Origin of the sequence: Pelomonas cellulosilytica (assembly GCF_021353265.1) — a bacterium.
Lineage (GTDB): Bacteria > Pseudomonadota > Gammaproteobacteria > Burkholderiales > Burkholderiaceae_C > Pelomonas > Pelomonas cellulosilytica.
In genome coordinates this window covers 57,672-173,014 of record NZ_JAJTWU010000004.1, presented here as the reverse complement: position 1 = coordinate 173,014, position 115,343 = coordinate 57,672, and the positions used below count along the sequence as shown (strand labels likewise).

Annotated in this window: 81 protein-coding genes, 1 other RNA gene and 8 pseudogenes (2 of these 90 cut by a window edge); 40 read left to right on the top strand and 50 right to left on the bottom strand. The window is 65.9% G+C overall.

Translation table 11 applies throughout. The features are described 5' to 3' along the window. Both LXT13_RS11825 and LXT13_RS11820 read right to left on the bottom strand, forming a co-directional pair. Positions 1 to 1,056, bottom strand: partial view of an ATP-binding response regulator gene (locus tag LXT13_RS11825; protein WP_233372129.1) — the 5' portion only. Its footprint begins 963 nt before the window's first position; the window shows 1,056 of its 2,019 coding nt (coding positions 1-1,056); its start codon is at positions 1,054 to 1,056; its stop codon lies beyond the left edge, outside the window. Beyond that, positions 1,056 to 3,383 (bottom strand): response regulator, encoded by a 2,328-nt coding sequence (locus LXT13_RS11820; protein ID WP_233372128.1) that lies wholly within the window; start codon positions 3,381 to 3,383, stop codon positions 1,056 to 1,058. Before LXT13_RS11820 ends, LXT13_RS11825 begins: the two co-directional genes overlap by 1 nt. 139 nt (positions 3,384 to 3,522) lie before the next feature. Here LXT13_RS11820 and LXT13_RS11815 point away from each other — a divergent pair, with 139 nt between their 5' ends. The 5 genes from LXT13_RS11815 to feoB all read left to right on the top strand — a co-directional run bounded on the left by LXT13_RS11815 (position 3,523) and on the right by feoB (position 11,875). Beyond that, positions 3,523 to 4,686, top strand: coding sequence for a hybrid sensor histidine kinase/response regulator (locus LXT13_RS11815; RefSeq protein WP_233372127.1), 1,164 nt, complete (start codon positions 3,523 to 3,525; stop codon positions 4,684 to 4,686). Between the two features lie 5 nt (positions 4,687 to 4,691). Further along, entirely contained in the window at positions 4,692 to 5,930 is a 1,239-nt protein-coding gene (locus LXT13_RS11810; protein WP_233372126.1) for an urea ABC transporter substrate-binding protein, read from the top strand. Then, positions 5,927 to 9,664 (top strand): response regulator, encoded by a 3,738-nt coding sequence (locus LXT13_RS11805; RefSeq protein ID WP_233372125.1) that lies wholly within the window; start codon positions 5,927 to 5,929, stop codon positions 9,662 to 9,664. Before LXT13_RS11810 ends, LXT13_RS11805 begins: the two co-directional genes overlap by 4 nt. Before the next feature lie 89 nt (positions 9,665 to 9,753). Further along, entirely contained in the window at positions 9,754 to 10,011 is a 258-nt protein-coding gene (locus LXT13_RS11800) for a FeoA family protein (protein ID WP_233372124.1), read from the top strand. Beyond that, complete coding sequence (feoB, locus tag LXT13_RS11795; protein ID WP_233372123.1) at positions 10,004 to 11,875, top strand: ferrous iron transporter B; 1,872 nt, start codon at positions 10,004 to 10,006, stop codon at positions 11,873 to 11,875. Before LXT13_RS11800 ends, feoB begins: the two co-directional genes overlap by 8 nt. A 36-nt stretch (positions 11,876 to 11,911) precedes the next feature. Here the strand turns inward: feoB and LXT13_RS11790 are convergent, their stop codons facing one another. Then, complete coding sequence (locus LXT13_RS11790) at positions 11,912 to 12,856, bottom strand: peptidylprolyl isomerase (protein ID WP_233372122.1); 945 nt, start codon at positions 12,854 to 12,856, stop codon at positions 11,912 to 11,914. A gap of 124 nt (positions 12,857 to 12,980) precedes the next feature. Between LXT13_RS11790 and LXT13_RS11785 the strand changes: the two genes are divergently transcribed. The 3 genes from LXT13_RS11785 to LXT13_RS11775 are packed head-to-tail and all read left to right on the top strand — an operon-like array spanning position 12,981 to position 18,449. After that, positions 12,981 to 13,511, top strand: a complete 531-nt coding sequence (locus tag LXT13_RS11785) for a hypothetical protein (RefSeq protein WP_233372121.1) — start codon at positions 12,981 to 12,983, stop codon at positions 13,509 to 13,511. Between the two features lie 47 nt (positions 13,512 to 13,558). Beyond that, complete coding sequence (gene dnaE / locus LXT13_RS11780; RefSeq protein WP_233372120.1) at positions 13,559 to 17,113, top strand: DNA polymerase III subunit alpha; 3,555 nt, start codon at positions 13,559 to 13,561, stop codon at positions 17,111 to 17,113. 31 nt (positions 17,114 to 17,144) lie between these two features. Continuing rightward, a complete protein-coding gene (locus LXT13_RS11775; protein ID WP_233372119.1) occupies positions 17,145 to 18,449 on the top strand; it encodes a patatin-like phospholipase family protein in 1,305 nt (434 codons plus the stop codon). Between the two features lie 771 nt (positions 18,450 to 19,220). On the opposite strand, the gene msbA is transcribed toward LXT13_RS11775, so the two are convergent. Beyond that, positions 19,221 to 20,957, bottom strand: coding sequence for a lipid A export permease/ATP-binding protein MsbA (gene msbA, locus LXT13_RS11770; protein WP_233372118.1), 1,737 nt, complete (start codon positions 20,955 to 20,957; stop codon positions 19,221 to 19,223). Positions 20,958 to 21,016: 59 nt separating this feature from the next. Between msbA and LXT13_RS11765 the strand changes: the two genes are divergently transcribed. Both LXT13_RS11765 and LXT13_RS11760 read left to right on the top strand, forming a co-directional pair. Further along, on the top strand, positions 21,017 to 22,141 hold the full coding sequence (locus LXT13_RS11765; protein WP_233372117.1) for a glycosyltransferase: 1,125 nt from the start codon (positions 21,017 to 21,019) through the stop codon (positions 22,139 to 22,141). Then, positions 22,138 to 23,208 (top strand): glycosyltransferase family 9 protein, encoded by a 1,071-nt coding sequence (locus LXT13_RS11760; RefSeq protein WP_233372116.1) that lies wholly within the window; start codon positions 22,138 to 22,140, stop codon positions 23,206 to 23,208. The genes LXT13_RS11765 and LXT13_RS11760 overlap by 4 nt, the downstream gene beginning before the upstream one ends. On the opposite strand, the gene LXT13_RS11755 is transcribed toward LXT13_RS11760, so the two are convergent. The 17 genes and pseudogenes from LXT13_RS11755 to gyrA all read right to left on the bottom strand — a co-directional run bounded on the left by LXT13_RS11755 (position 23,178) and on the right by gyrA (position 40,652). Beyond that, on the bottom strand, positions 23,178 to 23,996 hold the full coding sequence (locus tag LXT13_RS11755; RefSeq protein WP_233372115.1) for a DUF5672 family protein: 819 nt from the start codon (positions 23,994 to 23,996) through the stop codon (positions 23,178 to 23,180). The genes LXT13_RS11760 and LXT13_RS11755 overlap by 31 nt on opposite strands. Next, positions 23,989 to 24,534: a D-glycero-beta-D-manno-heptose 1,7-bisphosphate 7-phosphatase gene (gene gmhB, locus LXT13_RS11750; RefSeq protein WP_233372114.1), complete on the bottom strand. Its 546-nt coding sequence runs from the start codon at positions 24,532 to 24,534 to the stop codon at positions 23,989 to 23,991. Before gmhB ends, LXT13_RS11755 begins: the two co-directional genes overlap by 8 nt. After that, the gene (locus LXT13_RS11745; protein WP_233372113.1) at positions 24,534 to 25,028 is read right to left on the bottom strand and encodes an adenylyltransferase/cytidyltransferase family protein; all 495 of its coding nucleotides are present in this window, start codon (positions 25,026 to 25,028) and stop codon (positions 24,534 to 24,536) included. The genes gmhB and LXT13_RS11745 overlap by 1 nt, the downstream gene beginning before the upstream one ends. Further along, positions 25,025 to 25,960: a D-glycero-beta-D-manno-heptose-7-phosphate kinase gene (gene rfaE1, locus LXT13_RS11740; RefSeq protein WP_233372112.1), complete on the bottom strand. Its 936-nt coding sequence runs from the start codon at positions 25,958 to 25,960 to the stop codon at positions 25,025 to 25,027. The genes LXT13_RS11745 and rfaE1 overlap by 4 nt, the downstream gene beginning before the upstream one ends. Positions 25,961 to 26,032: 72 nt before the next feature. Then, positions 26,033 to 26,605, bottom strand: coding sequence for a D-sedoheptulose-7-phosphate isomerase (locus tag LXT13_RS11735; RefSeq protein ID WP_233372111.1), 573 nt, complete (start codon positions 26,603 to 26,605; stop codon positions 26,033 to 26,035). 257 nt (positions 26,606 to 26,862) lie between these two features. Further along, positions 26,863 to 27,660 (bottom strand): glycosyl transferase, encoded by a 798-nt coding sequence (locus LXT13_RS11730; RefSeq protein WP_233372386.1) that lies wholly within the window; start codon positions 27,658 to 27,660, stop codon positions 26,863 to 26,865. Positions 27,661 to 27,848: 188 nt separating this feature from the next. Further along, the gene (locus LXT13_RS11725; RefSeq protein WP_233372385.1) at positions 27,849 to 28,562 is read right to left on the bottom strand and encodes a glycosyltransferase; all 714 of its coding nucleotides are present in this window, start codon (positions 28,560 to 28,562) and stop codon (positions 27,849 to 27,851) included. 20 nt (positions 28,563 to 28,582) lie between these two features. Beyond that, positions 28,583 to 29,725 carry a lipopolysaccharide assembly protein LapB gene (lapB, locus tag LXT13_RS11720; RefSeq protein WP_233372110.1) on the bottom strand — a complete coding sequence of 381 codons (1,143 nt, stop codon included), beginning with the start codon at positions 29,723 to 29,725 and terminating at the stop codon, positions 28,583 to 28,585. Next, on the bottom strand, positions 29,715 to 30,014 hold the full coding sequence (locus tag LXT13_RS11715; RefSeq protein WP_233372109.1) for a LapA family protein: 300 nt from the start codon (positions 30,012 to 30,014) through the stop codon (positions 29,715 to 29,717). The genes lapB and LXT13_RS11715 overlap by 11 nt, the downstream gene beginning before the upstream one ends. A 26-nt stretch (positions 30,015 to 30,040) precedes the next feature. Further along, a complete protein-coding gene (locus LXT13_RS11710) occupies positions 30,041 to 30,340 on the bottom strand; it encodes an integration host factor subunit beta (RefSeq protein ID WP_233372108.1) in 300 nt (99 codons plus the stop codon). Positions 30,341 to 30,442: 102 nt separating this feature from the next. After that, positions 30,443 to 32,164 (bottom strand): annotated as a pseudogene (rpsA, locus tag LXT13_RS11705) (30S ribosomal protein S1); the annotation flags it as partial. 181 nt (positions 32,165 to 32,345) lie between these two features. Then, a complete protein-coding gene (locus LXT13_RS11700; protein WP_233372106.1) occupies positions 32,346 to 34,346 on the bottom strand; it encodes a bifunctional 3-phosphoshikimate 1-carboxyvinyltransferase/cytidylate kinase in 2,001 nt (666 codons plus the stop codon). Next, positions 34,346 to 35,242, bottom strand: coding sequence for a prephenate dehydrogenase (locus LXT13_RS11695; RefSeq protein WP_233372105.1), 897 nt, complete (start codon positions 35,240 to 35,242; stop codon positions 34,346 to 34,348). Before LXT13_RS11695 ends, LXT13_RS11700 begins: the two co-directional genes overlap by 1 nt. Positions 35,243 to 35,253: 11 nt before the next feature. After that, complete coding sequence (gene pheA / locus LXT13_RS11690) at positions 35,254 to 36,351, bottom strand: prephenate dehydratase (protein ID WP_233372104.1); 1,098 nt, start codon at positions 36,349 to 36,351, stop codon at positions 35,254 to 35,256. Continuing rightward, on the bottom strand, positions 36,344 to 37,435 hold the full coding sequence (serC, locus tag LXT13_RS11685; protein WP_233372103.1) for a 3-phosphoserine/phosphohydroxythreonine transaminase: 1,092 nt from the start codon (positions 37,433 to 37,435) through the stop codon (positions 36,344 to 36,346). Before serC ends, pheA begins: the two co-directional genes overlap by 8 nt. 12 nt (positions 37,436 to 37,447) lie before the next feature. Next, positions 37,448 to 38,017, bottom strand: a complete 570-nt coding sequence (locus LXT13_RS11680; RefSeq protein ID WP_233372102.1) for a DUF2059 domain-containing protein — start codon at positions 38,015 to 38,017, stop codon at positions 37,448 to 37,450. A 1-nt stretch (position 38,018) separates the two neighbouring features. Continuing rightward, positions 38,019 to 40,652, bottom strand: a complete 2,634-nt coding sequence (gyrA, locus tag LXT13_RS11675) for a DNA gyrase subunit A (RefSeq protein WP_233372101.1) — start codon at positions 40,650 to 40,652, stop codon at positions 38,019 to 38,021. A gap of 262 nt (positions 40,653 to 40,914) precedes the next feature. Between gyrA and ompA the strand changes: the two genes are divergently transcribed. From ompA to ssrA, 5 genes and pseudogenes are all read left to right on the top strand, one after another. After that, positions 40,915 to 41,574, top strand: coding sequence for an outer membrane protein OmpA (gene ompA, locus LXT13_RS11670; RefSeq protein ID WP_233372100.1), 660 nt, complete (start codon positions 40,915 to 40,917; stop codon positions 41,572 to 41,574). 462 nt (positions 41,575 to 42,036) lie between these two features. Next, positions 42,037 to 42,237, top strand: a pseudogene (locus tag LXT13_RS11665) (group II intron reverse transcriptase/maturase); the annotation flags it as partial. Positions 42,238 to 42,343: 106 nt separating this feature from the next. Continuing rightward, complete coding sequence (ubiG, locus tag LXT13_RS11660) at positions 42,344 to 43,048, top strand: bifunctional 2-polyprenyl-6-hydroxyphenol methylase/3-demethylubiquinol 3-O-methyltransferase UbiG (protein ID WP_233372099.1); 705 nt, start codon at positions 42,344 to 42,346, stop codon at positions 43,046 to 43,048. Beyond that, positions 43,045 to 43,722 carry a phosphoglycolate phosphatase gene (gene gph, locus LXT13_RS11655; RefSeq protein WP_233372098.1) on the top strand — a complete coding sequence of 226 codons (678 nt, stop codon included), beginning with the start codon at positions 43,045 to 43,047 and terminating at the stop codon, positions 43,720 to 43,722. The genes ubiG and gph overlap by 4 nt, the downstream gene beginning before the upstream one ends. Before the next feature lie 13 nt (positions 43,723 to 43,735). After that, positions 43,736 to 44,108, top strand: a transfer-messenger RNA (tmRNA) gene (gene ssrA, locus LXT13_RS11650). A 1,061-nt stretch (positions 44,109 to 45,169) separates the two neighbouring features. Here the strand turns inward: ssrA and cadR are convergent. Next, the gene (gene cadR / locus LXT13_RS11640) at positions 45,170 to 45,622 is read right to left on the bottom strand and encodes a Cd(II)/Pb(II)-responsive transcriptional regulator (protein ID WP_233372097.1); all 453 of its coding nucleotides are present in this window, start codon (positions 45,620 to 45,622) and stop codon (positions 45,170 to 45,172) included. A 63-nt stretch (positions 45,623 to 45,685) separates the two neighbouring features. Then, complete coding sequence (locus tag LXT13_RS11635) at positions 45,686 to 45,841, bottom strand: hypothetical protein (RefSeq protein ID WP_233372096.1); 156 nt, start codon at positions 45,839 to 45,841, stop codon at positions 45,686 to 45,688. Positions 45,842 to 45,943: 102 nt separating this feature from the next. Between LXT13_RS11635 and LXT13_RS11630 the strand changes: the two genes are divergently transcribed. The 5 genes from LXT13_RS11630 (at position 45,944) to LXT13_RS11610 (ending at position 54,275) form a co-directional block, all read left to right on the top strand. Then, complete coding sequence (locus LXT13_RS11630) at positions 45,944 to 48,031, top strand: heavy metal translocating P-type ATPase (RefSeq protein ID WP_233372095.1); 2,088 nt, start codon at positions 45,944 to 45,946, stop codon at positions 48,029 to 48,031. 93 nt (positions 48,032 to 48,124) lie between these two features. Continuing rightward, a complete protein-coding gene (gene czcI, locus LXT13_RS11625; protein ID WP_233372094.1) occupies positions 48,125 to 48,511 on the top strand; it encodes a cation efflux protein, CzcI family in 387 nt (128 codons plus the stop codon). Positions 48,512 to 48,580: 69 nt separating this feature from the next. After that, positions 48,581 to 49,810: a TolC family protein gene (locus LXT13_RS11620; protein ID WP_233372093.1), complete on the top strand. Its 1,230-nt coding sequence runs from the start codon at positions 48,581 to 48,583 to the stop codon at positions 49,808 to 49,810. A 15-nt stretch (positions 49,811 to 49,825) separates the two neighbouring features. Continuing rightward, positions 49,826 to 51,058: an efflux RND transporter periplasmic adaptor subunit gene (locus LXT13_RS11615; protein WP_233372092.1), complete on the top strand. Its 1,233-nt coding sequence runs from the start codon at positions 49,826 to 49,828 to the stop codon at positions 51,056 to 51,058. Between the two features lie 13 nt (positions 51,059 to 51,071). Beyond that, entirely contained in the window at positions 51,072 to 54,275 is a 3,204-nt protein-coding gene (locus LXT13_RS11610) for a CusA/CzcA family heavy metal efflux RND transporter (protein ID WP_233372091.1), read from the top strand. Here the strand turns inward: LXT13_RS11610 and LXT13_RS11605 are convergent. Beyond that, positions 54,269 to 54,472: pseudogene (locus LXT13_RS11605) on the bottom strand (IS30 family transposase); the annotation flags it as partial. The gene LXT13_RS11610 and the pseudogene LXT13_RS11605 overlap by 7 nt on opposite strands. A gap of 58 nt (positions 54,473 to 54,530) precedes the next feature. On the opposite strand from LXT13_RS11605, the gene LXT13_RS11600 reads away from it, so the two are divergent. The 5 genes from LXT13_RS11600 (at position 54,531) to LXT13_RS11580 (ending at position 61,910) form a co-directional block, all read left to right on the top strand. Beyond that, positions 54,531 to 54,920 carry a hypothetical protein gene (locus LXT13_RS11600; RefSeq protein ID WP_233372090.1) on the top strand — a complete coding sequence of 130 codons (390 nt, stop codon included), beginning with the start codon at positions 54,531 to 54,533 and terminating at the stop codon, positions 54,918 to 54,920. A gap of 78 nt (positions 54,921 to 54,998) precedes the next feature. Continuing rightward, positions 54,999 to 56,234 carry a TolC family protein gene (locus tag LXT13_RS11595; RefSeq protein ID WP_233372089.1) on the top strand — a complete coding sequence of 412 codons (1,236 nt, stop codon included), beginning with the start codon at positions 54,999 to 55,001 and terminating at the stop codon, positions 56,232 to 56,234. Then, positions 56,231 to 57,724: an efflux RND transporter periplasmic adaptor subunit gene (locus LXT13_RS11590; protein ID WP_255719426.1), complete on the top strand. Its 1,494-nt coding sequence runs from the start codon at positions 56,231 to 56,233 to the stop codon at positions 57,722 to 57,724. The genes LXT13_RS11595 and LXT13_RS11590 overlap by 4 nt, the downstream gene beginning before the upstream one ends. Beyond that, a complete protein-coding gene (locus LXT13_RS11585; RefSeq protein WP_233372087.1) occupies positions 57,721 to 60,891 on the top strand; it encodes an efflux RND transporter permease subunit in 3,171 nt (1,056 codons plus the stop codon). Before LXT13_RS11590 ends, LXT13_RS11585 begins: the two co-directional genes overlap by 4 nt. A gap of 245 nt (positions 60,892 to 61,136) precedes the next feature. Then, positions 61,137 to 61,910: a sulfite exporter TauE/SafE family protein gene (locus LXT13_RS11580; protein WP_233372086.1), complete on the top strand. Its 774-nt coding sequence runs from the start codon at positions 61,137 to 61,139 to the stop codon at positions 61,908 to 61,910. Between the two features lie 81 nt (positions 61,911 to 61,991). Here the strand turns inward: LXT13_RS11580 and LXT13_RS11575 are convergent, their stop codons facing one another. From LXT13_RS11575 to LXT13_RS11510, 14 genes are all read right to left on the bottom strand, one after another. Continuing rightward, the gene (locus LXT13_RS11575; protein WP_233372085.1) at positions 61,992 to 62,234 is read right to left on the bottom strand and encodes a hypothetical protein; all 243 of its coding nucleotides are present in this window, start codon (positions 62,232 to 62,234) and stop codon (positions 61,992 to 61,994) included. 6 nt (positions 62,235 to 62,240) lie between these two features. Further along, positions 62,241 to 64,124 carry a potassium transporter Kup gene (locus LXT13_RS11570; protein WP_233372084.1) on the bottom strand — a complete coding sequence of 628 codons (1,884 nt, stop codon included), beginning with the start codon at positions 64,122 to 64,124 and terminating at the stop codon, positions 62,241 to 62,243. Between the two features lie 120 nt (positions 64,125 to 64,244). After that, a complete protein-coding gene (locus tag LXT13_RS11565) occupies positions 64,245 to 64,499 on the bottom strand; it encodes a hypothetical protein (RefSeq protein WP_233372083.1) in 255 nt (84 codons plus the stop codon). A gap of 394 nt (positions 64,500 to 64,893) precedes the next feature. Then, positions 64,894 to 65,574 (bottom strand): type 1 glutamine amidotransferase, encoded by a 681-nt coding sequence (locus tag LXT13_RS11560; protein WP_233372082.1) that lies wholly within the window; start codon positions 65,572 to 65,574, stop codon positions 64,894 to 64,896. 124 nt (positions 65,575 to 65,698) lie between these two features. Beyond that, positions 65,699 to 66,391: a response regulator gene (locus LXT13_RS11555; RefSeq protein ID WP_233372081.1), complete on the bottom strand. Its 693-nt coding sequence runs from the start codon at positions 66,389 to 66,391 to the stop codon at positions 65,699 to 65,701. Further along, complete coding sequence (locus tag LXT13_RS11550; protein WP_233372080.1) at positions 66,392 to 69,082, bottom strand: DUF4118 domain-containing protein; 2,691 nt, start codon at positions 69,080 to 69,082, stop codon at positions 66,392 to 66,394. A 219-nt stretch (positions 69,083 to 69,301) separates the two neighbouring features. Further along, on the bottom strand, positions 69,302 to 69,937 hold the full coding sequence (kdpC, locus tag LXT13_RS11545) for a potassium-transporting ATPase subunit KdpC (RefSeq protein ID WP_233372079.1): 636 nt from the start codon (positions 69,935 to 69,937) through the stop codon (positions 69,302 to 69,304). 14 nt (positions 69,938 to 69,951) lie between these two features. Next, positions 69,952 to 70,695, bottom strand: coding sequence for a TorF family putative porin (locus LXT13_RS11540; RefSeq protein ID WP_233372078.1), 744 nt, complete (start codon positions 70,693 to 70,695; stop codon positions 69,952 to 69,954). A 26-nt stretch (positions 70,696 to 70,721) separates the two neighbouring features. Further along, complete coding sequence (gene kdpB / locus LXT13_RS11535; protein WP_233372077.1) at positions 70,722 to 72,776, bottom strand: potassium-transporting ATPase subunit KdpB; 2,055 nt, start codon at positions 72,774 to 72,776, stop codon at positions 70,722 to 70,724. Further along, positions 72,773 to 74,569: a potassium-transporting ATPase subunit KdpA gene (gene kdpA / locus LXT13_RS11530; RefSeq protein ID WP_233372076.1), complete on the bottom strand. Its 1,797-nt coding sequence runs from the start codon at positions 74,567 to 74,569 to the stop codon at positions 72,773 to 72,775. The genes kdpB and kdpA overlap by 4 nt, the downstream gene beginning before the upstream one ends. Then, positions 74,566 to 74,658, bottom strand: a complete 93-nt coding sequence (gene kdpF, locus LXT13_RS11525) for a K(+)-transporting ATPase subunit F (RefSeq protein ID WP_233372075.1) — start codon at positions 74,656 to 74,658, stop codon at positions 74,566 to 74,568. Before kdpF ends, kdpA begins: the two co-directional genes overlap by 4 nt. 770 nt (positions 74,659 to 75,428) lie before the next feature. Further along, positions 75,429 to 79,400, bottom strand: coding sequence for a CARDB domain-containing protein (locus LXT13_RS11520; RefSeq protein ID WP_233372074.1), 3,972 nt, complete (start codon positions 79,398 to 79,400; stop codon positions 75,429 to 75,431). Positions 79,401 to 79,537: 137 nt separating this feature from the next. Beyond that, positions 79,538 to 80,134, bottom strand: coding sequence for a hypothetical protein (locus LXT13_RS11515; RefSeq protein WP_233372073.1), 597 nt, complete (start codon positions 80,132 to 80,134; stop codon positions 79,538 to 79,540). Beyond that, positions 80,131 to 86,118 carry a PKD domain-containing protein gene (locus LXT13_RS11510; RefSeq protein WP_233372072.1) on the bottom strand — a complete coding sequence of 1,996 codons (5,988 nt, stop codon included), beginning with the start codon at positions 86,116 to 86,118 and terminating at the stop codon, positions 80,131 to 80,133. Before LXT13_RS11510 ends, LXT13_RS11515 begins: the two co-directional genes overlap by 4 nt. A 939-nt stretch (positions 86,119 to 87,057) precedes the next feature. Here LXT13_RS11510 and LXT13_RS11505 point away from each other — a divergent pair. Continuing rightward, a complete protein-coding gene (locus LXT13_RS11505) occupies positions 87,058 to 87,555 on the top strand; it encodes a hypothetical protein (RefSeq protein ID WP_233372071.1) in 498 nt (165 codons plus the stop codon). Positions 87,556 to 87,613: 58 nt separating this feature from the next. Here LXT13_RS11505 and LXT13_RS11500 read toward each other — a convergent pair. The 5 genes and pseudogenes from LXT13_RS11500 to LXT13_RS11480 all read right to left on the bottom strand — a co-directional run. Beyond that, positions 87,614 to 88,794, bottom strand: a pseudogene (locus LXT13_RS11500) (IS5 family transposase); the annotation flags it as partial. Positions 88,795 to 88,852: 58 nt separating this feature from the next. Continuing rightward, positions 88,853 to 89,173: a reverse transcriptase gene (locus tag LXT13_RS11495; protein WP_233372070.1), complete on the bottom strand. Its 321-nt coding sequence runs from the start codon at positions 89,171 to 89,173 to the stop codon at positions 88,853 to 88,855. Positions 89,174 to 89,303: 130 nt separating this feature from the next. Further along, complete coding sequence (locus LXT13_RS11490) at positions 89,304 to 89,915, bottom strand: PEP-CTERM sorting domain-containing protein (protein WP_233372069.1); 612 nt, start codon at positions 89,913 to 89,915, stop codon at positions 89,304 to 89,306. Positions 89,916 to 90,398: 483 nt separating this feature from the next. Further along, entirely contained in the window at positions 90,399 to 91,718 is a 1,320-nt protein-coding gene (locus LXT13_RS11485; RefSeq protein ID WP_233372068.1) for a sensor histidine kinase, read from the bottom strand. A 10-nt stretch (positions 91,719 to 91,728) separates the two neighbouring features. Further along, positions 91,729 to 92,466: a response regulator transcription factor gene (locus LXT13_RS11480; RefSeq protein ID WP_233372067.1), complete on the bottom strand. Its 738-nt coding sequence runs from the start codon at positions 92,464 to 92,466 to the stop codon at positions 91,729 to 91,731. Between the two features lie 72 nt (positions 92,467 to 92,538). Between LXT13_RS11480 and LXT13_RS28955 the strand changes: the two genes are divergently transcribed. From LXT13_RS28955 to LXT13_RS11455, 5 genes and pseudogenes are all read left to right on the top strand, one after another. Further along, entirely contained in the window at positions 92,539 to 92,742 is a 204-nt protein-coding gene (locus tag LXT13_RS28955) for a hypothetical protein (protein WP_419964665.1), read from the top strand. Positions 92,743 to 92,955: 213 nt separating this feature from the next. Then, positions 92,956 to 93,468, top strand: a pseudogene (locus LXT13_RS11470) (IS3 family transposase); the annotation flags it as partial. Positions 93,469 to 93,484: 16 nt separating this feature from the next. Continuing rightward, positions 93,485 to 93,952, top strand: a complete 468-nt coding sequence (locus LXT13_RS11465) for a nuclear transport factor 2 family protein (protein WP_233372066.1) — start codon at positions 93,485 to 93,487, stop codon at positions 93,950 to 93,952. A gap of 340 nt (positions 93,953 to 94,292) precedes the next feature. Next, entirely contained in the window at positions 94,293 to 95,339 is a 1,047-nt protein-coding gene (locus LXT13_RS11460; RefSeq protein ID WP_233372065.1) for a hypothetical protein, read from the top strand. Between the two features lie 148 nt (positions 95,340 to 95,487). Further along, a pseudogene (locus LXT13_RS11455) lies at positions 95,488 to 95,676 on the top strand (transposase); the annotation flags it as partial. A gap of 31 nt (positions 95,677 to 95,707) precedes the next feature. On the opposite strand, the pseudogene LXT13_RS11450 reads toward LXT13_RS11455, so the two are convergent. The 5 genes and pseudogenes from LXT13_RS11450 to LXT13_RS11430 all read right to left on the bottom strand — a co-directional run. After that, positions 95,708 to 96,178, bottom strand: a pseudogene (locus LXT13_RS11450) (transposase); the annotation flags it as partial. 4 nt (positions 96,179 to 96,182) lie between these two features. Beyond that, entirely contained in the window at positions 96,183 to 96,479 is a 297-nt protein-coding gene (locus LXT13_RS11445) for a hypothetical protein (RefSeq protein WP_233372064.1), read from the bottom strand. Positions 96,480 to 96,705: 226 nt separating this feature from the next. Next, complete coding sequence (locus LXT13_RS11440) at positions 96,706 to 97,152, bottom strand: OsmC family protein (RefSeq protein ID WP_233372063.1); 447 nt, start codon at positions 97,150 to 97,152, stop codon at positions 96,706 to 96,708. A gap of 205 nt (positions 97,153 to 97,357) precedes the next feature. Beyond that, positions 97,358 to 98,476 carry a tyrosine-type recombinase/integrase gene (locus LXT13_RS11435; RefSeq protein WP_233372062.1) on the bottom strand — a complete coding sequence of 373 codons (1,119 nt, stop codon included), beginning with the start codon at positions 98,474 to 98,476 and terminating at the stop codon, positions 97,358 to 97,360. A gap of 309 nt (positions 98,477 to 98,785) precedes the next feature. Next, a pseudogene (locus tag LXT13_RS11430) lies at positions 98,786 to 100,378 on the bottom strand (TIGR04141 family sporadically distributed protein). Between the two features lie 893 nt (positions 100,379 to 101,271). On the opposite strand from LXT13_RS11430, the gene LXT13_RS11425 reads away from it, so the two are divergent. The 7 genes from LXT13_RS11425 to LXT13_RS11395 all read left to right on the top strand — a co-directional run bounded on the left by LXT13_RS11425 (position 101,272) and on the right by LXT13_RS11395 (position 111,607). Next, positions 101,272 to 101,985, top strand: a complete 714-nt coding sequence (locus tag LXT13_RS11425; RefSeq protein WP_233372061.1) for a hypothetical protein — start codon at positions 101,272 to 101,274, stop codon at positions 101,983 to 101,985. Next, the gene (locus LXT13_RS11420) at positions 101,982 to 103,940 is read left to right on the top strand and encodes a hypothetical protein (RefSeq protein ID WP_233372060.1); all 1,959 of its coding nucleotides are present in this window, start codon (positions 101,982 to 101,984) and stop codon (positions 103,938 to 103,940) included. Before LXT13_RS11425 ends, LXT13_RS11420 begins: the two co-directional genes overlap by 4 nt. After that, entirely contained in the window at positions 103,925 to 104,986 is a 1,062-nt protein-coding gene (locus LXT13_RS11415; RefSeq protein ID WP_233372059.1) for an ATP-binding protein, read from the top strand. Before LXT13_RS11420 ends, LXT13_RS11415 begins: the two co-directional genes overlap by 16 nt. A gap of 448 nt (positions 104,987 to 105,434) precedes the next feature. Then, complete coding sequence (locus LXT13_RS11410) at positions 105,435 to 106,409, top strand: hypothetical protein (protein ID WP_233372058.1); 975 nt, start codon at positions 105,435 to 105,437, stop codon at positions 106,407 to 106,409. Further along, positions 106,387 to 107,583, top strand: a complete 1,197-nt coding sequence (locus LXT13_RS11405) for a hypothetical protein (RefSeq protein WP_233372057.1) — start codon at positions 106,387 to 106,389, stop codon at positions 107,581 to 107,583. Before LXT13_RS11410 ends, LXT13_RS11405 begins: the two co-directional genes overlap by 23 nt. A gap of 464 nt (positions 107,584 to 108,047) precedes the next feature. Next, positions 108,048 to 109,844 carry an ATP-dependent nuclease gene (locus tag LXT13_RS11400; RefSeq protein ID WP_233372056.1) on the top strand — a complete coding sequence of 599 codons (1,797 nt, stop codon included), beginning with the start codon at positions 108,048 to 108,050 and terminating at the stop codon, positions 109,842 to 109,844. 2 nt (positions 109,845 to 109,846) lie between these two features. Continuing rightward, complete coding sequence (locus LXT13_RS11395) at positions 109,847 to 111,607, top strand: UvrD-helicase domain-containing protein (RefSeq protein ID WP_233372055.1); 1,761 nt, start codon at positions 109,847 to 109,849, stop codon at positions 111,605 to 111,607. 44 nt (positions 111,608 to 111,651) lie between these two features. Here the strand turns inward: LXT13_RS11395 and LXT13_RS11390 are convergent, their stop codons facing one another. Beyond that, entirely contained in the window at positions 111,652 to 112,170 is a 519-nt protein-coding gene (locus LXT13_RS11390; RefSeq protein WP_233372054.1) for a hypothetical protein, read from the bottom strand. A gap of 103 nt (positions 112,171 to 112,273) precedes the next feature. Then, positions 112,274 to 113,068 (bottom strand): endonuclease NucS domain-containing protein, encoded by a 795-nt coding sequence (locus LXT13_RS11385; protein ID WP_233372053.1) that lies wholly within the window; start codon positions 113,066 to 113,068, stop codon positions 112,274 to 112,276. A 242-nt stretch (positions 113,069 to 113,310) separates the two neighbouring features. On the opposite strand from LXT13_RS11385, the gene LXT13_RS11380 reads away from it, so the two are divergent. Beyond that, on the top strand, positions 113,311 to 113,964 hold the full coding sequence (locus LXT13_RS11380) for a hypothetical protein (protein ID WP_233372052.1): 654 nt from the start codon (positions 113,311 to 113,313) through the stop codon (positions 113,962 to 113,964). Continuing rightward, positions 113,961 to 115,343 carry the 5' portion of a coiled-coil domain-containing protein gene (locus LXT13_RS11375; protein ID WP_233372051.1) on the top strand. The gene runs 546 nt beyond the window's last position, so only the first 1,383 of its 1,929 coding nucleotides appear in the window; its start codon is at positions 113,961 to 113,963; its stop codon lies off the right edge, out of view. Before LXT13_RS11380 ends, LXT13_RS11375 begins: the two co-directional genes overlap by 4 nt.

Here is a 115,343-nt window from a genome sequence, read left to right as displayed (position 1 = left end):
TACGAGCAGCTCCGTGAGCAGTTGGGTCAGCCGCGTGATGTCGCCCCGGCGTGCACCCGCCTCGGCCAGCAGCTCGGGCGCGGCGATGTCGCAAAGCAGCTCCAGCTGCTTGGCCTGGGCGGCCGGCCGCACGGCATCGATGGCGCTGGCCAGCAGCTGTTCCAGGCGCACCGGCTCGCTGGCCAGCTGCAGCCGTCCGGCGTCGAGGTCGGCGTAATCGAGCAGGCTGTCGATGATTTGGATCAGCGTCTCGCCCGCATGGGCCACCTCCTGCAGCTGGCCGCGCTGCTCGGCCGTCAGCCGGCCGCCGAGCAGCAAGCGCGTCTGGCCCAGCACCGTGTTCATCGGCGTGCGGATCTCGTGGCCGATGTTGCCGAGGAAGTCGGACTTGGCGCGCGAGGCCGCCTCTGCCGCCTCGCGTGACTGTTCAAGCTCCGCCATGCGTGCCTTGAGAAGGTCGTCCGCCGTGGCCAGCCCGCGTCCGGCCGGCGCCAGCAGCAGCAGCCGCGCAAGCTGGCCCGACAGCCCCCACAGCGCCAGGCAGAACATCAGCTGGCACAGCGCCAGGTTGGCCAGCAGCGGCCAGGCCTCCACCAGCCACTGCGGCGGCGCCCCGGCGAAACGCAGCAGCGTGGGCGGCGCCATCATCAGCGCCAGCATGCCCAGTGCGATGGCCAGCGCCTGGCGGGCCGGCCAGGTCGTATACAGCAGCAGGCAGCCCCCCAGCGTCCACGGCGTGAGGCTGGCCAGCGTGTAGAGGCTCGGGCCCGGGTCCGGCCGCCCAGTGAAGGCGAGCATCCCGAGCGTGAAGTACAGCGCCAGCAGCGTGACGCCGCCACGCTGCCAGGCCTGCAGCCGCTGCGGAAAGCGCCCCACGCCCCACGCCATGGCCGTGAAGGCGATGGCCAGCAGCGGATAGGCGATGCGGTCTTTGGGATCGATGACGTTCAGGAATTCCTCGCTGGCCCACGCGGCCAGCGCGGACGCGACGATGACGCCGAACAGCCAGCGCGTGCCGACCGGCCCGACGATGATCAGCGTGCGCCCGGCCGCCATCAGGCAGCCCCTTCCGCCGCGGGCAGCGCGGCCAGTGCGGCGTCGAAGTCCAGTTCGGCCAGCGCCTGCTGGAGCCGGGCCGTGGCGGCGTCATCGAGGTCGCAGTGGCTGCCATGGGCCTGCCACCAGTCCAGCGCGCGGCTGTCGCTCTGGCTGAGGAGCTGGCGCAGCTCGGCCAGGTCGCCGCGGCCGCGCGAAACGGCCGCCGGCGCGGCGCCGTGGGTCTTGAGCACCTCGTCGACTTCGGCCAGCAGCGCGGTCAGTGCCGACTCAGCGCGGCCCAGCAGCGTCATCGCGCCGCTGGCGTCCGCAGCCGCGGCGCTGCGCTCGAGCGCCAGCGCCAGCCGGTGCAGGTCCTGGGCACCGAGGGTAGCCGCCAGACCCTGCAGCGTGTGCGCGGCGCGGCGCAGTTCTGCCCACTCGCCATCGGTCACCCAGGCCACCCAGGCCCCCAACCCCTCGGCGTATTGCGCGGCAAAGCCCTGCAGCGTGCGCCGGTACAGGGCCACCTGGCCGTCGAACTGGCGCAGCCCCGCGGTCATGTCCAACGCGGGTGTTGCGGGTTCCGGCATGGGGGCCGGCCGGTAGCGCTGCAACTCGCGGACGAGCCGCGCGACGTCCAGCGGCTTGGCGATGTGCCCTTGCATGCCGGCCTCCAGGCACTGGGCACGTTCCTCGGCCAGCGCGTGGGCCGTCATCGCCAGCACCGGCAGGTGCTCGAAACCACGCAGCTGGCGCAGCCGGCGTGTGGCGCTGAGCCCGTCCAGCACGGGCATCTGCAGGTCCATCAGCACCAGGTCGTAGGCCTGGGCGCCGGCGGCCTGGAGCTTGTCCAGCCCTTCCTGTCCGTCACCGGCCACATCCACCAGCGCCCCGCGTCCGCTGAGCAGTCGCAGCGCGATCTCCTGGTTGACGGGGTGGTCCTCGACGAGCAGCACGCGCAGCCCGGCCAGCGATTCGGCGTCGGCGCCTAGCGGCCGTTCAACCTGGGCATCGCCCAGCAGCCGGCGCAGATCGGCCGCCAGCAACGGCTTGGTGCACAGTGCGCGGGCGCCGAACGCGCGCGCCTGCGCGGGGCCATCGTCCAGCGTGGGCGTGCACATCACGGCCACCCTCAGCCCCGGGTGGTCACGGCGCAGGCGGGCCAGCAGTTCGGCTCCGGTCGGGCCCGGCCCGGGCAGCTGCCAGTCCACCAGCAGCCAGGCGAAGGGCTGCCCGGCCCGGCGGCGCTCGTCCAGCGCGCCCAGCGTGGCTTCCACAGTCGCCGCCGTGCGCACGCTGGCGCCCAGGCCCAGGTGCCCCAACAGCTCCTCGGTGGAAGTCCGGCTGGCCGCGCGAGCGTCCGCGAGCAGCAGCGGCCGGGGATTTAGGAGGGTGGGGGGCCGGGCTCCGGCATCCATCGGCAGCGCCAGGCGGATCTCAAAGCAACTGCCTCGCCCGGGCTCGCTGCGGACCTCCAGGCGCCCGTCCATCAGCTCGACGAGGCGGCGCGTGATGACCAGGCCTAGGCCGGTGCCTCCGTAGCGGCGGTGGACGGAGGCATCACCCTGCCGGAACTCGCGGAACAGCCCGGCGATCTGCTCGGCGTCCATGCCGATGCCCGAGTCCTGTACGCGGATCACCAGCGGCACGCGATCGCCCACGGCACCCAGGTCGACGTCCAGCGTCAGCTGCACCTCGCCGGCCGGCGTGAACTTCAATGCGTTGGACAGCAGGTTGACCAGCACCTGCTGCAGCCGCAGCGCGTCGCCGCGCAACTGGCCGTGTGCACCCAGCAGGCTCGCATCTGCCCATCGGCAGACCAGCGCGACGGCAGGGTTGGCGTGCATGGGGCGCACCAGCTCGACGGCCTGCGCGACGACGTCCTCCAGCCGCAGCGGCTGTGATTCGATCTCCATGTGGCCCGCCTCGATCTTGGAGACGTCCAGCAGGTCGTTGATGAGGCTCAGCAGCGTGCGCGAGGCGCTGTCGGCCTTGAGCAGCATCTCGCGCTGCTCGGCGCTCAGCGGCGTCTGCAGCGCCAGCTGCGTCATGCCCATGATGGCGTTCATGGGGGTGCGGATCTCGTGGCTGATCTGCGCGAGGAAGCGGGTCTTGGCCTCGGTGGCCGCACGTGCGGCGGCGATGTGGGCCTGCGCATGGCGATGACGGCGGCGCACCACCAGCACGCACAACACCGGCAGCGGCAACAGCAGCAGGTTGAGCGCCAGTGCGGCGTCGATCAGGTCGGCTCCGCCGCTGCGGAGGTTCAGCAGCAGGGCCAGCAGCGCCAGCAGCGCCGCGATGGCAAGCCAGAGGAGTCCGAGCGTGAGGGGGCGCTGGGGCATGGAGCGGTCGCGTGGAGCTGACCAATTATGGTGGGCGTGCTTTGCCGTCAGGTGCGACTAATGCACGCTTGCCGCCTGGGGAAAACCACCGTCTGCACAGCGCTGTGCGCGGGAATGCTGCGGTTATCCTGAAACGGCCATGCCGCTGATCCTCGTCGTCGACGACCAACCGAGCAACATCCACGCGCTTTATCAGCTGCTCGTGGACGATTGCGAGGTGTCCATGGCCACGAGCGGCGCCGAGGCGCTGGCCTTCTGTGCGCAGCAGCTGCCCGACCTGATCCTGCTCGACTTGCTCATGCCGGAGATGAGCGGCTACGAGGTTTGCGACCGCCTCAAGGCCGATCCGCGCACCCGCGCCATCCCGGTCATCTTCGTCACCGTGCAGGGCGGGGCCGCCGATGAGGCCGAGGGCTTCGCCCATGGGGCGGTGGACTACATCTCCAAGCCCTTCGTCGATGTCGTCGTGAAGGCGCGCGTGCACACGCAGCTGGCGTTGAAGCTGGCCTCCGAGAGCTTCGCACGCTCGCAGATCGAGCTGTTCCAGCGCGACAAGCTGGCGTCGGTCGGCCGCACGATCGCCGACATCGCCCAGGAGCTCAGCTCACCGCTGGGCAATGCGCTGATCTCCGCCTGCACGCTGCAGGACGACCTCGCGCAGTTGCGCAGCTCGTCCGTCGGAGGCGTCATGAAGCGTGCGGACCTCGACAAGCATCTGCGCGTCAGCGAGGAAAGCGTGTGCCTCGTGCTATCCAACCTGCAGCGCACGCTGTCCATCGTGGACTCCTTCTTGCAGTCGACGGCCGACAACTTCGGGGACCAGCGCTGCAGCTTTTCGCTGACGGAGCTGGTCCATGAGGTGGTGACGAGCCTGACCGACGTGCTGGAGGCGCATCAGGTGCGCTGCGAACTCGCTGCCGGTGACGACGTGCACCTGCTCAGTTTTCGCGGCGCGCTGGCCAAGGTGCTGACGACGCTGGTGCAGAACGCCGTCAAGCACGCCTACCGCGAAGCCGGTGGCGAGGTGCACATCCGCGTCAGACCGCTCGGCGCCGACCAGTTGACCATCACGGTGCAGGACCACGGTGTCGGCATGCCGCCGGCCACGCTCGGGCGGGTCTTCGATCCGTTCTTCTCGACGCGCTTCGGCCCCAACCGGCGGGAGCCGGGGCTCTACATCGTGCGCAACCTCGTCACGTTCGCGCTCGGCGGGCAGATCCAGGTCGAATCCACCCCCGGCGTCGGCACGACGGTGCGGCTGACGCTGCCGATGATTTCGCCCGAGGCGCGGCGCGCATCCTGATGGCCGTGACGCGTGTCAGGCTCGCACTGCTCGGAGGGCTCGCCCTGCTGGTGGCGCTGGCGCTGGCCGTTTACCTGATGCGCCAGCCTGCGATGAAGGATCGCGAACCCATCGTCATCGGCGTGCTGCATTCGCTCAGCGGGCCGCTGGCCACCGCCGAGGCCCCGCTGGTTGCAGCGATCCGGCTGGCCGTGGAGGACATCAACCGGGGCGGCGGATTGCTGGGCCGACGGGTCGAACTGCGAATCGAGGACATGAACTCCAACGCGAGCAAGCTGGCGCCCGAAGCAGCCCAGCGGCTGATCACAGAGCAGCGGGCCGTCGCGTTGTTCGGCTGCTGGAGTTCCGGCTGCCGACAGGTCGTGCGGCCGGTCGTCGAGTCCGCGAACCATCTGCTGTTCTACGCGGCGGCCCACGAGGGCATGGAGGTCTCGCCGAACATCGTCTACACCGGGCCGACGCCGAACCAGCACGTGCTGCCGGCCACGGACTGGGCGATGGGCCGTTTCGGGCGTCGCGTCGCGCTGGTCGGCACTGACAGTCTGTTTCCCCGACGTGTCAACGCGATGCTGCGCGAGTTCGTCCAGCTCCGGGGCGGCGAGGTGCTGGCCGAGCGCTATGTGCCGCTGGATTCAAAGGAGGTCGACGCGGCCGTCGCCGAACTGCAGGCCCTCAAGCCGGACCTGGTGCTCAGCACGATCAACGGTGACGGCAACCGGACGTTCTTTGATGCCATCGTGGCGGCCGGGCTGAGCGACCTGCCGCTGCTCTCCTTCACGGCCGCAGAGCCCGAGATGAGCGCGTTCGGCGGTGGTCGCCTGAGCCGGCATTTCACCGCGTGGAGCTATCTGCAGTCGCTGCCGGGCGCCGCCAACACGGAATTCCTTGCCCGCTGGCGCGAACTCAATGGCTTGCAGGTCCAGGCCAGCGACCCAGCCGTGTCGGCTTATCTCGGCGTCAAGCTGTGGGCGGCCGCGGTGCGCGAGGTGGGCAGCACGCAGATCGCGGCGGTCAATGCGACCGTCGTGCAGCAAAGTGTCAGCGCGCCTTTCGGCTTTGCCGCCATGGACGACGACACGCGGCACCTGTGGCGGCAGTTGCGCATCGCGCAAGTCCGGCCGGATGGCCAATTGGGCGAGGTGGTGCTGCTGGGCCGCCACATCCGCGCCTCGCCCTGGCCAAGCTTCCGCACGACCGAGCATTGGAACGAGCTGCTGGCGCGTTCGTCGGGAGACAAGCGTTGATCCCGGCAGCACCGCGTGTCGCCTGGCGCATCGGGCCGGCCCTGCTGCTGGGCTTCATGCTGCTGTCCATGCTGCCGCTGGGGCTGGTGGGATGGTGGCAGCTGGACAGCTTCGAGCGCACCCTGCGGACCACCGTCACCGAAGGGCTCGTCGCCATCGCCCGCAAGAAAGTGGTCGAGACCGACGAATACCTCGACGACGCCCAGGTCGACGCCCAGCTCACCGCTCAGGCGGCCGACACGCAGGCGCTGCTGATCCAGCGCCGCGACGCCCCGTCATCGCCGGTGCCGGCGGCGAGTCGCACCTTCTTTGAGCGGCTGTACGACACCGGCAAGTATGTGAACTTGATGCTGGTGCTGCCCGACGGTCGCATCGCCTTCGCGATGAAGCCGAACGGTGTGGACGATGTCGTCGCCCGGCTGGACGCCGCGGCCTTCCAGGGCAGCGACCTGATGGCGACCCACCAGCGCGCGCTCGGCCATCTGAATCCGCAATTCACGCAGGCCGTGAAGCTGCCCGGTTCGACAGCATTGACGTTGTTCCTCGTGCAGGCCATCGTCGCTGGCGACCGCGTGCTCGGCAGCGTCGTGCTGCAACTCCACCTGCCGCGCTTGCTGAGCGTCGCGACGGATCGCGCAGGCCTGGCCCTCAGCGGTGAAACGCTGCTGGTGCAGCGCAGCGGCGATCGCGTCATGCTCGTCAACGACAGCCTTCGGCTGCCGGCGGAGCAGGTGGAGCGCGCCTTCGACCTGAACGCGGCGGACGCCTTGCCGGCCGTGCGTGGCCTGCGCGGCGAGAGCGGCAGCGGGCTGATGCGCAACTACGCCGGCGTGGAGGTCGTCTCGTCCTGGCGCCAGCTGCCGGCGCTGGAATGGGGCATCGCCGTCAACATCGACGCCGACGAGGCCTTCGCACCGGCGCGCGCGCTGCGAAACCGGCTGCTGGTGGCGCTGCTGCTGGCGTTGCTGATGGCGCTGGGCCTGGCCCTGCTGGTCGGCCGCCGCCTGGTCGAGCCGGTCAAGCTGCTCAACGGCGCCGTCGCTCGTATCGCCGGCGGGCGGCTGGACGAACGGGCGCCGGTCTGCGGCTTCACGGAATTCCGCGAGCTGGCCAGCAACTTCAACCACATGGCGGACCAGTTGGTCCTCGAGAAGCAGCAGCTGGAGGCTCGCGTGGAGCAGCGAACCCGCGCGCTGAACGACAGCGAGCAGCGTTTCCGCGGCGTGTTCGAGCGTGCGCAGGTGGGCATCGCGCTGTGCGACGCCCAGGGCATCATCCTGGATGTGAACCAGGCCCTGACGGCCATGCTGTGCCGCACGGCCGACGATCTGCGCGGCGTGAAGCTGGCCGGGCTGCCCGACTTCCGCACCGGCCGCCAGCCGGGCGGAGAACTGGCGCGGCTGTCGACTGGCCGCGCGGAGCACGTGCGGTTCGAGCGCGGCTTCGCGCTGCCAGGCGGCGGTGAGCTGTTCGTCGACGGCAGCGCCAGCGCCATCCGCGATGGAGGCGGGCGGCTCGTCAACATCGTGCAGATGCTGATCGACGTGACGGAGCGCCACCGGGCCGAGGTCGACCTCGTGCGCGCCCGCGTCGCGGCCGAGGCCGCCAGCCAGGCCAAGAGCGACTTCCTCGCCAACATGAGCCATGAGATCCGCACGCCGATGAGCGGAGCGCTGGGCATGCTCAACCTGCTGCTGCGCACCGAGCTGACGCCGCGCCAGCACGACTACGCCGCGAAGGCGCGCACGGCGGCCCAGGCGCTGCTGGGCGTCATCAACGACGTGCTGGACTTCTCCAAGGTCGAGGCCGGCAAAATGGAGCTGGACCCGCACCGCTTCGACCTCGGCGAGTTCATGCGCGAGCTGGCCGTCATCCTGTCGGCCAACGTCGGCGACAAGGACATCGAGGTGCTGTTCCGCCTCGATCCGCGCCTGCCGAAGGCGCTGGTCGGCGACACGACACGTTTGCGCCAGGTGCTGCTGAACCTGGCCGGCAACGCACTGAAGTTCACCGAGCGCGGCGAGGTGGTGCTGGCGCTGACGCTTCTCGGCGAGGACGACGGCGTGGCACGCATCCGCTTTGAGGTCAGCGACACCGGCATCGGTATCGCGCCGTCCAAGTTGGAGATGATCTTCACCGGCTTCAGCCAGGCCGAGCAGTCGACGACACGCCGCTACGGCGGTACCGGTCTCGGGCTGGCCATCAGCCGGCGCCTCGTTGCGCTGATGGGCGGTGAGCTGGGTGTGGACAGCCAGCTCGGCGAAGGCAGCCGCTTTCATTTCGAGCTGTCGCTTGCCGAGGCGCCGGCCGAGGCGCAGCGGCGGCCGGTGATTCGCCCGGGCCTCAAGGTGCTGATCGTGGACGACAACCCGATGGCCCGCGACGTGCTGCACGACATCGGCGAAAGCCTGGGCTGGGACTGCGACCTGGCCAGCAGCGGCGAGCAGGCGCTGGCGATGGTCCACAGCGCCGCCGAGCGCGGCCAGCCGCGCTATGAGCTCATCCTGCTGGACTGGCGCATGCCGGGGCTCGATGGCTGGGAGACCTCGCGCCGCATCTACGACAGCCATGAGTCCGACGCGCCGGTCATCATCATGGTCACAGCCCAGGGCCGCGAACTGCTGGCCGAGCGCAGCGAGCAGGAGATCGCCAGCCTGGGGGGCTATCTCGTCAAGCCGGTGACCGCGTCGATGCTGCAGGACGCCGTGGCCGAGGCCACCAGTGGACAGCCGCGCCGTGGTCGGCCCGAAGGGCGTGAGCAGCATCTGGCGGGCATGCGGCTGCTCGTCGTGGAAGACAACGGCTTCAACCAGCAGGTGGCCCAGGAGCTGCTGCAGGACGAGGGCGCGGTCGTCACGCTGGCCGGTGGCGGCGTGGAGGGCGCGCACCTCGCGACCGTCAGCGAGCCGCCGTTCGACGCCATCCTGATGGATCTGCAGATGCCGGACATCGACGGCTTCGAGGCCACGCGGCGCATCCTGCAGCGACGGCCGGAGAGCCTCGTCATCGCGATGACGGCCAATGCGATGGAATCCGACCGGCTGGCTTGCCTCGCGGCGGGCATGCGCGACCACGTTGCCAAGCCGGTGGACCTGGAGCAGTTGGTGGCCTGCCTGCGTCGCCACGTGGGCCCGCGTCCGCAGCCCGCCAGCGTGGCGGCGCCGGCCCCTGCCGAGCAGTCGCCGCTGCTCGAGCGGGCCATTGCGCTGAAGCGGCTCGGCGGCCGGCAGGCGTTGTACGACCGGCTGGTGCAGTCGTTCGCGCAGGACGCGCCGGCCGAGATGGAGGCGCTACGGCGCCATGTGGCCCAGCGCAGCGCGCACGACGTGGTGCGCGTGCTGCACACGCTGCGTGGCCTGGCGGGCGCCGTCGGTGCGACGGCATTGGGCTTGATGGCGGGCGAACAGGAGGCCGCCGTGCGCGTGGATAGCCAGACGAAGGCCGCCGACCCCGACGCGTTGCAGCGTCTGCTGGACGCCACGCTGGCCGAGCTGGTGCCGCCGGCCCCGACGCCGACGGTGCCCGCCGCCGACGCGCTGGAAGCGCTGCGGCGACTGCGCCAGCTGTTGGTGGAGCGCAACATGCGGGCGGTAGACACCTGCGAGCTGCTGGCGCCCCAAGCGGAGTCGCTGGGACCGGAGTTCGCGACCTTGTCGGCCGCTGTGGCGCGGCTGGACTTCGTCCGCGCACTGAAGAGCTGCGATCAATTGCTCGAAAGCCTCAACCCCCGGTGAGGAAATGTCGGCCCGCGGCGTCGATGCGGTGCGGCTTACACATACAATGAGAATCATTCTCATCAATGGTCTTCTGCCGAGCCGTCGCCATGTCCGAGTCCTCCAGCCTTGCCGCCGCCCCTGCCGGGCAGGCGCTGACCGTCCAGCAGGTCAGCGCGCCGATGCATTCGCCGGAGTGGGCCGCGTGGCTATCCGACCTGGGCTTCCTGCCGGGCGAAGCGGTGCGCGTGCTGCGCCGCGGCGCTCAGCGCACGGGCAACCTGGTCGTGCGCGTCGGGCAGTCGACTTTCGCGCTGCGTCATGCCGAGGCGGAATGCATCGCCGTGACGCCGCGCCGCCATGACTGAAGGCGTCATTCACGTCCATCGGGGCGGCAAGCTTGTCGCCCTCGTAGGCAACCCGAACTGTGGCAAGACGGCGCTCTTCAACGGGCTGACCGGCAGCCACCAGAAAGTGGCGAATTACGCCGGCGTCACCGTCGAGCGCAAGGAAGGCCGCCTCGTTTCAGCCGCCGGCAAGGCATTGCGCCTGCTGGACCTGCCCGGCACCTACAGCCTGCATCCCCGCTCGCCGGACGAACGGGTCACCTGCGACGTGCTGGCCGGCCGCGCCAAGGGCGAGAAGAGGCCTGACCTTGTCATCTGCGTGCTGGATGCGACCAACCTGCGCCGGAACCTGCGCCTGGTGCTGGCCGTGCGTCGCATGGGGCTGCCGGTCGTCATCGCATTGAACATGGCCGACCTGGCCGCCCGGCGCGGGCTGAAGGTGGACGCCGCCGCGTTGTCCGCCCAGCTCGGGGTGCCCGTGGTGCGCACGGTGGCCATCCACAAGGAAGGGCTGGACGAACTGCGCACGCTGCTGGATGACCCCGCCGTCTGGGAGGCCGCCCATGTGGCCATCGCCGGCGAACAGCAGGTCGATGACCACGTCACCGTCAAGACACTGCTGCGCGCGTTGCAACTAGACGAGGAACTGCCCGAGTTGCCGAGCGACCGCGTGGACCGCGTGCTGCTGCACCCGGTGGCGGGCTCGGTCATCCTCGCGGTGCTGTTGTTCTTGTTGTTCCAGGCTGTCTTCTCGTGGGCAGAGCCGCCCAAGGACGCCATCGAGGCCGGCGTGGCCTGGGTGGGCAATCAGGTCGGCGTGCTGCTGCCGGAAGGCTGGCTGCGCAGCCTGCTGGTGGACGCCGTCATCGCCGGCTGCGGCAGCGTGCTGGCCTTCCTGCCGCAGATCCTGATCTTGTTCTTCTTCATCCTCGTGCTGGAGGAGTCGGGCTACCTGCCGCGCGCCGCGCTGCTGCTGGACCGGCTGATGGGCAGCGTGGGCCTGTCCGGCCGCAGCTTCATCCCGCTGCTGTCGAGCTTCGCCTGCGCCATCCCGGGCATCATGGCCACGCGGTCCATCTCCAATCCGCGGGACCGTCTCGTCACCATCCTTATCGCGCCGCTGATGACCTGCTCGGCGCGGCTGCCGGTCTACGCACTGCTCATCGGCGCCTTCGTGCCGCAGCGCGAGGTGGCGGGGCTGGAGCTGCAAGGCCTGGTGTTGTTCGGGCTTTACGTGGCCGGCATCCTCGGCGCGCTGGCCGTCGCGTGGGTGCTCAAGCGCTTCACGAACACCGGCCGCCTGGTGCGCCCGCTGATGATGGAGCTGCCGGCCTACCACTGGCCGCATCCGCGGTCGGTGGCCATCGGCCTGTGGCAGCGCGCGGTGATCTTCGTGCAACGCGTGGGCGGCATCATCCTGGTGCTGACTGTCGCGTTGTGGGTTCTGGCCAGCTTCCCGGCGCCGCCAGAAGGCGCGACGGGCTCCCCCATCCAGTACAGCGTGGCCGGCTGGCTGGGCGCGGGACTGGCCAAGGTGTTCGAGCCCATCGGCTTCAACTGGCAGATCAGCCTGGCGCTGGTGCCGGGCCTGGCCGCGCGCGAGGTGGCGATCAGTGCGCTGGGCACCGTCTACGCGCTGTCCGCCACAGGCGACGAGGCCGCGCAGGCGCTCGCGCCGCTGATCGGCCACAGCTGGAGCCTGGCGACTGCCTTGTCGCTGCTGGCCTGGTATGTTTTCGCGCCGCAGTGCATCGCGACGCTGGCCGCCGTCAAACGCGAGACCGGCGGCTACAAGCTGCCGTTGATCATGGCGGGCTACCTGTTCGGCCTGGCCTACGTGGCGTCGTTCATCACCTACCGCGTCGCGGTCTACCTGGGCGCTTAAGCAGCGCGCATTTCGGGCCGAGCCCGGACGAAGAACTCAAGGCGCTGCGCGCGTCGGCACGCTGGCGCTGCAGATCTCGATGTGTCCCGGGCTGTGCACGAACCAGCCGCTGCGGTAGCGGCGCGCATCCAGCAGCTGGGCCCAGGTCGCGGAGTCCGTCTTGAGCACCTGCAGCGCCGGGCGTTCCTCGGCGGGTACATCGGCCAGCAGCCGTACGCGCTGGATACCGGTGCGCTGCTCGGGCTTGTCGTAGAAGCCCATCGCCGCCGTGCCGCGGGGCAGGGCGGACAGCAGCTCCATGCCCTTGAGCACGCGGCCGACGACGGTGATGTTGAGGTCCAGCCCGCGCGGGGCCTGGCCGATGACGACGTACAGCTCGCTGCCGTTGCTGGAGTCGACCGCATCGCCACGGCCGGCGCCCACCATGCCGTAGCAGTGCGCCAGCCAGGCCTTGCCGGCCTTCGGGTCGGCAGCGACGGGAAAGCCTTCGGCAAACCCGGTGCGCGGCGCCCAGCCATCGACGTCGGGCAGCTTCGTGAAGCCGGCTGACTTGCCGATGCGGTCGATCGGCACGGAGAACTCCGCCGGCAACCGGGCACTGGCACCGGCGGGCAGAGGCCGGGCCTTGGCCGCGTCCTCGCCGTCGGGGTCGCCCCATTGCGTGACGAAGTTGTCCTGCACGCGAAGGATGGCCAGGCCGTCCCAGAAGCCGCCGCGGGCCAGCGCCCGGATGTTGGCGACGTGTGCTGGCGCGAAGCGCGGGGCCAGCTCGATGAGCACCTGGCCGGTGGCCAGCTCCATCACGAGCGTGTTCTCCGGGTCCAGGGCGCGCCAGTCCGCCGCCGGCGACGCGGCGAGGATCTCCTGGGCGCTCTGACGCGGCGCTTGCCTGGTTTCGGCGCGTCGCGGGGCGGCATGCGCGACGGTAAGGGCCGCGGCCGTCAGCAGCATCGCGGCAACGCAAAGGGCAGGGTGTTCCATGCGCTGAGCTTAACGGCGCGGCCTGCCGGCCGTAGGTGAAGGCCGACAGCTATTTGCGAAGTCGGTGGCTGCCACGCCCAAAGGCGAAGGGCTTCAATGCGGTATCCCGCTTCTGGAGAAGGCCATGCATCCCGCCCTGACCCTTTTTGGCGAACGGTCACTGACCTTAGTGGCCGCCACCTTCCATGATGGCCATAGTGCCGCGCGCGCCGCCCAGGCGGTCGGTGAGCGGTCGCGCCGAAAGCTCGGCATCTTCGTCGTCACGCCGCGCGACCCGCACTTGGCCCGTAAGCTGGAGCCAGAAAGCCATGGCATCTGGTGCACGCTGCTTCGATCTCATGGGCGGCTGGGCGTGGCCGGTGCGGCGCTCGGCCTACTGATGGCCGGGCTATTGCTTGGCACTGGCTGGCCGGCTGCAGTCGCGTCGCCGGTCGCCGTGCTTGGGCTGGGCCTCGTGTACGGGGCTTTCACCGGGTTTCTGGTAGCTGGACTGCTAACGCTCCGGCCCGACCGCGTGCGGGTGATCTGCGATGTGCGTGACGCGAGCGAGCACGGGCGCTGGACGGTGGTGACGCACCCGACAACGGCCCATGACGCAGCGGTAGCGCTGTCGCAGCTCGGCCGGGTGAGCGGCCAGGTGTTGCGCTCGCTCTAACCGGGCGCGCGCCCGGCGCGGGTGGGCCGGCTTTCTACAATGACCCGATGCCCGAGACCGACGCCCCTGACACCCCAGACCTGCCCTTCGTCCACCTGCGCATGCACACCGAGTTCTCGGTGGTGGACGGCACGCTGAGAACCGATGACGCCGCCGCCGCTGCGGCCGCCGATGGCCAGGTGGCCGCCGCCGTGACCGATCTCGCCAACCTGTTCGGTGGCATCAAGTTCTATTCGGCCTGCCGCAAGAAGGGTGTCCAGCCCATCCTCGGTGCCGACTGCTGGCTGGAGACCGAGGCGACCGACAAGCCACCCACGCGGCTGTTGCTGCTGGTGCAGGACAAGCAGGGCTACCTGAATCTCAGCGAGCTGCTGTCGCGGGCTTGGATCCAGAACGTGCAGCGCAACCAGGCCTGCCTGAAATGGGAATGGCTGGAGGAGCTGGGCGGCGGGCTGATCTGCCTGTCCGGCGCGCAGCTGGGCGGCCTCGGCCAGGCCCTGCTGCAGGGCGACAAGGCGCGTGCCCGCGAATGGGCGCAGAGGCTCTCTGCCATCTTTCCCAACCGCTTCTACATCGAGCTGCAGCGCGCCGGCCTGCCGGGCCAGGAAGCGCTGGTGCAGGCCAGCGTGCCTCTTGCCGCCGAGCTGGGCCTGCCCGTGGTGGCCACGCACCCGATCCAGTTCCTGACCGAGGACGACTTCGGTGCCCACGAGGCGCGCGTCTGCGTGGCCGAAGGCGAGACGCTGGCCAATCCCAAGCGCATCAAGCGCTTCCTGCCCAGCCAGCATTTCAAGACGCAGGCGCAGATGCGTGAGCTGTTCAAGGACATCCCGAGCGCCATCCAGAACACCGTTGAGATCGCGCGCCGCTGCTCACTCACCCTCGTGCTGGGCAAGCCGCAGCTGCCCAACTTCCCGACGCCGCTGCTGGAAGACGGGACGCCGATGCCGATGGAGCAGTACTTCCGCGAGCTGAGCCACGCCGGCCTGAAGGACCGGTTGGTCCACCTGTTCCCGAACGAGACCGAGCGCGAAAAGGAGCGGCCGCGTTACGTCGAGCGGCTGGAGTTCGAGCTGAACACCATCATCAAGATGGGCTTCCCGGGCTACTTCCTCATCGTGTCGGACTTCATCCGCTGGGCCAAGGAAAACGGCTGCCCGGTCGGCCCCGGCCGGGGCTCGGGCGCCGGCTCGCTAGTCGCGTATGCGCTGCTCATCACAGACTTGGACCCGCTGCGCTACAACCTGCTGTTCGAGCGCTTCCTGAACCCGGAACGCGTGTCGATGCCCGACTTCGACATCGACTTCTGCCAGGGCAACCGCGACCGCGTCATCGACTACGTCAAGAACAAGTACGGCCTGCCGGCGGTCAGCCAGATCGCGACGTTCGGCACGATGGCCGCGAAGGGCGCGCTGCGCGACATCGGCCGCGTGCTGGGCATGGGCTTCGGCCACGTGGACTCCATCGCCAAGCTCGTGCCCGCGCCGCCCGGCAAGACGGTGACGCTGGCCAAGCTGCCGCCCAACTTCGACCCCGACAAGGCCAAGATGGTCTACGCGCGGCACGAGTCGCCGGAGATCGAGGAGCGCGAGAAGGCCGATGAGGAGGTGGCCGGCCTGCTGGAGATGGCCGCCCGCGTGGAGGGCACGGTGCGCTCCATCGGCATGCACGCCGGCGGCGTGCTGATCGCGCCGGGCAAGATCACCGACTTCTGCCCGCAGTACCAGCAGCCCGGCTCGACGTCAGCCGTCAGCCAGTTCGACAAGGACGACGTGGAGGCCATCGGCCTCGTGAAGTTCGACTTCCTGGGCCTGGCCACGCTGACCATCCTGGAGCTGGCCAAGAACTTCATCGTTGCCCGCCACGCGGACCGCGCGGGTTTCGACTGGGCCACCGTGCCGCTGGACGATCGCAAGACCTTCGACCTGTTCGGCAAGGGCCTGTCGGAAAGCGTGTTCCAGTTCGAATCGCCCGGCATGCAGCGGCTGCTGAAGGACGCGCGACCGTCACGTTTCGAGGACCTCATCGCGCTGGTGTCGCTATACCGGCCGGGTCCGATGGACCTGATCCCGTCTTTCGTCGCCCGCAAGCACGGCAAAGAGGTCATCGAGTACCCGCACCCGCTGCTGGAGCAGGTGCTGGCCGAGACCTATGGCGTCTTCGTCTATCAGGAGCAGGTGATGCAGTCCGCCCAGGTGCTGGGCGGCTACAGCCTCGGCGGCGCCGACATGCTGCGCCGCGCGATGGGCAAGAAGAAGGCCGAGGAAATGGCCATGCACCGCGAGATCTTCCGCAAGGGCGCCGCGGAGAAGGGCATTGACCAGGACAAGGCCGACGAGGTCTTCGACTTGATGGAGAAGTTCGCGGGCTACGGCTTCAACAAGTCGCACGCCGCCGCGTACGCGCTGCTGAGCTACCACACGGCGTGGCTCAAGGCGCACTACACGGCCGAGTTCTACGCCGCGAACATGACCATCGAAATGGACGACACCGACAAGCTCAAGGTGTTGCTCAACGACGCCAAGCTGTTCGGCATCGACTTCCAGGCGCCCTGTGTGAACAAGGGCCAGTACCGCTTCGAGCCGCTGACTAGCCGGCTCGTCAACTACGGCCTCGGCGCCGTCAAAGGCACGGGCCGCGGCGCCATCGAGGCCATCGTTGCGGCGCGCGAGGCGGGCGGCCCGTTCCTGAGCTTCTACGACTTCTGCCTGCGCGTGGACCGCAAGGCCGTGAACAAGCGCGTCGTCGAGGCGCTCATCAAGGCCGGGGCGTTCGACAGCATCAACCCCGAGCGTTCCAAGCTGCTGGCCAGCGTCGGCCGCGGCTACACGCACGCCGAGACGACCGAGGCCAATGCCGACCAGGGCGGCCTGTTCGACTTCGGCGACTCGCATGCGTCCAGCACGGCCGAACCGGACCTCGTCGACGCGCCGCAATGGAGCATCAAGGAGCGGCTGTCGCTGGAGAAGACGGCCATCGGCTTCTACCTGTCCGGCCACCTGTTCGACCAGAGCGGCGCCGAGGTGCGCCGCATCGTCAAACGCCAGATCGCCGACCTGCAGGACAGCCGCGACCCCGTGCTGGTGGCCGGCATCGTCAGCGGCATGCGCATCATCAACGGTCAACGCGGCCGCGTCGGCATCTTCAAGCTGGACGACAAGAGCGATGCCATCGAGGCCGTTGCCAACGAGGAGCTGTTGAACGCCAACAAGGAGCTGCTGGCCGAGGACGAACTGATCATTGCCCAGGGCAAGGTGCAAAACGACCGCTTCTCCGGCGGCCTGCGCATGAACGTGCAGGCGGTCTGGAGCCTGGCTGCGGCGCGGGCACGCTTCGGCCGTCACTTGCTGCTGGGCAATGCGGGTGCGGCCGGCCTCATCCACGAGCTGGTGCAGCGCTTCCCGCCGCGCGACGTGGAGACGGAGGAGGGCGGCGTGCGGCGGCTGGGCCTGCCGGTGCGCGTGGCCGTGCAGGCCGAGCCCCCGGCCGGCGGCGTAGGCGCCCGCTGGCTGGTGGAGCTGGGTGAGGCCAGCCGCTTCTGGCCCGCGGACGAGGCACTCGTGAAATTGGGCAGCGCGGCCGAGGTCATCTACGAGGGCTGAGCGGCCGAGGGTGGGCGATGATTCCCGCCCCATGCAGCCCACAGCGCCCCAGCCCCTCGACGGGCTGCCCCGCCCGCAGCCCGTCACCGGCCTCATCCTGACCGGCGGCGGCGCACGTGCGGCCTACCAGGTGGGCGTGCTGGCGGCGCTGGCGCAGCTACGCCGTGACGCCGGTGTCACGCAGGGCAACCCCTTTCCCATCATCAGCGGAACGTCAGCCGGCGCCATCAGCGCTTCGGCGCTGGCCTGCCACGCTGATGATTTCGACGGCGCCGTGGACGGGCTGCTGCACCTGTGGCAAGGCCTGCATGTCGAAGACATCTACCGGGCCGACGCTTTCGAAGCGGTGAAGAGCGGCGCGCGCTGGGTGTCGATGCTGAGCCTGGGCTGGGCCATCGCCCGCTGGACGCGCAGCCGCCCGCGCAGCCTGCTGGACAACGAGCCGCTGCGCCAGTTGCTGATGCGCTACCTCGACATGGGCCGTGTCGAGTCGATGCTGGCCGGCGGCCACCTGCGCGCGCTGGCGCTGACGGGCTCCAGCTATTCGTCGGGCCAGCACGTGACGTTCTTCCAGACGCACCATCATGTCGTGCCGTGGCTGCGCGAGCAGCGCATGGCGGTACAGACGCGGCTCGATCTGGGTCATCTCATGGCCTCATCGGCCATCCCGTTCATCTTCCCGGCCGAGCCGCTGGACTTCGAAGGCGATGTCGAATGGTTCGGCGACGGCTCCATGCGCCAGAGCGCGCCGATCTCGCCCGCCGTGCACCTGGGCGCCGACCGCGTCCTCGTCATCGGCGCCGGCCGGATGAAGGAGCCCGAAGGCCGGCGCCGGCTGGAGGTGGGCAGCCACCCCAGCATGGCTCAGATCGCCGGCCATGCGCTGTCCAACATCTTCCTGGACGCGCTGTCGGTGGATGTGGAGCGGCTGCGTCGCATCAACCGCACGCTGGCGCTGCTGCCGCGCGAGGCTCGGTCAGCCACGGCGCTACGGCCCATCGAGCTGCTCGTCATCGCGCCCAGCCGCCGCCTGGACGACTTGGCCGGCGAGCACCAGGCCAGCCTGCCGAAATCCGTCCGCGCGATGCTGCGGGCCTTCGGCGTCAGTGGACGGGGCAAGAAGACCAGCGGGTCGGCGCTGGTCAGCTACCTGCTGTTCGAGCCGAGCTTCATCGGCGAGCTCGTCAACCTGGGCATGAGCGACACGCTGGCCAAGCGCGCAGAGGTGCAGCGCTTCTTCGGCTGGCCGGCCCGGGCACCGCAGATCGACCCGGCGTCACTGCGGCGCGGCAGGTCGGCGGGCTTCGCCGCGAGCGCGCCTGACTCGCTGCGCTGACGGACCGCGACAGCTGAGAACAGCGTCGGAGTTCTTGACACCCGCCCGAGGCGCCGACCTCGATCACCCTCCGATCAACGACTTGCAGTTGGTGGTGCAGAACTTGCTCGGCCATGAAGTCGACGCAGTTGTCGTGCCTTTCGTGAGGAGGGCACCATGAAGAACCTGTCCGCAACCCTCTGCGCAGCGCTTGCGCTGTGCGTCTCCTTCGCGTCACCCGCCGCTCGGGCGGCGCCGATGCTCATCGAGCAGCGCTTGATTTTCCTCGGCAGTCGCGGTCGCTTACCGCCGGCCTACCGCCGGCGTCGCATGGGCGGACCTCCCTGTCGCGGACTTCGGACCGACGCCTTGTTCGGCTACGGCGCCCCCGCCGTTGTCACTAGGCGCTTCCGACGGTCGGGGAAGGGACAGCGCCGGTCGTTCTTCAACGCGGCATCTGGTTGTTCGCGGGCTGGCTCGCCGACGAGGGACGATCCCTCCCTCGGAAGCCGGCTGAGGCAAGGGCGCCAGCACCTGGCCGGCTACCCGTAGGCCTTCGCCGGCAACCAGGCGGCGGCCCTCTTGATGCCCGGCACGTGGCGCATCAGGCTGGGCCGGTCCTCGAGCGGGCGAGTGGCCTACAAGCGTTGAGCCCGCGCCGGTCCGAGCCCGGCCGACGATTCCGGCCCGGCTGGCCGTGTCGATCTCGACGGTCGGAGATGCCGGCTCGATCACCTTGCCGAGTGCGCTGAGCGCGACCGCGGCCCGCACAGCCAAGCTAACGACGCCGCTTCACGCCTCTCCGGCCTGGGCGCGCACCATCGCAGCGTATGCCCCGTCGCGTGCGATCAGCTCGGTATGCGTGCCGCTCTCCACCAGCCTGCCCGCGCCCATCACATGGATGGCATCGGCGTCGCGGATGGTGGACAGGCGGTGTGCGATGACGATCAACGTCTTGCGGCCCGACCACTGGGCCAGCGCCTGCTGCACGGCACGCTCGCTCTCGGTGTCCAGCGCCGACGTGGCCTCGTCGAAGATCCAGACCGGCGCGTCCTTGTAGAGCGCCCTCGCGATAGCCAGCCGCTGCCGCTGGCCACCCGACAGCTTGCTGCCGTTGGCGCCGACTGGCGTCTCGATGCCCTCCGGCAGCGTCTGCACGAAGTCCCACAGGTGGGCGGCGCGCAGCGCGGCCTCCAGCCTGGCCTCGTCGCGCGGCTGCGCGTAGGCGATGTTGTTGGCGACCGAGTCGTCGAACAGCACGATGTCCTGCGACACAACGGCGAACTGGCGGCGCAGGCTGGCGCGGGTCAGCGTCTCGATGTCGGTGCCGTCGATCAGGATGCGGCCGGCATCCGGTTGGCCGAAGCCGAGCAGCAGGTGGATGATGGAACTCTTGCCGGCGCCCGACGCGCCGACCAGCGCGGAAGTCTTTCCGGCACGGAAGGCGACGCTCAGACCATCCAGCGCCGGTTGAGAGGTGCCCGGATAGGTCAGCCGCACGTCGTCCAGCATGATGTCGCCTCGGGCCGGCGCGTCCAGCTCGCGGGTGCCGTGATCGGCTTCCTTGGGCGCATCCATCAGCTCGAAGCAGCCGCGGGCAATGACCAGCGCGCGCGTGACCGGCGCAGCCAGATCGGAGAGGTGGCGCAGCCGCGACGTCAGCAGAAGCAGCGCGGCGACGAACTCGGCGAAGTCTCCGACGCCGCTGCCGGTGTGGCGCGCTTGCCAAAGCGCGATGCAGATGATGGCCGACAGCCCGACGGACGCCACCAGTTGGGACAGCGGTTGCCCCAGCGCGCCGGCCGTCGTCGCTTTCAGGTTCGTGCGGCGCACTTCCTGTGACACCTCGGTGAAGCGCGCCAGCTCGTGCGGCGCCGCTCCGAACTGCCGCACCACGCGCCAGGCCCGCGTGATGTCGTCCACGCGGTTCACCAGCGCCAGCTGGGTGTCATAGGAGCGCGATGCCATCAGCCGCACGCGCTGGTTGACCTTCTTCATGACCAGCGCCATCAGCGGCGTGACGACCAGGCTCAGCAGCGTCAGTTGCCAGTTCACGTAAAACAGGTAGATCAGCATCGCGATGGCCGGCAGCCCGTCGCGCAGCACGTTGATGCCCACTTCGCCGGTCAACTGCAAGATCTGCTGCGGGTCGTTGACGACCTTGCTGACGGCAGTGCCGGCTTGCATGCGCGTGTAGACCTGGGCGTCCAGCCGTAGCAGCGCGTTGACGAGCGCGGTGCGGAAGTCCATCACGCAACGCGTCACGGTCCAGTTGAAGAGGTACTGGCCTGCGAAGCCAAACACGCCGCGGATCATGTACAGCCCGATCAGCACGACCGGCACGGCCCAGAGCGGGAAAGCGTTCTTCGCGAATCCGTCGCCGAATGCGTACTTGATCAGCTTAGGGATGGCCGGCTCGGTGCAGGCCAGGCCGATGTATGCCAGCACGGTCAACAGTGCGCCCCAGCGGTGCGGGTAGATGAACTGGCCGAGACGACGGGCGGGAGAGTCTTGTTTGTCTGCTGACATGGGGCGCGATTGTCTCCCGCGGCGATGGCCGCCGATGGGCCTCATTACACTGCGCGCCCATGCCCCACGACACCCCGCCCGCCGACCGTCGAAAGGTCGTGCACTTCGTGACTGGCGGCTTTTCGGGCGCGACCCAGGTCGCCATTGAGCTGTGCCTGGCCGCGTTGCGCAGCGGCCCCTTCGAGCCGGTGCTGGTGCTGCGCACCAAGCGCCACACACCCATGAACCGCGTAGAGGCGCTGCGGGCTCAAGGCCTTGCGGTGCATCTGGTGTCGAGCCGGTGGTGGCATGCCATGACAGTCTCGTCGCTGGATCGCCTCTTGCGCACGCTGCGGCCGGTGGCACTGCTGGCACATGGCTTTCCAGAGCACCTGATCGGCCGCGCGGCCGGAGTACGTGCCGGCGTGCCGGTCCTCGTGCAGGTGGAGCACAACTCGCGCGAGCGCTATTCGCCCCTGAGCCTGTGGCAGACCCGCCGCCTTGCGGCGAAGAGCGCCGCCCTGGTAGGCGTCAGCGAAGGCGTGCGCCAGAGCCTGCTGGCCCAGGGGCTGCCGGCGGAAAAGACCGTGGCCATACCGAATGGCATCGACCTGGCGCGTTTCGCAGCGCCCGCTGGCGGACGCGAGGCCGGGCTGGTGATGTCCGCGCGCTTTGCACGGCAGAAGGACCATGCGACGTTGATCGCCGCCATAGCCCAGCTCGCGGCGCAAGGCTTGAGGCCGCGCCTGCATCTGGCCGGCACGGGGCCGCTGATGGCTCGCATACGCGCGCAGGTGGCGCGGGCGAAGCTGGACGACCAGGTGCGCTTCCTGGGCCACCACAGCGACATGCCGGCGCTGCTGCACTCGCAGCGCATCTACGTACTGGCCACGCACTTCGAAGGCATGCCGCTTGCGCTGGTGGAGGCCATGGCGGCGGGCTGCGCCTGCATTGCCTCGGATGTCATCGGTGTGCGTGGTGTCATCGAGCACGAACGCACTGGGCTGCTGGTGCCCGAGGGCGACGAACACGCACTGGCGGAGGCGATCGCGCGGCTGCTGCGCGACCCGGCACTTGCCGGACGTCTGGGGACCGCCGCCCGTGCACGCGCACTGGCTGAACATGGCCAGCAGCGGATGCGCGAGCGCTACGATGCCCTGCTGTCCGCTGCCATCGCCGCCAACTGCAAACCGACTTCCGCATGAATCATCCTTCGGCCTTTCCGGTGGGTAACGGGGTGGTCGACACCCGCCCACGTACGGCGGTTCAACTGCAGCTCAACGGCATGGGCGACCTCGTGTGGCACGCGCAGTACTTCCGCTGCGTCGCGGAGCAGAGCCAGGGGGGGCAGGTCAGCCTCATCGTGGCGCCGACGACGATGGCGCGCGAGCTGGTCGGCCACGAGCCCTGGGTGAAAGAGGTGATCGACTTCGACCGCCGCCCGCGCCGCAGCGAGCGGCGCAAGGGGCGCCATAGCGGCCTGCTGGGACCGCTGCGCTTCGGCGCCGAGCTGGCGCCGCGGCGCTTCGACCGCATGGTGCTGTTCTCCGACCACCCGGGCCGGGCCATCATCGCGTGCTGGCGTGCCGGGATCCGCACCATCCTCGGCTTTGGCGACACCTGGCTGCAGCGGCAACTGCTGACGAAGTCACCGTGGATCAGCCGCTACCGCGGCCCTGCCGTGGCCGGCTACAAGGATGCGACGGCCTTCTCCATCGCCCAAGGTTTTTGCAGCGCACCCATCGTGCCGCGCATCAGCGTGCGTCCCGATGCGCTGGAACGCATGCGTGAACGGCTGGCGCCGATGCAGCAGCCGTTGCACGCGCTGGCCATTGGCGCATCGGAGTCGTACAAACAGTGGGGCGAGAGCAACTTCGTCGAGCTGGCCAACCGGTTGGCCTCGCGCGGCCATGGCGTGCTGCTGGTGGGCGGGCCGGCAGAAAGCCAACTCGCAAAGGACATTCAGGCGCGTGTCGAGCCGGCCCTGCGCGGCCTCGTCGCGGCGATGACCGATTGCACTGTGGCCGAAAGCGTGGCGGCGCTGTCGCTGGTGCGGTCATGCATCGGCAACGACACGGGCGCTGTGCAGTTCGCGGCCGGTGTCGGCACGGATGCGGTCGTCGTGCTGGGCCCGCGACCACCGCTGGAGCACGACCCTGAACATGTCCACCTGCTGCAGGCGCCGCGGCTGGCGGACATCAGTGCTGCTGAAGTGGAGGCGCGAGTGCTGGCCGTGCTGGATCAGCGCGAGATGACGCGCCGCAACCCGTAGCGCAACGCGATCCATCCGGTGTCGATGCGCATGCGCAGCGGCCCTCGAAGGCGCCGTGACACCAGCTCCCGCACCACGGCGCGGCGTCCCAGCAGCAGCGACTTCTTCAGCAGCACGCGGCCTTCGGTCGATCGCAGGATGTCGTCCGGCGCGTCGCGCAGGAAGGCCAGCAGACCCGCCTCGTCATACGCTTCGTTGAAGTTGCCGAAGCGATGAAAGCCGAACGGCCGGGCTTCATAGCCTTCCGTCTCGGCGGAGAACTCCCGCGCCACCTCCAGCGGCGCAAAGCGCATGCCGAGGGCCTCCAGCTGAGGCCGTTTCCACAGGCAGATGAAGGAGTCCTCCGGATGGCACTCCGGCTGAGGCAGCGTCGAGACCGTCTCATGAAGCCTGCGCGAGCGCAACGAGAACCCTCCGTTACCGACTGCGTAGTTTCGATGCGGCCAAGGCGCGCCGATGTAGTCCCAAGCCAGAAAGTCATCCCGCCACTTGTCAGGGTGGATGACAAAGCCGTCCCACTGCACGACGAGGAAGTGCGGTGCGCGAATGTGCTGGTGGAAGTCGCCCAGCATGAACTTCGAATATTCCTCCGCCGAGCGGATGGGCTCGCAGCGCACGGTCGTCACGCCGTCCACAGCCCAGTCTTGGTCGGTGAACAGCAGGATCTCGTCGAAGTGGAAGCGCTCGGTGCAGCGGCGGATGGCGTTCAACGCCAGCCCGAGGTGGCGTGTCTCCAGGCAGACGAGGGCGACGCGGCCTCGCAAGTCGGCAATGAGGGGCTCAGTCATTGAGGAGCGCGTCGACTGCGTCGGCAAGGCTGGTGAATTCGGGGTGCTCGCCTTTTGCGACGGCGGGGTTTGCGTCCGTGGCGACCAGAACGGTACGGCCGACACCGGCGCGCCGGCCGGCTTCGACGTCCGAGGGCTTGTCGCCGAACATCAGGGAGCGACCCAGGTCGATGCCCAGCGCCTGCGCGCTGCGCAGGATCATGCCCGGCGCGGGCTTGCGGCAGTCGCAGTCAATGGCGTAGCGGGCCACGGCACCATCGGGCAGGTGAGGGCAGTGCTCGATGGCATCCAGCCTGACGCCCTGCTCGACGAGGTGAGCCCGCAGCGCGTCGTGCAGCGATTGCAGAGTCGCCTCGTCGTAGTAGCCACGGGCGACGCCGGACTGGTTGGTCACGATGACGAGGGCGTAGCCGGCTGCCTGCAGGCGGCGCAGCGCGCTGATGGCGCCGGGCACGAACTCGAAGTCCTCCCAGCGGTGCAGGTAGCCGTGGTCGATGTTGATGACGCCGTCGCGGTCGAGAAAGGCAGCCGGGCGCATCAGCTCTGCCTGCGGATGCGGTTGACGAGCGCCGTCGTCGAGTAGCCGTCGACGAAGGGGATGGCCAGCGCGTCGCCGCCCCACGAGCGCACGAGGCGTGTCTCTTCCAGCTGTTCCATGTCGTAGTCGCCGCCCTTCACGTAGCGCTGCGGCTTCACCCGCTTCAGCAGCTCGCAGGGCGTGCGTTCGTCGAAGAACAGCACGGCATCAACGGACGCCAGGCCGGCCAGCACGAGCGCACGGTCGACGTCGCGGTTCAGGGGCCGGTCCGGCCCCTTGCCGAGCATGCGCGCTGAGGCGTCCGTGTTAACGGCGACGACGAGGCTGGAGCCTTGCGCGCGGGCTTCGTGCAGGTAGGCGACATGGCCGCGGTGCAGCACATCGAACACGCCGTTCGTGAACACCATCGGCTTTGCGAGCCCGGCGAGCCTGGCGGTCAGCGTCGCGTCGTCCATGGCGGCAGCGTCGATGAGCTTGTCTTCCAACGCACTCATGCGGAGAGTTCCTCGTAACTGACCGTCGCAGTACCGAACTTGCCGACGACGATGCCACCGGCCTTATTGGCCAGCCGCATCGCGTCAGGCAGCGCCACGCCCGTGGCCAGCAGCGCGGCCAGCGTGGCGATGACGGTGTCGCCGGCACCGGTCACATCAAAGACCTCGCGGGCACGCGCCGGCTCGTGCGTGACGCCGGTGGCGTCGAACAGCGTCATGCCCTCTTCGGAGCGGGTCAGCAGTACGGCGCCAACGCCGATGTCGGCGCGCAACCGGTCGACCTTGGCCAAAAGGTCCTGCTCGCCCTTCCATGGGCCGGTCACCTGCGCCAACTCACCGCGGTTGGGTGTGATGACGGTGGCGCCGGCATAGCGACGGTAGTCGCTGCCCTTGGGGTCGATCAGTACCGGCTTGCCGGCCGCGCGGGCCAGCTCGATCATGCGCGGGATGTGCGTGAGGCCGCCTTTGCCATAGTCGGAAAACAGCACGACGTCGTGCCGCGCCAGCTGCGCGGCGAAGTCATCCAGCATCTCGCCGAGGGCCTCGTGGTCGGGCTCGTTCTCGAAGTCGATGCGGATGAGCTGCTGGGCGCGGCCGATGACGCGCAGCTTGACGATGGTGCGCAGTTGCTTGTCGTCTCGCAGCACCGTCTCGATGTCGCGCTCGTGCAGCAGGCGACGCAGCTGCTGGGCGGGCTCGTCCTGGCCCACGACGGTCAGCAGCGTGGCCTGCATGCCCAGCGAGCGCACGTTCAGCGCTACGTTGGCCGCACCGCCCAGGCGCAGCTCTTCGCGCTCCACGCGCACGACCGGCACCGGCGCTTCTGGCGAGATGCGCTCGACGGCGCCGTGCCAGTAGCGGTCGAGCATTACATCGCCGACGACGAGCACGCGGCGCGCTGCGAGCTGTTCCTTGCTAGGCAGCGCGGTCATTGGTGCCTCCTTCGGCCTGCGGCGTGTCCCCCCAAGGGGGAGCGAGCTTGCTTGGGGCGGCCGGCGCGGTGCTCATTGGCCCAGGCCCATCTCGGCCTCGATCAGCCCGCAGAGTGTGTGGCCAATCAGCAGGTGCGCTTCCTGGATGCGCGCCGTGACGGCGTGCGGCACGACGATGCTGGCATCGCACAGCGCGCCCAGCTTGCCGCCGTCGCGGCCGAGCAGGCCCAGTGTGAAGATGCCCATCGCCTTGGCGGCCTCGACGGCCTTCAACACGTTGCCGGAGTTCCCCGACGTCGAGATGCCGATCAGCGCGTCGCCGGCGCGGCCCAGGCCTTGCACCTGGCGCACGAAGACGTCGTCGAAGCTGTAGTCGTTGCCGATGCAGGTCAACGCCGAGCTGTCGGTCGTCAGTGCGAGGCCGGCCAGCGGACGGCGGTCCTTGATAAAGCGGCCGGTCAGCTCGGAGGCCAGGTGCTGGCTGTCGGCCGCCGAGCCACCGTTGCCGCAGAACATGATCTTGCCGCCGCCGCTCAGCACGGTGGCCAGGCGATGGCCGGCCGCGAGCACGAGAGGCTCCAGCGTGTGCAGCCGGGTCATCAGCTGCTGGTGTTCGTCGAGATTGCGCAGGAACAAGGAACTCATTCCGGGCTCCGGCAAACGGCTGGAGAACGCGGGAGCGCAGAACTTGATGCGGCTCCCAGCTGGCGGGGCTTGCGGGACGGGTGGGCAGGGCTGAACACGCCCGGGATGCAGCTGTCGGCGGGCAGACGGGCAACGATGTGCCGTACCGGGTGGCGCCAGCGCGCACGCGCGGTATCGGTCGAGAGGCATGTCATCGCGGCAGTATAAAAAGCTGCCGCGTCGACGCCGGCGAGCCGGGTGCCTTCCGGGCGGCGGTGCTACTCGCGCCAGTGCTGCTCGATCCAGTCGACCGGGAGCACATAGTGACGCAGGTGGCGCAGGGGCTGAGCTGCGCCCAGCGTGGCTCGCAGGTGTTCCCAGCGCGTCGGGAACTTCCGTTGGTGGGGCAGCCAGCGACCCAGCTGAATGTCGCCGGGATTCGGGCCACCGGCGAAGGTGACCATCTTGGCCTTGGCCGGCAGCCTGCCGGGCACGAAGTAGCCCAGCGGAAACGTCGGCATGCAGTGGAAACGGAAGTGCCGGGTCCAGTCCTCCGGCCAGAAGTCGATGCCGCCCGGCACGGAGTGCGTCACGTGGTGTTGCTCGTACCGCTCACGGTCGGCCACGCCTTGCGGGTCCGCACGGAACTTTTCCAGCACCTCCGGATAGCGGCCCACCGGGTAGCGAAAGACTGAGGTTTGGCCCAGTCTGTGCAGCGGCTTGGACCAGTTGCGTGCGAGGTAGACGCGGTCCGGGTCGCCATGGGTGAAGTACTCGTCGATGTTGGCCACGATGACCGTGTCCAGGTCGACGAACAACACCGGCCCTTGCAGGCCCGTCAGCGCGGGAATGTCCGCCCCCCATAGCACCTGCTTGCGCCATTTCCCCGCGGTCCGCTGAGGGTGCTCGCAGCCCAGCTCCGGCAACGGGAAGGCGTCAATCTCGGGTCGCAGACCGGTGGGGTCGTCCGTCAGGCAGACGAAGCGTAACGGGCCGGTGGTGTTACGCCGAGCCATGCCGTAGAGCCGGTTCGCATATTCCGAACCATAGCCCTTTCCCCATTTCACGCAGATCATCTGCTTCACACACCCTCCAGTCAGCTTTCTGAAGGGTTGAATTTATGAAACAGACAGGTTGTTGAGGATGTCGCGTGTGTGAAGTCACGCAAAGCAGGCACACCGCTGAAGTTCCGCGAGCATGCGGGCGGCTCTTTGTGGTAAGCCGGCAGCGCAGGCCGGCTCAGGTGGCGGCTATCTTGGCAGCGTCACTCGGTCCAGTGATCGGCGATCCAGCGTGCCGGTCGCGCATGCCGCCAGTTGCCGTTGCTGCGGCCGGCCAGCGCGTCGGGCGGGTTCATGACGCCGTGGAAGATCAGGATGCGTGCGCCGTCCGGCATGAACGGGTCGCGCCAGTAGCTGCTGGGCCAGGTCGGGATGCAGTGGTACTTGTAGCTGGCGCACCAGGCGGCGTCCCAGTATTTCAGCTTGCCCTGGCGGTGCAGCACCGCTGACAGGAAGGCCTGCTCGTTGCGGAACTCGGCCTTGGCCTTGGCCTGGTCGGCGACGAACTCGGTCAATACGTCCTGGTGCTCGCCCAGCTCCCAGCGGTAGACCGACGAGTTGCCGGTGATGCGCCAGGGGCGTTTCCAGTCGTGGATGATGAGGAAGTCGCCCGGCGTCTCGAAGAAAGGCGTGATGTCACCGACGATGACGACATCCAGATCCAGGAACAGGGCGGTGCCGCGGAGGCCGTAGTCGTTGACGAGGGCGGGGCTGAAGGTCGTCAGCTTCTTCCAGCCGCGTTCGGGCTCGCCGTTGGGCAGCGTCAACTCGGGGATGGGAAAGCAGCGCACCTCGGCGCGGATGCCTTCGGTGCGGTCGGTCAGGCAGACGAACTGGAACTCGCCCTTCAGATGCCGGCGCACCATCGCATAGAGCCTATTGACGTACTCGGGGCCGTACTTGGTGCCCCATTTCATGCAAACGATCGTGCGCACGGTCAGAGCTCTTCCACGTGGCGCGGAGGGTAGGTATCCCAGTTCAGGCACCCGGGGCATTGCCAGAAGTAGTGCGCGGCCTCGAAGCCGCACGCGGCGCAGCGGTAGCGCAGCAGCGGCTTGGTGGCTTTCTCCAGCGTCTGCAACATGGGGCCGGCCTCGTCGGCGGGCAGGGCCGCAGCGTTGAGCTTGAGCAGCTCGGTGGCTGCTGACAGCGCGGGCTGTTCGCGCAGATGGGCCGCCAGGCGTGCTCGCTGGGGCTCCGGCTGCAGCGTGGCCAGCGCGCGCAACAGGTGCATGCTGGGCGCACGCTGGTATTGCTCGGTCAGCAGCGCGACGGCACGCTCAGGCTGGCCCAGGGCCTTGGCCGCAGCGGCGCAGTCGCCCGCAACGAGGTTGAAGGCCGGTGGGTTGGCCGACAGCAGCTTCACGAAAGCCGCCATCGCCGCCTCGTGCTGACCCGCCTTCAGCGCGAACTGCCCTTGCAGCACGTAGGCGCGGGCGGCCTCGGGTGCGCGGCGCATGGCTTGCTCAAGCAATGCAGGCACGAGGTCCGCATGACCTTGCGACTGCGCCACCAGCGCCTGCTCGCACAGGTAGTGGGCGATGCGGTTGGAGAACGAGCCGGTGCCGGCGGACTCCAGCTCGGCCGCCACTTCGGCCGCCTTGGCCCAGTCGCGCGAGCGCTCATACAGCGACAGCAGCGCCAGGCGGGCTTCGCGCTCGAACGCCGTTCCGCGGAGTTCCGCGTATGCCGCTTCGGCACGATCGAACAGGCCGGCCTTGAAGAAGTCCTGGGCCAGCTCGTGCTGGGCGCGGTCGCGATCCGCCTTCGGCAAATCGCCGCGGCGCAGCAGGTGCTCGTGCACGCGCACGGCGCGCTCGGTCTCGCCGCGGCGGCGGAACAGGCTGCCGAGCGCGAAGTGCAGTTCGGACGTGTCAGGGTCGTTCTGGACGGCCTCGATGAAGGCGTCGATGGCCTTGTCCTGTTGCTCGTTGAGCAGCAGGTTCAGTCCCTTGAAGTAGGCCTTCGGGGATTCCCGCTGCTCGAGCTTCCACTGCCGCGAATCGAGCTTGGAGGCCAGCCAGCCAAGGATGAAGACGATGGGCAGGACGAAGAGCAGCCAGCGCGGATCAAACTCCATCTTGGTGGGCGGCGTAGGGCGTGGTGGGCGCGTCGGGCGCGGAAGGGGCGGGGGCGACCGGCGTCTCGATGCGTTGGGCGGCGCGGCGGTGGCGCCACCAGGCCGGCACCATGGCCAGCACGCCGAACGCAGCGCCCAGGCCAAAGGCGACGAGCACGATGATGACCTGGGGCGCGCGCCATTCGTGGCCGAAGAACCAGCGCACGGATGCCTCGTGACTGTTGTTCAGCGCGAAGGCGAACAGCGTGAAGAAGAGCAGGGCTCGCAGGAGCCAGACGAGAGTGCGCATGGCCCAGGATTCTGACGCAGGCCGGGTCAGTCGTCCGTCACAGGAAGATGCTTGTCGACGGCTTCGCGCAGCGCCTTGCCGGGCTTGAAATGAGGCGCCAGCTTCTCGGGAATCATGACCTGCTCGCCGCTGCGCGGGTTGCGGCCCACGCGTGGTGGGCGGCGGCTGATGGAGAAGCTGCCGAAGCCGCGGATCTCGATGCGGTGACCGCGCGCGAGTGCATCGCTCATCGCGTCGAGGATGGTCTTGACGGCGAACTCGGTGTCGCGCTGGGTCAGTTGGCCAAATCGTTCAGCGAGGACGGCAACGAGGTCGGAGCGGGTCATGGCGTGCGGTGTAGAAAATGAACAGGCTCGCTGGCGAAAGGCCGAGCGAGCCTGTGGGGAGCATACCCGGCTTGCACGCAAGCCGGGACGGTCAGCGAGGGCTTAGTTGCCCTGGTTGTCCAGCTTGGCGCGCAGCAGGGCGCCCAGGCTCGTCGTGCCGGCGTTCTCACGCTCGTTCGACTGGCTGATGCGCTGCATGGCTTCCTGCTGGTCGGCGTTGTCCTTGGCCTTGATCGACAGCTGGATGTTGCGCGTCTTGCGATCCACGTTGACGATGATGGCGGTGACTTCGTCGCCTTCCTTCAGCACGTTGCGGGCGTCTTCCACGCGGTCGCGGGAGATTTCCGAAGCGCGCAGGTAGGCCATCACGCCGTCAGCCAGCTCGATCTCGGCGCCGCGCGGGTCGACGGTCTTGACCTTGCCGGTCACCGAGGCGCCGCGGTCGTTGATCGTGGTGAAGGCGGTGAACGGGTCGCTGTCCAGCTGCTTGATGCCCAGCGAGATGCGCTCGCGCTCGACGTCCACGGCCAGCACGACGGCTTCGACTTCTTGGCCCTTCTTGAAGTTGCGAACGGCAGTCTCGCCGGACTCGTCCCAAGACAGGTCGGACAGGTGCACCAGACCGTCGATGCCCTGGGCCAGGCCCACGAACACGCCGAAGTCGGTGATGGACTTGACCGGACCCTTGACCTTGTCGCCGCGCTTGACGTTCTCGGCGAACTCTTCCCACGGGTTGGCCTTGCACTGCTTCATGCCCAGGCTGATGCGACGCTTGTCTTCGTCGATTTCCAGGACCATGACTTCGACTTCGTCGCCCAGCGAGACCAGCTTGCTGGGGGCGATGTTCTTGTTGGTCCAGTCCATTTCGGAGACGTGCACCAGGCCTTCGATGCCCGGCTCGATCTCGACGAACGCGCCGTAGTCGGCAATGTTCGTGACCTTGCCGAACAGGCGCGTGCCGGTCGGGTAGCGGCGAGCCACGCCGAACCACGGGTCGTCGCCCAGCTGCTTGATGCCCAGCGAGACGCGGTTCTTCTCGGCGTCGAACTTCAGGACCTTGGCGGTCAGTTCCTGGCCGACCTGAACGACTTCGCTCGGGTGGCGGACACGGCGCCAGGCCATGTCGGTGATGTGCAGCAGGCCGTCGATGCCGCCCAGGTCCACAAACGCACCGTATTCGGTGATGTTCTTGACCACGCCGTTGACGATGGCGCCTTCGGACAGCGTCTCGAGCAGCTTGGCGCGCTCTTCACCCATGGAGGCTTCCACCACGGCACGACGCGACAGCACAACGTTGTTGCGCTTGCGATCGAGCTTGATGACCTTGAACTCCATGGTCTTGCCCTCGAACGGGCTCATGTCCTTCACCGGGCGGGTGTCCAGCAGCGAGCCGGGCAGGAAGGCACGGATGCCGTTGACCAGCACGGTCAGGCCGCCCTTGACCTTGCCGGAGACGGTGCCGGTCACGAAGTCGCCGGACTCCAGGGCAGTTTCCAGGCTCAGCCACGAGGCCAGGCGCTTGGCCTTGTCGCGCGACAGGATGGTGTCGCCGTAGCCGTTTTCGATGGCGTCGATGGCCACCGACACGAAGTCGCCGACCTGAACTTCCAGTTCGCCCTGGTCGTTCTTGAATTCGTCGATGGGCACATAGGCCTCGGACTTCAGGCCGGCATTGACGACCACGAAGTTGTGCTCGACGCGAACGACCTCGGCCGAGATCACTTCGCCGGCGCGCATGTCGGAGCGCTGCAGCGACTCCTCGAACATTGCGGCGAAGGATTCCATGCCGGAAGCGGCGGTTTGGGTTTGGGACATGTTGAGTTGATCCTGATGCGCCGAAGTATCTGGCGCGGCGGTGCAGGCAAGCCTGCGGGGTTAGGTTGTTGACATCGCCGGCCACGAGAGACTTGCATCTCTCATGACGACCGAACGGGCGTTCGGCGCTGGCCGGCGGGCCTTGTGCCTTGCGGCGTGGCTTCTCAGGCCTGGGTCGTGCTGCTTTGCGTCAGAACGGCCGGCGCGTTTGCCACCAATCCAGCACCTGGGCCACCGAGGCCTCGATGGTCAGCGCTGAGTTGTCGAGCAACTGCGCGTCCTGCGCGGGGGCCAGTGGCGAGGTCGAACGGTTCTTGTCCCGTTCGTCCCGCGCCTCCAAATCTTCGCGCAAGCTCTCGATATTAGCGGAAACACCCTTGGAAATCAATTGCTTATAGCGCCGCTCGGCCCGCGTTGCCGCGCTGGCCGTGAGGAAAATCTTGAGGTCGGCGTCAGGGAAGATCGACGTGCCCATGTCGCGGCCGTCGGCCACCAGACCCGGCAGCTGGCGGAAATTCAGCTGCAGCTGGTGCAAGGCCTGACGCACCGCCGGATGCACGGCGACCTGTGAAGCCAGCAGGCCGGTCGCCTCGGCGCGCAAACGGGCGCTGACGTCCTCGGTGCCGAGGTAGACATGACCTTCGCGGAAGCTCAGGTCCAGCGTCGGCACGATGGCGGCGACGGCCGCGCCATCGTCCAGGTTCAGGCCGGCCCGACGCGCGGCGAGGCCGGTCACGCGGTACAGCGCCCCGGAGTCCAGCACGCCAAAGCCCAGCGCCTTGCCAACCTCGTCGGCCAGCGTGCCTTTGCCGGAGGCGGTGGGGCCATCGATGGTGATGACGGGAACGTCCTCGGCCCGGGCCGTGACGACACCGAACAGCGTCTCGAAGTAATCCGGGAAGGTCTTGGCGACGCAGTGCGGCTCCAGGATGCGCACCGGTACCGCCGCGTCGGTCACGAGGCCGTTGAACGCGGCGAGTGAGAAGCACATCGCGACACGGTGGTCGTCGTAGGTGTGGATCCCCGCAGGCTGCCACTGATGGAGCGGCTGGACGCGGATCCAGTCCGGGCCTTCCTCGACGGTCGCGCCGAGCTTGCGCAGCTCGGTCGCCATCGCGGCGATACGGTCGGTCTCCTTCACGCGCCAGCTGGCGATATTGGTCAGCGTCGTCGGGCCGTCGGCGTAGAGCGCCATGACGGTCAGCGTCATCGCGGCGTCGGGGATGTGGTTGCAGTCGAGCGTCAGGCCCTTGAGCGGCCAGGCACCACGCTTGACCTCCAGCCAGTTCGGGCCGGTCTTCACGTCGGCGCCCATGGCGGCAGCGGCCTCGATGAAGCGCACGTCGCCCTGCAGCGATTCGCGGCCGACGCCTTCGATGCGGACGGGCGTGTCGATTGCCGCGATGGCGCCAAGGGCGACGAAGTAGGAGGCTGACGACGCATCGCCTTCGACGAACACCTCACCCGGCGAGCGGTAGTGGCTGCCGGCAGGGATAACGAAGGCGGCCCAGCCCTCGCGCTTCACGTCGATGCCGAAGCGCGCCAGCAGCGCCAGCGTGATCTCGATGTAGGGCTTGGAGATCAGCTCGCCGATGACTTCGATGCGGATGTCCCGCTCGGCCACGAGCGGCAGCGCCAGCAGCAGTGCGGTCAGGAACTGGCTGGACACGTCGCCACGCACGCGCACCGGCTGGTCCAGCGCGAGTGGCGAAGGGCCGTGAAGGCGCAGCGGTGGATAGCCGGGGGCGCCGAGATCGTCGATGGCGCAGCCGAGGCCGCGCAACGCATCGACAAGGTCGCCAATGGGGCGCTCGTGCATGCGGGGCACGCCGGACAGCTCGAAGCTGCCACCCTGCGTTGCGGCCAGTACTGCGAGTGCGGCGGTCAGCGGCCGCATGGCCGTGCCGGCGTTGCCGAGGAAGAGCTTGGCCTGCCTGGCCAGCAACTGGCCGCCGAGGCCCACGATGTTGACCGTGTCACCGTCCTGCACGACGCCACAGCCGAGGGCGCGCAGCGCATCCAGCATGACGGCGGTGTCGTCGGACGCCAGCAGGTCGCGCACCGTGGTGCGCCCCTCGCTGAGCGCGGCCAGCAGCAGCACGCGGTTGGAAATGCTCTTGGAGCCGGGCAGGCGGACGGTGCCCGAGGCCCCGCGCAGCGGCGGCAGGTCGAGGAAGGGGATCTTGAACATCACTTAGCCGCAGGGCGGCCGGGAGGGGCGGCAGGGGAGGGCAGGCTCCAGGCGGAGCGGCCTTCGGCAATGGGTCGCAGCGTGGCTTCCAGCGCGGCGGCATCGCCCGCTTCGATGAGGGCTTCGAGCTGGTCCAGCATCGTGCGGAAACGCTTGGATTGCGCCAGCACCTCGTGCTTGTTGGCCAGCAGGATGTCGCGCCAGACGGCCGGCTCGCCGGCGGCGATCCGCGTGAAGTCGCGGAAACCCGGACCGGCGAGGCTCAGGTAGTCCCGCGCGGCGGGCTGCTCGGCGATCGCTTGGAAGTAGGCGAATGCCAGCAGGTGCGGCAGGTGGCTGACGGCAGCGAACGCGGCGTCATGGTTGTGCGGCCGCATCTTCAGCACCGTCGTGCCCAGCGCCGACCAGACGTCCGTCGCGCGCTGCACGAGCTGCGGGTTCGTGAACGGCTGCGGCGTCAGGATGACCTGCCGGCCTTCGTACAACGTGGCTTCGGCGTGCTGGACGCCTCCCGATTCCTTGCCGGCAATCGGGTGGCAGGGCACAAAGCTCGCAGCACGCTCGCCCAGCGCCCGGCGGGCGGCCTCGATGACGTCGCACTTGGTCGAGCCGACGTCCATGAACAGCACGCCCGGGTTCACCAGGTGGCGGATGGCCTTCAGCGTCGCTTCCGTGGCCGACACCGGCACGGCGATCAGTACGATGTCCGAGCCGGAAACTGCCAGCAGCGCGGACTCCGCCACGACGTCGATGACACCAAGTTTTTTGGCCAGCTCCGTCGTCGACGGCGACTTGCTGTAGCCGATGACGCGGCGTACGAGGCCGGCGCGCTTCATCGCCAGCGCGAAGCTGCCGCCCATCAGGCCGCATCCGATGACACCGAGCTGGTTGAACATCGCTGCCTCGCTCAGCTCTTGACCGGGTACGCACCCAGGATCTTGAAGAAGGCGCAGAGCTCGCGCAGCTCGGCCAGCGCATCGGCGACGTGGGTCTGGGTCGGATGACCATCGAGGTCGATGTAGAAGTAGTAGTCCCACTGGCCCGTGCGGGCCGGGCGGGATTCCAGCCGCGTCATCGACACGCCGTGCTTCTTCAGCGGCACAAGCAGGTCATGCATCGCGCCGGGGCGGTTGGGCACGGAGACGACGAGGCTGGTGCAGTCGCGGCCCGTGGCCGGCGGCGTGGCCATCGTCTGCGGCAGGCAGATGACGGCGAAGCGCGTGCGGTTATAGGCCTCGTCCTGGATCGCATGCGCCACGATGTGCAGGCCGAACAGCGTCGATGCGCGGTCGCTGCCGAGCGCCGCCCAGGCCGGGTTGGTGGCCGCGAGGCGCGCGCCTTCGGCGTTGCTGGACACCGCCCGGCGCTCGGCGTCGGGCAGGTGCTTGTTAAGCCAGTTCTGGCACTGCGCCAGCGCCTGCGGGTGTGCCAGCGCGGCCTCGATGCCGTGCATCGACGGCTCCTTGCGCATCAGGCTGTGCCGTACCAGCAGCGACACCTCGCCGACGACGTGGCAGGGCGTGTGCAGAAACAGGTCCAGCGAGCGCGTGACGACCCCCTCGGTCATGTTCTCGACGCCGACGACGCCAAACTGCGCGCCGCCGCTGGCGGTCGTGTGGAAGACCTCGTCGAAGTTGGCGCAATAGACCATGTCGGCCGCACCGCCGAAGTACTCGATGGCGGCCTGCTCGCAGAAGGTTCCCACCGGCCCGAGTACAGCGACGCGCTGGGGCGACTCTAGCGCCAGACAGGCAGACATGATCTCTCGCCAGATCGCCGACACGTGCTCGGCCTTCAGCGGGCCGGGGTTGGCGGCGCGGATCTTGTCGATGACCTGCGCGACGCGGTCGGGGCGGAAGAACGGCGTACCTTCGGCGCGCTTGATCTCACCGACCTGCTCGGCCACGCGCGCCCGCTGGTTCAACAGCTCCAGCAGTTGGCGGTCGAGGCCGTCGATCTGGTCGCGCAACGCGAGCAGCGCCTGGGATGCGACCGGCTCAACCATGACGGGCCTCGAAGGTTTTCAGGAAGGAGACCAGCGCCTGAACGCCGGCCAGCGGCATCGCGTTGTAGATGGATGCACGCATGCCGCCGACGGACTTGTGCCCTTTGAGCTGCAACAGCCCGGCGGCTTTGGCGTCGGCCAGGAAGACCTCGTTGAGCGCCTCGTTCTTCAGAAAGAACGGCACGTTCATGCGCGAGCGGCAGCTTGGGTCCACCCGGTTTTCGTAGAGGCTGGAGGCGTCCAGCGCCTCGTAGAGCAGGCGGGCCTTGTCGATGTTCTGGCGCTCGATCGCGGCGAGCCCCCGCAGGCCGGCGTACTCGAAGCCCTTGACCCACTGGAAGACCAGGCCGGCCACGTAGATCGCGAACGTCGGTGGCGTGTTGAACATCGACTGGTGGGCAGCCACGGTCTCGTAATTGAAGGCCGAGGGGCAGATGTCAAGCGCGCGGCCCAGCAGATCTTCCCGCACAAACACCATCGTCAGACCTGCGGGACCGACGTTCTTCTGCGCGCCACCGAAGGCCAGGCCGACACGGCTCCAGTCGATCGGCCGCGACAGCATGTGCGAGGAGATGTCGATGACCAGCGGCACACCGTTGGCGGACTGCGGCAGGTCGTGAAACTCGACGCCGTCGATGGTCTCGTTCGTGCACAGGTGCAGGTAGGCCGCGTCGTCGCGCAGCTGCCAATCGCGTGGGATGACGCCGGTCTTGCCGATGTCGGCGGCGATCTGCACGTCGGCATAGCGCCGCGCCTCGGCGGCGCTTTTGCGCGACCAGGAGCCCGTGATGACGACGTCCACCTTGCCGCCCCGGCTCAGGTTCATCGGCACGATGGCGTTTTCGCCGAGCCCGCCACCCTGCATGAACAGGATGCGGAAGTTCGCCGGCACCGCCAGCAGTTCGCGCAGGTCGGCTTCCGCACGCTCGGCAATGGAGACGAACTCCTTGCCGCGGTGGCTCATCTCCATGACGCTCATACCGCTGCCGTGCCAGTCCAGCATTTCTTCCGCCACCTGCCGCAGAACGGGCTCGGGCAGGGTGGCGGGACCGGGGGCGAAATTGAACGGGCGGGATGAGGTCATCGAGGGGGAGGGCTACTTCGACGCGGGCTTGGAGGCGGGGGCGGGCGGCGGCTGGATGCCGAGCTGCTTGGCCAGGTTGGCTTGCAAGGTCTTGAGGCGGCCTTCCAGCGTGGGACCGGCCTCGGTCATCACCTTCTGGGCCACCGCGTTCTGCAACTCGGCGTTGGCCATGCCGAACTTCTGACTGAGCGGGGATTCTGCCCAGGCCAGGATCTGCTTCAGTTCGTCCTCATTGAAGCGTTCGTCCAGCAGCGCCGAAGCCGTGCCGGGCAGCGCCTTCGAGATCTTGTCCTTCAGGTAGGTCTGGTTCTCGTCGACGAACTTCTTCATCTCCGCGTCCAGCGCCTTGGCGGTGGCCTCGCGCTTGTCGGCGGGCACCTGTTGCAGCGCGGCGCGCACGCCCTGGGCCAGTTGCGGCAACGGCCGCTGCAGGATGCTGCCGGCGAGGCCATCGACCATCGCACGCTGCTGCAGCGCGACGATGCGATCGATCAGCGCCTTCTTGGCGGGGGAGGGGTCGGCCAGGGCGCTGCCGGCAGCCAGGGCGAAGGCCAGGGCGAGGCCCAGCTTGCGAGAGGTCATGTCAATCCTTGGGGGCTTCGGGGGTATCGACACCATCACCGGGTTCGGCGCCGGCGTCGGAGTCGTTGGCATCGTTCTCGACGATGCGTTGCAGGCCCGACAGCTTGCTGCCGTCGTCCAGCGCGATCAGCGTGACGCCCTGCGTCGCGCGGCCGAGTTCACGAATCTCGCTGACACGGGTGCGCACCAGCACGCCCTTGTCGGTGATCAGCATGATCTCGTCTTCCGGGCGCACCAGCGTAGCGGCGACGACGCGGCCGTTGCGCTCGCTCTGCTGGATGGCGATCATGCCCTTGGTGCCGCGGCCGTGGCGGGTGTACTCGACGATGGAGGTCCGCTTGCCGTAGCCGTTCTCGGTGGCGGTCAGCACGCTCTGCGTCTCGTCCTCGGCGACGAGCATCGCAATCAGGCGCTGATCGGGCTCCAGCATCATGCCGCGCACGCCACGAGCCTGACGGCCCATCGGGCGCACGTCATCCTCGTCGAAACGCACCGCCTTGCCGCCGTCGCTGAACAGCATCACGTCATGCCGGCCATCGGTCAGCGCGGCGCCGATGAGGTGGTCGCCGTCGTCCAGGTCGACCGCGATGATGCCGGCCTTGCGCGGGTTGCTGAAGTCCTTCAACGACGTCTTCTTGACCGTGCCGAGGGCCGTGGCCATGAAGATGAAGTGGTCCTCGGGGAAGCTGCGGAACTCGCCGGTCAGCGGCAGCACGACGGTGATCTTCTCGCCGGCCTGCAGCGGGAACATGTTGACGATCGGCTTGCCGCGCGAGTTGCGCGAGCCCTGCGGCACTTCCCAGACCTTCAGCCAATAGACGCGGCCGCGATCGCTGAAGCACAGGATCCAGTCGTGCGTGTTGGCGATGAAGAGCTGGTCGATCCAGTCGTCGTCCTTTGTCGCCGTGGCCTGCTTGCCGCGGCCGCCGCGGCGCTGCGCCCGGTACTCGCTGAGCGCCTGGCTCTTGATGTAGCCGGTGTGCGAGAGCGTGACGACCATGTCGGTCGGCGTGATCAGGTCTTCGGTCCCCAGCTCCTGGGCGTTGTGCTCGATGACGCTGCGGCGGGCGCCGAGCTTGGTCTGGCCGAACTCCTGCTTCAGCTGGGTCAGCTCCTCGCTGATGATGGTCGTCACGCGCGACGGCGTGGCCAGGATGTCGAGCAGGTCGGCGATCTGCGCCATCACGTCCCGGTACTCGCCGACGATCTTGTCCTGCTCCAGCCCGGTCAGGCGCTGCAGGCGCATCTGCAGGATCTCGCTGGCCTGCGTGTCCGAGAGCCGGTAGAGGCCGTCCGGCTGCATGCCGTACTCCGGCTCCAGGCCGTCGGGGCGGTACGCCTGGCTGCCGCCCTCAGCGCGGGACAGCATCTCGCGCACCAGCGACGAATCCCAGCTCTTGCTCATCAGCGCGGCCTTGGCGACGGGCGGTGTCGGCGACGACTTGATCGTCTCGATGAACTCGTCGATGTTGGCCAGCGCGACGGCCAGGCCTTCCAGCACGTGGCCGCGCTCGCGGGCCTTGCGCAGTTCGTAGATCGTGCGGCGGGTCACCACCTCGCGGCGGTGCTCCAGGAACACGATGATCATGTCGCGCAGGTTGCACAGCTTGGGCTGGCCGTCGATGAGCGCGACCATGTTCATGCCGAAGCTGTCCTGCAGCTGCGTCTGCTTGTAGAGGTTGTTCAGCACCACCTCAGGGACTTCGCCGCGCTTGAGCTCGATGACGACGCGCATGCCCGATTTGTCGGACTCGTCCTGGATGTGGCTGATGCCCTCGATCTTCTTTTCCTGCACCAGCTCGGCGATGCGCTCGAGCAGCGTCTTCTTGTTCACCTGATAGGGAATCTCGTCGACGATGATCGACTGACGGTTGCCCTTGTCGATGTCCTCGAAGTGGACCTTCGCGCGCATGACAACGCGGCCACGGCCCGTGCGGTAGCCATCGCGCACGCCAGCCAGGCCGTAGATGATGCCGGCGGTGGGGAAGTCAGGCGCCGGGATGATCTCCATCAGCTCGTCGACCGTCACCGCCGGGTTCTTCAGCGCCAGCAGGCAGGCGTCGACCACCTCGTTGAGGTTGTGTGGCGGGATGTTGGTGGCCATGCCGACCGCAATACCCGCCGCGCCATTGACCAGCAGATTCGGCAGCCGCGTCGGCAAAACCAGCGGCTCCTTTTCGCTGCCGTCGTAATTCGGCCCGAAATCGACGGTTTCCTTGTCGATATCGGCCAGCATTTCATGGGCAATCTTGTCCAGCCGGATTTCGGTGTATCGCATGGCCGCGGCGTTGTCGCCGTCGACCGAGCCGAAATTTCCCTGGCCATCCACCAGCATGTGGCGCAGCGAAAAATCCTGCGCCATGCGGACGATCGTGTCGTACACCGCCGTATCGCCGTGCGGGTGATATTTACCGATGACGTCGCCGACGATACGGGCAGACTTCTTGTAAGGCCGGTTCCAGTCATTGTTCAGCTCGTGCATCGCGAAGAGCACGCGGCGATGCACCGGTTTGAGGCCATCGCGGGCATCGGGCAGGGCGCGCCCCACGATCACGCTCATCGCGTAATCGAGGTAGGAGCGACGCATCTCCTCCTCAAGGCTGATCGGCAGGGTTTCCTTGGCGAACTGGGTCATGCGCGAGTGGCGCGCGCCTACATGGGCGCGACGTCATTGGAGGTAGGTGAAAGGCGCGAATTCTAAGCGCCGCACCTCCTTGTAGCAGCAGCGCAACAGCGTCACCATGCCCATGAACGTAGCCCGCCACAATGCGTCCGTCTCGGTGCCTGCATGGCACAATCGCCGAGTCCCTAGGAGAAACCCTAAAGGCTTTTCCTAAGGTTAAAGGTTGAGTACTGACTCTCGCAGGGCAACTGCGGCATTCCTTGAGAGGAGAATCATGAAGAAACTGAATCGCGTGGCGTCGCTGTTTGCGGTGGCTGCGGTCGCCGCTGCGGCAGCGTCGGGCGCCTCCGCCCAGACGGTCGACAACTGGCGCGCCGCCGATGGCACCGTCTGGAAGAACGGTACCAACGAATATTGCTGGCGTGACAATTTCTGGACGCCCGCCACCGCTGCCGCTGGCTGCGACGGCGAAATCAAGCCGGCTCCGAAGGTCGAGCCGCCGAAGCCCGTCGCCCCGCCGCCGCCTGTCGCTCCCCCGGCCCCGCCGAAGCCCGTGACGCCGCCGCCCGCACCGGTCAGCGAGAAGGTCACGTTCGCGGCTGACACGTTCTTCGACTTCGACAAGTCGACGCTGAAGCCTGATGCTCAAGCCAAGCTGGACGACCTGGTCAGCAAGACCAAGGGCATCAACCTGGAAGTCATCATCGCCGTCGGCCACACCGACTCGGTGGGCAGCGACGAGTACAACCAGAAGCTGTCGATCCGCCGCTCGGAAGCCGTCAAGGCCTACTTGGTGAGCAAGGGCGTCGAGCCGAACCGCGTCTACACGGAAGGCAAGGGCGAGAAGCAGCCCGTCGCCGACAACAAGACCGCCGAAGGCCGCGCCAAGAACCGCCGCACCGAGATTGAAGTCGTCGGTACGCGCAACAAGTAAGCTCTGCGCCTTCGGGCGCCTTGCACAAAGCCCCGCACGGCCCGCCGTCGGGGCTTTTTTCTTGGTGCGCCCGGCAGGGCGCACCTACTTGGAGGTGAAAGTCCTCTACCAGCCCGGTAAGGGGAATGGTTAGCGGGGCCGCCGAGGCCACCAGCGAGAGGCGAAGGACCGAACGAGAGCAAGTGACCGAGGACCTGGGAATGTCGAAGGCCATGCGTCAGATGTCGGGGCAACCCGGGCGGGTAGGCGTAGCGCATGGCGAAGCCGGGCTTGACCCCTCCAGCGACGAAGCCTGCGGCCCGCCCCAGGAACACCAGGGCACATGGGCGGCAAGGTCGACGGTGGGGACAGGTGCCCCTGCTGAAGGCGGCGCTGACGAGAGAGAACCTGCAAGCGGCGTGGAAGCGGGTCAAGGCCAACAAGGGCGCGCCGGACAGGCGCGAGCTGGACGAGTAGCTATGCCACCGGCTGCGAGCCATCCAACTCAAACAGTGGAAACGCGGCACCACCATCTACCGGGAACTGCTCGGTCTGGGGACCGCGCCGCAGGTTGCACGACAGGTGGCGGCGAACAGCCGCTGCTGGTGGCGCTACAGCGGCAAATTCCTCAACCGCGTGCTCACCATCGCCTGGTTCGACCGACTGGGCCTGCCCAGACTCTCACGACCTCAAGCGCTCGAACCGCCGGGCGCGGACCCGCACGCCCGGTGGTGTGGCAGGGGCACCTCCTAAGATTGAGCTTCCCTATGCCGATTTTCCAGATACCGTCATGACGATCAATGCCGATCCGCAGGAGCTCGCCAAGTTCGGCGAGCTGGCCCACCGCTGGTGGGATCCTGAAAGCGACTTCAAGCCGCTGCACCAGATCAATCCCTTGCGGCTGGGATGGATCCAGCAGCTGTGCCCACTTGCCGGCAGAAGAGTTGTCGACGTGGGGTGCGGCGGCGGCATCCTGAGCGACGCGATGGCCCGGGCCGGCGCCCAGGTGCTGGGCATAGACCTGTCGACCAAGCCGCTGCGCGTCGCCGAGCTGCACGCAATGGAGGCAGGCACGGAAGGCGTCGAGTACCGCGAGGTGGCCGTCGAGGCGCTCGCGGCTGAGCAGCCTTCGGGCTTCGACGTCGTTACCTGCATGGAGATGCTCGAGCACGTGCCGGACCCCGCGTCTGTCGTGCGCGCCTGCGCCGAGCTGGTGAAGCCGGGCGGCTGGGTCTTCCTGTCGACGCTGAACCGCAATGCCAAATCGTTCATGCTGGCCATCGTCGGTGCCGAATACGTGCTGAGCATGCTTCCCAAGGGCACGCACGAGTACGCCCGGTTCATCAGGCCATCCGAGCTGGCGCAGTTCTGCCGTGATGCCGGACTGGAAGCCCAGGCCAGCCGCGGCCTCACCTACAACCCGATCACCCAACGCTATAGCCTGGGCAGCGACACCGACGTCAATTACCTGGTGGCTTGCCGGCGGCCGCTATGACACCGCCGGCTGCCCGGTGGGCGCATCTGGAAGTCGTGCTTTTCGATCTGGACGGCACGCTGATCGACAGCGCGCCGGACCTCGGGCGAGCCGCAAATGCCATGCGCCTGGACCGCGGCTTGGCGGCATTGCCGGTGGAGCAATACCGGCCCCACGGCGGATCGGGCGCTCGCGGCATGCTCGGCCAAGCGTTCGGCGTCGCGCCGGGCGATGCGGCATACGACAACCTCAGGCAAGAGTTCCTTGAGCGATACGAGCGGGTCATGCATGACAACACCCATCTGTTCGATGGTGTCGCCGAGGAGCTGGCCGCCCTGGACGCTGCAGGCCTGCGCTGGGGAATCGTCACCAACAAGGCCGAGCGCTTCGCACTACCGCTTGCCGCTGCGTTGGGCTTGAGCGCAGCGGCCATCGTGGGTGGAGACACGACCGGCTTTACCAAGCCGCATCCCGAGCCGCTTCTGGAAGCGGCGCGTCGCCTGAACGTCCAGCCATCGACGTGTCTCTATGTCGGTGACGACGCGCGCGACATCACGGCAGGGAGGGCCGCCGGCATGGCGACGGCGGTGGCACGCTGGGGCTACCTCGGCCCGCACGCCGAGCCTAGCAGCTGGCGTGCAGATATTGAACTGCTTGCGCCTCGCGATCTCTTGAAAGCGCTCAAGGTGGCCTAAACTACGACGTTCTGGGGCCGACCTGGTTTCGACGTGGGTGCGGATCTGGAGTAGGGCATGTCGAGCACCAGTTCGCTCGTAAAACCACTGGAAACAAAGTAACTGCAAACGACTCTACGTTCGCACTCGCCGCTTAATTGCGGATGAGCTTCTCAACGGCAGGCCGATGGGCCGGGCTGAGTTCCGCAAGGGGCAAGGCTGAGAAGTCACTCACATCGGCTGGCGTCGTATCGGGTCACTCGGTGCGGCGCGAGATTTAGTGACTGGCGGGAAAGCTAGCGTGCCACTGCGCGAGTTGACCGTGAGATTCAAATCAGCTGGCTAAACATGTAGAACTGCCCGGTGATGGCTTGCGGACGCGGGTTCAATTCCCGCCGGCTCCACCATCTAAGAGTTCAGCGAAGGTGCGCTGAAGTCAAAAAGGCCTAGGTCAATCAACGACTTAGGCCTTTTTCTTTGTCCGCCAGGGTCGGGGCAAATGCGCCGCCTTCCTACATCTGACGGGGCAACTTCCGGGGGTAAGTGCCGGCAAACTCAACCTGACGTAAGCGCGTGGCGACACACCTTGACGGTCAAGAGGCAGCGTGTTTGACCCAGCCCCTGACACCGGGGATGGGAGTCGCCGTCCAACGGCGAACGGTCTCGAGCTCGGTGACCAGCGATTGGGCAGCAGCTCGTCGATCCGACTGGCGGGGCGGCGCGCGTCAAGCAACTTGTCGCCTCGGCTATGCAGCCAATGGCTGACTATCCTTGCTGGGCCGGGTCGCAGCGACGACAGAGTCGCGCTCTGGGCTGAGCATGACCACCTCAATATGCGACCAGTCGCGTGTGTTGCCTGACCAGCGCGCCGGATTGCGCTGGCGGGACTCGAGATACACGTCGTGCCGGGCCGAGAGGCAGTTGGCGCAGCAGTGCGTACTGAGGAGTGCGTTCGTTACTGACCCGGAACGAGGTGACCGTGGGACTCAAACGAAAAGTTGGCTGGCTGATTCCAAGCGCGGCAACAAGTCGGGCAGCTGACATTCGGCCCCTACGTAGCGCATGCTCAATTTCGTGCGCCACATCGGGGTGCCGGATTGCCATCTTGAGTCTCCGCGAATAGCCCAATGAATAGTTCGGTGAATATCATATTGGCCCCTCGACTTGCCAAGCCGCGGCTCAGCGCGATGCCGCTAGGACATCTCTCACGTCAACCAACGCAGCTGCAGGCTTTCCGAAAGCCGTAGCGCACTTCAGCAAGGCCGCGAGAGATGGCTGCAAATGCCTTCGTTCGATAGCGCCCGTCCGACCACCACCCACCGAAGGCCAAGTGCGGTACAGCGCTCTTGAGCTTATCGCCCTAGAAGTGGGTCAGCTCGGTCGGATGCTGGACGGCCACCCCGTTAGCGGAACAACAGCAGCAGCGACTCGAAGGCCGACTCGCTTTGCATTCCCAGCGCATCCCAACTCAGTGGCCATGCACCGAACGCAAGTGCCTGTGTTCCTTCAGGGGCGCAGCTGGCTCCTGCGACGCTTCCTCCAGCCCGACGAGGATGCCGCACTGGTCTGCAGGCCGGTCGGTGCCGCAACGCTGCCTCAGCTGCTTAAGCTCCCTTTCCAGCACACGCAGCTCCTTGATGCGCTTGGACACGTGCCCGATGTGTTCGTCCAGCAGGGAATTGACGTCGCCGCAGTCTTCGGTCGGTGCGTCCTTGAAGCGGAGCAGCACCCGAACCTCGTCGAGCGACATGTCCAGGCCTCGGCAATACCGAATGAACTGCAGCCGTTCCAGGTGCGGCGCCTCGTAGACCCTGAAGTTCCCCTGCGTCCTACCCGGAGCGGGGAGCAGACCTTCCTTCTCGTAGAAGCGGATGGTCTCGATGGGAGTGGCTGACGCGGTGGATAGGTCCCCGATTCTCACGATCGCTCCAAGGCTCGTTACCGTGAAAGTATAGGGACTTGACTCTGTAGTAACTACAGGTTGTCAAATATCCTTGCCCCGATCGAAATCGCCAAAATGAGCAGCCACTGCCACCACGACTACGCCGACCATAGCCATGATCATGGACACACGCATGGCGAGGAGCATGACCACCCTGGCCACGACCACGACCACGACCACGACCAGAGTCACGGTCATGCACACGGGCACGAGGCGTCGTGTTGCGGTTCTACCTGTGGCACGGAGCGGCACGCCCCCACGACCTCGGCGAGGGGCGGGCTGCTGCTGCGTATCCCTGCGATGGACTGTCCGACCGAAGAGGGACAGATTCGCCGTGCCCTTGAGCACCTCCCTGAGGTGCGCGGGCTGCGGTTCGACCTTCCCGTACGCGCCCTGAGCGTCGACACCCCGCTCTCAAGCTGGGAACCGGTCATAGCTGCCATCAACAGCCTCGGCTTCAAGACCGAAACGCTGTCGGCACCGCCTCCTGCGGAGGACACCGCCAAAGCCCAGCGCGTCGAGCTGACCCGGCTGGTAGCAGCGCTGCTCGTCGCCATTGCCGCCGAACTCATTCACTTCCTGGCCCCGGAGACTACGGTTTGGAAGGCGGTTGGCATGCCCGTCGCCGCGGTCGCCATTGCGCTTTCCGGCCTGAGCGTATTCAAGAAGGGACTGAGCTCGCTTTTCCGCGGTCGGCTGAACATCAACGCGCTGATGTCAGTTGCCGTCGCCGGTGCCTTCTTCATCGGGCAGTGGCCCGAAGCCGCGATGGTCATGGCGCTGTATTCCCTGGCCGAGCTCATCGAAGCACGGTCGGTCGAACGCGCCCGCAACGCCATCACCGGCCTGCTAGCGCTGTCGCCACCGCAGGTGGAAGTGCGCCTGCCTGATGGCGCATGGTCAAGCGTTGATGCCAAGTCTGTCGCCGTGGGCGCGACTGCTCGCGTGAAGCCTGGGGAGCGGTTTGCCCTCGATGGGCGCGTGACCGCAGGGCAGGGCGCCGTTGACCAATCTCCTGTGACTGGCGAGAGCATCCCGGTCGACAAATCCCCTGGCGACAACGTCTTCGCTGGAACCATCAACCAGAGCGGCTCGCTCGAGTTCGAGGTCACCAAGCCTGCGGCCGACACGGTGCTGGCACGCATCATCCACGCCGTCGAGGAGGCTCAAGGCCAACGTGCGCCCACGCAGCGCTTCGTCGACAAGTTCGCGGCCATCTACACGCCGGCCATCTTCGTGCTCGCGCTTGCCGTGGCCCTCGGGACGCCGTTCCTTATGGGCTGGCCGTGGATGACGGCGGTCTACAAGGCCCTGGTCCTCCTCGTCATCGCCTGTCCCTGCGCCCTCGTCATTTCGACACCGGTGACGGTCGTCAGCGGTCTGGCAGCGGCGGCTCGCCACGGCATCCTCATCAAGGGCGGCGTATATCTGGAAGAGGCCCGCAAGCTCAAGGTGGTAGCGCTGGACAAAACCGGCACGTTGACCGAGGGCAAGCCGCGTTTGGTCGCTAACTCCGTCCTCTTGCAAGGTTTGCCTGAGGCCGACGCGCTGCGCATTGCCAAGAGCCTGGCATCACGCTCCGACCATCCGGTATCCAAGGCCGTTGCCACCGGCCTGGAAGGGGAGGCGCTGCCCGTCGATGACTTCGGCGCCGACATTGGCCGTGGCGTTCATGGTGCCGTCGATGGCCACAAGTACATCCTCGGCAACCACCGTTGGATTCACGAGCGTGGGCTGTGCTCCGCCGAGCTGGAGGTGCGGCTTGAAGAGCACGAGGCACTGGGACGCACGTTGTCGCTGCTGGCAGACGAAGAGCGCGTCCTCGCGCTGTTCGCGGTCGCCGACACCGTCAAGGAGACCAGCAAGCAGGCCGTCGCCGACCTGAATGCTCTCGGCGTGCGGTCCATCATGCTGACCGGCGATAACCCGTCGACCGCGAAGGCAATCGCTGGCCAGGTAGGCATCGACGACGTCCGGGCCAACCTGCTGCCCGAGGACAAGCTCAAAGTGATTTCCGAGCTGGGCCAGACCCATCAGACGGGCATGGTCGGGGATGGCGTCAACGACTCGCCCAGCCTGGCGGCGGCTGCCGTGGGCTTCTCGATGGGCGGCGCCGGCACCGACACCGCCAAAGAAGCGGCCGACGTGCTGGTCATGAATGACGACCTGCGCAAGGTGCCCGAGACCATTCGTCTTTCCAAGCGCACCTACGCAGTCCTTTGGCAGAACATCATCCTTGCGCTTGGCATCAAGGCCATCTTCTTCGTGCTCGCCGTTTTCGGCAGTGCCACGATGTGGATGGCCGTCTTCGCCGACATGGGTGCGAGCCTCCTGGTTGTCTTCAACGGTCTACGCCTGCTCGGTGGCGTGGAGAAGTCGCGCACATGAACAACCGGACCGGTGTGCCTATGTCCGCGCCGGCGCCTGGCTGCGAGCGTCATGTCACGGTGACATGAACTCAACGGTTAGACTTCTTCTTCCATGCTCCTCCGCAGCTTCCACCGCCTGACCGTCACGTTCCTGGTGATGCTGTCTTTGCTGCTGCCGCTTCAGGTGGCATGGGGCTCTGCGGCTGCGTATTGCGAGCATGAAACCACCACCGAGGCCTCCAAGCACTTCGGTCACCATCAGCACGAGCACAAGGGGTCCTCGCACGACGTATCGGCGAAGAAGTCCACTGTGAAGAAAGCGGTTGTGGACAACGACTGCGCCGCCTGCCACATGAGCAGTTCGGCCATCGCTTGCGTCGCCGCAGAAGGCGTCTCGGCTCCTGGCCTCTCGTCTGACTTGGTCCCTCGCACCTCAGGTGCCCACGAATCTGCGCTCGCTCGAGCGCCAGACCGCCCTCAGTGGCGCCGTCTCGCCTAGCCGGCGAGACAGGAGGACTTCCAACCACACCCGTCTCGCCGAATCCCTGGTTTCAACCTATGAGATTCGATGAGAAGAATTCTTTGGCCGCTCGGGCTGGCGGCAGCATTGCTCAGCCCATTCACCGTCCGCGCCCAACTGGCGACAAACACGGCGGCAGACACCCTCACCCTTGAACAGGCGCTCGAGCTGGCGACATCGCGAAGCTTCGTGGTGTCGGCGGCGCAGCGAGAGCTTGAGGCCCAGGATGGCTCCGTCCGGCAGGCCGGCGCGTTCCGCAACCCGGAACTCGCTGCAAGCGTTGAGGACACCCGTAGCGCGACACGGACGACCACGACGACGCTGAACATTCCGTTGGAGCTGGGCGGCAAGCGCACCGCCCGCGTGAATGCGGCTCAGCGCTCCCGTGACCTCGCCCAGGTCGAACTGGCCAACGCGAAGGCCCAGGTTCGTTCATCGGCCATCGCGGCGTACTTCGCAGTGCTCGCAGCACAGGAGCGCTCGAAGCTGGCCACCAACTCGGCAGACCTCGCCACGAGTGGCGTACAGGCCGTATCCAAGCGTGTAGCGGCCGGCAAGGTCTCGCCGGTGGACGCCACCCGCGCCCAGATCGACCAAGCCAACACGCAGCTTGAGCTCGCTGAAGCGCAAGCGGAGCTGACGACGGCCCGCCATGCACTGGCCAACCTCTGGGGCGACCCGGTACCACGGTTCGTGCGTGTTGCAGGCGACATCAACGTCATTCCCGAACGCGCACCTCTGCCAGAGTTGATGGGGCGACTCGAGGAAGCTCCGACGCTGCTAGCCGCCCGTACGGAGGTGGAGCGCCGCAAGGCGCTGGTGGATGTCGAGCGCAGCAAGGTGACGCCGGACGTGACGCTGAGCGTTGGCGCGAAGCGCGACAACGAACTGGGACGCACGCAGGCCATCGTCGGCCTGTCTATCCCGTTGCCGCTCTTTGACCGCAACCAGGGCGCGGTCTACGAGGCCAGCAAACGCGCCGACAAGGCCGAGGACGAGTTCCAGGCCGCTCGCCTGCGCGTCCTTGCCGACCTGCAGACGGCAGCAGCGCAGCTATCCGTTGCTCGCACATCGCTGCAGGCGCTGCAGTCAACGGTGCTACCCGCTGCACAGCAGGCCTACGAGTCGGCAAGCAAGGGCTTCGAGGCCGGCAAGTTCGGCTTCCTTGACGTCATCGACGCGCAGCGCTCCCTGCTGCAAGCCCGAGCGCGCTACCTGAGCACGCTCTCCAACGCATACCAGGCCGCCGCGGCCATCGACCGCCTGCTCGGTCGCTGAGAACGGAACACCAACATGGCAATCACAAAGAAACAGCGCGTCGCAATGGCGATCATCGTCCTCACCGGCCTGCTGGCCGGCGGCGGACTGCTGCTCACCGAACGGCACAAGACGGGCGAAGAAGCCGAACAGGGCGAAGAAGCCGGTCACGCACACAAGGAAGGCGACGACGACAAGAAGTCCGCCCCAGCTGCCAAGGAGGCGCATGAGGAGCGTGAAGAGCGCTCGGTCAAGTTGACCGAGGACCAGGTCAAGAAGGCGGGCATCGCCGTGCAAGCCGCAGGCCCGGCAAAGCTCCAGGCCGCCGCCGAGTTCACCGGCGAAATCCGCTTCAACGAGGACCGCACCGCCCACGTTGTGCCCCGCCTGGCCGGTGTGGCCGAGCAGGTCGTTGCCAATCTCGGCCAGTCGGTGCGCAAGGGCGAGGTGCTGGCCGTCATCGCCAGCAACTCGCTGTCCGAGCAACGCAGCGAGCTGCTGACCGCCAAGGAGCGCCGCGACGCGGCCCGCGTCACCTACGAGCGCGAGAAGAAGCTCTGGCAGGAGAAGATTTCTGCGGAGCAGGACTACCTGCAGGCCCAGTCTGCCCTGCGAGAAGCCGACATCGCGGTCCGCAACGCGACCCAGAAGCTCGCGGCCGTCGGCGCAACAGGTTCATCCGCGAACCTCAACCGCTTCGAGCTGCGCGCACCGTTCGACGGCACGGTGGTCGAAAAGCACCTGGCGCTAGGCGAGGCGGTCAAGGAAGACGCCAGCATCTTCACCGTCTCTGACCTCCGGTCGGTCTGGGCGGAGTTCAACGTCGCGCCCAAGGACCTGGCCACCGTTCGCGTGGGTCAGCGTGTCTCGGTCTCGTCGACCGCGTTTGAAAGCAAGGTGGAAGGCACGATCTCCTACGTTGGCGCCCTATTGGGCGAGCAGACCCGGACTGCACGTGCGCGCGTGACGCTGACCAATCCTGACGGTGCCTGGCGTCCAGGTCTCTTCGTCACCGTGTCGGTGTTCGGCGAGAACCAGGATGTGCCACTGACCGTGCCAGCTGATGCTGTGCAGACCATCGAGAACCAGACCATGGCCTTCAAGGCCGTGTCCGGCGGCTTCGAGGCAACGCCCATCAAGGTGGGGCGCTCTGATGGCCACGTCGTCGAAATCCTGAGCGGCCTGAAGTCTGGTGATCAGGTTGCATCCAAGAACACCTTCATCCTCAAGTCCGAGCTGGGCAAAGCCAGCGCCGGGCACGAGCACTGAGAGGGGGCGAAGCATGTTTGAACGCATCATCCGCTTCTGCATCGAGCAGCGCTGGCTGGTCATGCTGGCCGTGCTTGCCATGGCGGTCCTGGGGGCCTACAGCTACACCAAACTGCCCATCGACGCCGTCGTCGACATCTCCAACGTCCAGGTTGTCGTCAACAGCCAGGCCCCGGGCTACTCGCCGCTCGAGATCGAGCAGCGCGTCACCTATCCCATAGAGACCGTCATGGCTGGCTTGCCCGGCCTGGAGCAGACGCGCTCGCTGTCGCGATACGGCCTGTCCCAGGTCACGGTCATCTTCAAGGACGGGACCGACATCTACTTCGCGCGGCAGCTTGTCAACCAACGCCTGCAGGAAGCCCGGGAGCGCCTACCCGCTGGTGTGACGCCGAGCATGGGCCCCATATCCACCGGTCTGGGAGAAATCTATCTGTGGACGGTTGAGGCCGAGAAGAACGCAAAGAAGCCCGACGGCACGGCCTACACGCCGACGGACCTGCGAGAAATCCAAGACTGGGTCATCAAGCCGCAACTGCGGAATGTGCCCGGCGTCACCGAGATCAACTCCATCGGTGGTTTTGCCAAACAATACGTCGTCGCCCCCAACCTCGAGCGCCTTGGCGCCTTCGGCCTGAGCCTCCCCGACGTCGTCAACGCCCTGGAAAAGAACAACTCCAACCTCGGCGCCGGCTACATTGAGCGGCGAGGCGAACAATATCTGGTGCGCGCGCCCGGCCAGGTCAAGTCCACTGAGGACATTGGCGAAATCATCGTCGGCACGGCACAGGGTCAGCCCATCCGCATCCGGGATGTCGCGGCCGTTGAGCTGGGTCGAGAGCTGCGCACCGGTGCGGCCACCGAGAACGGCCAGGAAGTCGTGCTCGGCACGGTCTTCATGCTGATGGGCGAAAACAGCCGCACCGTCTCGGGGGCTGTCGACAGGCAGATGGAGGCCATCAACAGGACGTTGCCGGCCGGCGTCAAGGCCGTCACGGTCTACGACCGCACCACGCTCGTCGACAAGGCCATCAAGACGGTACAGAAGAACCTGGTCGAAGGTGCGGCGCTGGTCATCGCGGTGCTGTTTGCCTTCCTGGGCAACTTCCGCGCGGCGCTCGTCACGGCGATGGTCATCCCGCTGTCGATGCTCTTCACTTTCACGGGCATGGTCCGCTATGGCATCAGCGCCAACCTGATGAGTCTCGGTGCTCTGGACTTCGGCATCATCGTCGACGGCGCTGTTGTCATCATCGAGAACGCGGTGCGCCGGCTGGCGCACGTGCAGGCCAGCAAGGGCAGGGCGCTGACCCGCAGCGAGCGATTCCATGAGGTCTTCGCGGCGGCCAAGGAAGCCCGTCGTCCACTGCTCTTCGGGCAGCTCATCATCATGGTGGTCTACGTGCCTATCCTTGCCTTGACCGGGGTGGAGGGCAAGATGTTCCATCCGATGGCCTACACCGTGCTGCTCGCGCTGCTGGGCGCGATGGTGCTGTCGGTGACTTTCGTCCCCGCTGCAGTGGCGCTGTTCATCGGTGAACGTGTGACCGAGAAAGAAAACCGCCTGATGGAGTGGGCCAAACGCCGCTACGAGCTTGCGCTCAAAGCGACGTTGGTCAATGCGCCTGTCGTGATGACCTTCGCAACGATGCTGGTCGCCCTGTCTCTGGTAGTGGCCACCAAGCTGGGTAGCGAGTTCGTCCCCAACCTCAACGAGGGCGACTTTGCCATTCAGGCGCTGCGCATCCCTGGGACCAGCCTGACGCAATCGGTGGAGATGCAAAAGCAACTCGAATCCACCCTGAAGGCAAAGTTCCCCGAGATTGAGCGCATCTTTGCTCGCACCGGCACGGCCGAGATTGCGGCAGACCCGATGCCGCCCAACATCAGTGACGGCTACATCATGCTCAAGCCGATGGACCAGTGGCCCGAGCCGCGCAAGACGCGCGACCAGCTGCTGGCGGCGATTCGTGATGAAGCCGCAAAGGTGCCGGGCAACAACTACGAGTTCTCGCAGCCTATCCAACTGCGATTCAACGAACTCATCAGCGGTGTACGGTCGGACGTTGCGGTGAAGATTTTTGGTGACGACAACGACCTGCTCAACGACACGGCAAACAAGATTGCCGCGACGCTGCAAAAGGTCCCGGGCGCTACGGAGGTCAAGGTCGAACAGACCACTGGGCTGCCGATGCTCTCGGTCAACATCGACCGCGCCAAGGCGACGCGATACGGTCTGAACATGACGGACGTGCAGGAGGCCGTGGCTACAGCGGTGGGTGGCCGCGAGGCAGGTACCTTCTTCCAGGGTGACCGCCGCTTCGACATCCTCGTGCGCCTGCCGGAGGACGTGCGCCAAGACGTCGAGGCGCTTAAGCGCTTGCCCATTCCGCTGCCGAAGGCGGCTGGCGAGGGCCGTGCTGCCTACATCCCGCTCGGCGAAGTGGCTTCGTTGGAAGTCGCCCCGGGCCCGAACCAGGTGTCCCGTGAGAACGGTAAGCGCCGAGTGGTCGTCAGCGCCAACGTGACCGGTCGAGACCTTGGCTCGTTTGTGGCCGACGCGCAGGCTTCCATTGCTAGCGTGAAGGTGCCGACGGGCTACTGGACTGCGTGGGGGGGCACCTTCGAGCAGCTGCAATCCGCATCACAGCGTCTGCAGGTGGTTGTTCCGCTGGCCCTCGCGATGGTGTTCATGTTGCTCTTCACCATGTTCGGCAACGTTAAGGACGGCCTGTTGGTCTTCTCCGGCATCCCGTTTGCTTTGACCGGCGGCGTGCTGGCGTTGTGGGTACGGGGCATCCCGTTGTCGATTTCCGCGGCGGTCGGCTTCATCGCCCTTTCCGGCGTTGCCGTGCTCAACGGCCTCGTGATGCTGTCTTTCATCCGCAGCCTCCGCGAGGAAGGCAAAAGCCTCGACGAAGCCATCTGGGAAGGTGCGTTGACGCGCCTGCGGCCGGTGTTGATGACGGCTCTGGTCGCTTCACTTGGTTTCGTTCCCATGGCCCTCGCGACGGGCACCGGGGCCGAAGTCCAACGTCCGTTGGCCACCGTGGTCATCGGCGGCATCTTGTCGTCTTCAGCGTTGACGCTGCTTGTCTTGCCGTTGCTGTACCGGTGGGCGCATCGCAGGGACGACGAAGAGGTCGGCGCTCCACCCCTCGGAGACTTCCTTGAGGGCGGTCTCAAATCCGAAGTGCAACACCCGCTGGTTCAATGAATCGTTGAGGTTGTGATTTGGGATTGGGCGGCCACCCGCAGCGGCGAACGCCAGTCGTGAGTGGCGCGAGGACGGTTGTTGAGCTGGTCAGCGATGGCGTCGAGCTCTTCTTGGCTGAACACCGACAGGTCCGTCCCCTTGGGCATGTACTGGCGCAGCAGTCCGTTGGTGTTCTCGCAGGCCGTTGTTCGTTGCGGTTGGTCAGTTGCGCGGCACATTACTCTGGGCGTCTAAGGTCTCGGCGCTAGACTGGCCATGCTCATGGTTCGCCAACGCCTCCACCGCCTGACCACCGTGTTCTTCGTGGTGCTGTCGCTGCTGTTCTCACAGCTGGCGCTGGCGAGCTACGTCTGCCCGCAACTGGCAGACCCGGCTGCGATGGCGGAAATGATGGCGGCCGGTGCGCCCTGTCAGGGCATGGACCAAGACCAGCCGGGGCTGTGTGCAGAGCACTCCTCCAGTGCAGCCCAATCGTTCGAAGCCGTAAAGGTTCCGACCGTATCGCTGCCCATGGTGGTTCAGGTGCTGGAACTGCCGCTGGTGCTTGATGCCGCCTCGGCCAGGACCGTCCCGGCCGAGGCGACCAGCGAGGCGCAGCCGCCTCCGGACCCACTTTTCCTATCCACACTAAGACTCCGAGTCTGACCAGCTCCGTCGACTGACCGGTGCTGCCGCGGCATGTCCGCAGGCCAGCAGCGTTTGCGTTCGTCCTCGGAGCCTTCCATGTCCAACAACGTCTTGCGCGCAGTTGCTATGGCTGCCGCGTTGCTGCCTTCCACCTGGGTCGTTGCGGCACCACTTTCTCTTGACCAGGCGGTTGACCTGGCCGTCCAGCGTTCACAGGCGACTCGCTCTGCCCGCTCCGGTGCCCTAAGCGCTTCCGAGATGGCCCGTGCTGCGGGTCAGCAGCCCGACCCGATGCTGAATGTCGGCATCGACAACCTCCCGGCCACCGGCTCCAACCGCTTCAGCACGGCTGCCGAGGACATGACGATGAAACGCATCGGCATCTCCCAGGAATGGGTCCCTGCCGACAAGCGTGCTGCGCGAGAAGCGGCTGCGGGCGCTGTTGTGCGCCGGGAGTCCGTGATGGAACAGGTCGCCGCCGGCGAAGCCCGCCAGCAGGCCGCTATGGCCTACATCGACGCCTTTTACGCGAGTCAGTCGCTGAAGCTCACGGCGCTCAATGAGATGCACGCCCGCGAAGAGCTGGAGGCCGGCAAAGGGCGGCTGTCCACGGTGTCCGGAAGCAGCGCCGAAGTCCTGGGGCTGACCAGCGCCCTCGGTGCCGCCGAGGACGAATCTGCCGACATGCGCCAGCGGCAAGCCGCTTCACTGGTGGCGCTGCAGCGCTGGACGGGTTCGCCTTCTGACGAACTCGTCGAGCCACATCTGGCCGTGGTTCCGACTCTGGATGAGTTCGTAGCGGCCCATCCGCTCGTAGTCACCAAGCAGCGCGACATCGAGGTAGCCCGCCAAGAGGCAGAAGTGGCTCGGCTGAACCGCCGACCGAACTGGACGTACGAGGTCTCCTATGGACAGCGCCAAGGCCGTGCCGACATGGTGTCCTTCGGCGTGAGCATCCCGCTCACGGTGGCGCCAGCGGCCCGACAAGACCGGGAGACTGCCGCCAAGCTGGCCATGGCCCACAAGCTGGAAGCCGAACTCGAGGAAGCCCGCCGCGCGGCCGCGGGTGAATACGCGGCGCTGTCCAGCGACATCCGACGCCTGCAAGAGCGCATCGAGCGCTTTCGAGCGGGCGTCCTGACACCGCTGCACCAGCGCACTGCCGCGAGTTTGGCGGCGTACCGCTCCAACCAGGCCGGCCTTGTGATGCTGTTCGAAGCCCGTCATGCAGAGGTTGAGGCGCAGCGCAAGGTCCTGGCGCTTCAACGAGACCTCGCCAAGGCTCAAGTCCAACTTGTTTTCAAGCCGATTTCCCAAGGAGCAGCGCAATGAGCCGCGTCCAACTCACCGTCATCGCCGTGGCCGTAGCGCTCATCATCGGAGGCTGTGCCTTCTACCTGGGTCGGAGCACCGCGGGCTCGCAGGGCACGCAGGCGGCTACTGCGCCAGCTGCATCTTCCGCGGGGGAGCGTAAGGTGCTGTATTGGCACGACCCGATGGTGCCTGGCCAGAAGTTCGACAAGCCGGGCAAGTCGCCTTTCATGGACATGCAGCTTCAGCCCGTCTACGCCGACGAGGCGAGCGATTCCGGCGTGAAGGTCAGCTCCCAGGTGCAGCAGAACCTCGGCATCCGCACGGCGATGGTAGAGAGGGCGGAGGTCAGCTCGACCTTCGATGCGGTCGGCACCGTCCAGTTCGACGAGCGGTTGAACGTCGCCGTCCAGACGCGAACAGCCGGCTACCTGGAGCGACTGAACGTCCGCGCGCCGATGGAACGTGTTGCCAAGGGCCAGGCACTCGGCACCGTCTTCGCACCGGAGTGGCTGGGGCCGCTGAACGAACTCATTGCTCTGAAACGCTCGGGTGCGTCAGCTGAACTGGTGGCCGCGGCCAAGGAGCGGACTCGTGCGATGTCCATCCCTGCTGACCTGGTGCGTCAGGCGGAAGAGGGCGCCACGCCGCCGCAAGCCCGATACACATTAGTCGCACCGGCAAACGGCGTGGTTGCCGAACTGGGCGTACGTGAAGGCGTCGCCGTATCGCCAGGCATGACACTCTTCCGCATTGCCGGCCTGGAAAAAGTGTGGGCCGTGGCCGAGGTGCCTGAGGCGCAAGCAATTCGCTTGGCGCGCGGTCAGAAGGTCTCCGCGATGCTCCAGGCCGACTCGAGCCAGACCTTCACCGGCACGCTGCAGGAGATTCTTCCGCAAGTGAATTCAGCCACCCGCACACTGCAGGCCCGTTTCGAGGTCGACAACAAGGGCGGCAAGCTGGTTCCGGGCATGCTGTTGCGCCTTCAGGTGGCCGGTGCCAGTTCCTCGCGTCTGGTCGTACCGGCTGAGGCCGTCATCCGCACCGGGACTCGGGCGGTCGTCATCGTCCGCAAGGACAACGGTGCGTTCGAACCGCGAGACGTGCAGCTCGGAGCCGACTTTGGCGACCAGCTCGAGATTGTGCAAGGTCTGGTGGAAGGCGACCAGGTCGTAGCCAGCGGGCAGTTCCTGGTGGACTCCGAGGCACGATTGAGGTCAGTGCTTGGGAGCCTCGCCGCCGCCCAGCCAGCGTCGGCCCCGGCGCCCGCATCTGCGCCGGCGGCCTACTCGGCCCAGGGCAAGGTCGAGGCGGTCGATGCGGACAGCATGACGCTCGCGCACGGTCCCATCACTGAGCTCAAGTGGCCGGCGATGACGATGCGCTTTAACAAGCCCAGTCCGACGGCCTTCGCCGACGTAAAGCCGGGCGACACCGTGCGCTTCGAGTTCAAGAAGAAGGGCGATGAACACGAGCTCGTGTCGGTCCACCGGATGGGAGGCGCCAAGTGATTGCTGCCCTCATTCGCTGGTCAGTCGCCAACCGATTCCTGGTGCTCATCGCGACGGCGTTCCTGACAGCCGCCGCTGTTTTCTCCGTGGTCAATACGCCGGTGGACGCTCTTCCGGACCTGTCCGACACCCAGGTCATCGTGAGGACGACCTACGCAGGCAAGCCGCCCCAGGTGGTCGAAGACCTGGTCACCTATCCGTTGACAACAACGATGCTCAGCGTGCCCGGGGCAAAGACCGTCCGCGGCTACTCGTTCTTCGGGGACTCGTTTGTCTACATCCTCTTTGACGACAAGACGGACCCCTACTGGGCGCGCTCTCGGGTCGTCGAATACCTGAACCAGGTGCAGAGCAAGCTCCCAGCCGGCGCGACAGCCGCGCTGGGACCAGATGCCACGGGGGTGGGCTGGGTCTACGAATACGCGCTGGTCGACCGGACTGGCAAGACCGACATCGGCCAGCTGCGCGCTCTCAATGACTGGTTCCTGAAGTTCGAGCTGAAGACGGTGCAGGACGTGGCGGAGGTCGCCAGCGTCGGCGGCATGGTGCGGCAGTACCAGGTCGTGCTGGACCCGTACCGCATGCGTCAGCTCGGCGTGACCCAGGCGACGGTGATGGAGGCGCTGCGGAAGGCCAACCAGTCCTCAGGTGGTTCGGTGGTCGAGATGGCCGAGACCGAGTACATGGTGCGCTCCCGCGGTTTCTTGAAGTCGCTGGACGACTTCCGCGGCATCCCCATCTCAGTTTCGGGAGCCACGCCGGTGCTGCTGCAAGACGTCGCGTTCGTGCAGGTGGGACCGGAGATGCGCCGCGGCATCGCCGAGCTGGACGGGGAGGGTGAGGTCGCCGGCGGCGTCGTGGTCATGCGTTCTGGCAAGAACGCGCGAGCGACCATCGAAGGGGTCAAGGCCAAGCTTGAGCAGCTGAAACCCAGCCTGCCCAAAGGGGTCGAGGTGGTCGACACCTACGACCGCTCCAAGCTCATTGACCGCTCCATCGACAACCTCAAGGTCAAGCTGACCGAGGAGTTCATCGCGGTGGCGGTGGTATGCGCCATCTTTCTGTTCCACCTGCGCTCGGCGTTGGTGGCCGTTATCTCATTGCCCATGGCCGTGGGTATTGCGTTCATCGTGATGCGTTCGCAGGGTCTGAACGCCAACATCCTCAGCTTGGCGGGCATCGCCTTGGCGTGCGGTGCGGCCCTCGACGGTGTCGTCGTTCTACTTGAGGCAGCCCATAAGCACATCGAGGGCTTCGAGCATGAGCACGGGCGCCTGCCGACGGTTGCAGAGCGCTGGCAATTGGTCACAGAGGCCGCTGTTGAGGTTGGCCCGGCTCTGTTCTTCTCGCTGCTGGTCATCACGCTGTCCTTCCTACCAGTGTTCACGCTGGAGGCGCAGGAGGGGCGGTTGTTCTCACCACTGGCCTTCACTAAGACGTACACGATGGCTGCCGCTGCGGCGCTATCGGTGACGCTGGTGCCGGTCCTCATGGGCTTGCTGGTGCGGGGCCGCATCCCCCACGAGACTTCGAATCCACTCAATCGCTTCCTGATGCGCATCTATCGACCGGCGTTGGATGCGGTGCTGCGGTTCCCGAAGGCCACTCTGGCCATTGCCGGCGTCGTCTTGGCGTTGACGGTCATCCCGCTCACAAGGGTTGGCGGTGAGTTCATGCCGCCGCTGGACGAAGGAGACCTGCTCTATATGCCGTCGGCACTGCCGGGACTGTCGGTGTCCAAGGCCACCGAACTCCTGCAGCAGACTGACCGTCTCATCAAGACCGTGCCAGAGGTTGAACGGGTTTTCGGAAAGGCCGGTCGCGCGGACAGTGCCACAGACCCCGCGCCCTTGGAGATGTTCGAGACAACCATCCAGTTCAAGCCCCGCGAGCAGTGGCGTCCGGGGATGTCTCCCGAGAAGCTTGTGGAAGAGCTTGACCGAGCCGTCAAGGTGCCGGGCCTCTCCAACATCTGGGTGCCGCCCATCCGCAACCGCATCGACATGCTGGCCACAGGCATCAAGAGTCCGGTTGGCATCAAGGTCGCGGGCACGGACCTGGCAACCATCGACAAGCTGGCGACGCAGATTGAGTCGGTGGTGAAGAACGTGCCGGGAGTGTCGTCTGCCTTGGCCGAGCGACTGACGGGTGGGCGATACATCGACGTCGATGTCGACCGTGCCGCGGCCGCCCGCTATGGGATGTCCGTCACCGACGTTCAGGCCATCGTAGCCACTGCCATCGGTGGCGAGAACGTGGGCGAGGTGGTCAGCGGGCGCGAGCGTTTCCCTATCAACATCCGCTACCCAAGGGAGGTGCGCGACTCCTTGGAGCGGCTGCGAACCTTGCCGTTCGTGACCGAGAAGGGCGCCCACCTACTGCTTCAGGACGTCGCCCAGGTTCACATCGAGGAAGGTCCGCCGATGCTGCGCAGTGAGAACGCGCGCCTGTCCGGCTGGGTCTACGTCGACGTTCGTGGACGAGACCTGCGCTCGGTCGTGAGGGACATGCAGGCGGCAGTGACCAAGCAAGTTGCGATGCCAGCTGGCTACGCCATCTCCTGGTCTGGTCAGTTCGAATACTTGGAACGCGCGACCGAGCGGATCAAGGTGGTTGTGCCGGCGACCCTGGCAGTCATCTTCGTGTTGCTCTACTTGCTGTTCCGCAAGGCGACCGACGCGGTGCTGGTGATGGCGGCCGTGCCCTTCTCGCTGGTAGGGGGCTTCTGGGTGGTCTGGCTGCTCGGACACTCGGTGTCGGTGGCCACAGCGGTGGGCTTCATCGCCTTGGCGGGCGTGGCCGCGGAGTTCGGCGTCGTGATGCTGGTCTATCTCGAGAACGCCTTGAAGCGCCGCCTAGCGGCGGGGGAGCCCGACAACGAGGCGACGCTGCTGGCTGCCATCCGAGAAGGGGCCGTTTTGCGCGTGCGTCCAAAGGCCATGACCGTGGCCATCGTGCTTGCGGGCCTCATCCCGATGATGTGGGGTCACGGCACTGGGTCCGAAATCATGGCTCGCATAGCCGCACCCATGGTTGGTGGCATGGTCACAGCGCCGCTGCTGTCAATGCTGGTGGTGCCGGCGGCTTGGTATCTGCTTCACCGAAACAGGGACAAAACAAGTCGCGTCTACCAGAGCGTTGGCGAAGAGGCTGTCAATCTGCGCTAGGCGTCCGAACTCTTGGGCGGCGGTTGCGTCACGAACCGCATGCCCGTCTTCGCGGGGCAGCGCGGCCTTCTACACGACCAAGTCGTCGCGGAAGGACCATGGTGAAGGTTGCCCGCGGCAATGGCCGCGACGACCTCTTGAACTCCGCGCCGGATGGCGCGGAAGGCCTTCATGCGGGCCTCGCTGCCGGAATACCAGGTGGTGTAGACGTACTCCCGGTCGGTCTTCGAGGGATGACACACAAGATGGCGCAGGTCTTCGCGGCCGGAGCGGCCATTGGCACGCTGGGCGGGTTGATCGGTCTGGGCGGCGCTGAGTTCCGGCTACCGGTGATGATTGGCATGTTCGGCTTCGCCGCGCTGCACGCCGTCATTCTCAAAAAGCCCATGAGCCTGGCGGTCGTCGCGGCGGCTTTGCTGTTCCGCATCAGGGCCGCCCCGCTGGACATGGTGCTCGCGCACTGGCCAGTCGTGGTCAACCTGCTGGCCGGCAGCCTCGCTGGTGCGTGGCTGGGCGCCGGCTGGGCCACACGTATGCGGCACCAGACGCTCTACAAGATCATCGCTGCGCTGCTGCTGTTAATCGCCGTGGCCTTGGTGGCCGGGCACTCGCTGCCAGGGCATGGAAAGCCGTTGCTGGTGGGGCCGGCTCAATGGGTGGCAGGACTATTGGCGGGCTTCGGAATAGGCGTGGTCGCTTCGCTGATGGGCGTGGCCGGCGGAGAGCTGCTGATCCCGACGCTAGTGCTGCTCTTCGGCACCGAAATCAAGTTGGCCGGCAGCCTGTCGCTCGCTGCAAGCCTGCCCACCATGATTGTCGGCTTCACGCGCTACAGCCGGGACAGCAGCTTTGAGGCGCTCGGACAGAACAAGCCCTTCGTGCTGGTCATGGCCGCCGGGTCCCTGGTCGGCGCCGGCATCGGCGGCGCGCTACTCGGCATAGTGCCGTCGGCAGTGCTACTGCCCTTGTTGAGCGCGATCCTGGTGATATCGGCGGTCAAGGTTTGGCGGCACAAGTGACCGCTTCAAGCGATGCTGTATGGCGCCTGCCATTCGGGGTGCCGCATCGAAACCGCCACCTGCCTCGCAGTACGGGCTAGCTTATCGTTTTGAGCGCTTGCTACGCGAATGCGGCTCGCCAAAGGCCCAGCAAATCGGGATGCAGATGAGTACCGGAATCCAGGCGCCAAGGATCTTCTGTCCAACGTAGTCACCCGTGAAGAAGAAGTACGCGATTGCCGTGAACATGCCGGTGTAAACCAGCCAGCCCTGCCAGGTCAAAGGCCAGGACCACCCCAGGCCGCTTTCCTTGGCCTTGAACCAATACTTCCGTTCCGGGTTCATGGCGATCTAGATCTGGACGCGTGTTCCCAACTCGACGACCGAGTTGTCCGGTAGGCGGAAGAACTTGGCGACGCCACCGGAGTTGCGGCTCAGGGCCGCGAACAGGCGCTCCCGCCAGTTGGCCATGCCGCCACCAGGCGTTGGCACGACGGTCTCGCGGCTCAGGAAGTAGCTGGTCTCGAAGGGTTCAACGCGCAGCCCCTTGGGCTCGCACAGGGCCAGCGCCGCGGGCACGTCGGGTTCTTCCATGAAACCGTAGTGGACAACGACGCGCCAGAAGCCCGGGGCGATCTGCGTCAGGGCGACGCGGTCGGCCTGGTCGACGCTGGGATGGTCGTGGAACTGCACGTTGAGGATGACGTTGGTCTCGTGCAGCACCTGGTTGTGCTTGAGGTTGTGCAACAAGGCCTGCGGCACGAGCGTCGGTTCGGCCACGGTGTAGACGGCCGTGCGCTGGGCGCGATGGGCGCCGCCGTGGGCCAGGCTCTCGATGAAGGGCTCCAGTTCCAGGCCTTCGCTGCGCAGGCTTTCCATCAGCAGCTTGCGGCCGCGCGCCCAGGTGCTCATCAACACGAAGAGCATGAGGCCGAGCGCGAGCGGGAACCAGCCGCCATCGAAGAACTTGATGGCGCAGCCGGCGACCAGCAGCGCATCGACGGCCAGGAAGAACACGGTCGCGCCAACGGCCAGTGGTGCGGGTAGCTTCCAGCCGTCGCGGATGACGAAGAAGGTCAGCACCGTGGTGATGAACATGGTCAGCGTGACGGCGATGCCGTAGGCTCCGGCCAGGGCCGAGGAGCTACCGAACATGAACACGGCGCCCAACACGCCGGCCAGCAGCGCCCAGTTGACGGCCGGCACATAGATCTGGCCCGACTCGCTCGCCGAGGTATGGCGCATATTGACGCGCGGCAGGAAGCCCAGCAGCACCGCCTGCTTGGTCATGGAGTAGGCGCCCGAGATGACGGCCTGCGAGGCGATGACGGTCGCCAGCGCCGCCAAAACCACCATGGGCAGGATCAGAGCTGTCGGGAAGAGGCGAAAGAAGGGGTTGTCGATGGCCGAGGCATCGCCCATCAGCAGCGCCCCCTGGCCCAGGTAGTTCAGCGCCAGCGCCGGGAAGACGAGGCCCATCCAGGCCAAGCGGATGGGCTTGACGCCGAAGTGACCCATGTCGGCGTACAGCGCCTCGGCACCGGTTAGAGCGAGCACGATGGCGCCGACGGCCGCGAACAGATGCCAGCCGCGCTGGCTCAGGAAGGCCCAGGCCTCCAGCGGGTTCAGCGCCGCGAGGATCTGCGGCTGCTGCACGATGTGCACCACGCCGATGGCGCCCAGCACGCCGAACCAGATCACGATGATGGGACCGAACACCTTGCCCACCGACGCCGTGCCATAGCGTTGCACGACGAACAGGCCGATAAGGATGGCCGCCGAGATGGGCAGCACATAGGGCTTGAGCGTCGGCGTGGGCGTGACCACCTCCAGGCCTTCGATGGCGCTCATGACCGAGATGGCCGGCGTGATGACGCTGTCGCCATAGAACAGCGTCGCGCCGAACAGGCCCAGCAGCAGCAGCGCGCGGCGCAGCTGGGGGCGTTGTTGCACGGCGTGGGCAGCCAGCGCGGTCAGCGCGAGGGCACCGCCTTCGCCGCGGTTGTCGGCGCGCAGGATGAGGATGACGTACTTCAGCGTGACGACGAACATCAACGCCCAGACGATGACCGAGGTCGCGCCGATGAGGTTGTGGGTGTTCAGTGCAACGCCGGTCGCCGGCAGGAAGACTTCCTTGAGGGTGTAGAGGGGGCTGGTGCCGATGTCGCCGTAGACGACGCCGATGGCACCCAGCGTGAGAGCGGGCAGGCCGCTGCGTTTGTTATCAAGGCTCATGCGGTAAAGACCCGAAGGGGATACCGCAGTTTGCTGGGTTCCGTATAAAGAACTTATAAAGATGAATGACAGCCAACGGCAAGCTGCCGGGCACAGCGACGACTTAGGCGCGCGGTCGCGTCACTTGCTGCCCCAGCGCCACTGCGGCGGCTCACCCTTGAGCCAGCACATGCCGAGCAGGCCCATGCTGATCACGGCGGTGTAGGCCATGAACAGCCAGGTGCCCAACTGTCGCTGAAAGACGACGCCCGCGGCGACGAGCAGGGCGAAGACGGCCAAGACCACCCAGCCCTGCCAAGTGCGCGGGGCACCCCAGCCCCATCCATATCGCTTGGCAGGGAACCAATAGGCGCGTTCGCCTTCGTTACCGGCCATGGTGGCCTCCACTGGATGTTGCTCTCGGGCGCACCTCATGTCCCGAGTTCGACCACGATTGGCCTCGCAGCGTCACCAGGCCTTCCGGCTCAGAGGTGAAAGCAAACCACTGCGCGTCCGTACCGCCCTTGCGCAACACTGCCTGCCGCACGTGCAAGCCGACCATAAGGCCAGCAACCACGACAACCGCCAGGGCGCCGCCGACCATCGCGCACCAAAACAGCCACGTGGCCGTCGGCATGTTCGGCGCCAGGCTGCGGCCAGCGACTGCAAGGATGGCGCCGATAGCCAGTGCGGCCAGCAGCACTCGCGTCGATGTCTTGGCCCGTTCTCTGGAAGTTTCCATGTCAACCTCTATAGGTAGTCACTCCAGTGCCCACTGGTCTGCGATGGATCAGTGCCAGTTGACGGCTGCCCGCCACCCCGGCCCCTGCAGCCTCGACGTCCATTCGCTGTAGACAAGCTTGGCGATGCGGCGCAGCTCGGTGACCCGCTGGGGAAGTTCCTTGAGGATGAGGGCCGGCGGCTGAACCGCCGGGCCATGGGCTCGCGCCAGCTCAGCGGCGCTCTGGCTGCACCAGTCGCGGACGATGCCATCGTCGACCTTGTTCAGGCAATGCTGGCCATAGAGCAGGCGCCGTGCGCGTGCCGGAATCTGGAAGGTCTCATAGTGCCAGTTGAAGGCAGTGATCTCCTGGGCCCGCATCAGCGGGCGGCCTGCTGGCGTGACCTGCAGGCGGCTCCAGCCGATGTTGGCAAAGCCGGTGCGCTCCACACGCGCGCCCATCGCACGGGCCAGCATCTGGCCGCCGAAGCAGTGGCCCAGCATGGGCACGTCGGCTTCCAGCGCACGCCGCACCAGGTTCAGCTCGGCCTGAATCCAGCCGACTGGCTCATTCACGCTGCGGTTGCTGCCCAGCAGCACGATGCCGCTGAAGTCACTGGCCTGGTGGGGCACGAAGTCGCCGTGGTCTGGCATGACGATCCGCGTGTCGATGCCGGCCTGCGTCAGATGATCAAGGAGCTGCCCCGGGCGTTGGGTGCTGTCGTGCTGAAGGATGAGTACCGGTCTCATGAAGCTGGCTCACGTGCTGGTGTGCCATCTGTGAAGGAGACTCCAATCTAGGACTTCCGGTATTAGGTTCGTATAAAGATTCGAAGCCGGGGTAGCAAGAACGCCTCAAGGTGGAGGCGATGGCTCAAGCCTTGGGATTCAACCGGTAGCCCACGCCCGCTTCCGTAATCAGCCAGCGGGGCCGATTCGGATCCGCCTCGATCTTCTTGCGCAGATTGGCCATGTGGACCCGCACGTAGTGCAGGTCGTCCATGTGGTCCGGCCCCCAGACGGCCTTCAGCAGGTGCTGATAGGTCATCACGCGGCCCGGCGCCGCGCAGAACTCCTGCAACAGCCGGTACTCGATGGGCGTTAGGTGCAGGCGCTGCCCATCTCGGCTTACGTGCCGAAGGCCGCGGTCCACCACGATGTCTCCGAAGCTGAACACCGGGTCACCATCGTTGCCCGCGCCACCGTGCCGGCGCAGCTGCACCCGCACGCGCGCCAACAGCTCGGCCACGCCGAAGGGCTTCACGAGGTAGTCGTCGGCGCCGGCATCCAGCGCCTGGACCTTGCGCTCCTCGCCCTCGCGGGCCGACAGCACCAGGATGGGCGAAGTCGACCAGCCGCGGAACTCGCGGATGAAGTCCAGGCCGTCGCCATCAGGCAGGCCGAGGTCCAGCACGACCAGCTCGGGCCGGCGCGTCGCCGAGTCGATCAAGCCACGCTGCAGCGTCCCGGCTTCGAAGACTTCCAGGCCTTCGCTTTCGAGCGCCATGCGGACGAAGCGCCGGATCTCCGGTTCGTCCTCGACCATCAGCACGCGTGCTGCGCCCATTCATGCCTCCTTCACTGATGCCGGAGGCTGGCCGAGAGGAAGCTCGACCCTTACGCAGGCGCCGCCGCGGGCAACATTGTGGGCAGTGGTCTGCCCGCCGTGGGCTTCGACGATGGCCTTGCAGATGGCGAGCCCCAGGCCCACGCCAGGCGTCGCGCTCTCGCGGTCGCCACGCTCGAACTTGTCGAAAAGCTGGGCCTCGCGGCCGGCAGGGAAGCCCGGGCCGGAGTCAGTCACGTCGATTTCTAAGTGCCGGCCGGCGACGCGAGCGCCGATGCGGATCGGGCTGCCCGCTGGGGTGTACTTGGTCGCGTTCTCCAGCAGGTTGACCAGGACGCGCTCGATCAGCACGGCGTCCAGCTGCACCAGTGGAAGGTCATTGGGCAAGTCGACCGCCACCTCGCGGCCCGCCAGCACCTCGTCCAGGCTCGCCAAGGTCGTGCCGACCACTTCCTGCAGCGGCATCCACTGGCGGTTGAGCTGCACCGTGCCGGACTGCAGCCTGGCCATGTCGAGCAGATTGCTGACCAGCGCGCTCATGCGCAGTGAGGACCGGCGCATGGCGTCAGCTACCTCGGCCTGGGCCGGACTCAAGGTGGGTGGGGCGAGCTTGAGCGCGTCCGCCAGCCCCACCAGGGCAGCCAGCGGCGTCCGCAGGTCGTGGGAAATGGCGGTCAGCAGCGAATTGCGCAGCCGCTCGGATTCCATCTGCAGCGTGCTGTGCTGGGCGACCTCGATGTAATGGATGCGCTCCAGCGAGATTGCCAGCAAGGAGGCGCAGGTGTCCATCAACTCGCGCTCGTCCGGCAGCCAGCGCCGGCCCTTGCTTTCGACGGCGAGCACCCCACGCAGGCGCATCGGCGCCGTCAACGGCAGCATCAGGCAGCCGCTAGCGGGCAAGGTGTCTGTGCCCTGACCGGCGGGCTGACCATGATCAAAGGCCCACTGGGCAACGCCCAGATCCGGTTGGGCGCCCGCGCCTGGCAGCACGGCCAGCACCTCGCGCCCGGTTGTGGCAACCAGCGGCGGCGCCAGCACGGCCGAGGCGATGCCGAACTCGGCGCGCAGGAATCGCGCTGCGATCTCCGCCACCTGCTCAGGCACCAGTGCGGCACCCAGGTCGCGCGACATGGCGTACAGCCCGCGCACGCGGCGCTCACGCTCTTGGGCCGCCTTGGCCTGGGCCTGCAGTCCGGCCGCCAACTGGCCGATGACCAGGCCGACGAACAGCAGCACCGCAAAGGTGACCACGTATTGCGCATCGGTCACCGCGAAAGACCAACGCGGCTCGACGAAGAAGAAGTCGAAGGCAGCTACGCCGAGCAGCGCTGACAGTCCGGCCGGCGCCCTACCGAACTTGAGGGCGACGCCGACGACATTCAGCAGGTAGAGCATCGCGATGTTGGTCGGCGCGATGAACTCCAGCAGCAGCTGTACAAGCAGCGTGGTCAGCCCAACGCCAACGAGAGACGCCGCGTAGCCCCGCAGAGTGTGCGGCGCAAACAGCCCACTCGCCTGCTGCACCGGTGCCTCGCGCTCACGCGTCGCGGTGGGCAAGGCCACCTGCAGCACGTCCATCTCTTCGGCTTGGCGATTCAGCGCCTCGGCCAGCGAAATTCTGCCCGGCCAGCGCCAGGCGTTCTCGCGACGGCCAACGACCAGGCGCGACAGGTTGTGCTCGCGCGCATAGCCGACCAGGGCCGCCGCCACCTCGGGAGCCGAAAGCACCGCCGTGCGCGCACCGAGAGACTTGGCCAACTCCAGCGTCCGCTGAATCCTGGCTCGCGCCGCGTCGCCCAGGGCACGCGCCGTCTCCACATGGACGGCGTGCCAGTCCAGCCCGAGCTGCTGCGCCAGGCGTGCAGCGCTGCGCACGACCTTGTCGCTCGCGGCGCCCGGGCCGACACAGGCCAGCAGCGATTCACGATTGGGCCAGACAGATGCGGCGCTGTGCTCGCGCCGATAGGCCTGCATCTGGTCGTCAACGCGGTCGGCAGTGCGGCGCAGGGCCAGCTCGCGTAGCGCCAGCAGGTTGCCCTTGCGGAAGAAGTTCCTCGACGCCCGCTCCGCCTGGGCCGGCAGGTAGACCTTGCCCTCCTTCAGCCGCTGCCGCAGCTCGTCTGGTGGCAGGTCGACGACGACCACCTCATCGGCTTCGTCGAAGACCTTGTCCGGCAGCGTCTCCCAGACGCGGATGCCGGTGATGCCGCCGACGACGTCGTTCAAGCTCTCCAGGTGCTGGACGTTCAAGGTGGTCCAGACCTCGACACCCGCCTCACGCAGCTCCAGGGCGTCCTGCCAGCGCTTGGAGTGGCGCGAACTGCGGGCGTTGGTGTGCGCCAGCTCGTCCAGCAGCAACACGCCGCCAGGCTCATCGCGCCCCCAAGCAAGGGCGGCATCGAGGTCGAACTCGCGCAGCGTCTGGCCGCGATGTTCAACCTCCTTCAGCGCCAGGCGCTGCAGGTCACGCGCGATGGCTTCGGTGTCGGCGCGCCCATGCGTCTCCACGACGCCCACTCGCACTGGCCGGCCCTGCAGCTTTGCCGCGTGGGCCGCGGCCAGCATGGCGAACGTCTTGCCGACGCCCGCATTGGCCCCGAAGAAGATCTTCAGCCGGCCACGCTTTGCGGCGGCTTCGTCGAGCTGCACTTTGGCCAGCAAGGCATCGGGGTCGGGGCGCGTATCAGTCACGGCAGGTTCACAGCCTCTTCGGGCGCTCGAAGCACCGGGAATTCGTTGCTCAAGGCGCTGTGGATCAGCGTGCGCACTTCATGACGCACGCGAACAGCGCTTCTTCCTGGCACGAGCGTCGCGTCGTGCCGTCCATTCCATCACTCCCCAGACCGCTGCCAGCGGCAGGGCGACAACGCCCATCGCCAGCAGCGCATACAGGTAGTCCACTCTCTCACCTCAACGCACGGCGGCCGGCGCTGCCAACGCATCGAGCGCGAGGTTGAGCTTGAGGACGTGAACGCGCGGCTCGCCGACGAAGCCCAGCCAGCGGCCCTCGGTCTGCAGTTCCACCAGGGCCTTCACCTTCTCGACCGGCAGACCGCGCACGCGGGCCACGCGGGCGACCTGGTAGTCCGCCGCAGCGCGACTGATGTGCGGGTCCAGACCGCTGGCCGACGTCGTCACGAGGTCCACCGGCACCGGCTTGGTGTTGCCCGGGTCGGCAGCGCGCAGCGCCTCTACACGCGCCTTGACGGCGTCCACCAGGGCGGGCGCGGTCGGCGACAGGTTGGAGCCTCCCGAGTTGCCAGCGTTGTAGGGCATCGGGCCGGTGGCCGACGGGCGACTCCAGAAGTGGCCGGGGTCGGCAAAGGTCTGGCCGATCAGCGCCGAGCCGACGGTCTTGCCCTCGTGGACGATGAGGCTGCCGTTGGCTTCATTCGGGAACACCGACTGGGCCACGCCGGTGACGACCAGCGGGTAGGCCAGGCCGGTCACCAGGCTCAGCACGACGAACAAAGTCAACGCGGGCCGCCACAGCGGCACTTCCGTCGTGGCAGCCGACGTGGCGGGGGTGGAAAGAGTCGTGGTCATGACGAAACTCCTGTTCAGAAGGTCTTCTTCAGGCCGACCACCAGCGTGGTCTTGCCGAGGAACTTGCCGTTGGCCGGGCTGGCGTAGAAGCTCTTGTCGGCATCGGTGCCGACAACGGCCCCGCTCAGCACCAGGCCCGAGAAATCCTTGGCCAGCGTCAGCGAGTAGTCGGTGTACGAACCCGCCGCCAGATGCTTGATGGTCTGGTGGCCGACATGGGGGGCCAGCGTGATGCCGTCGCCGAGGTCAAAGTTGGCCGTGACGTCGAAGTAGCCGCTGTTCTTGCTGTTGACGTTGCCGAACAGATTGGTCGTGCTGTGCGAATACTTGGCCGTCACCGGGCCGAAGGTCAGCGCGCCATAGACCTCGAAGGTGTTGGCATTGGCGAAGCCCGGCATGTTCTTGAGGTTGTTGCTCGGGTAGAGGTAGTACAGGCCGCCAACGTCCAGCGTCAGGCCCTTGGCGACCTCGGTCTTATAGCCGCCGTAGAGGTCGATCTCGACATCGGAGTCGCCACCGGGGATGTCCTTGATCCACTTGATGGTCGACGCCCAGGTGCCGACATAGAAGCCGTTCGGGGCAGCGTAGTCGATGCCGCCCTGAAGAGCGGGCTTCAGGCGGCTTTGGGAGATGCCGCGATAACGGTATTCGCTGACGGCGCCGACGTTGAACGACAGCGGGTCGGCCGGCGCCGCAGCCTCTTCAGCGAAGGCAGGAACAGCGGCGACGATGGCGAGCAGGGAAACGAGAGTTTTCATGACGGAGGGAGAGAAATCGGGGGCGCTCAGGTGAGGCCGAGAGCGACGAGGAGGAGGTCGATGGCCTTGATGCCGATGAAGGGCACGATGACGCCGCCCAGGCCGTAAACCAGCAGGTTGCGACGCAGCAGGGCCGCGGCGCCGATGGCGCGGTAGCGCACGCCCTTCAGGGCCAGCGGGATCAGTACGACGATGATCAGCGCGTTGAAGATGACTGCGGACAGGATGGCCGAGTTGGGACTGGCCAGCTGCATCACGTTCAGTGCCGACAGCTGCGGGTAGGTCGACACGAAGGCCGCCGGCAGCACCGCGAAATACTTGGCCAGGTCGTTGGCGATGGAGAACGTCGTCAGCGAGCCACGCGTCATCAGCATTTGCTTGCCGGTCTCGACGACCTCGATGAGCTTGGTCGGGTTGCTGTCGAGGTCGACCATATTGCCGGCCTCCTTGGCGGCCTGCGTGCCTGTGTTCATGGCCACGGCCACGTCGGCCTGGGCGAGAGCCGGCGCGTCGTTGGTGCCGTCACCCGTCATGGCCACGAGACGGCCTTGGGCCTGGTGCTCGCGGATCAGCGTCAGCTTGGCTTCGGGCGTCGCTTCGGCGAGGAAGTCATCCACGCCGGCTTCCGCCGCGATGGCGGCGGCCGTCAAGCGGTTGTCACCCGTGACCATGACGGTCTTGATGCCCATGCGGCGCAGCTGTGCAAAGCGCTCCTTGATGCCGGGCTTGACGATGTCCTTGAGCTCGACAACGCCGAGCACCTGCACACCTTCGGCCACCACCAGCGGCGTGCTGCCGCGGCGTGCGGCCTCGTCCACCGCAGCCTGCACGCTGGCGGGCCAGCGGCCGCCCAGCCCTTCGACGTGGGCGCGCACGGCGCTGCCGGCACCCTTGCGGATCTGGCGCGAACCGAGGTCGACACCGCTCATGCGGGTCTGGGCCGTGAAGGGAACGAAGAGGCCTTGATCCGCGGCGGCAGGCTTGGCGCCGAACTTGCGGTCGGCCAGCGCGACGATGCTGCGGCCTTCGGGCGTCTCGTCGGCGAGCGAAGCCAGGCGCGCGGCCTCGGCCAGATGGGCCTCGCTGGCGCCGTCCACCGGCCAGAAGGCGTCGGCCTGGCGATTGCCGAGGGTGATGGTGCCGGTCTTGTCCAGCAGCAGCACGTCAACGTCACCGGCGGCCTCCACAGCACGGCCCGAGGTGGCGATGACGTTGGCCTGCAGCATGCGGCTCATGCCGGCCACGCCCACGGCCGACAGCAGGCCGGCAATGGTCGTGGGGATCAGGCAGACCAGCAGTGCGACGAGTACGACGATGCTCACTGGCTGACCCGAGCCTGCCACGGACACGCTGAATTGCGAGAACGGCAACAGCGTGGCGCAGACGCCCAGGAAGACCAGGGTTAGCGCGACCAGCAAGATGGTCAGCGCGATTTCGTTGGGCGTGCGCTTGCGCTGCGCGCCTTCCACCATGGCGATCATGCGATCGACGAAGGTCTCACCGGGATTCACGGCGACGCGGGCGATGACCCAGTCGGACAGCACGCGGGTACCGCCGGTCATCGCGGAGAAGTCGCCGCCGCTTTCGCGGATGACAGGGGCGGACTCGCCGGTGATGGCGCTCTCGTCCACCGACGCAACACCCTCGACGACTTCAGCATCGGCCGGGACGACGTCATTCGTCTCGATGAAGATGACCTCGCCCTTGCGCAGGGTGCTGGCCTCGCGAGGGTGCCATTTCAGGCCCTCGCGGCCCATCCCGGGCTTCCAGTCTTCAATGACCTTGGCCCAGGTCTCCTTCTTCAGGCCACGCAGCGACGCGGCTTGCGCCTTGCTGCGACCTTCGGCCAGCGCCTCGGCGAAGTTGGCGAACAGGACCGTGAACCACAGCCACACGGTGACCGCGATGACGAAGCCGTTCGGCTGCGCGACGGACAGAGCCGTCGTCAGCAGGCTGCCCAGGTAGACCACGAACATGACCGGGTTGCGCAACTGCGTGCGCGGATCCAGCTTGCGGAAGGAGTCGACCAGGGCGGCGCGGGTCAGCGCCGGGTCGAGCAGGGAAAAACCAGCGCGTGTCATTGAGCGCTCCAAAGGATCAAGTGATCGACGACAGGGCCCAGGGCCAGCGCCGGCACATAGTTCAGAAGGCCGACCAGCAGCACCGCGCCGATCAGCAGCACGACGAACAGCGGGCCATGCGTGGGCAGCGTGCCCTCGCCCGGAGCCAAGCGCTTCTTGCCTGCCAGCGAGCCGGCCATGGCGAGCACCGGCACGATGACGCCAAAGCGGCCGATCCACATGACCAAGCCCAGCAGCAGGTTGTAGAAGGGCGTGTTCGTCGACAGGCCACCGAAGGCGCTGCCGTTGTTGTTGCCGGCCGAGGACATGGCGTACAGCACTTCGCTGAAGCCGTGGGCGCCGGGCGCCGCGATGCCGGCCTTGCCAGGCTCCATGACGACGGCCAGGGCCGTGCCGATGAGCACGGCGAGCGGCGTCAGCAGGATGGCCAGCGACACCATCTTCATCTCATGGGCTTCGATCTTCTTGCCCATGTATTCCGGCGTGCGGCCGATCATCAGCCCCGCGACGAAGACGGAAAGGATGGCGAACACCAGCATGCCGTACAGACCAGCGCCGACGCCGCCGAAGACGACTTCACCGAGCTGCATCATCACCATGGGTACCGCGCCACCCAGCGGGGTGAAGCTGTCGTGCCAGGCGTTGATGGCGCCGCAGCTCGCGGACGTCGTGATGACGGCGAACAGCGACGAGGCCTCGATGCCGAAGCGCACTTCCTTGCCCTCCATGTTGCCGCCCGACTGCGTAGCGCTGGCTACGGCGTCGACACCCAGCTTGGCGAAGTGCGGGTTGCCGGCCTGCTCGGCTGCCGTCGCCACGACGACGGCGACCACGAACATGGCCGTCATCGCACCCAGTAGCGCCCAGCCCTGGCGCATGTCACCCACCTGGCGTCCCATGACGAAGCACAGCGCCGCCGGGATCAGGAAGATCGACAGCATCTGCAGCGCGTTGGTGGCCGCGGTCGGGTTCTCGAAGGGATGGGCCGAGTTCGCGTTGAAGAAGCCGCCACCGTTGGTGCCCAGCATCTTGATGGCGAGCTGGGAGGCGACCGGACCGACCGCGATGCTCTGGCTCTGGCCGGACTTGTCTTCCATGACGGGTTGACCGTCGGCGCCCTTGATCGGCTGACCGGCGGCGTCAACCTTGGGCTCCTGCCAGCTCTGCGCCTCGATGGTGGTCACGTCCTGGTAGGGCTTGAAGGTCTGCACGACACCCATGCCGGCCAACACGAGGGCGAACACCAGGGACAGCGGCAGCAGCACCCACAGCGTGGCGCGGGTCAGGTCGGTCCAGATGTTGCCGATGGCCTTGCCGCTGTGGCGCGCGAAGCCGCGCACCAGGGCGATGACGACGGCAATGCCGGTGGCGGCGGACAGGAAGTTCTGCACCGTCAGCGCGAGCATCTGCGTCAGATAGCTCATGGTCGTCTCTCCACCATAGCCCTGCCAGTTCGTGTTGGTCACGAAGCTGACGGCGGTGTTGAAGGCCGAGTCCGGCGTGACCGCACCCATGGCCTGCGGGTTCAGCGGCAGGTATTGCTGCAGGCGCTGAAGCACATAGACGGCGACGACGCCCAGGCCGTTGAAGATCAACAGGCCCAGCGCATAGCGCAGCCAGCCCTGCTCGGCGTCGGCGTCAACGCCAGCCAGCTTCAAGATGCCGCGCTCGATGCGGCGCAGCCATTCGATGCGGCCTTCCATGGCCGCGTAGATCCAGCGCGCGAGCGGCCAGGCCAAGGCCAGCAGCACGACGAGGAAGGCGACCAGTTGAATGCAGGCGGAGGCGTTCATGTCAGGTCCTCCGGGAACAGCAAGGCCCAGAACAGGTAGATCACGAGGAAAACCACCAGTCCAGCCGAAACCCATTCAAAAACGCTCATGCGCGGCCTCCGTTGCGTTGACCGCGAAGTCGCTCGCAGCCCCAGGCCGCCAGCGCCGTCACGAGGGCGAGGGCGACGCCCAGGCCCAAAAACACGATGTCCATGACACCTCCTATTGATGGGAGGAATTCTGGAAAACGGACCGTCAATTCGCTGAAAAGATCAGCACCCTCCATATCAAGAACGCATCAAGAAGACGTCTACACGGGGGCCGCTCGGGCTGAAATCAGGCCCAGACCCCCTGCACGACACCAGTGCACGCCAGCACGCTGCCGGCGCGCCGTGCCCGTGACCCATGTACTCTTGATGCGAACTTGATACCGGGAGCCCAAGTCTTGATCTGGCTTTGACGCGCTCGGCGCTGCAATGCCTTCATCGCTCAGTGCTACAGGAGTTGTTGCGATGAAAGGCTATCGAATACGCCGCGTCGAGGACGCCGACCCCGTGATCGACCTGAGGTCGATGCTCAGGAGCGTTTTCGGCGGACAGACGGCGGTACAGCGTTCTCTTAATGGGCCAACCAGAGCTAAAGCTGCTGCGCGATGCGGTGACGTTCGAACGAGGAATCCGCGCCGTGACATCGACATCAGGCGGAGCTTGGGACTTGACCGCGAGCGGCCTCTGGCGGGGTAGGGCGGCGACACGGTCGATGGACGTTCCGTCAAGGGCCGGCGGATTCCAGGCCGTTGGTGAACAAGCACGTGGCGTCTGGCGGGCCCTTCTGTTTGTCTTGCAGTTTCGCCCCCCTGAGAAGCTCCGCTCAGGCGCGCTCAGAACCTTGCCGACAGCCCCAACGTGGCCTCAACGTTCCTCGTGACCCCGGCTCCGTAAGCGCTCGAGGCGGTGACGAGGCGCAGGTCGCCACGCAAGCTGACTCGCCGATTGAGCGGCACCGTCAGGCCAGCACCAAGGTCAACGGTGCGGCTCGTTGCACCCGACGAGAAGCCATTGAACACCACCACCCCAACGCCGCCCAGCAAAAACACCCGCCAACCGAGTGGGCCGAGCGGGCGCGACTGCAGGATCGAATGCCCGGTCAGCTGCCAGATGCGTCCCGATGCGCCGGCCGAGTCGTACGTCGTTCCCGTCGACAGCTCGGACTCGACCATCCAGTTGGCGCTCAACCCGACGCCATAGCGAACGCCCAGCATCCACGGACTGCGGATGCCCAAGCCGCTTTGCAGGTGCAGGTACTCGATGAACAGCCCCGCTTCGCGGCGCCGCTCATCGCCGTCGCCGCCGTAGGTCGGCGGCAAGACCACCCCCGTCTGCGCCGTGGCCGTCGACATGCAACCGTCGCCCGGGTAGTAGGCCGTGACCTCCCAGGGGCCGCCCGACCTCGCGTTGTAGGCGTCCTCGAAACAGCCTGTGGCGTCCGTCTGCACTTCGTGCCACACCGGCTGCCCGTTGGCGTCGAGGTAGCGCACGCTGATCATCTGATTGGGCTGCGGCGGCTGGGTGCAGCCGCGCGCCGTGATGCGCTCGCAGAAGCTTCGCGAGAAGAAGCCGTGCCTATCGTCCCCACCCGGGCAGGCCGACGTGCGTGTGGTGACATCGATGGTTTCGGTCCGGCGAAGCGCCACGTTCAGCGTCGTGCCGCCGAGCCGCAGCAAGGTGTCGCCGCGCGGTGACCAGCCCGTCATGTGGATGTCGTGGTTGCGGCAGACGGGCGCTTCGTCGTTCGGCTTGACCCTGAGGGTGCCGACGAACCTCTCGCCGGGCGCGAGCAGCACGCGGTCGGCCGACAGGCTGTGCGTCCACGCGCGCGGTACGTCGTCGGCGCGGAAGTACACCAGGCGGGGCTGCGCCTGGTCGTTGCTCACGCTGAAGTCGAGCTTCACTTCGGTGTACGGACTGTGCGTACGGCTCTCCTGGACGCTGAGGTTCTGCTGCGCGTTGTTGTTCGCGTCGTTGGTGTCGTTGACCAGACGGCGCAACGCGACGCGCACGCACGAGTGCGGGTCGTCCGGGCTCACGGGCGTCCATTCGAAGTAGACGTCGCGGTACTCGCCGGGCGGAATCGTCGGGATGATCCGCACGCCGCGCGGCGAGAAGTCGCTTTCTCCACCCACCGTGTGGTACGGCTCCGACATCGAAAAGGCAACCTCGACGTCGTGCGCGGTGGCCGGTCCCGCGTTGTGGACGCGCGCGTACACGCGGTTGACTTCGCCGGCGATCGGTTGCTCCTCCGTGCGGCCGTCCGACAGGAAGGTGGCCGGGTCATAGCGCTCGAAGCCGCCGCCGTCGCGCAGGTTGTCGACCCAGATGTCCGGGCTGGTCCAAGGCGGATCGCCGGTGCCTACGGAGACGTCGTAGCCCGTGGCCGGTGGCGCGTAGTCGATGCGTACCATGTAGCCGTCGTCGCCGGCGAGCTGCGCGTCGACGACGATGCGGATGCCGGTCCCTACCGGCTCGATCCTGCCGTTCACCTGCAGCGGTGCATCGTCGCGTGTCGCAGTCGCCGGCGTGCCGTCGCGCACGATCACTGGCAGTTCGCCTTGGGGCACCGCCTTGTTGGCGTAGTACACGAGCACACCGGCCGACGGCACCGGGTCGTTACCCAGGTCGGGCCTGCGCGCTTCGATCCAGTAGAAGTGCGTCTCCTCCTCGAAGGTCGTCACCCCTTCGGTCAGGCCCACGGCGATGGCGCCATACGCGTCGCGCGCCAGCGTGCTCTGGTAGCTCAGCGCCACCGGCGGTTCGTTGCTGCGCGGCGGCGCGCCGCGCGGCGGACGGCGGATGTAGTTGATGCGGCCACCGGCCGCCGTGACCCAGCCGGCCAGTTCCTTCGACCAGACCAGCGGGTGCGCGCCGTTGATCGGCTTGGCCATGTTGTCCCAGCCCGAGGCGGCGCCGACGAGGCCGGGATCCACGTTCACGTTGTCGTGGACATAGAGATCCTTGAGGCCGAACTGGTGCAGCATGCCGTGGGCGAACTGCGCCGTCGTATCGGCAGGGCCTTGAATGGACGCCGAGAGGTGGTAGGTGTTGCCGGCCGCCGTGAATGGCCAGTGACCCGTCGACGCCGCGTCCATCACGAACGACGCATCGTTGAGCACGACCACGACGCGGTCGATGTCGTCGTCGGCGTCGGCCGTCGGGCCGTCCAGGATGCCGGGGTTGGCTGCGATGACCTTCTGCAGCACCTCGCTGGTTAGGTCGACGACGTAGGTGCGGGTCGGCTCCGCATAGTAGGCGCGCGGATGGTCGAGCGTGATCGGACCGACGAACAGCGGCCGCAGCCGCGCCTGTCCGTACGACACCGTGCGCACCCATGCGTCTACCTCGTCGACACGGGTGCGCACATCGGCCTCCGACGCCGAGCCGGTCACGTCGGGAAAGTCCGCGCGCACGACCAGCGTGTCCTGCGGGCCGACCGGGAAGGGTGCGCGCGCGACCTTGATCGGACGCACCGCGACGTTGTTGCCGGCGCGGACTGCCGCGGGGCCGGCACCGGCCGGCGCCTGGTCGTAGGCATCGAGGATGCGCACGCCCAGCACGAAGGCGCCGTCGTTGAAGAGCGCGCTGTCCGGCGGCGGTGGCCGCAGCCGCAGCGGGCCCAGCACCACGGAGGCGCCGGCGGCCAGCGGCGGCACCTCCAGGCGATGGCTGGTGGCCGTGCCGTTGTAGATCCCCGCGGACTGCCAGTCGGCCGGGAACGCGAGGTTGCCGGCCGGGTCGGCCCAATAGAGCAGCGCCACCGCCTCGCGCATCTCCTGGCTCCCGCGGTTGCGCACCGCCAGGTAGACGTAGTTGTCCTGGCCGAAACGCGGTTGCTGAAAGGTCTGGAACTCGAGTCCGGCCGCGGCCGCGGTGGCATCGAGGTCGGGCAGGTGCCGCACCAGCACGTCGGGCGATGCGAGCACAAAGGACGCCGCCGACGGCTGCGCGCCGGTGTCGCCGACGTAGTCCCGGATCCAGCCGTCGTACGGCACCGTCGTGCTCCTGCCGAGGTAGGCGACGACCGCATGCCGGTCGCTGTCGGCCGCAAACAGCTGCAGGCCGGCACCGGCAGCCGAGGACACGCCGAGCTTCTGCAGAAAGCCCATCGACGGCGCCCGGCCAAGGCTGTACAGGTAGCGCCCGTCGGCGGCCAGCACCGCGATGCGGTGGTTGCCGGTGTCGGCGACGAAGATGCGGCCGTCGTCGCTGATGGCCACGTCGCGCGGAAAGCGGAACTCGCCGGCCCCCGTGCCGAAGCGGCCGAAGCTCGTGCTCGTGCCGCCGGTCTCGTAGCGGACGATGCGGTGGTGGTCGGTGTCGGCCACGTACACCCGTCCGTCGGGGCCGACCCCGATCCCGTAGGCGTTGCCGAGCGAGGGATCGGTGACGAAAACCTCCCACGACGTGTCGGCCGGCCCGTCGGCGCGCAGCACCCGCTTGCGTCCGGCGTCGAGCAGGTACACGTGGCCATCGGCCGCAGTGGCGACGCCGCGCGGCGCCTCGATCGTCGAGCCGCCGACGCTGTTGCGCGTCGTCGAGGCGAAACCCAGGTCGGCTGTGTAGGTGGCGCTCGCCGCCGACCAGCGGAACAACAGCACCTGGTTGCGCCTGGCATCGACGACGTAGACGTTGCCGCCCCTGTCCGCGGCCAGGCCTTGCGGGTCGACCAGTGCGGCGGGGTCGGTGAGGTCGGAGATCTCTCCGAAGCTCTGAAACGACGGCGTACCGGAGAGCGTGCTCAGCGCGGCAAATTGGATGCGCCGGTGCCGCGTGTCCGACACCAGCAGGTGGCCCTGCACGGTGTTGACGGCGACGCCGAAGGGGTTCTCGAAGGCGCCGGTGAGCGTGTACGGGGGGCCGAACTCGACCAGCTGCGCGGGCGCGGTGCCGGCCCAGAGGCAGGCCGCCAAACCGGTGACGATGGTCCTCACGATGCTCATGGCTTCACCGCCAGCGTTTGATGCAATTCGCGGGCGTACGAACGCAGCCCCGACGGCCCGGCGAGGCTGCGCGTCGCCGGCGTGCCAAAGGCCGCTGTGGTATTCGGCGGCAGTGCCAGCCACTGCTGCGGCCCGCTGCGATCGGCGTCGCGCCGCAGGGCCAGCATCTCGGCCCGCCCCATTCGCGCCGGGTCGGTGGCCGCGGACGCCAGCCACAGCGCGTCCGGCGACAGCGGCGTGGCCGCGGGCACGGCCAGCACGAGCACGGGCGAGAACAGCGGCGGCACGAGTGCGCGCGCGACGACACCGCCGACGACGATAGCCTCGCCGACGTCGCCACGTGGCAGGAAGCGCTGTGGGTCTGCGACACGCAGTGCGAGCAGCACGACCTCGGTCTCGCGCCGCAGCACGCCTTCGACGATGAAGTCCATCGGCTCGGTGAGCCGGATCGTCTCGGCATGCAGCAGTTGCGCAAAGGCGGCTGGCGAGACCGCGGTGCCCCGGTCGGCCGCCGGATCACCGGTTGCGCAGCCGACGCCGGCCAGCAGCAGGGCAACGAGAGGGGCGAGGCTCGCCTTGATGGCTGGTCTCATTTCCAGATCTCCAGGTCGTCGACGCCGACGGCACCCGCGGGCAGCGCGAAGTTGAAGCGGATCGTCGCGACCTGGCTGAGATCGAGCGCCCGTCCATTGGCGACGAACGCCCACCAGGGAAATACGAAGGTCTCGAACGCGGCCTTGGTGGTCAGTCTGCCGCACAGGTTGGTCGGGTAGGTGCCGCGCACGCGCCGCCAGGCTGACGCGTTCACGGTGCTGGTTCCGCCGGCGTTGTCGATGAGCGTGACGGAGAAGTCCGTGTCGGGCACGACGGCGACGCCGTTGGGGGGGCGCAGCGCGAGGCGCAACGCCAAGGACGCACCGCGCAGGTCGCTCGATCCCGGGGCGAGCTGCACGGCGTATTCGTCAGCCACCGTGGCCCAGCGCAGAGCGGCGCCGTTGGTCTTCTGGAAGAAGCGGTTGTTCGCGCCCACCTCGTTGGGCAGGTCGAGGTCGGCCAGCTCGACCTCGTTGAGCCCGGGGAGCGTGCTCGACACGGTCAAGTTGGCGCTGCTCAGCACCGGGTCGGGAAAGTGGCTTTGGTAGTCGTCCAGCACCACCTTGCCGGGACCGGCGTTCCTGCGCGTGGCGCCCATCAGCGGCAGCACGCTGTCGTCGGGCAGCCCGGCCGGGCGCAGCAGCGAGGGCGGTGTCGAGAAATAGGCACCGTATGCAGGCTGGCCCAGCCGGTAGGTCTGCATTAAGGCAAGCACGTAGGCACTCGCCGCACTGCGCTGGTGGTCGCCCAGCAGGCGGACCGGGTTGACCGGGCCGCAGAGCGGCGGTGCGGCGTCGTCGGTCGGCCAGCTCGTGTTCCAGGCGTTGTGGTTGGCGCCGCGCAAGTAGATCTGATGGGCGGGGCCGGTGGTGGCGTCGAAGTGGGCAAACGGCCATGAGATGCGGGGCGAGGCTCCGCTTACGTCGCCGTCGGCGCTTCCATAGAGCAGCAGGAAGGGCGTGGCCACCGGAGGCACCACGAGCGGCGCATTGACCGTGTGATTCGCGGTGGGCGCCAGCGAGGTCACGCTTCGCACGCCCAGTGCAGTGAATGGCGGCGTCCCCGGCGGCGGGGCGACGGCGCCGCTGAGCATGTTGGCAGCGACGATCACCGCCTCGCCGCCGCGCGAATGGCCGAGCAGGTGGATGTCGTTCGGGTCGAGGTGGCCCGCGAGCGGGCCGGCAATCGTCGCATTGGAGAGCAACTCCTCAACGGTGCGAAGCAGCACGTTGGCGCGCAGGAGGATGCCGCTGGTCGCCACGTCGATGTCTGGATAGCCGATGCTCGAGGCCTGACCACCCGGCCAGTTGCCGACCATCTGGTCCAGATCGACGCTCACCGACGCGATGTCATGGGCAGCCAGCACGTCCTGGAGGTAGGTGTGGCCCCGGAAGTTCTCGTCGGTGGTGTTGGCGACCTTCACCCACCCCGCGCCGCTGTTCACCCACAGCGGCAAGTGGTTGCCGTGCGCGATCGCCAGCAACGGCACTTTGGGCGGCAGGGCGCTGGGATACGCCACCCGGCCGCGCAGCCGGAAGTTGAACGCCGCCGCGAGGCCGTCGTAGGGCATGGTCACGGTGGTCGTCACGGGCGCCACGTGCAGCGTGGCCTCGGCGCTGACGACGCTGCCGTCCACGTTGGCCACGACGCAGCGGTACTTGCTGCCGTCCTCGCTGATCGGCTGTGGCACGCTCGTGTAGTTGGCCGCGGTGGCGCCGGCGATATCGACGCCATTCTTCTGCCATTGGTAATGGAGGTTGGCGCCTGTCGCGGTGACGCTGAAGGTCGCCGTCGTTCGTCCCTCGATCATGGTCTGCCCGGTGGGATCGGCGGTGACCACGGGCACCGCGGGCAGCGGCGCTGCCGGCACGCGCAACACCGCCTCGGCGCTAGTGGCGACGCCGGCGATGCCGCCGATGTTGTTGCGGACCACGCAGCGGTAGCGCGCGCCGTGGTCGGCCAGCACGGCCGGGTTGGTCGTGTAGCTCGCCGCCACCGCGCCCACGATGTCGATGCCATTGCGCTGCCATTGGTACGTCCGGCCCGCGCCGCTCGCCGCGACGGTGAAGGTTGCGCTGTTGCCGACCATGACGTTCTGGCTGACCGGATCGGTCGTGATCTGGGGCGCCGATGGCGGCGTCGGCGGCACGCCGTACTCAAAGCTGGCCACGGCACCGGGCGGGGCGGGCGCCAGGTCGTTCGGCAGCACCACCACCGATGGCTGCTCGGGCGCCACCGAATCGACGATGTCGCCCGGATCGAGGCGCTGATCGGTGGCGTGGCTGTTCGGGTCAGCTGGACAGCTGCCGAAGTCGTAGACGACGTCATAGCCCTGCTCGACCCTGAGGTCGTTGGCCGGCACAGCGCCGAAGGTGGAAACATTCATGCTAACGCCCGCCGCATCGACCTTCACGACCTGGGCTGGCACCAGCGGCGTGATCGTGCTGTCGATCGCCCATTCCGCTGCGCTCTTGTGGCGCACGAGGTAGACCGTGGCCTTGCGCCCCACGCGATCGACATAGCGCGCCGGATCGAGCGCCGACGTCACAGGCGACGTCCCGGCGCTGGTCACGCTGAGCACGCGCTGGTAGAGGAACTCGGGGTAGGTCGGGCGGAGCAGGCCCGCCAAGCCCGGGCTGTCGCCGACGCGCAGCTTGAGCTTCTTCTCGCCGACGAGGTTGCCGTCGGCCTTGTATTGCAGGCGCAGCACGACCTCGCCGTGGGCGACGCCGTTGGCGAGCAGCTTGACGTCCAGCTTGTGGGTGACGGGATCGAAGTCGGCTTGCGTCCAGGTCTTGGGGCCTACCGCGGCATGCGCGCCGGCCGCTTCGTACAAGGCCACGGTGGCCGCACTGCCGTGCTCGTAGTCGAGCGTGACGTCGGTGCTGGTGCTGCCCTCCATCGGTTGCACCACCACGTTGATGGGCAGCATCACGAACTTGAGCTGATCGAAGTTGCCGGCCAACGGCGTCGGGTTGCGGGCCACGAAGGCGCCGGTCGTGGCGTTGGTCGCGTCGTCCGAGCAGAAGGGCCGCAGGCCAAAGTCGAAGCCGTTGAGGCCGACGTAGTCTTGCGCGTCCTTGCCCGCCGGGTTACCCGTCGGCGCGTAGGTTGCTTCGAAGCGGGTTGGGTTGGACGTGCCGGCGAGCATCTTGACCGTGAAGACCTTGGGCGCCGCATAGCCGCTGGCCGGCTGGACGACGCCGGCGTCGGTGGCCAACACCGTGGCGCCTTCCTTGATCTCGGTCGACGCGGCGTTGCCGCTGGTGCGCAGCGTCACCGACCCGCTCAGGGTCGCGGGCTCCAGCTTCAACGTCATCTGCGTCGGGGCGCCGTTGACGTCCAGCAGCGCGCCCGGCGATTGCTTGCGTGCGGCCGGTGTGCCGTCCACCTGCAGGTCGATGCGGTAGGCCGTGAAGGCGTGGCGCGGACTCGTCGCGAGACTGTTGCCGGCCTTGCGGATCTCGATCTCGGCGGTGTGCGCGCCGGGGTCAATTCGCCGTCCTGGCGACAGCTCACCGTTCCAGCGGAAGGTCCCGGTGAACGGCGTCGGAATCCGGATCGAGCCTGCGATGACGTTCGGGTTGGCGACCGTGCGGATGTGCAGCCAAGCCTCGTCGTAAGCAGGCCCCGCAGTGTATGTGGCCGAGACCGCGTAGTCGATCCGCAGCGCGTCGTTGGCCGTGGCCAGCCGGTTGAGCGACAACAGGCTGTCGGACCCCGCGCCGATGCTCACGTCGACGACTTCGAGCCAGATCGACAAGGGCTGCAGCGCCTCGAAGAACACCGGCGACTGCAGCGGCTCGCCCGCCCGCAGGCGCACCGTGTACCTGCCGGCCGGCGGGCGCTTGCCGTCGCTCGCATAGCCGTGCCAATGCGCGACGCCATAGCCTCCCAGCGACGCTGCCAGCACGTCGTAGTCGACCTGACCCGTGTAGACCGGCTGCGCCAGCGCGGTGTCGCTCTCGTGGAAGAGCGCGAACTCGAGGCGCACCGACTGTGCGAAGGCGGGGTTCGCGTACAGCGCCGCGTTCAGGTGGTAGAAGACGAAGGCCCCGGCGCTGTCGCCGGCCTGCAGGAACTTGTAGTTCGCCGTGGTCGGGTAGTCGATGCAGATCTCGCTCGGGCAGTTGCCCACGCTGAGCGGAATCGTCGTGAAGCCCGACAGCTGGTTCGGCGGCATCTCGTCGTCCGTCACCAGCAGGCCCAGCAGGTAGCTGCCCTGGCACGCCGTGGGCACGGTCGAGCCCGCCGGGTACAGCACGAAGGTCGCTGCCTGCGCGGCGTTGCCGGGCGCGGGAGGCGGCGGCACGGCGGTACAGCCGAACGGCGCCAGCTGGTACTGCCACTCGAAGCGGCTGATCCCGAGGCCGGGCGAGTAGGGCGCAGTGGCCAGGTTGTCGAGGTCGAAGCTGGGCAGCCCGGTAGCGCCTACCGCGGTCGACAGCTGGCCAGCGACGTCGGTCACGACATAGCCGGTCGACACGGCGATGGCCAGCGGCGCGGAGTTCAGCGGCAGCACGGTGACCCGGAAGGTGGTGGCGTCGCGGTTGTCCTCGTCGTCCTTCACCTCGAGCTGGAAGGTCCAGCTGCCGGGTCGCAGCGCGCCGGCGGGAATGCTCAGCGTGGGCGCGCCGTTGGCTACATTGCGTATGTAGTCGACGGGTCCTGGCGAGATCTCGCCGACGTAGTCGATCGGCACGTCGACCAGTTGCCAGTCGTAGGACGTCACGCCGACGACGCCGCTGATGGCGCCGGTGCTGCTCACATGGCCGCAGGCGGGGTCCGCCGGCGTGCACGGTGCGTCCGCGTCCACCGAGCCCGAGCCGTCGAGCACGACGGGCGACGTCAGCGCCACATTCTCGGCGCCGGTGACCATTGCCGAGACCGGACCGTCGATGGCCACGGTCACGGTCTGACTGGCGTTGGAGTTGGCCGCGTGATCGTTGTCGGCGATGTGCAGCGTGAAGATCCAGGTCCCGGCCTCGGGCGTGCTCAGCACCAGGTCGGGTCCGTTGCGGAAGTTGTGGCCCGGCATGGCACCGGCCGAGACCGGGGCCTGCACGAGCTCCCAGTCGTGCGTGACCGTCCCGCCATCGGGATCGTCGGGCGTGGTGTTGCTCACCGTCACCGACTGACCGAGCTTGATCGAGACCTTGTCGGCGGTTGACAGCGTGATTTTCGGCGGCAGGTTGGCGACCTCGACGGTCGCTGTTTTGCGGACCTCGCCGTTCTCGTTGTCGGTCGCGACCAGCTCGATGCGCCAGGTGCCGATGTCGCGGTCGGTCGTCGGGATGCACAGCGCGTTGGCGGCACAGGGCTGCGCGCTCTGGTAGTCGGATTGCGGCCCCGCCGATGCACCCGGCGGGGATTGCAGGATGTTCCAGCGGATCGTCAGTGGAGGGCCGCCGTCGGGATCGACCGTCGTCGATGGCGCGAGCTGCAGCAACTGCAGTGCGTCGATCGAGGTAGCGCCGTTGATCGACACCGTGGCCAGCAGGTTTTCGATGCGGAAGCTGGTCGAGAAGGTCTTGCGCTCGCCTTCATCGTCGTCGACGTCGAGTTCAATGGTCCAGTTGCCGATGTCTCGCTCATCAACGAAGGTCAGCGTCGTCGTTGCCGCGCTCGGCGAAGCCAGGACGGCGGCACGGCTGGCCGGCGCGGCGACGATGCGCCACAAATGGGCGAGGCTGCCGCCGTCTGCGTCGCCGCTGTTGGCCGACAGCGTGATCGTCTGCCCGACCGCAGGCGTGCCGGCGACGGTGATGTTGGCCGTCGGCGGGCTGTTGAAGACGACCAGGTCAAGTTCGGTTGGGGTGCAGTTTTGCAGCGTCGCACCGTCCGTGGTGAAGGTGCACTCAACCAAGTACCGGTAAGTCCCGGCATCGCGAACCGACGCGGTCGACCAACTGAACGGGATGTCGAACCAGTTGTCGCCGTTGAAGTCGAACGAGCCCGCCTGTGTCCTCAGTGGATTGGCCATGTGCGCTGCGGTCGAGCCGGGCGAGGGTGTCGGTGCGGGCGACGCTGCTGTGAAACCCAGCAGGGTGAAGCGCCACTCGACCGCAGAACCGTAGCAGGTGGTCGTGCCCGGCGGGACGATGCACAAAAAACTGCTCCCGGAGGCCCCGACCTTGGTCGTTGTCGTGGTGACCAAGGCCTGCGCGATGCACGGCATCAGCGCCAGCAAAAGAGCGAGCAAGTGCCGCAGGCATCGAAATGAGTACGGATCGCTGATCACGCGAGCCCTGGGCCGCTCGTGCGCCGGCTCCTGGAGGGGCGCGAGGATCGTGCAGCCGCCTGCAAGCACTCCCGACGCAAGGGCGTGCGCTATCGCAACGCCCTGACCGACCCATGTCTTGCGGTCTGCTGCCACTTCGATCAATTCGACGTCGTACGCGTCTTCGGATTCGGTAGCACCGTGATGTCGATGCTGTCAAAGCGCACTGATCGCACCAGAGCATCGTCGGTACACGCGTTCTGGATATTCGAGTGCAGGCCATCGAAAGGCGCGCAAAGCAATCGCAGCGGCATGATCACCTCATCTCCGCTCGTTCCGCAAAGTTGCGGGACCGGCAAGCCATGTTGCTCTGCTTCTGGTGGGTGAACATCCCCAAGACTGTGGTCGCGCGCCAGGCCCGGCGCTTTGGTCTGTGCCGAGGCTGCCGTCCATCCCTGCCTCAGTGCCGCACAGCGAAGGCCTGTCTCGGCTCTCGCAGGTACGCGCCCACAACGAGCAGCGAGCTTGTCGCGAAGAAATAGCGAATGTCGGTGCAGCCATTGCCGCCCGTATCGACAGCGCCCACTGCTCATCGTCAGTGCATTAGTGCTGAGCTGCGCACGCAGGAATCCGCGGACAGCGGCGAAATGGCGCGCGCCAGTGGGAGCGGCGTGACGTCGATCAGCGTGAAGTGCCATCCCAGTGGGCCAGCCGCGGGCCCAGTCTCCTTGCGTCATCTCGCTTGATGATGTGCTCGAGCCAGTCCTCTTCACAATCTACCCAACGCAGATCCTGCGCACGGTCGGCACATCTCTCAACGTCACGAAAGCGAGTCATGCCATGGCAAAGGAATGGTTGAATGTGTTCATCGACCAGGCAGGAGCTTCTCAGGCCACTCAGTGGATCACGGCGAAAGACATCGCCCAGCTACAGGGTCGGACGGTTCGAATTCACGAATCAGATCGAAGCGGTGCCGTCACGATGTCCGCGCAGGGACTGGCTTCCTACGGAGACGCGGAGGTCTACCTCAAGATCAACTTACAGAACGGCGGATTCAGATATTTGTCTGCTCCATTGCATACGTCCATCGAGGTGCCGGGTGTGCAATCCCTGGAACTGACGATTGTCTTTCTGACCGGTCCTGCGGGCACGCCATATCGTGCACTCGTCAATGCGCACTGCGTGTACGAATTGATCTAAGGGCAGTGTGATCGCGCCTTCCTCGGTAGTCGGACCTGCAAAATTCCGAATCGCGAGTTCAAGCGACTGCGACGAGGTCGTTGGACAACCGGCGCACTGGCCTCGGGAGCGCGATTGCTCTGTGTGCACCGTGCGGCGGTGTATCCGGGCCGCGCAAGCTGGCCGCCAAGCAGGTGAGCTGTTTGGCGCATAGGGCCATCAGGGCCAAAAAACATGCTTCAGCCCACTGGCCTTGAACTGGCGCAGCAGCGCCCGCATCAGCCAACGGATGTTGAAGCCCGCCGCGCACAGCACCGCGTGCAGCGCGTCCCCTTCGCTGCCCTTGAGTCAGCAGCGCTGCATGCCGTGGTCCTGCTTGGTGTGGCCGATCAACGGCTCAATCGCCTGGCGCCGCTTGAGCCAGCGCTTTCGCTCCGTGCTCAGGGACTTGTGCTTGCCGCGGTGGATCAGTGCCACTGGGGCGATGTCCTGATCCACGCCGCGATAGCCCAGATCGACGACCGCGACCTTCGGCGTCACGCCGATGTCTTGCAGCAGCGTGCCGGTCTGCTCCAGTTGGGCGGTCAGCGTGTGGCCGTCGAACGGGTTGCCGGGGAAAGACCTGGCCCCCACCATCAGCCCGCTCTTGTGTGTGACTGCCAGGCTGACCTTGCCGCCGAACTCGTAGGGCTTGCGCGCCTTGCCCTTGCCGATGCACTCGACTTCCGGCGCGTGCAGCGCGTGGAGCTTGTTCTTGTCGCTGGGGCGTTGGGCGTGAATGCGCTCGGCGCGCTGCAGCCAGACGTCGAGCTGCGCCTGCGCAGCCTGGGACAGCGTCGGCATCTTGCGCCGCACTTCGCGCAGCAGCACGCCGAGGATGGTGCGCTGGCGGCGCAGCCGCTTGAACTGCTTGGCATGGGCATAGCCGCCGGCCCTGCGGCGCAGCGTGCGGCCTTCGCGCTGGTGTGTCAGCTTGAGCTTCAAGCCAGCTCGCTGGGCCAGCCGCACGATCTTCTCCCGGCTCACCTCCAGCAGGCGGCTGTCGGTCGGGTGGGCGATGGCCTTCTCCTGCACGGTGGAGTCCACGATCACGCGCTCGAACTCGGCGGGCTTGACGGCCTTGATCGCCAGCGCGGTCTCGATGGTGGTCTTGAGCAACTGCTCGACGCCGGCCTCGCCCAGCACGCGCCGAAAGCGCCCGATCTGCGTGGCATCGCACGGCAGCTTAGGCTGGTAGTAGTCCATGCCGCTGAACAGCTGATCGCGGTAGGGACGCCCATTGCTGAGCGCCCCCCGCACAGATCCGAGCATGCGCAATTCACGCACTCGGCTCCCACCTCGGGTGTTTGACGGCAAATCGCTTTTCAGGCCAAGGATGAAGGATTCGGGGTTGAGGCAGCCATTCGTCCGCGATGCGCGTCATTCGCTTCCAGTTCACATGCGACTTCTGGCTGCGCCTGCCCAGCACGCGCCGCCATGCCACCGCAACTCGGAACCGGAACTGCGCCAACGAACGGATGTTGGTCGGCACCGCGTGGTAGGCGTAGTAGCCCTGGGCATCGTCCGTCGTGAAGCGGCCTTGCAAGCTGCTGACATCGGCCTGCGCGGCGCTGGTTGCCAGTGCGCAGGCGCCGGCCAATGCGTGGAAGCAGAAATTTCGTGGATGCATGGTCGGTGGTCTGCTTGATGGAGTGCCAGGACGCGGTGTCGCGTGACCGAATCTCGTCGGCCCAGGTCACGATGGAGGACACCTGACGCCGTTGATGGCATCACGCCTGCGGCCGCGCCTTCGTGCGCTGCCCGAACCAGCCACGCTGCGTTCCTGCCAATCCCAGCAGCGCCAGACCGACGAGTGCCCAGCTGCCAGGTTCGGGCACTGAGCTCGCAGGCGCTTCGGAGAAGCTCAATTCATTGATGTTCGTGTAGCCGCTGCGCATCTGCAGGCGGAAACGCTCGATGACACTCTCGCCTACCAACGCCGACAGGTTGTAGTGACCAGAACCGCTGGAGTCGAACTGGCCGAGCAGCACGCCGCCGATGCCGAAGATCGTGACTTTTTTTTCCGCGGCCCCGCCAGCCAACCTGTTGAGGTAAGACACCGCCGTGGCGCCTCCCAGGCTGCTGAAGTCGAAATCGAGATACTCCGTACCGTCCAAACAATTGAAGGGCGCGCAGTAGCCGCCCACGACACCCAAGCCGTTAAATTGAAGCACGCTGACCGTAGAGGAGCCGGTGACTGATACGCCGCCGAGCGTGACGGCCGACGCGGTATAGGTGCCGGCGTCGTCGTACCTCACCGTCGCGGCCATGGCGGCGTTCAAACTGAACGCACTGAGACTGAGGGCGATCAAGCAGCGCATCTTGACGGGGGCTTTGAGCATGGGAATGACCTGGGGTTGGGTGTTTGACATCGCGTCTGTTTCGGACGCGAGCCCGTAAAGGTTCCTGCCTGCCGCTGGCTCGCGATCCCTTGGAGAGGTAAGTGGTCGCCCCACAGTCGGTGGCACAGTCCCGTGAGTGTCGATTTCCGCCGACCCGCTGCGGCACGACGTATTGCGACGTATTGCGACGGCGCTGTCGCAATCGCGCACAGAGCTGGCGCACTGGCGCCCCCCCAGCGCCGACGGCACGCCCTGACCGGCCCTTTGCCGTCCGCATCGTGGATGACGACACCGAACCTCGCCGTCTGTTGACGCACCTGCTGAGCCAGCAAAGACTGCTGACGAATCGCCGCAGTTCGCCATGGCACCGCTCAAGATCAATCCGACGGCGGTCAGGCCGATACCCCAGTCCCATGAGTCGGTCTGCCTCTCCAACCGCGCCATGGGCCAGCGATGACGCGGCCGACCACGCGGCGCCAGCTGTCAGCGGCTGACCGGCAACTCCACCATGGCACAGTGTCCCGAGGCTGCGTTCACCTCGAACTGCAGCCGGCCGCGCAGGCGGGTGACGATCTGGTGAATGATCGTCAGCCCGAGGCCGAAACCAGGCAAATGGCGGCTGGCATCGCCGCGGGCAAAGGCTTCGATCAGCCGTTCTGCGCCACCTGCGGGCAATCCTGGCCCGGCGTCAGCCACCGTCAGCTGCACTTGGTCGCCGTGGAGTGCAAGCCGCACCCGCACCGGCAGCGCGCCGTGTTTCAGCGCGTTGTCCACCAAGTTCACCACGAGCCGCTCCAGCAGCAGGCCGCTGGCGTTGTACATCAGCAGGCGCTCCGGCACTTGCGCCACCAGTTCACCCGGCGGGCGGCCGAAGCCGGCCACTGCCTGACTCACCACGTCGGCGGCATTCACCGTCTCGTCCAGTGCCTGCGTGCCAGCGCGCACGAATTCCAGGAAGCTGGCGATCAGGCGGTCAGCCACATCCACGTTGCGCGTGACGGCAGCCACATCGTCGGCGGTCTGAGGGGTGTCCGGCAGCATCTCGGCGGCCAGCCGGATGCGCGCCAGCGGGCTGCGCAAATCATGCGACACGCCGGCCAGCAGCAGCGCACGCTCGCGCTCGTTGCGCTCCAGCTTGCCGGCCAAGTCGCTGTACGCCCGCTCCATGGCCCGCAGCTCCGGCGGCGGCGGCCAGGGATCGTCAGCGGCCAGCGGCGTCAGGGTCGCCCCCGCCTGGGCGCTGCTGACCATGCGGTCGTGCAGGCGGGCCAGAGGCCGCGTCACGCGGCGCACAAACCTGCGGCTGATCGCCACAATCAGCAGCAGCATGGCAAGCAGACCCGCGCTCATGCGGATGCTCCACCCCGGCAACAACATGTTGCCAGATGCGCTGAGCCAGAAGGGCGCACCGCCGTCCACCTGCATCAGCGAGGTGTAGGTCAGGCCGCTGCTGCCCCACTGCACATAAACCGTGCCAAGGGTAATGCCCAGCGGCGCCAAGGCATCACGCAGTGCGCGCACGCCGGGTGCCCAGTTGGCGGGCACCCTGAGCCCGGAAGGCGGACCGGCCTCACGGCGCATGCCCTCGGTCAGGCCGTACGCCTGCATTCGCGCGGTGCCAACCGGCATGGCGGCGATCTGCCGAACGACCGGCGCCCACAGGATGGCATGCGGCTGGGCCAGCAGCACCGTGCGCTCGGCCGTCAGCAACAAGCCGAAGATCAACGCGGCCACCGCCACCAGCACGCCCTGCATCAGCAGCATCCGCGTGAACAGCGAATCGGGCCAGAACCGGCGAAGCATGACCCAACGCTCAGCGGCCCGTATTGGCCGTACTGCCGGGATCACTCGCCACGCGCGGCACGAAGGCGTAGCCCTCACCGCGCACGGTCTCGATCCAATCGCTGCCGCCCGACAGGCTGGCCAGGCGCCGGCGCAGGCGGCCCACCTGCACGTCCACCGTGCGGTCCAGCGGCCTGTAGGCGCCGGCCTGGACCGCATTGCTGAGCGCTTCGCGCGACACCGCGTGACCTGGCACCCGCGACAACTCGACCAGCAGCTTGAACTCAATGCTGGTGAGGGGCACCACCACGCCAGCCACGCTGACCTCGCGGCGCACCAGGTCAATGGCCAGCGGGCCGAAGCTGGTGGACGACGCAGCAGCCGGTTTCACCCGCCGGCGTAGTAAGGCCCGGAGCCGGGCCACCAATTCGCGCTTCTCGAAGGGTTTGGAAAGGTAGTCGTCGGCACCCAGCTCCAGACCCAGAATGCGGTCAATCGGATCGCCTCGTGCCGTCAGCATCAGTATCCCGAGCGACGGGTTGGCAGCATGCCAGCGGCGGCACAGGTCCATGCCGCTGGCGTCGGGCAGCATCACGTCGAGCAGCACCACATCAGGCTGGTCCAGCAGGAGAGCCTGCTCGCCGGCGGCGCCGCTGGTCGCTTTGGTCACGGCCCAACCCTCGGCAGCCAGCAGCCGCGTGACCATGGCCGAGAGCTCGATGTCGTCGTCGACGATGAGGATGGCAGGAACCGGGGGCAGGGAAGACATGGCGCGATCGCGTGCGAAGGGCTTATTGATCGCGCTCAGATTAGCATCGGCCGGGACCGGTGGAACACTTGAATGAGCGTGGCGGACCTGGGCCGCCGAGAGGGCCTCCGCTCGGTCACCTTCGACAAACGGCGCGCCAAGTTAGCCGGCACGGAGACCAGCAATGCCAAGCGGCTGGGGGACCTCGGGACCGAGAACAACCGGCTCAACAAGCTGATGGCGGAGGCAGTGCTGGACAACGAGGCGCTGAAGGCGGCCTTCGGCGCAAAGAGCTGAGCCCGCCGGCGAAGCGGCGCGCGGTGGGCGAAATGCTGAAGGCGACTCCGATCAGCGAACGGCGCGCTTGCGCCTTGGTTGGGCTGTCGCGTGACAGCTGGCGCAACCCGCCCCAGCGTGCTCAACACGACCAGGCGACGAGCCAGCCTTCGTTGAAGTTGCAACTGAACGTTGAAGTCGCAACGTGACTCAGCCGATGTCGACCTGGTCCCAGACTTCGTCGCCGACAACCTCTTCGATGGACGCAAACTGCGCATGCTCACCGTCGTGGACCTATACACCCGGGAGTGCCTGGCCATCGACGTCGGCCAGAGCTTGAAGGGAGAAGACGTCGTCCGCGCCCTGACCGGTATCGCCGCGCACCGCGGCCTGCCGCAAACCATCAAGACCGACAACGGCAGCGAGTTCATCTCCAAGGCGATGGACAAGTGGGCCTACGAGCGCGGCGTCGAGTTGGACTTCAGCCGGCCTGGCCGGCCGACTGACAACGCTACCGTCGAACGCTTCAACGGGCGGCTGCGCCAGGAGTGCCTGAACGAGCACTGGTTCTTGTCACTGGACGATGCACGGGCCAAGATCGAGGCTTGGCGACGAGACTACAACGAGAACCGTCCCCACTCAGCGCTGGAGTGGTCCACGCCAGCCGAATTCGCCCGCCGCAGCCGCCTGCAGGCGGCTGCGGCGAAGTCAGAGGAGCCGGAAAGTTCTACTTCCGAGCGGTACTGAATCGGGTGCAGGGTCAGTGCGCATCCGCCCTCCTTTACCCCCATTCACCCGTGAGACCGCGTTCCAGAAGATTCGTCTGGCCGAAGACGGTTGGAACAGTCGCAATACCACACGCATCGTGCTCGCGCACAGCCCTGACACTCTCTGGCGCAATCGCGCAGAGTTTCCTCGGGGCCGCGCCGAGGCGCAGGCACTGCTGGAGCGCAAGTGGGCACGGGAGCTGGACTACCGCTTGATCAAGGATCTTTGGGCCTTCGACGGCAACCGCATCGCGGTGAGGTTTGTGTACGAGTGGCACGACGACGCCGGCAACTGGTTTCGCAGCCACTGCAATGAGAACTGGGAGTTCGACGAACAGGGGTTGAGGACGCATCGCCACGCGAGCATCAACGACCAGTCGATCAAGGCCGAAGACCGAAAGTTCGAATGGCCGCTAGGCCGACGCCCGGACGACCATCCAGGGCTCACGGACATGGGGCTTTGAGGCGACTGGCCGGAGCGGTCATTCGCGGTGTTCCGCTCCTGGCATGAGCCGGGCTTTCCATGATTTGGCCGGAAGCTGACTTTGCCGCGAGGCTGCCCCGCACAAGCGAAGGTCTACGGCTATTGCGACAAGACTGTCGTCAAACGCCATGAAACGTAGCAAAAAAGCGCTGCAGTGGCTGGCAACATTCGAACTCTTGCGTTGCAGAGCCCGTCTAGCGCTTCCGCGCAATGCTGGGTTTGAGCGCTGTTTTCACCATTCGCCGGGCCCGCTGCGCCGCAACCGGCGCCAGGGCTGCCCCTCCATCGCCGGCTAGCGCTGGTTAAATCAGGATCGCCTCATGTTGTCCCGTTCCCTCACCCCCCGTCGCCAGCTCGCCGCCACTGCAGTGGCGCTGGCCGCAATGTTCAGTGCCAACTCAGCGTACGCCTGCAAGTGGTACGACGTGCCTTGCAAGACCAGGAAGGCGGCCGAGGCAGCCGCTGCTGCCGCCAAACGCGCTGCAGAGGCTGCTGCTGCAGCCGCTGCTGAAGCCGCCCGACGCGCCGAGGAAGAGGCCAAGCGCGCCGCTGCGGCTGCACGCGCCGCAGCCACAGCAGCGCTATCCGACAGCGACTACAAAGTGCTGGTCAACCAGGCTCGCAGCACTTACAGCAGCTCGGCGGGCGCTGTACTGAAGACTTATCAGCAAAGTGTCGACGCGCTGGCCAAGTTGGCACAAGAGCTGTTGGAGCAATTGCTGCGTGCTGCCGGCAAGGCTGCCGTGGCCGGCAATCAGCCGGCCTTGCGTAACTTGGTGAGCAACATCCGCGGGCTTGATGCCGACGGCCAGGGCCGGCTCAACGCTGTCACCCGTGCCATCGCCTCAGGCAAGATCACTGCGCAGGTGCGTGACGACATGATTGCCTTGGCAGTGAAGCTGGGCTTTCTGCGCAACAACAACGGCCGGCTGGAGCCCGGCGCCAGCATTCCGGGCAGCCTAGTGCGCTCCAACTTCGGTGTTTGCGTGGGAGCAAATGGTGGCTACATCGCCGCTGGCGTGGAAGAGACTTGGTGCTTGGCCATGAACCTCTACCAAGAAAACGGTCAGTTCACCCTGGGTCTGGTGGAGCAACTGGGGGGCTCCATCGGGCCGCAGGCTGGAGCTAGCGCAACTGTGGGTATCAGCTGGAGCCCGGGCGCGGTGCAAGAGTCCGATGGAGGCTCCATCGGCTTTGGTTTGGAAGCTGATGGTGGTGTGGGCGCCGCGATGGGGATGTCCTGGAACCCCGATCCCTCGCAGTGGAATTCCATCCCTTCCTTCAATGTAGCTGTGGCCACAGGGGCCAGTGCCTCGGCTGCCATTACCGGCGGCGGCACCATACTGATAAGCACGTTCCGGTTCTGAACGAACTTGCCGGCCGGACTCGCCTGCGCCAGCTGTTGACAGCGTATACACGGCGCCCAAGTGGCGCCGTTTTTTGCTTCAACTAGTCTTACTGTGTCAATAAAATCAAGGCATTATGAGGACTTCTTGATTCTTTAGTTGAGGATCGATGAACGTCGCAGACCGCTTCGAGGAGTACCTGGAGCATTTGGCTTCGGGGCTGGGACACGCCGGCCGCCACGAGGGGCTTCGTGGCTATTGCACGGGACTGATGTTGCCGCTGGCTCGCAAGAGCGTTGAACCCATGGTGGCGCGTGTGGACCCGGTTCACGCCAGTGCGCGACATCAATCGCTACATCCGGCGCGCGTCAAGCAACTTGTTGCCTCGGCTATGCAGCCAATGGCTGACTATCCTTGCTGGGCCGGATCGCAGCGACGACAGTGTCGCGCTCTGGGTTGAGCGTGACCACCTCGATATGCGACCAGTCGCGTGTGTTGCCTGACCAGCGCGCCGGATTGCGCTGGCGGGCCTCGAGATACACGTCGTGCCGGGCCGCGAGGATCGCGACGTCCGTGCCGTCGTGGCGCTGCGCCGGGCTCACGTAGCGAATGCCGCTGTGGCGGTGATCGTGGTTGTACCAATGCACGAACTCACGTGCCCATTCGCGCGCGGCGCCGAGGTCGGCGAAGCCCTTGTCCGGGAACTCCGGCCGGTATTTGGCCGTGCGGAACAACGACTCCACGAAGGCGTTGTCATCGCTCACGCGAGGACGGGAGTACGAGGGCTTCACGCCCAGCCACCACAGCATCGCCAGCACCGTGGTGGCCTTGAGCGTGGCGCCGTTGTCGCCGTGCAGGACGGGCCTATCGTCGCGCGGCAGGGCGTGGATGGCCGAAGCGGTCGCCGGCTGCGCCGCCCATCAACAGCAGCGCGCTCAAGGGCAGCAGGTAGCCGCTGACGATCCACGACAGGCTGATCTCCTGAGACGGAAAACTGAGCGCGACGGCCGGCAGGCCCACGTTTACGACAGAGCCGTCGATGAACGCCAGGCCCGACGCCAGCACGGTCGTCGCCAGCACCATGTGCGGATGTTGGGTGGGGCCCGAGCCGGGTTCCGCAGGCGCCGACTGCGCCACGCCCCGGTCGCAGGAAGGAAGCATGGCGGCACTCATGCGGGCAAGCTCGGCTGCGACATCAAACGACGCCCACGATCTTCATGCGTCCGGCAATCAGTCAGTGAGCTTTAGCTCAACTTGAAAGCCAGGCAACCAAGTACCGCCGGAGCACGGTGAAATCGACGAAATCATCGAAAGCGCTGCACATCGCCCATCACACGATCCGTTGCCACCAACGCGGCTCCGGCAGACAGCACCATCGCAGCGTCGTTCATGGCGCGCCTGTGGTGAGCGTGGCCTGCAGGCTGATCTCGGCGACGGAGGCGAGTGCCTTGGACAGCGGGCAGTCACGTTTGGCAGCCTGGGCGATTTCCTGGAACTTGGCTTCGTCGATCCCCGGCACGTCGGCATTCAGCGTGAGCGCGATCCGGTCGATGACGAAGCCTTCGCCTTGGGGCGACAGGCGAACGCGGGCTTGTGCGTCGATCTTCTCGGTGGCAAAGCCTGCCTTGTCGCAAGCAAAGGAGAAGGCCATCGTGAAGCACGCAGCGTGCGCGGCAGCCAGGATTTCCTCCGGGTTCGTGCCGCGGCGGTCGTCTTCGAACCGACTGGCGAAGCCATAGGGGTAGCGCTCCAAGGCACCGGTCTCGGTGCTGATCTCACCCTTCCCCTTCTTGCCCGAGCCCTCCCAATGAATGCTGGCGGTTTTCTCGGTCATGGCAGATCCTTTCAGGGCATTGTTCAGAGTGGCATGGGGCATCGTCAGCCCAACATTGAATATCAATGCCATCGTCGCTTGTTGCCGTCGGACAGGGACGGCGATTGCCCTGCCAGGTTGTCCTACGGTGCTGACCTCGCCTGTGCTTGCGCTGAGAACGTGCCGAGGTTGACCGCCTCGAAGGCGAGAGCGGGCAGAGCCGCTGTCAGCTGGTGGACCCGCCGCTGACGGAGCTCCAGCTCATGCGATGAGCGCTACTGATCGCCGCGTGCCGCGCATCGTCTTCGCCATGCACGTAGATGCTGGTCGTCGACAGATCGCTGTGGCCGAGCGTGTCGCGGACGTGGCTGAGATTGACCCCGGCGTTGGCCAAGCTGGTGCCGGCGGTATGCCGCAGCCAATGTGATGTCGCCGCTCGCAGTCGGTCAGCTTGAGCCTCGCCCCGGCCATCGGTCAGCCATCGATTGGCGGCGTGATCGAAGACCTCCTTGACGATCCCATGCACGGCAGACCGCGTCATTGGCTCGGGCCAGTGCGGCGCATGATGCTTCGAGCGCCGCCAGGCCACGGGGAAGAGCAGGGGGGAGGGCTCGCCCGGGGCCGGCAGGTCGCTCAGCTCCAGCGACCGGCGGTAGGCCATGAGTTCGACCATCAACTCGGCCGTCGCGGGCACCAGCCGCTCCTTGTCGCCCTTGCCCAACGCCTGCAGCCACCAGCGCTGCTCCCCGCTTTGGGCGTCGGATCGCATGAAGAAGTCGCCCATGCCATTGCCGACAACCTCGGAGATGCGCAGCCCGCCGAGGAAAAACAAGCTGAACAGCCACCGGGCGCGCGCGTAGACCGCTCGCTGGGGTGGAGTCTCCTGTGGGAGTGCAAGGATGGACTCTCGCACCGCGGTCCAGAGATCGGCTTCGAGAAACCGGGTCACGCGGGGTTGAGGCGCCTTGCGGCGCCGCTTGGCCAGCGCCAACGGGTTGCCCGCCAGGTAGCCGGCCCCAACGAGCCACGACAGCAGCGAGTTCAGCAGCGTCATCGACTGGCGGATGCTGGCCTCCGACAAGGGCCCGGCGAACGCCCGCCACGCCGGATCGCGCCGGCCAGCCTTGCGCCCGGGCGCCATCACCCAGCGCTCGGCCGGCTGCGGATCTGCCAGGAAGCGGCGGTAGATCAGCAGGTCTTCATGCGTCAGCGAGGACAGCGGCTTTCCGCGCTCGGTGAGCGCCCACAGGACCACCCGTTCGGCCTCGCGCCGCGCGTTGGCCAGCGTGTTGGGGCTGTCTGCGTAGCGCGCCAGCCACGCCAGCCGTGTACGGCGGGGCTTCAAATCGCTGCTTACCGAAGGTTAGCGGCAGTGGTGCTCGCGGGACAAGAGTGCGTGTCGCAAACCAGCAGCTACGCTTACCTGGACCCGTGCCGACCTCATTGCGAGCACCGGTCAGCGCCCTTGGCGAGCGGTTGCCCGCCGACATGGAGCCCGGGAAGTAGGTTGCGACTTCACCGTTAAGTCGCAGCTTCGACGTCACGCCCTAGATCAGTTGAGGTGCGTTCACGTTTCTGAGCTGCACAAGGACGAGGTCGCGAAATCTTGTGGCCGAGCCGCTAGCCATGAGCGGCGAGGTGAGCGTGAAGGAATTCATGGCCGGTTGCCACGCACCCTTGAAGTCCGGAGCCAGTTATCGTTCACGGGAATGCGTGTCAGCGCGACGTCGTAGTTCAGCGCGCGCAACGTGCGGGTCACGTTCTTGAGGGTGACCTTTGAGAAGAAGGGCAGCTCCGCTGGCAACGTCTTGTTGGTCACAATCGCATAGATAACGCTGTACTGCCTGGCGTCAGGCCGCGCTTGAGGGTCGGCAAGCCGGCTTGCGGCCGGCAGCTTCGCGTTCAGGCGCTCACGGAATTGCTCGTCCTTGACGAAGGTTTCTGCCGCAACATGTCCCTGAGCAAACAGATGGCTGAGGGTGCTCGAGCTCCGCTAGACCTTCACGTGAATCAGCGTCCTGTGGTCCTTCAAAAGGTCGCAGAACTCGATCTTGTCGTATGCGCCGCCGAGCCGGATGGTGTTCGCATCCAGGTTGTAGTAGCTGGCATCCATCGCCGCCACATGGTCGTTGTACTCGCCTTCATTGGCGTGCTGAAACTCTGGCAGCGCCAGATCCCGAATCGGTAGCGTGCGAAGTGACTCGTCGACCTGAGCGGCGAAAGAGGGCTTCACTTTGAGCCAGTTGCCGTTCCTGAGGACGTAGGTGGCATCGTCCTCGCCAATTTCGGCGTTCAGGCACCGGTAGGCATGCCACATTTTTAATGACTGGTGGTTGGCATCTACCAAGTGGACCCAGTGCCTACGCAGGCTGACGACACATAAGGACTCGCCGGCAGCGTGGAGGTAGGCCGTCAGATGATTTAGGTCCAACGTTGGATGCATGGGGGTTCTCGGGCGCAGGTCGAATTGGTAGCCGGCCACCTGCTCCCAGTCCACGATTTCAGGTTCCCCCATCCAAAGCATGGCCCCATTGGGCTGGGCCAGCATGTCGTCGAGCACCATGTCGAGCAGTTGCAAGAAGTCAGGGTCGCGTACGCGCTGCACGTTGTCCACCCAGTCGAACGCGGCCAGCAGGGGCGCCCGATAGCGGGCCAGAACATGCGCCAGCAGCGAGGGCAGGTCGTCGGCCTGCAACGCCAACAGCACCGTCAACGCGTCCCGCCCAGTGACCCGAGGTCCGAGCCGCGGATCCTGCGATTGTCCCGTGATGGCATACAGCACCTCCGATTCGCCGTCGACATCCAGGTCGAAGATGTCCACGCCACGGGAGCTCTGGTTCCTGGAAACGAGCGGTCGGTGCGTGTAGGTGGCCTTGTCAAGCGCACGCAGCTCGTTCGGGTTGACGGAGTTGAGCGTGACGCGCAGACCAAAGTCGCGCTCGACGGCGTCCTGCTGCACCAGGTGCCGCCCCATCCCGAACGACAGCAGGAAGGTGGCGTCGGCGGCGCGATAAATCAACACGGCGCCGACGCTGTTCGGCCGGCCGAAAGTGCCATCTGGAACCTCGGGGAGGGCGGTGAACAACCGGGTCCATGGTGGCTGCTGACGGACAAATTCGGTCTTCACGTAGAGCCGCGCCGCACCTTCACCAATGTCAAGGTCGATGGGTGGATCGGCCTTGTCCAGATTGACCAGTTCAGGATCCGGCAGATCCTTGTTCTTGATCAGGTAGATGGACAGGCTCAACACCTTGGGCTTTGTTGCCACGCTTCCTCCCCGGCGAGTTGATCCCGCTCGTGAAGCAAATTACTGTTCCGGCAGCCACCGGGTGTTGACGGCTCGCAATTCTGGTCCGCTAGGCCGATGTTGACGCGAAACAGCGCGTCATCAAGGTCCTAGCAGAACGAATAGCGAGGCGACACAAATCACCCCTACGGTAAATGCGCGTCCTTCCCAGGCTACAGCGCGACCGAGGGGTGTTTTTCGATCCTTTTCGGATGCCAAGAATCTCCAACTTTTCCGACGCGGTCACAGAAAAGTCCAACTTTCCAGACGTCCCTCAACAAGTTGTATACCGTAGAACGCCGTTTATGCCACTTTGCGATCCGTAGGGCGACGTTGCGCCAAAAAACCGACAAAAAGCGCTTGAAGCTAGCTGCCGCTTCTGTTATGACTGAGGGTCAGTAACAACCGGAGGCACACGCATGCGACGCGCGCCCTAGAACGACGAAGGGGCCGACTATTGGCGTAGTCGGCCCCTTCTGAGAGCGAAATCCAGTATCCGTCCAGCAGCGGATGAACACCTAAAACACCTCGCTAGGCTAGGCCTCGGAAAGCCGAAAGTCAAGCGTGGCGGGAACGTTCGCGCCTTAGATTTCGCACACGCTCTTGCGTCGCATGGCAAGACCTCCTTGGAGTCAGCGTCATGCAGGTCCCAACCCGCCGCCAATCCGGTCCGGTTCGCACAAGCGCGAATTCAGACCCTCATGTCGTCTTAGAAGTCGACTGCGACATCCTCAGTCAAGCCGGCTCGGTCCCGGGCCTAGCAGCCCCGACGGTGTTCATCCACAACTTCGCCATGAGCGCAATTTGGGTGACTGCCACTTGGCGTGAGCTCAAGACAACTGTCGCCCCCTCTCATGTCCGCCGCTAAGAAGGGCGCTCGCCTTGGCACAGGAATGCGAGGCCAGGTGGAGGAGGCGTACGGCTCCCGTGGCCATCACGTCAGCTCTCTATGGTTGGTCTACAGCTCGAAGGCCGCTTGCGATGTGGCTATACGCAGCGACGTCGAGTACGGCCACTTCCTCAACGCCGAGAGTGATCCAAACATTCAGGCCATCGACTACACGCCCAAGAAGCGCGTCGCAAGCATTGGTGGCGAGGACATCGCCACCATCGTTCACGCCATCGTGACCGTCCGCAGCGGCGCAATCGTTTGGCGTGAAGTCAAGACCAGCGAAGACATGGCACACGGCGCGACTACTCGCGCCAATCTTCAATTGTTGGTTCAGCAAAAGATCGCCGGTTTCGACCAAGTCATCCACGAGGTCTGGACGCCAAAGGAAATCTACGCCCAGCCGCAGCTCATCCAAAACTGGCACCAGGCTGCAGCATGGCTCGCTGCGGCGCGCGAGCACCCCCTCGCGCCCTACTGCGACATCGTCAAGCGCTTTGTCCGCGCCAAGCGCGAAACAACCTTCGAGCAGATCGTCGCGCTTGGCCAGCCTGAGCACGAGGGGCTTCTCGGGGCAGCGGCATTTCGATTGGTGCAGTTCGGCTTTCTCGGCAGCGACCTGGCTAGTCAGCCGCTCACCCGTCTTTCGCGATTCTTCGCACCGGAGGTGTCACTGTGAGCAAACCCGACTGGTACACCTTCAAGACCATGCCTCCCGCCTGGCGCAACCACGAGCTTTGGCCTGCCGTAGACGTATCAGCGCTGGAGCAGGACAAGCAAGCCCGATTCAGCCGCTTGTCGCGGGGGGTGAAGAGCTACCTCTCAGACGGGAAGCTTGGCGCGGCAGCGGGCGATGCCGGAAGTTCCACGTCGGTCCTCCTCCATGTGGTCAACCGATGCATTCGTCCTGGTCCGGATCAAATTGGACGACTAGGCTGGGTAGGGTGCATCGGCGGAGTACGACTGGGCTACAAGCGGACGAAGGAAACCGACGGTACGAAGCCTACGGGCAAGGCCGGCAGCTTCGGCAAGTTCCTGTCTGACCATCCAGATGCCCATGCTCACCTAGACGAACTTATCCGGAAAGGCGGCGGCAAGGGCAGGGTGATAGTGCCCAACCCGAAGGCGCGCGTGGTTGCACGGGTATTCAGTGAGTGGTGCAAATCTCAAGGCGGAATGTCGCAGAACCAATACCCTTTCAATCTTGAGCTCGGGGGTATTCGGTCCATTGAGCGCTACATCAAGCAGTTCATTCAAATGGACCCAAGAGCGAGCTTGGTCTGGCTCGGGAAAGATTACGCACACCATCGCCCCCTTGGCTCAGGCGTGAAGGCGTTTTCGTTGGCAAACGTGCCGGGCGATGTGGTCGCCATGGATTCCTGCCAGAGGGACTGCATCGGGGCGCTAAAGGTGCTTACTCCGAACGGCCCACAAATTGTAGCTGTCCGGCGGATATGGCTCCATATCTGTGTTGATGAGGCGAGCCGGTGCATTCTGGGTTATTCCGTTTGCATCAATGCGCAGATTACCGCTTCAACCGTAACCGATGCACTTAAGTGTCTAGTCAACCCGTGGGCGCCTCGGAAACTAGAATTCAGTGGAGTTAAGTATCTTCCTAATGCTGGACTTCCTGTTGGAACAATCCAGGGATTGACTGGATTTCGCCCCGCCGCCATCAAATGCGATAACGCAATGCAGCATTATGCGAGGGCCTACCTAGAGGACGCGCGGAGAAGGCTTGGCTGTGCTCTGACGTGGGGACCCATTGGCAAGTGGTGGCACAACGCTATCGTCGAACGAGTAATTAACATGCTGCAGCTACACGGCTTTCAGATGCTGCCATCGTCGACTGGATCGAGTCCAACTGACCCTTTAAAGCCCGATTCCGTAGGGCAGGCAATTAATAATTGCATAACAGAGGACGATCTCTTGGACTTCATTGATTCTCTGATTGCAAATCATAATGCATCACCAAAAACGCCGAACGGCGGGGACTCTCCAAACATCCTCCTTAAAAATTCACTGGAGGGATATCGAGGGGTGGGGCCGCTTTTAAGGCCCGCAGTTCCGTCAACCTTGCACTCGCCACCGCTAGGAACGTCAGTGATAACCAAAAAGGTAGGTGGAAGCCTCAAAAAGGGAAGGGTTCGGAACCCATACGTGGAGCTGGATGAATTACGCTACAGCTCGCCCGATTTAATCAAGAGATGGGAATTGCTCGGCAGGAATGTCATCGTTCACGATAACGAAAGCGATATAAGGACGATACGAATTTTTGAAGAAGGTGGGGCTGAGATTGGTTTGCTGAATTGCCTCGACTCGCGTTGGGCGAAAACGAAATGCACTCGACGACTACGAAAGACAATTTGCGCAGCAATTCGAAAAGGCAAGATTTCACCTAGCGCTGCCGACCTCGTCGTGGAGTACGGGCACTACCTAAATGACCGTGCGGTGCAGCATGCATTGAAGACACCTAAGAAGATTTCAGACGACGCTACAAAGCTCGCAGAGCTTGTTCGTCAGACGGGAGTGGTCATAGATGGGCAAGCACCTCGCAAGCGGGAGCAGCTCACTCAACTCCCGCCGCGTCCTGACATGGGAAATCGAGCTCCGCTTGATTGGAACAAGCTCTGACCGTGGATATGCCGAATCAAACAGCGCTTCGCTCGCGGATTAAATTGCGGGAGGCTGCGCTCGCGAATGGCCCCGAAAGAAACCAAATCTATCAAAGTCATCCGCTCATAAAAAAGGAAGCTCGCTTTCCGACAGCCCCAATCGTAGAGGCTTTTCAGGTTGCCGAGCAATCTGTCGTTCATTACGAATCTGGCATCTGTATTCTTGGCAATCCTAGGTCCGGCAAATCGACCGCGATAGAGGCCATCAAGACGCAGTTAAGCCGCACGATGCCGGGGCTGATTGTGTTTGTAGTGGATGCAACTGGTCATGCAACCAGTTCGGAATCCAACTTTTGGACAGACTTTCTGGTGGCCTTCGGCAGGTCCGCCGGGAGCCGGTCCACGGCCGCGAAAGATCGCGGCTTGGTGGTGAATATGATTAAGGGAACGGCGCAACAAGCCGGAGCTGATCGCATCCTTTTAATTATTGACGAGGCTCAAACCTGGGGGTATCAAGATTATGTATATCTCCGCGACCTTTCCAACAGGATGCGTCGATGGGGCATCGCCATGGTGACAATTCTTTTTGGCCACACCGAACTGCTGAAGCTGCGAGAGATTCTATTATCCGAGGGTAAAACGGACTTGATCGGCCGCTTCTTCAACACACCGTATCGTTTCCGCGGCTTGAACAGTCAGGTTGAATTGCTTGAGGTGCTCTCGGCGCTTGACAACCCCGAGGCGGCCGAATACCCACAAGGGAGCGGCATTTGCTACTCGGAGTTCTTTCTTCCGGACGATTGGAAAGCGGGTTGGCGGCTTGCGCAGGAAATTGAGCCATCGTGGATGGCCTTTTCTAAAGTCGCAAAGCGATCCGGCAGACAGCCTAACGACCTCGGAATGAACTGGGTCATGAACGCGATTAAAAACGCAATCTTGACAAAAATGGCGATCCCAGAAGAGAAACGGCCCAACGATTACGACCTCTGGTTGCAGGCGGTCGAAAATTCGGGCTACGAGGCAAGCCTTGTCCTGGCACCGGCATCCCCAGCAGCCGCCAGTTGATTCTGAGCTGCTCGACTACCGGCAGTGGGCTTGGCCACTGGAGGGGCCGTATACGCGCGCTTCAAAGCTATCCCTGCTGAATATCATGAACGCCGCGGATGTCAGTGTCGCTCTCTTCAACCGTCCGTTACTGCAAGCCCATACGCAGCCACTACACGGTCGTAGCCTTTTGGCCGGCCCGCTACTTAGCAAAGATGCGGCTGACCCCGTCATCCGCTCCGTCGGTGCCGCATCTCTCGACAAACTCTGTGGTCGGTGGGCTCACTGGCTCGCATCAGACGCGCGAATCCGTTACTGCCGCGACTGCATGCGTCATGGATTCCAGTCTGTCGTTCACCAACTCGACGGCATTGCTTCTTGTCCGCTCCATGGCACCCCATTAATGGATCGGTGCTCGGGCTGCGGTTCGCCGACCGCCCCGTATGCGGTCACGGAGGCGACTCTGGATATGCCATTCTGCTGCTACGAGTGCAGTCACCCCATTTCCGAGGTCTGGCTGACCCTCAAGCTCTTTCGTTCGAAGGACCTACCGTTCGATGAGCGGCCTTTCGCCGCGATGATGGGCTGGCTCAAGCAGCTTGGAATCCTACAAATCGAATGGCCCGAAATCGCCGCGTGGCATCCTTCCTCCGAAGGTGAACCTGACTCTCCCAGTGCCCGGCGTGCGGTGTTCAGCGTCCTCTCCTCGCTAGTACCCCTTCCCCTCGACCTACCGCGTACCTCCCCGGTGCGTGTTCTTGCTCGCGGCCCCTCAGCCGACCGTTTTCGTCGCCTGCTTCCGGCCTACGACGAAGACGCGCATCAGCAGCTTGGCGCCATCTACAAGTCCATCCGGCGTCACGTTCACCGACGCCTGCGCAAGATTTCGCCAGGCCTCTCCCGGAAAGGGATCGACCTTGACCTCTTCGGATGGGACACCATGGCACCTCTGCCTCAATCACGGGGAAGTCAGTCAGGCGCGCACGCCTGGCTCATCTGGCGCAAGCGATTCGAGCAAGAGTTCTATCTGAGCGGTTCTACGCACAACGACTTCTCGGTGACGAGTCCGCGCCGGTTGCTCCTTCGCCCTGAGGTTCTCAGCTGGCCCGTGGCATGGGCCGCCCGCCCGGCTGAGTGGGGACAGTTTGTTTGGCAGTGTTTCGTTGCCGACCTCGAGAGCGCCCGGGGCTGGTCCCGCGCCATCGAGGCTTTGCCCCCTTTGCCGAGGTACGGCCAGCGCTCCGACGAGCAACAGCGCGCCTGGACGCAGTTCAGCGCCACTTATTCGATGTGGGCACCACGTCTGAACCCTGAAATCCGGCGTTGGCCACGGTCGCTCTCGCAGCTAGCCTGGACAGACGCGACAACCGGCTCAAAGGAGCTCCTCCTCGTCGGACCAGCAACTCAGGTGGACACGCCACATGAAGCAATCCAACCGACCTGACGATCCACCGTACTTCCATGGCCCCTCGACTGATGGGCAAGCCAGCACCACCTTCACCATCGCGCGGTTCGAGGTCATCAAGCCGCCAAGTCAACTGGATGGACGGGAAGGCCTTCACCGCTTCCGCAAGGGTTGCAAGATCGACGTCAACACCGACCTGGACGCTATCCGCATCTGGATCGAAGAGGCGTCCCAAACAGAAGCGACGAGACGCGCGCGTCGCACGCTGGCCGAGCGCTTGCTGAATTGGGCGTACGCCAGCCGCGGCAAGGCCGTCTCCTCGTTCGAACCAACTGACTTCGGCGCGTTCATCGACTTTGTTGCTTCACCCGGTACATCCGACCTTTGGATCACCCCGCGCGGCGGCTTCCGAGATTCAGCGGGCTGGCGCCCCTTCACAGGCCCTTTAGGTCCAGCGTCGATGGAGGCCTCAGCTTCTCACCTTTCAAGCCTTCTTACCTTCCTAACGAAGCAGAAGTACGCCGACCTATATTTCGCCGCTGGCAAGAGGCGTGCTCGCGAGGGCATCGCCGATTCCTCGTCCATTACCTATCAGCGCGACCGCAGGGAGGCACGGACGCAGTCAATACCTGCTGCCGAGTGGGACTGGGTTGTCCGTTGGGTTGATGCCTGCGAACGAGACAACCTCGACCTCACGCCGAAACTCGTCGTTGAGTTGCTGTACTACGGTCAACTAAAGCTCAGCGAGGTCAGCGCGCTATCCAGAAACGTGCTGAAGCTGCCCTTGCAGGCTGGCGGTCCCTGGCGCGCGGAATTTCGGACAAAAAACGGGGCGGCGATTCGAGATATGCGAGAGCTCCGTGGACCCCTCACTGCCACCATCATGAAATGGTTCGGAGATGGCATAACCCCCGCTTGGGAAGCCTTCGAAAGAGGGGAGCCCTTGCTGCATCTCTCCGCAGACTCACTGGCCGGCTTGGTGCGGAAAGTGTTTGATGGAGCCTCAAGCATCGCGGCAGATGCTGGCGAAGTGGCCAGCGCTCAGGGTCTCCGCACAAGGTCGGCAATGTCCCTCAGGCATGCCATGGCACTGCATGTGCAGGGCGAACTCTTTGACCATGGCGCCGCCGTCATGGTTCTCGCGCAGATGACGGACCTCCCGGTCACCGGCGCAGAGGCCACCGAAGCGGCGTTGCGGCGCACTACACCGTGAGCTGGGAAGCCTTCCATGCGTGCGACGACCGTACCGTCGGCAGCGAGAGCGGCCGCGTGGTGCGCGGAACCGTAGATGGGCGCGACTGGCTCTTCGAAAGGGCCGCGCCATCCGCTGAGCGCAGCACCGTCGACGAGTTCTGATGTAGCGAGATGAATGTACCGACGCCTTCTACGACGCCGGAGCCTGAACCGAGGGCATCGCCAAGTCCATCAAGGACCTCGATGTGCTCATCTGTGCGTTGCTGGCCTCACTACCCGCCAGCAGCCCGTGGCAGCGGCAACTGAGGCTTCACCTACTGGACGCCGACCGACTGCTGCAGGTGTGGCGGATGACATCGTCGCAAACAGTAGGTGGCGAGCAGGAAAGGCAGGTGGGGTCTACCCTGTCCCCAACAGCCTGTTCGCGCTGCGCCGCCGGTGCTACAACGAGCGCATACAAAGAAGTGCATAAGGAGGAGTCGCATGAAAGTTGTGCGCCTGAGCATCTCGAACTTCCGCGGCGTCAAGTCCGCAGAGCTGCTGTTCGATGGCCATACATTGATGGTCGGGGCGAACAACATTGGCAAGAGCACCCTATGCGAAGCGCTGGACCTCGTCTTGGGGCCGGATCGGCTCAACCGCTTCCCGCCCATCGACGAGTTCGACTTCTACAACGCGCAGTACCTCGCGCCTGCCGTTAAGGAAGGTGAGGAGCCTCAACCCATCCCGCTTCGGGTAGAGGTTGTTCTCATTGAGCTGAGCGCAGAGCTGGATGCCAAATGCGGCGGAAACATCGAGTTTTGGCACCTTGGCGAGCGGCGTCTGCTCGGCAAGGGTGAGGTTCAGGCTGCAAATCCGCCACACGTCGTCCCCTGCCTGCGTCTCGAGACCATCGGCCGGTACGACGTTGATGAGGACGAGTTCAAGGCTAAAACCTTCTTTTCACGCAGTCCAGATGCGCCAGAAGGGCAGTTGACGCCTCTGCCGAAGCCCATCAAGCGGCAGTTCGGCTTCCTCTACTTGCGCGCATTGCGGACGGGGTCGCGGGCGCTTAGCCTCGAGCGCGGGTCGTTGCTGGACATCATCCTGAGGACAAAAGGTGTCAGAACGACCCTCTGGGAGAAAACCATTTCCAGCCTCCGCGGGCTTGACATCGAAGCCGACGCCAGCGAACTGGCACCGGTGCTGCGCTCCATTGAGAAGCGGTTGGCTAGATACATCCCAATGGCGGCCGCTGGCAACGCCACCAAGCTGTATGTGTCCGAGCTGACGCGAGAGCATCTCCGGAAGACGATCACGTTCTTCCTGGCGGTATCCGCGGACCAGGGGCATGTGCCGTTCGCACACGCCGGGACGGGAACCATCAACACACTGGTGCTGGCGCTTCTTTCGTTCATCGCAGACCTGAAGCCGGAGACGGTCATCTTTGCGATGGAGGAACCCGAGATTGCCGTGCCCCCGCATACGCAACGGAGGATCGCTGACTACCTCCTCACGAAAACTACGCAGGCTTTCGTGACGTCCCATTCGCCCTTTGTTATCGAGCGATTCGAACCCTCGCAAACGCTACTGCTGTCCAGAGCAGATGGTCTGGTGACGTCGAAAAAGGTCTCGGACGCGACGGGGCTGAAGGACAACGAGTTCAAACGCTACGCCCGGTACGGGCTGTCTGAGTGCATGCTTGGAAAGGCCGCAGTAGTGGTCGAGGGGATCACCGAGTTCCACGCATTGCCTGCGGCTGCTCGGCGGATGGAGGAGCATGACGCTACCCTCCAGCCGCTGGACATCGCGGGAGCAGCTTTCTTCAACGCGGATGGGGACGGCAACGGCCCGAAGTTCGGCACCTTCTTCAGGGCGCTTGGCTTGAAGACCATCGCGTTCTACGACGGCAAACCGAATCGGCCCGCGGCTGAAGCGGCGAAGTACGAGGCCAGCTTCGATGTCAGGCTTGAGCATGCCCACAGAGGATTTGAGGACCTGGTATCAAGCGAGATGCCGGCTGAGCGACTCTGGAACTTCTTGACCTTGCTGAAGGAGAGCGGGGAATCGGGCAACGTCGGCATCCCTGCGGAGAAGCCGGACGAGGCAGGCATCCGCGCTACTGCAAAGAAGGCCTTCGCGAGCAACAAAGGTGCTGGCTGGACCGCACGGCTGTTTGAGCTGTGCGAGTACAACGAGTTGCCTCCGACCGTGACGGCGTTTCTGAAGCAGGTTTACGCGATGTTCCCTCCGCCGCCGGAAGTGGAGGAGGAAGGCGAAGCGAACGGCGATCTGTTCTGACCATGCCCGAGCCGTGTCTGCTCCGTGAAAGCGTCCTGGCGTGCGAACGTCACGCGCTGGTAATTGGCGGGCCGGGCAGTGGCAAGACCACCGTCGCGCTCCGCAAGGCCGCCAGGCGGATTCAAGACGGTCTTTCGCCTGGGCAGTCTGTGCTGTTCCTCAGCTTTTCGCGCGCTGCGGTCGCGAGGATTCTTGACGCAGCGGCGGTCGAGGTAAGCAAGGAGGAGCGGGAGCGGCTTTCGATCCAGACGTTCCATTCGTTCTTCTGGGACATCCTGAAGGCGCACGCATATCTGTTGGGTGCGCCAGACAAACTCACTATCCTGCTGCCACAGGACGAGAAGGCGTTCAGTGGTGGTATCGACGACGAAGATGAGGGTTGGGCTGAATGGGTGTTGGAACGCGAGCGGCTGTTCCGCGAGGAGGGGCGCATTGCTTTTGATTTGTTCGCGCCCAACGCGGCCGAACTGCTAGGCAACAGCACGTACCTTCTGACATCCCTTGCCAAGCGTTATCCGCTTGTCATTGTTGATGAGGCTCAAGACACGGGTCAGTTCGCCTGGAGGTGCATTGAGCTGCTAGCACCGCTCACCCAAGTTGTCTGCTTGGCCGACCTCGACCAGCAAATCTTTGATTTCCTGCCTGGTGTGGGGCCTGAGCGTGTTGCTGCGATCAAGGCTGCACTAAACCCGTTGGAAGTGGACTTGGGCACGCAGAACCATCGAAGCCCTGACTCGGAAATCCTGGCGTTCGGAAATGATGTCCTTGCTGGCAAACCGCGTGGCGCCCCGTACAAGGGGGTTTCCGTCCTCCCTTATCGACCCGAGAAGCCGCCGCCAAACTGGAACCATCTGCTGCGCCGAGCAATCGCTGCCGTGCTAAAGGCTATGCGTGCAGAGTCGGACCAGCAGCGGCACACGTTGGCGATCTTGGTGGGCAACAACCGAAGTGCGCTTCGCTTGTCTAACGCACTGAACGGGCTTGAACCGAACGCAGGCAAGGTCGTTCGCCACAAGCTGCTGTTCGATGAAGCGGAGGCTCTGCTTTCCGCTAGGTTCGCCGCGTTCCTGCTGGAACCAAAGCAGTCTGCACGGTTGGAGTTGGATGTGGCGACGAGCATCGGAATGATCGCAGCGGCACGACGTGCCACCGGCCAAGGCAAGGCGGCGGTCGACAAGTTGTTGGAGCAGGCGGAGAAGATTCGAGGAGGGAAGCCTCTTCAGATCAACATCGCAAAGGCGCTCCGCGCGCTCATCGTGGAGCTTCACGTCGAGGGCTTCACGGGGGACCCGGCGACGGATTGGCTGTTCGTGAAACATGCGCTTCGCGCGACCGGCCAGGCCGAGCTCTTGCGCGTCGCAGCGCAGCTGGACTTCCTAGTCGCTTTCCGAAGGGGGCATCGCATCTCGGCGGGCCTCTCCGAAGAGTGGCTCAGGGATGGGGCCTACACAAACGCAAGGCAGGCGCTCGACCAGGCGCTCGCCCAGGAGCAAATTCTTGATGGGATCGAGGCGCCGGCCGGGCTTCAAGTGATGAACTTCCACAAGGCCAAGGGTAAGCAGTTCGATGGGGTCATCATCGTTCGAGAGGTGCGGCGGACCGCTGAGAAGGCGGAATCCTCGTTCGTTTGGAGGAATGACGAACCGCCGTACGAGAAGAGCCGGAAGGTGCTGCGTGTGGGTATTACCAGGGCGCGTATCCACACCTTGATCCTCGATCCGATGTGGCCACGATGCCCGATCCTGAAGGGGCACGCTCTGTAGCTGACCAACACGGACCGAGTTTTCTCGGGTACGGGCACTAGACATCACCTCTTTGCGTGCCACTGGGGCAAGCAGTGATGCTTGTGTTTCTCGGGCAAGTCGAAGAACGCCTTGAAGACAGTGACCGCCTCCGTGACTTGATCGCGCAGTTCGTCCACGGTCATGAAGAAGCTCTTGTCAGGTTGGTTCGGCGTCATGTCCCAGTCCAGTCGGACAAATGCAAGCACGGGGATTCGGGGATGGTGGGGGCCGAGAGGCGACTCTGCCGGCTTGCCAGAAACACCCCATCTGCCGTGGGCGTAGTTGTTCCTGAGGGCACGCGCGGAACGTGCGCGCGCAAACCGCTGGTCGAACTCAGCAATCACCTCAGGTCTCGCGGACCTGTAGGCCTTCCTTACGAGCTTCCTGAGGATGGCGAGCCGGTTGTCGAGGGTGTGCCTCGTAGGGGTGAGGTACTTGGAAACGTCGACCTGGAGGTACGGTCCGAGCCAGTTCAGCTGCAAGCCGACGAAGAAGTCGAGCCTCGCAGCTTCGTGAACTAGGCGCCCGAGCGAGCGATGCACCTCGTCCTCCAGGGACTCTTGAGTCCAGTCTGCCGGCGAATGGCGCGCATCCGTAGGTGCCGCTGCTCGTTTCAAGGTGTGCCTTGGCTTCTGTGAGCGGTCGTCAGGACGGCAGCTCCAGCGCGGGCACTTTCGACACCGTCACCGACAGCCTGTACTCGCAGAGCTCTACATCGCGGATTGAGGCGCAGGCCAGACGCAGGTCCTCGGACATTGTTCGGCAGATGATGATGCCTCGCACGCGCTGGCCAGGGTCGGCCACTTCCTTGCGTACCCAGTTCATGTAGCGAAGCAACTGGCCGACGACGCGGTCATACCCTCGGGACACCTTGAGCTCCAGCACGATGAGCGAGTTGTTGCGGTCCACCGCCAGGATGTCGATTCGCCGACCGCTGCCTGCCTCGAACTCGACGCCACGAATGTCCTCTTCCTCGTAGAGCCTGAGTCCTGGCTCGATGCACTCGAGGTTCTCGACGAGATACCGCTGGAGGTCCTTCTCCAGCAAAAACTCAGACGACCCTGCCAACGGCTCGTCTGCTTCCCCTTCCTCAGTGTCCGCCGCGACCTGCTGCTCCTGCCGCTCGACATCGCCTTGGACGAGCTCATGAATCGGGGAAGGGTCCTTGCCGGCTTCGTACAGGCGGTACTGGCCGGTGTCCACCTTGAAGAGGATGTCGTCGGTCTCGTTGGTTGAGGGGTGGTGCAGACGGTTCTTGTCGTTCGTTGAGGCCTGCACGAGATGCGCACGGATGGTGACCGGCTTCAGCTTCGGGTAGTTGGTGCTGAACCACTCCACGGCCCTTGAACTGGTGAACACCTGGCCGGGCTTAAGGTCCCACGCAGCCAGCATGTCCTTCAGCAGGGCCCTTGTCGGCTTGTCGTAGATGGTCTTTGCCATGCTGCTCCCTCATCCTTGGTCGTATCGTTTGCAGTAGCGTAGCGCTTCAGGGGTGGGTGGCAACCGTAGTAACCACGGCGCGCTGGCGCTTCGATGGCGGATGCCGGCGTCATCTGTCGGCAAGATCGCGTTCCGAGGCGCGATGCATCGAGAGCAGCGCTTCAGTAGCTCGCTGTTACATAACCTATCATCCGACGAAACACAGCCCGGCCTCAGGACGCCAGGCGCTGAGGGAGGAACCCGTGGGGTATGCGCTCGATCACACTGCACGCAAACGCGACGCGGTACGAATCTTGTTCATTCTTGACCAGGCAGGGAGCGCACCGGGGGCCGGGGCGCCGGCTGGTGCTGTTGCGGTCATCAAGGCGGAGAAGCGCCTGCAAGCGCTGGATTTTTGGGTGCGCAGCCCGGACTACCTAGCCGCTGAGCTCATGCAACTGCATGAGCAACACCCTGGCGAGGGCTTCTTGGACGAGGCCTTCAAGGTGATGCAGGGCGATGAGCCGGACGTGCGCCGGATGCAGATGATGCGGTTCCTGTTCGGCGCTTGGGAGCAGATTGACGATTCGATGTCGCAACTGCTTCTGCTGGGGCTGGCGGCCATCAAGCGGAACGTGAAGCGAGACGGCAAGGTCAGTCGAACAGACTTCTACCTGCTCGAATCAGGGCGAGCCCGAGCTGCTGAGTTGGCGGCGTTCTCTTCGCACCTTGCTTGGTATCGCGACAGAGCTGCGTTGGTTGCCCGGGTTGCAGGAACGGGGTCTGGCGATGACCTCAAGGTTCGCCAGTACGCGCAGGCCGAGTACCAAGGGGCTCGATGGGGGCAAGTCATTGGCCCCATCAAACAACGGGTCCTGAAGCGCCTAGAAGAACTGAAACAGGGAGCGAAGCTGTGACCACGACATTCGCCTCGAAGGTTGCTCAGAAGTCAGGACGATCCCTTGAAGTTGTGCGGGCAGTGCTGTCCGACCGCCACATCGTCGATGCGCCAACACCGGCCGTCTCGCGGCAGCTGCGATTGAAGGCGCTCAAGTTCAGCGGTGAGAAGCAGGTGCATCACACGGTCGAGCCCTTTAGCTTTGAATGGGCGCCTGAACAGCAAGGTGTCAACGTTATCGCCAGCGAAGGGAACTTCGTTGGCAAGTCCAGCATTCTTCAGACGATGTTGTGGGCTGTTCGGGGTGAGCCAAAGGCTTTGACCGCGACCGTTCAGGGTTGGATCAAGCACGTACTTGCGGAATTCCAAGCCGGTGACCGGCATGTCCGCGTGGAGTTTGATGTCGACGATGGCATCCCGCGTGGTGCCATCGAGTTCCTGGGTGCGGACGGTGAGGCCCTTCATTCAATGCCGTTCTTGACGGCAGACATGTTCAAGTCGCACATGAACAGCGTCATGCTGGATGCCCTTGGGCTGGAGCCCATCGCGACCTCTCGTGAGGTTGCTTCGCTAGAGAAGACCGTGATGTACGCGGACGGATGGGCCGCGTACACGGGCGCCTTTCTGTTCGACAGCGATAGCAATGCGCTCATTGGCGAGCATGTGGGCAACGATCTGGCTCAACGGTTGCTGCAGGTCTTTCTGGGCATCCCCTGGGCCACCACTTTGTTTCAAGCTCGGGCCGCTAAGCGCGTGACGGAAGCCCTTGTGCAGTCACGCAAGCGCCGGCTGGGGCAACTCGGCGACCGGTCCGTCGAAGACTTGCAAACAAGGCTGGCGGAAATAGAGCGGCAGATTCTGGACGGCTCAGCTCAACAGGCCGCGCTGGCTCAACTTGAAGCGGCTCGAAAGCGGTACGAAGAGCTGTCGGAGTCAGCTTCGATGTTGAAGGCGAGCGCCACGGTGCTGAATGCCGAGGTGGTTGCTGGCACAGAAGAGCTGAACGACAAGAAGCGGGCTCTCTTGGAAATCGAAGAGGAGATGGCTGCGTCGAGATTCTTCGGCCGTCTGTCGCCGACCTGCTGTCCTCGGTGCACCCGTGCCTTCGACAAACGACGCATCGAGAACGAGAAGACGTCTGGTGACTGCTCGGTGTGCCTCACGCATCTGGACCAAGAGGTACAGGTGGACTACGAAGCGCTCAAGGAGGGGATGGCCAAAGAGGTTTCCAAGTTGGAGAAGCTGCTTGGCTCTGTTACGACGAAGGCGCAGGAGGTAGGAACGGAGTTCGACCAGACGCGCCGCGACCTCGAGGCAGCTGCGCTGGAGGTGTCGCGTCTCGCGGCTAGTGGCACTGCTCAGGAAGAGCAGAAGCTGAGGTTGGAGGCTGCGCGGATC

Bases quoted from the DNA above. Each gene is read 5' to 3' on its own strand.
- LXT13_RS11820 (WP_233372128.1), bottom strand. From the start codon at position 3,383: ATGCCCCAGCGCCCCCTCACGCTCGGACTCCTCTGGCTTGCCATCGCG.
- LXT13_RS11815 (WP_233372127.1), top strand. From the start codon at position 3,523: ATGCCGCTGATCCTCGTCGTCGACGACCAACCGAGCAACATCCACGCG.
- LXT13_RS11800 (WP_233372124.1), top strand. From the start codon at position 9,754: ATGTCCGAGTCCTCCAGCCTTGCCGCCGCCCCTGCCGGGCAGGCGCTG.
- feoB (WP_233372123.1), top strand. From the start codon at position 10,004: ATGACTGAAGGCGTCATTCACGTCCATCGGGGCGGCAAGCTTGTCGCC.
- LXT13_RS11790 (WP_233372122.1), bottom strand. From the start codon at position 12,856: ATGGAACACCCTGCCCTTTGCGTTGCCGCGATGCTGCTGACGGCCGCG.
- LXT13_RS11785 (WP_233372121.1), top strand. From the start codon at position 12,981: ATGCATCCCGCCCTGACCCTTTTTGGCGAACGGTCACTGACCTTAGTG.
- dnaE (WP_233372120.1), top strand. From the start codon at position 13,559: ATGCCCGAGACCGACGCCCCTGACACCCCAGACCTGCCCTTCGTCCAC.
- LXT13_RS11775 (WP_233372119.1), top strand. From the start codon at position 17,145: ATGCAGCCCACAGCGCCCCAGCCCCTCGACGGGCTGCCCCGCCCGCAG.
- msbA (WP_233372118.1), bottom strand. From the start codon at position 20,957: ATGTCAGCAGACAAACAAGACTCTCCCGCCCGTCGTCTCGGCCAGTTC.
- LXT13_RS11765 (WP_233372117.1), top strand. From the start codon at position 21,017: ATGCCCCACGACACCCCGCCCGCCGACCGTCGAAAGGTCGTGCACTTC.
- LXT13_RS11760 (WP_233372116.1), top strand. From the start codon at position 22,138: ATGAATCATCCTTCGGCCTTTCCGGTGGGTAACGGGGTGGTCGACACC.
- LXT13_RS11755 (WP_233372115.1), bottom strand. From the start codon at position 23,996: ATGACTGAGCCCCTCATTGCCGACTTGCGAGGCCGCGTCGCCCTCGTC.
- gmhB (WP_233372114.1), bottom strand. From the start codon at position 24,534: ATGCGCCCGGCTGCCTTTCTCGACCGCGACGGCGTCATCAACATCGAC.
- LXT13_RS11745 (WP_233372113.1), bottom strand. From the start codon at position 25,028: ATGAGTGCGTTGGAAGACAAGCTCATCGACGCTGCCGCCATGGACGAC.
- rfaE1 (WP_233372112.1), bottom strand. From the start codon at position 25,960: ATGACCGCGCTGCCTAGCAAGGAACAGCTCGCAGCGCGCCGCGTGCTC.
- LXT13_RS11735 (WP_233372111.1), bottom strand. From the start codon at position 26,605: ATGAGTTCCTTGTTCCTGCGCAATCTCGACGAACACCAGCAGCTGATG.
- LXT13_RS11730 (WP_233372386.1), bottom strand. From the start codon at position 27,660: ATGATCTGCGTGAAATGGGGAAAGGGCTATGGTTCGGAATATGCGAAC.
- LXT13_RS11725 (WP_233372385.1), bottom strand. From the start codon at position 28,562: ATGAAATGGGGCACCAAGTACGGCCCCGAGTACGTCAATAGGCTCTAT.
- lapB (WP_233372110.1), bottom strand. From the start codon at position 29,725: ATGGAGTTTGATCCGCGCTGGCTGCTCTTCGTCCTGCCCATCGTCTTC.
- LXT13_RS11715 (WP_233372109.1), bottom strand. From the start codon at position 30,014: ATGCGCACTCTCGTCTGGCTCCTGCGAGCCCTGCTCTTCTTCACGCTG.
- LXT13_RS11710 (WP_233372108.1), bottom strand. From the start codon at position 30,340: ATGACCCGCTCCGACCTCGTTGCCGTCCTCGCTGAACGATTTGGCCAA.
- LXT13_RS11700 (WP_233372106.1), bottom strand. From the start codon at position 34,346: ATGTTCAAGATCCCCTTCCTCGACCTGCCGCCGCTGCGCGGGGCCTCG.
- LXT13_RS11695 (WP_233372105.1), bottom strand. From the start codon at position 35,242: ATGTTCAACCAGCTCGGTGTCATCGGATGCGGCCTGATGGGCGGCAGC.
- pheA (WP_233372104.1), bottom strand. From the start codon at position 36,351: ATGGTTGAGCCGGTCGCATCCCAGGCGCTGCTCGCGTTGCGCGACCAG.
- serC (WP_233372103.1), bottom strand. From the start codon at position 37,435: ATGACCTCATCCCGCCCGTTCAATTTCGCCCCCGGTCCCGCCACCCTG.
- LXT13_RS11680 (WP_233372102.1), bottom strand. From the start codon at position 38,017: ATGACCTCTCGCAAGCTGGGCCTCGCCCTGGCCTTCGCCCTGGCTGCC.
- gyrA (WP_233372101.1), bottom strand. From the start codon at position 40,652: ATGACCCAGTTCGCCAAGGAAACCCTGCCGATCAGCCTTGAGGAGGAG.
- ompA (WP_233372100.1), top strand. From the start codon at position 40,915: ATGAAGAAACTGAATCGCGTGGCGTCGCTGTTTGCGGTGGCTGCGGTC.
- ubiG (WP_233372099.1), top strand. From the start codon at position 42,344: ATGACGATCAATGCCGATCCGCAGGAGCTCGCCAAGTTCGGCGAGCTG.
- gph (WP_233372098.1), top strand. From the start codon at position 43,045: ATGACACCGCCGGCTGCCCGGTGGGCGCATCTGGAAGTCGTGCTTTTC.
- LXT13_RS11635 (WP_233372096.1), bottom strand. From the start codon at position 45,841: ATGACCGTGACTCTGGTCGTGGTCGTGGTCGTGGTCGTGGCCAGGGTG.
- LXT13_RS11630 (WP_233372095.1), top strand. From the start codon at position 45,944: ATGGACTGTCCGACCGAAGAGGGACAGATTCGCCGTGCCCTTGAGCAC.
- czcI (WP_233372094.1), top strand. From the start codon at position 48,125: ATGCTCCTCCGCAGCTTCCACCGCCTGACCGTCACGTTCCTGGTGATG.
- LXT13_RS11620 (WP_233372093.1), top strand. From the start codon at position 48,581: ATGAGAAGAATTCTTTGGCCGCTCGGGCTGGCGGCAGCATTGCTCAGC.
- LXT13_RS11615 (WP_233372092.1), top strand. From the start codon at position 49,826: ATGGCAATCACAAAGAAACAGCGCGTCGCAATGGCGATCATCGTCCTC.
- LXT13_RS11610 (WP_233372091.1), top strand. From the start codon at position 51,072: ATGTTTGAACGCATCATCCGCTTCTGCATCGAGCAGCGCTGGCTGGTC.
- LXT13_RS11600 (WP_233372090.1), top strand. From the start codon at position 54,531: ATGCTCATGGTTCGCCAACGCCTCCACCGCCTGACCACCGTGTTCTTC.
- LXT13_RS11595 (WP_233372089.1), top strand. From the start codon at position 54,999: ATGTCCAACAACGTCTTGCGCGCAGTTGCTATGGCTGCCGCGTTGCTG.
- LXT13_RS11590 (WP_255719426.1), top strand. From the start codon at position 56,231: ATGAGCCGCGTCCAACTCACCGTCATCGCCGTGGCCGTAGCGCTCATC.
- LXT13_RS11580 (WP_233372086.1), top strand. From the start codon at position 61,137: ATGGCGCAGGTCTTCGCGGCCGGAGCGGCCATTGGCACGCTGGGCGGG.
- LXT13_RS11575 (WP_233372085.1), bottom strand. From the start codon at position 62,234: ATGAACCCGGAACGGAAGTATTGGTTCAAGGCCAAGGAAAGCGGCCTG.
- LXT13_RS11570 (WP_233372084.1), bottom strand. From the start codon at position 64,124: ATGAGCCTTGATAACAAACGCAGCGGCCTGCCCGCTCTCACGCTGGGT.
- LXT13_RS11565 (WP_233372083.1), bottom strand. From the start codon at position 64,499: ATGGCCGGTAACGAAGGCGAACGCGCCTATTGGTTCCCTGCCAAGCGA.
- LXT13_RS11560 (WP_233372082.1), bottom strand. From the start codon at position 65,574: ATGAGACCGGTACTCATCCTTCAGCACGACAGCACCCAACGCCCGGGG.
- LXT13_RS11555 (WP_233372081.1), bottom strand. From the start codon at position 66,391: ATGGGCGCAGCACGCGTGCTGATGGTCGAGGACGAACCGGAGATCCGG.
- kdpC (WP_233372079.1), bottom strand. From the start codon at position 69,937: ATGACCACGACTCTTTCCACCCCCGCCACGTCGGCTGCCACGACGGAA.
- LXT13_RS11540 (WP_233372078.1), bottom strand. From the start codon at position 70,695: ATGAAAACTCTCGTTTCCCTGCTCGCCATCGTCGCCGCTGTTCCTGCC.
- kdpB (WP_233372077.1), bottom strand. From the start codon at position 72,776: ATGACACGCGCTGGTTTTTCCCTGCTCGACCCGGCGCTGACCCGCGCC.
- kdpA (WP_233372076.1), bottom strand. From the start codon at position 74,569: ATGAACGCCTCCGCCTGCATTCAACTGGTCGCCTTCCTCGTCGTGCTG.
- kdpF (WP_233372075.1), bottom strand. From the start codon at position 74,658: ATGAGCGTTTTTGAATGGGTTTCGGCTGGACTGGTGGTTTTCCTCGTG.
- LXT13_RS11515 (WP_233372073.1), bottom strand. From the start codon at position 80,134: ATGAGACCAGCCATCAAGGCGAGCCTCGCCCCTCTCGTTGCCCTGCTG.
- LXT13_RS11510 (WP_233372072.1), bottom strand. From the start codon at position 86,118: ATGGCCAATCCACTGAGGACACAGGCGGGCTCGTTCGACTTCAACGGC.
- LXT13_RS11490 (WP_233372069.1), bottom strand. From the start codon at position 89,915: ATGCTCAAAGCCCCCGTCAAGATGCGCTGCTTGATCGCCCTCAGTCTC.
- LXT13_RS11485 (WP_233372068.1), bottom strand. From the start codon at position 91,718: ATGCTTCGCCGGTTCTGGCCCGATTCGCTGTTCACGCGGATGCTGCTG.
- LXT13_RS11480 (WP_233372067.1), bottom strand. From the start codon at position 92,466: ATGTCTTCCCTGCCCCCGGTTCCTGCCATCCTCATCGTCGACGACGAC.
- LXT13_RS28955 (WP_419964665.1), top strand. From the start codon at position 92,539: ATGAGCGTGGCGGACCTGGGCCGCCGAGAGGGCCTCCGCTCGGTCACC.
- LXT13_RS11460 (WP_233372065.1), top strand. From the start codon at position 94,293: ATGTTGTCCCGTTCCCTCACCCCCCGTCGCCAGCTCGCCGCCACTGCA.
- LXT13_RS11445 (WP_233372064.1), bottom strand. From the start codon at position 96,479: ATGCTTCCTTCCTGCGACCGGGGCGTGGCGCAGTCGGCGCCTGCGGAA.
- LXT13_RS11440 (WP_233372063.1), bottom strand. From the start codon at position 97,152: ATGACCGAGAAAACCGCCAGCATTCATTGGGAGGGCTCGGGCAAGAAG.
- LXT13_RS11425 (WP_233372061.1), top strand. From the start codon at position 101,272: ATGTCCGCCGCTAAGAAGGGCGCTCGCCTTGGCACAGGAATGCGAGGC.
- LXT13_RS11410 (WP_233372058.1), top strand. From the start codon at position 105,435: ATGCCATTCTGCTGCTACGAGTGCAGTCACCCCATTTCCGAGGTCTGG.
- LXT13_RS11405 (WP_233372057.1), top strand. From the start codon at position 106,387: ATGAAGCAATCCAACCGACCTGACGATCCACCGTACTTCCATGGCCCC.
- LXT13_RS11400 (WP_233372056.1), top strand. From the start codon at position 108,048: ATGAAAGTTGTGCGCCTGAGCATCTCGAACTTCCGCGGCGTCAAGTCC.
- LXT13_RS11395 (WP_233372055.1), top strand. From the start codon at position 109,847: ATGCCCGAGCCGTGTCTGCTCCGTGAAAGCGTCCTGGCGTGCGAACGT.
- LXT13_RS11385 (WP_233372053.1), bottom strand. From the start codon at position 113,068: ATGGCAAAGACCATCTACGACAAGCCGACAAGGGCCCTGCTGAAGGAC.